Origin of the sequence: Caulobacter sp. SSI4214 (assembly GCF_012184455.1) — a bacterium.
Lineage (GTDB): Bacteria > Pseudomonadota > Alphaproteobacteria > Caulobacterales > Caulobacteraceae > Caulobacter > Caulobacter vibrioides_E.
Genome location: NZ_SZWJ01000010.1, coordinates 1 through 81,788 on the forward strand (window position 1 = coordinate 1; position 81,788 = coordinate 81,788).

Annotated in this window: 66 protein-coding genes and 1 tRNA gene; 47 read left to right on the plus strand and 20 right to left on the minus strand. The window is 67.5% G+C overall.

The genetic code is table 11. The features are described from left to right. Positions 1-154: 154 nt before the first annotated feature. The 5 genes from FCU40_RS04755 to FCU40_RS04775 are packed head-to-tail and all read left to right on the plus strand — an operon-like array spanning position 155 to position 4,989. Positions 155-766 carry a thioredoxin domain-containing protein gene (locus FCU40_RS04755; protein WP_168073232.1) on the plus strand — a complete coding sequence of 204 codons (612 nt, stop codon included), beginning with the start codon at positions 155-157 and terminating at the stop codon, positions 764-766. Positions 767-811: 45 nt separating this feature from the next. Further along, on the plus strand, positions 812-1,765 hold the full coding sequence (era, locus tag FCU40_RS04760) for a GTPase Era (RefSeq protein ID WP_168073234.1): 954 nt from the start codon (positions 812-814) through the stop codon (positions 1,763-1,765). Next, positions 1,758-2,615, plus strand: coding sequence for an arylamine N-acetyltransferase (locus FCU40_RS04765; protein WP_004620722.1), 858 nt, complete (start codon positions 1,758-1,760; stop codon positions 2,613-2,615). Before era ends, FCU40_RS04765 begins: the two co-directional genes overlap by 8 nt. A 2-nt stretch (positions 2,616-2,617) precedes the next feature. After that, complete coding sequence (gene recO / locus FCU40_RS04770; protein ID WP_035017411.1) at positions 2,618-3,349, plus strand: DNA repair protein RecO; 732 nt, start codon at positions 2,618-2,620, stop codon at positions 3,347-3,349. A 53-nt stretch (positions 3,350-3,402) separates the two neighbouring features. After that, positions 3,403-4,989 carry an alkaline phosphatase D family protein gene (locus tag FCU40_RS04775; protein WP_168073236.1) on the plus strand — a complete coding sequence of 529 codons (1,587 nt, stop codon included), beginning with the start codon at positions 3,403-3,405 and terminating at the stop codon, positions 4,987-4,989. Between the two features lie 51 nt (positions 4,990-5,040). Here FCU40_RS04775 and FCU40_RS04780 read toward each other — a convergent pair whose 3' ends face one another. Beyond that, positions 5,041-6,876 carry an alkaline phosphatase family protein gene (locus FCU40_RS04780; RefSeq protein WP_168073238.1) on the minus strand — a complete coding sequence of 612 codons (1,836 nt, stop codon included), beginning with the start codon at positions 6,874-6,876 and terminating at the stop codon, positions 5,041-5,043. A gap of 246 nt (positions 6,877-7,122) precedes the next feature. Between FCU40_RS04780 and parC the strand changes: the two genes are divergently transcribed. The 7 genes from parC to FCU40_RS04815 all read left to right on the plus strand — a co-directional run bounded on the left by parC (position 7,123) and on the right by FCU40_RS04815 (position 16,286). Continuing rightward, a complete protein-coding gene (parC, locus tag FCU40_RS04785; RefSeq protein ID WP_004620715.1) occupies positions 7,123-9,402 on the plus strand; it encodes a DNA topoisomerase IV subunit A in 2,280 nt (759 codons plus the stop codon). Positions 9,403-9,412: 10 nt separating this feature from the next. Then, positions 9,413-10,810, plus strand: coding sequence for a serine hydrolase domain-containing protein (locus FCU40_RS04790; protein ID WP_168073240.1), 1,398 nt, complete (start codon positions 9,413-9,415; stop codon positions 10,808-10,810). A 54-nt stretch (positions 10,811-10,864) separates the two neighbouring features. Next, positions 10,865-12,049 carry a saccharopine dehydrogenase NADP-binding domain-containing protein gene (locus FCU40_RS04795; protein ID WP_168073242.1) on the plus strand — a complete coding sequence of 395 codons (1,185 nt, stop codon included), beginning with the start codon at positions 10,865-10,867 and terminating at the stop codon, positions 12,047-12,049. A 74-nt stretch (positions 12,050-12,123) separates the two neighbouring features. After that, positions 12,124-13,455 carry a serine hydrolase domain-containing protein gene (locus FCU40_RS04800; protein ID WP_168073244.1) on the plus strand — a complete coding sequence of 444 codons (1,332 nt, stop codon included), beginning with the start codon at positions 12,124-12,126 and terminating at the stop codon, positions 13,453-13,455. Positions 13,456-13,616: 161 nt separating this feature from the next. Next, positions 13,617-14,579: a zinc-binding alcohol dehydrogenase family protein gene (locus FCU40_RS04805; protein WP_004620706.1), complete on the plus strand. Its 963-nt coding sequence runs from the start codon at positions 13,617-13,619 to the stop codon at positions 14,577-14,579. Further along, positions 14,576-15,508, plus strand: a complete 933-nt coding sequence (locus FCU40_RS04810) for a nitronate monooxygenase family protein (RefSeq protein ID WP_168073246.1) — start codon at positions 14,576-14,578, stop codon at positions 15,506-15,508. The genes FCU40_RS04805 and FCU40_RS04810 overlap by 4 nt, the downstream gene beginning before the upstream one ends. A 10-nt stretch (positions 15,509-15,518) precedes the next feature. After that, complete coding sequence (locus tag FCU40_RS04815; protein WP_004620703.1) at positions 15,519-16,286, plus strand: SDR family NAD(P)-dependent oxidoreductase; 768 nt, start codon at positions 15,519-15,521, stop codon at positions 16,284-16,286. A 60-nt stretch (positions 16,287-16,346) separates the two neighbouring features. Here FCU40_RS04815 and FCU40_RS04820 read toward each other — a convergent pair whose 3' ends face one another. From FCU40_RS04820 to bioF, 5 genes are all read right to left on the minus strand, one after another. Then, positions 16,347-17,780 carry a PAS domain-containing methyl-accepting chemotaxis protein gene (locus FCU40_RS04820; protein ID WP_241693545.1) on the minus strand — a complete coding sequence of 478 codons (1,434 nt, stop codon included), beginning with the start codon at positions 17,778-17,780 and terminating at the stop codon, positions 16,347-16,349. 218 nt (positions 17,781-17,998) lie between these two features. Further along, a complete protein-coding gene (locus tag FCU40_RS04825; protein WP_035017402.1) occupies positions 17,999-18,838 on the minus strand; it encodes an arginyltransferase in 840 nt (279 codons plus the stop codon). Positions 18,839-18,940: 102 nt separating this feature from the next. Further along, positions 18,941-19,840: a flagellar motor protein MotB gene (locus FCU40_RS04830; protein ID WP_004620697.1), complete on the minus strand. Its 900-nt coding sequence runs from the start codon at positions 19,838-19,840 to the stop codon at positions 18,941-18,943. Between the two features lie 89 nt (positions 19,841-19,929). Further along, positions 19,930-20,589 carry a dethiobiotin synthase gene (gene bioD / locus FCU40_RS04835; protein ID WP_168073248.1) on the minus strand — a complete coding sequence of 220 codons (660 nt, stop codon included), beginning with the start codon at positions 20,587-20,589 and terminating at the stop codon, positions 19,930-19,932. Then, the gene (bioF, locus tag FCU40_RS04840; protein ID WP_168073250.1) at positions 20,586-21,740 is read right to left on the minus strand and encodes an 8-amino-7-oxononanoate synthase; all 1,155 of its coding nucleotides are present in this window, start codon (positions 21,738-21,740) and stop codon (positions 20,586-20,588) included. Before bioF ends, bioD begins: the two co-directional genes overlap by 4 nt. A 74-nt stretch (positions 21,741-21,814) precedes the next feature. On the opposite strand from bioF, the gene FCU40_RS04845 reads away from it, so the two are divergent. Next, positions 21,815-23,092, plus strand: a complete 1,278-nt coding sequence (locus FCU40_RS04845; RefSeq protein WP_168073252.1) for an adenosylmethionine--8-amino-7-oxononanoate transaminase — start codon at positions 21,815-21,817, stop codon at positions 23,090-23,092. Between the two features lie 44 nt (positions 23,093-23,136). Next, entirely contained in the window at positions 23,137-24,042 is a 906-nt protein-coding gene (locus tag FCU40_RS04850) for an EamA family transporter (protein WP_168073254.1), read from the plus strand. On the opposite strand, the gene FCU40_RS04855 is transcribed toward FCU40_RS04850, so the two are convergent. Together FCU40_RS04855 and FCU40_RS04860 are read right to left on the minus strand one after the other, a co-directional pair. Continuing rightward, positions 24,039-24,560, minus strand: coding sequence for a hypothetical protein (locus FCU40_RS04855; RefSeq protein WP_168073256.1), 522 nt, complete (start codon positions 24,558-24,560; stop codon positions 24,039-24,041). The two genes, FCU40_RS04850 and FCU40_RS04855, sit on opposite strands and share 4 nt — an antisense overlap. 47 nt (positions 24,561-24,607) lie before the next feature. Beyond that, positions 24,608-25,132 (minus strand): superoxide dismutase family protein, encoded by a 525-nt coding sequence (locus tag FCU40_RS04860; RefSeq protein WP_168073258.1) that lies wholly within the window; start codon positions 25,130-25,132, stop codon positions 24,608-24,610. A 123-nt stretch (positions 25,133-25,255) separates the two neighbouring features. On the opposite strand from FCU40_RS04860, the gene gyrA reads away from it, so the two are divergent. The 5 genes from gyrA to FCU40_RS04885 all read left to right on the plus strand — a co-directional run bounded on the left by gyrA (position 25,256) and on the right by FCU40_RS04885 (position 30,920). Continuing rightward, positions 25,256-28,012: a DNA gyrase subunit A gene (gene gyrA, locus FCU40_RS04865; RefSeq protein ID WP_168073260.1), complete on the plus strand. Its 2,757-nt coding sequence runs from the start codon at positions 25,256-25,258 to the stop codon at positions 28,010-28,012. A gap of 27 nt (positions 28,013-28,039) precedes the next feature. Beyond that, positions 28,040-28,531, plus strand: coding sequence for a pantetheine-phosphate adenylyltransferase (gene coaD, locus FCU40_RS04870; RefSeq protein ID WP_004620681.1), 492 nt, complete (start codon positions 28,040-28,042; stop codon positions 28,529-28,531). Between the two features lie 109 nt (positions 28,532-28,640). Next, positions 28,641-29,483, plus strand: coding sequence for a peptidylprolyl isomerase (locus tag FCU40_RS04875; RefSeq protein ID WP_168073262.1), 843 nt, complete (start codon positions 28,641-28,643; stop codon positions 29,481-29,483). Further along, the gene (locus FCU40_RS04880; RefSeq protein WP_168073264.1) at positions 29,480-30,352 is read left to right on the plus strand and encodes a peptidylprolyl isomerase; all 873 of its coding nucleotides are present in this window, start codon (positions 29,480-29,482) and stop codon (positions 30,350-30,352) included. Before FCU40_RS04875 ends, FCU40_RS04880 begins: the two co-directional genes overlap by 4 nt. Positions 30,353-30,452: 100 nt before the next feature. Beyond that, complete coding sequence (locus FCU40_RS04885; protein ID WP_004620676.1) at positions 30,453-30,920, plus strand: peptidylprolyl isomerase; 468 nt, start codon at positions 30,453-30,455, stop codon at positions 30,918-30,920. Between the two features lie 58 nt (positions 30,921-30,978). Here FCU40_RS04885 and FCU40_RS04890 read toward each other — a convergent pair whose 3' ends face one another. Continuing rightward, on the minus strand, positions 30,979-31,959 hold the full coding sequence (locus FCU40_RS04890; RefSeq protein ID WP_168073266.1) for an endonuclease/exonuclease/phosphatase family protein: 981 nt from the start codon (positions 31,957-31,959) through the stop codon (positions 30,979-30,981). Between the two features lie 165 nt (positions 31,960-32,124). On the opposite strand from FCU40_RS04890, the gene queA reads away from it, so the two are divergent. Then, a complete protein-coding gene (gene queA / locus FCU40_RS04895; RefSeq protein ID WP_168073268.1) occupies positions 32,125-33,225 on the plus strand; it encodes a tRNA preQ1(34) S-adenosylmethionine ribosyltransferase-isomerase QueA in 1,101 nt (366 codons plus the stop codon). Continuing rightward, entirely contained in the window at positions 33,225-34,340 is a 1,116-nt protein-coding gene (tgt, locus tag FCU40_RS04900) for a tRNA guanosine(34) transglycosylase Tgt (RefSeq protein WP_004620671.1), read from the plus strand. The genes queA and tgt overlap by 1 nt, the downstream gene beginning before the upstream one ends. On the opposite strand, the gene FCU40_RS04905 is transcribed toward tgt, so the two are convergent. Then, positions 34,334-35,020 carry a hypothetical protein gene (locus tag FCU40_RS04905; RefSeq protein WP_168073270.1) on the minus strand — a complete coding sequence of 229 codons (687 nt, stop codon included), beginning with the start codon at positions 35,018-35,020 and terminating at the stop codon, positions 34,334-34,336. The two genes, tgt and FCU40_RS04905, sit on opposite strands and share 7 nt — an antisense overlap. 127 nt (positions 35,021-35,147) lie before the next feature. Here FCU40_RS04905 and FCU40_RS04910 point away from each other — a divergent pair. The 6 genes from FCU40_RS04910 to FCU40_RS04935 all read left to right on the plus strand — a co-directional run bounded on the left by FCU40_RS04910 (position 35,148) and on the right by FCU40_RS04935 (position 39,097). Then, positions 35,148-35,222: transfer RNA gene (locus FCU40_RS04910), tRNA-Lys, on the plus strand. Between the two features lie 312 nt (positions 35,223-35,534). After that, the gene (locus FCU40_RS04915; RefSeq protein ID WP_168073272.1) at positions 35,535-35,678 is read left to right on the plus strand and encodes a hypothetical protein; all 144 of its coding nucleotides are present in this window, start codon (positions 35,535-35,537) and stop codon (positions 35,676-35,678) included. Between the two features lie 185 nt (positions 35,679-35,863). After that, positions 35,864-36,748, plus strand: a complete 885-nt coding sequence (gene cysT, locus FCU40_RS04920) for a sulfate ABC transporter permease subunit CysT (RefSeq protein ID WP_168073274.1) — start codon at positions 35,864-35,866, stop codon at positions 36,746-36,748. Continuing rightward, entirely contained in the window at positions 36,748-37,602 is an 855-nt protein-coding gene (gene cysW, locus FCU40_RS04925; RefSeq protein ID WP_168073276.1) for a sulfate ABC transporter permease subunit CysW, read from the plus strand. The genes cysT and cysW overlap by 1 nt, the downstream gene beginning before the upstream one ends. A gap of 14 nt (positions 37,603-37,616) precedes the next feature. Next, complete coding sequence (locus FCU40_RS04930; protein ID WP_168073278.1) at positions 37,617-38,636, plus strand: sulfate/molybdate ABC transporter ATP-binding protein; 1,020 nt, start codon at positions 37,617-37,619, stop codon at positions 38,634-38,636. A gap of 104 nt (positions 38,637-38,740) precedes the next feature. Further along, positions 38,741-39,097: a PilZ domain-containing protein gene (locus tag FCU40_RS04935; RefSeq protein WP_035017400.1), complete on the plus strand. Its 357-nt coding sequence runs from the start codon at positions 38,741-38,743 to the stop codon at positions 39,095-39,097. 3 nt (positions 39,098-39,100) lie between these two features. On the opposite strand, the gene FCU40_RS04940 is transcribed toward FCU40_RS04935, so the two are convergent. Genes FCU40_RS04940 through FCU40_RS04950 form a run of 3 tightly spaced genes read right to left on the minus strand, consistent with a single transcriptional unit; the run spans position 39,101 to position 42,566 of the window. Further along, positions 39,101-40,081: a transglutaminase family protein gene (locus tag FCU40_RS04940; protein WP_004620664.1), complete on the minus strand. Its 981-nt coding sequence runs from the start codon at positions 40,079-40,081 to the stop codon at positions 39,101-39,103. A gap of 11 nt (positions 40,082-40,092) precedes the next feature. Beyond that, positions 40,093-41,040 (minus strand): alpha-E domain-containing protein, encoded by a 948-nt coding sequence (locus FCU40_RS04945; protein ID WP_168073280.1) that lies wholly within the window; start codon positions 41,038-41,040, stop codon positions 40,093-40,095. Then, positions 41,037-42,566 carry a circularly permuted type 2 ATP-grasp protein gene (locus FCU40_RS04950; RefSeq protein WP_168073282.1) on the minus strand — a complete coding sequence of 510 codons (1,530 nt, stop codon included), beginning with the start codon at positions 42,564-42,566 and terminating at the stop codon, positions 41,037-41,039. The genes FCU40_RS04945 and FCU40_RS04950 overlap by 4 nt, the downstream gene beginning before the upstream one ends. 255 nt (positions 42,567-42,821) lie before the next feature. Here FCU40_RS04950 and FCU40_RS04955 point away from each other — a divergent pair, with 255 nt between their 5' ends. The 6 genes from FCU40_RS04955 (at position 42,822) to astB (ending at position 53,962) form a co-directional block, all read left to right on the plus strand. Beyond that, positions 42,822-44,606, plus strand: a complete 1,785-nt coding sequence (locus FCU40_RS04955) for an autotransporter assembly complex family protein (protein WP_168073284.1) — start codon at positions 42,822-42,824, stop codon at positions 44,604-44,606. A 92-nt stretch (positions 44,607-44,698) separates the two neighbouring features. Next, on the plus strand, positions 44,699-48,820 hold the full coding sequence (locus FCU40_RS04960) for a translocation/assembly module TamB domain-containing protein (protein WP_168073332.1): 4,122 nt from the start codon (positions 44,699-44,701) through the stop codon (positions 48,818-48,820). Between the two features lie 101 nt (positions 48,821-48,921). Next, complete coding sequence (locus tag FCU40_RS04965) at positions 48,922-50,166, plus strand: hydrolase (RefSeq protein ID WP_004620659.1); 1,245 nt, start codon at positions 48,922-48,924, stop codon at positions 50,164-50,166. Next, positions 50,167-51,171 carry an arginine N-succinyltransferase gene (locus FCU40_RS04970; protein ID WP_168073286.1) on the plus strand — a complete coding sequence of 335 codons (1,005 nt, stop codon included), beginning with the start codon at positions 50,167-50,169 and terminating at the stop codon, positions 51,169-51,171. It begins immediately after the preceding gene. Beyond that, entirely contained in the window at positions 51,168-52,622 is a 1,455-nt protein-coding gene (gene astD / locus FCU40_RS04975) for a succinylglutamate-semialdehyde dehydrogenase (RefSeq protein ID WP_168073288.1), read from the plus strand. The genes FCU40_RS04970 and astD overlap by 4 nt, the downstream gene beginning before the upstream one ends. Continuing rightward, complete coding sequence (astB, locus tag FCU40_RS04980) at positions 52,619-53,962, plus strand: N-succinylarginine dihydrolase (RefSeq protein WP_168073290.1); 1,344 nt, start codon at positions 52,619-52,621, stop codon at positions 53,960-53,962. The genes astD and astB overlap by 4 nt, the downstream gene beginning before the upstream one ends. On the opposite strand, the gene FCU40_RS04985 is transcribed toward astB, so the two are convergent. Further along, the gene (locus FCU40_RS04985; RefSeq protein ID WP_168073292.1) at positions 53,959-54,918 is read right to left on the minus strand and encodes a LytTR family DNA-binding domain-containing protein; all 960 of its coding nucleotides are present in this window, start codon (positions 54,916-54,918) and stop codon (positions 53,959-53,961) included. The two genes, astB and FCU40_RS04985, sit on opposite strands and share 4 nt — an antisense overlap. 15 nt (positions 54,919-54,933) lie before the next feature. Between FCU40_RS04985 and FCU40_RS04990 the strand changes: the two genes are divergently transcribed. Beyond that, a complete protein-coding gene (locus FCU40_RS04990) occupies positions 54,934-56,139 on the plus strand; it encodes an acyltransferase family protein (RefSeq protein WP_168073294.1) in 1,206 nt (401 codons plus the stop codon). Here the strand turns inward: FCU40_RS04990 and phhA are convergent. Both phhA and hspQ read right to left on the minus strand, forming a co-directional pair. Next, the gene (gene phhA / locus FCU40_RS04995) at positions 56,100-56,978 is read right to left on the minus strand and encodes a phenylalanine 4-monooxygenase (RefSeq protein WP_168073296.1); all 879 of its coding nucleotides are present in this window, start codon (positions 56,976-56,978) and stop codon (positions 56,100-56,102) included. The genes FCU40_RS04990 and phhA overlap by 40 nt on opposite strands. Positions 56,979-57,060: 82 nt before the next feature. Continuing rightward, positions 57,061-57,390, minus strand: coding sequence for a heat shock protein HspQ (hspQ, locus tag FCU40_RS05000; protein WP_168073298.1), 330 nt, complete (start codon positions 57,388-57,390; stop codon positions 57,061-57,063). 162 nt (positions 57,391-57,552) lie between these two features. On the opposite strand from hspQ, the gene FCU40_RS05005 reads away from it, so the two are divergent. From FCU40_RS05005 to FCU40_RS05040, 8 genes are all read left to right on the plus strand, one after another. Continuing rightward, positions 57,553-58,659: a Ppx/GppA phosphatase family protein gene (locus tag FCU40_RS05005; RefSeq protein WP_004620643.1), complete on the plus strand. Its 1,107-nt coding sequence runs from the start codon at positions 57,553-57,555 to the stop codon at positions 58,657-58,659. Then, positions 58,656-59,372, plus strand: a complete 717-nt coding sequence (locus tag FCU40_RS05010; RefSeq protein WP_168073300.1) for an RlmE family RNA methyltransferase — start codon at positions 58,656-58,658, stop codon at positions 59,370-59,372. Before FCU40_RS05005 ends, FCU40_RS05010 begins: the two co-directional genes overlap by 4 nt. Positions 59,373-59,696: 324 nt before the next feature. Further along, positions 59,697-60,116, plus strand: coding sequence for a hypothetical protein (locus FCU40_RS23220; RefSeq protein WP_241693546.1), 420 nt, complete (start codon positions 59,697-59,699; stop codon positions 60,114-60,116). A 143-nt stretch (positions 60,117-60,259) separates the two neighbouring features. Beyond that, on the plus strand, positions 60,260-61,723 hold the full coding sequence (gene guaB, locus FCU40_RS05020; RefSeq protein ID WP_004620639.1) for an IMP dehydrogenase: 1,464 nt from the start codon (positions 60,260-60,262) through the stop codon (positions 61,721-61,723). Positions 61,724-61,726: 3 nt separating this feature from the next. Further along, the gene (locus FCU40_RS05025; RefSeq protein ID WP_168073302.1) at positions 61,727-62,122 is read left to right on the plus strand and encodes an MAPEG family protein; all 396 of its coding nucleotides are present in this window, start codon (positions 61,727-61,729) and stop codon (positions 62,120-62,122) included. After that, entirely contained in the window at positions 62,122-63,399 is a 1,278-nt protein-coding gene (locus tag FCU40_RS05030; protein ID WP_168073304.1) for an RsmB/NOP family class I SAM-dependent RNA methyltransferase, read from the plus strand. Before FCU40_RS05025 ends, FCU40_RS05030 begins: the two co-directional genes overlap by 1 nt. A 43-nt stretch (positions 63,400-63,442) precedes the next feature. Further along, a complete protein-coding gene (gene guaA / locus FCU40_RS05035; protein WP_168073306.1) occupies positions 63,443-65,005 on the plus strand; it encodes a glutamine-hydrolyzing GMP synthase in 1,563 nt (520 codons plus the stop codon). Positions 65,006-65,455: 450 nt separating this feature from the next. After that, on the plus strand, positions 65,456-67,042 hold the full coding sequence (locus FCU40_RS05040; RefSeq protein WP_168073308.1) for an EAL domain-containing protein: 1,587 nt from the start codon (positions 65,456-65,458) through the stop codon (positions 67,040-67,042). A gap of 133 nt (positions 67,043-67,175) precedes the next feature. Here FCU40_RS05040 and FCU40_RS05045 read toward each other — a convergent pair whose 3' ends face one another. The 4 genes from FCU40_RS05045 to FCU40_RS05060 form a co-directional block, all read right to left on the minus strand. Beyond that, positions 67,176-67,364 (minus strand): hypothetical protein, encoded by a 189-nt coding sequence (locus FCU40_RS05045; protein ID WP_168073310.1) that lies wholly within the window; start codon positions 67,362-67,364, stop codon positions 67,176-67,178. An 89-nt stretch (positions 67,365-67,453) separates the two neighbouring features. Next, on the minus strand, positions 67,454-68,935 hold the full coding sequence (locus FCU40_RS05050) for an amidohydrolase (protein WP_168073312.1): 1,482 nt from the start codon (positions 68,933-68,935) through the stop codon (positions 67,454-67,456). Positions 68,936-69,065: 130 nt separating this feature from the next. Continuing rightward, positions 69,066-70,082 carry a FecR domain-containing protein gene (locus FCU40_RS05055; protein ID WP_168073314.1) on the minus strand — a complete coding sequence of 339 codons (1,017 nt, stop codon included), beginning with the start codon at positions 70,080-70,082 and terminating at the stop codon, positions 69,066-69,068. Then, entirely contained in the window at positions 70,036-70,608 is a 573-nt protein-coding gene (locus tag FCU40_RS05060; RefSeq protein WP_168073316.1) for a sigma-70 family RNA polymerase sigma factor, read from the minus strand. Before FCU40_RS05060 ends, FCU40_RS05055 begins: the two co-directional genes overlap by 47 nt. Before the next feature lie 266 nt (positions 70,609-70,874). On the opposite strand from FCU40_RS05060, the gene FCU40_RS05065 reads away from it, so the two are divergent. From FCU40_RS05065 to FCU40_RS05085, 5 genes are all read left to right on the plus strand, one after another. Beyond that, on the plus strand, positions 70,875-73,409 hold the full coding sequence (locus FCU40_RS05065; RefSeq protein ID WP_168073318.1) for a TonB-dependent receptor: 2,535 nt from the start codon (positions 70,875-70,877) through the stop codon (positions 73,407-73,409). 105 nt (positions 73,410-73,514) lie between these two features. Continuing rightward, entirely contained in the window at positions 73,515-75,833 is a 2,319-nt protein-coding gene (locus tag FCU40_RS05070; RefSeq protein ID WP_168073320.1) for a TonB-dependent receptor, read from the plus strand. 146 nt (positions 75,834-75,979) lie between these two features. Next, positions 75,980-77,032, plus strand: a complete 1,053-nt coding sequence (locus FCU40_RS05075) for a LacI family DNA-binding transcriptional regulator (protein WP_168073322.1) — start codon at positions 75,980-75,982, stop codon at positions 77,030-77,032. A gap of 361 nt (positions 77,033-77,393) precedes the next feature. Then, complete coding sequence (locus FCU40_RS05080; RefSeq protein ID WP_168073324.1) at positions 77,394-79,583, plus strand: TonB-dependent receptor; 2,190 nt, start codon at positions 77,394-77,396, stop codon at positions 79,581-79,583. 77 nt (positions 79,584-79,660) lie between these two features. Continuing rightward, complete coding sequence (locus FCU40_RS05085; RefSeq protein ID WP_241693547.1) at positions 79,661-81,631, plus strand: glycoside hydrolase family 3 N-terminal domain-containing protein; 1,971 nt, start codon at positions 79,661-79,663, stop codon at positions 81,629-81,631. Positions 81,632-81,788: the final 157 nt, after the last annotated feature.

The following is an 81,788-nucleotide window of genomic DNA, read 5'->3' on the forward strand; positions in this document are numbered from 1 at the left end:
ATTCCCTCGCGGCCGCTCGGGCGCGAGGATGCTGAAACACGTTCCTTCCCCCATCCAGGGGGAATGGAGGGGAAGCCAACCCGCCTTGACCGCAACCCGGCTCGTCCCTCTGATGCAACCCAAGCCTTCACGATTCCCTCGGAGACCCTTTCGGATGCGCCCTTTCCAGATCGCGGTCGCCGCCGTGCTGAGCCTCAGCCTCGCGGCGTGCCACAAGGCGCGGACGTTCGAGGCCCTGCCCGACGACATGGACATGGGCAACAAGGCCGCCAAGGTGACGGTGGTGGAGTACGCCTCGGTCGGCTGCCCGGTCTGCGCGCGCTGGCAGAAGGAGGTCTATCCGGCCTTCAAGTCGAAATATATCGACAGCGGCAAGGTCCACTACGTGTTCCGCGAGATGCTGGTCGGCGGCGGTTCGGAAGTGACGGTGGCGGCCGCCGGTTTCCTGCTCGCCCGGTGCGCGGGCAAGGACAAATATTTCGCCGTCAACGACGCGGTGTTCGCCAGCCATCCGGGACTCTACGACGCGCCGCGCGAAACCCTGCTGGGCATCGCCAAGCAGGTCGGCATGAACGAGGACGAGTTCACCAAGTGCGTGACCGACGAAAAGCAGATGACCGCGCTGAACGACCGCGCCCAGCGTAACGCCAAGGAGCACGAGGTCGACGCCACCCCGACCTTCGAGATCAACGGCAAGAAGATGGAGCCCGGCTACCACACGCTGGACCAGATCGACGCGGCCATCGCCGCCGCCAGCAGCGACTGAGGCCTTGCTACCGCGAAGAGCCCATCGGTGCTACACGCACCGGCAATGACTGAAACCACCGCTCAAAACACCCGCGCCGGCTTCGCCGCCATCATCGGCGCGCCGAACGCCGGCAAGTCCACCCTGGTCAACCGCATGGTCGGGGCCAAGGTCTCGATCGTCACCCAGAAGGTCCAGACCACCCGTTTCCCCGTGCGCGGCGTGGCCATCGAGGGCGACACCCAGATCGTCCTCGTGGACACGCCCGGGATCTTCAGCCCGCGCCGGCGCCTTGACCGCGCCATGGTCCGCTCGGCCTGGGCCGGCTCGGAAGAGGCCGAGGCCACCGTCCATCTGGTCGACGTCCAGGCCGAGCTGGCCAGCCGCGCCGACAAGGCCACGCCCGGCGAATACCGCTCGGCCCAGGACGTGCAGACCATCATCGAGGGCCTGAAGGCCGCCGACCGCAAGGTCATCCTGGCGCTGAACAAGATCGACGGGATCAAGCGCGACACCCTGCTGGCCGTCGCCAAGGACTTCTTCGACACCGGCGTCTACACCGACGTCTTCATGATCAGCGCCTCGACCGGCGCGGGCGTCGAGGACCTGACGGCCAAGCTCGTCACCATGATGCCGGAGGGGCCTTGGCTCTATCCGGAGGACCAGACCGCCGACCTGCCGGCCCGCCTGCTGGCCGCCGAGATCACTCGCGAGAAGGTCTATCTGCGCGTCCACGAAGAGCTGCCCTACGCCGCGACCGTCGAGACGACCGCGTTCGAGGAGCGCAAGGACGGCTCGGTGCGTATCGAGCAGACCATCCTGGTCGAGCGCGAAGGCCAGCGGGTCATCGTCATCGGCAAGGGCGGCCAGACCTTGAAGTGGATCGGCCAGGCCTCGCGCGAGGAGCTGTGCGACATCCTCGACCGCAAGGTTCACCTGTTCCTGCACGTCAAGGTGAAGGAGAACTGGGCCGAGGAGCGGGGGCTGTTCAGCGATATCGGGCTGGACTTCGATGTTTGACGCCCCGGCTTCGGCGGCGGCGGTCGATCTCGACGCCTATTTTGGACGCATCGGCTACGACGGGCCACGCGAGCCGACGCTCGCGGTGTTGCGGGCCATCGCCTTTCGCCATCCCGACGCCATTCCGTTCGAAAACCTGGACGTGCTGCTGGGGCGCGGCGTCAGCATCGTCCCGGCCGACATCGACGCCAAGCTGATCGCGGGCGGGCGGGGCGGTTACTGCTATGAGCAGAACGGCCTCCTGAAGCGGGTGCTCGAGGCCCTGGGCTTCCAGGTCGAGGGCCTGATGGCCCGGGTGAAGTGGATGTCGCCGGACGACGCCCCGCCGCGTCCGCGCTCGCATCAGGTGCTGGGCGTGATGCTGGAGGGCGAGACCTGGCTGGTCGACGCCGGCTTTGGCGGCTGCGTTCTAACCGCGCCGCTGCGCCTGTTCTCCGACGCGGAGCAAGACACGCCGCACGGCCGGTTCCGCATCGTCGACACCCAGACCAGCGGCGTGGCCGAACGCCAGGTCCAGGCCGATCTCTCGGGCCGCTGGGCGCCGCTGTACCAGGTGTCGAACGGCGCCTGGGCCGAGGTCGACTACGAGCAGGCCAACTTCTTCACCTACACGCATCCCAGCTCGCACTTCACCTGGAGCATGACGGTGGGGCGCACGACGCCGACCGCGCGCTATGCCCTGAAGAACAATCGCTTCACCCATCGCGACGTCACCGGCGCGGTGGTCGAGCAGCGCGACCTGTCGGTCGACGAGCTTGAAACCACCTTGCGCGACGTGATCGGCCTGCCGGTCGAGCCCGACTGGAGGCCCGTTCTGGAGAAGGTCGTCGCCTGGGGGACGCCGACTTGACCCTGGAGTGGGAGGACGAAGCCTACGTCCTCTCGGCCCGCTCGCACGGCGAGACGGGGGCCATCGTCGAGCTGCTCACCCAGGATCGCGGCAAGTTCGCCGCCCATGTGGCCGGCGCGGCTTCGCGGCGGATGAAGCCGTTTCTGCAACCGGGCGCGCGCGTCATCGCCCGCTATCGGGCGCGGGTGTCCGACCAACTGGGCTCGGCCAGCCTGGAGCCGATGGGCGAGGGACCTTCCAGCCTGTTCGACGACCGCCTGGCGCTGGCCGGACTTTCCGCCGCCGCCGCCGTGGCCGCCGCGGCCCTGCCCGAGCGCGAGGCCCATCCCGGCGCCTTCCACGCGCTGGAGGCTCTGATCCGCGTTCTCGAAATGCCCGACATCTGGCCAGCGGTCTATGTCCGCTACGAGGCGGGTCTGCTGCAGGAACTGGGCTTTGGCCTGGATCTCTCCAAGTGCGCGGCGACCGGAGTCTTCGACGACCTGGTCTATGTCAGCCCGCGCACCGGCCGCGCCGTCAGCCGCGACGCCGGGCGGCCGTATCACGACAAGCTCTTGCCGTTGCCGCCGTTCATGCTGTCGTCGCAGGGCGGGCTGGCGGAAGGCGACGTGAAGGCCGGCCTCGACATTACCGGCCACTTCCTCGAGCAGTTCGTTTTCGGACCCCTGAACCGGCCCCTGCCGCCGGCGCGCGTCTGGCTGCTGGACCGATTGTCCGAGGCGGGGAGGCTTTAAGAACCGTCACACAGCGGAGCTATCGCGAACCTTCAGCTTTCCGGAGTTCCGCCATGTCCGTGCTCGATCGCTACGCCCTCAGCCGCCGCCGCCTGATGACCGTCTTCGGGGCCTCGGCCGTGACGGCGCTGTCGATACCCCTGGAGAGCCGGGCGGCCTTGGCGCCGGCCTATTTCAAGACCTATCCGTTCCAGCTGGGCGTGGCCTCGGGGGATCCGTCGCCGGACGGCTTCGTGATCTGGACCCGCCTGGCCCCCGAACCGTTCGAGATCGGCTACGGCATGCCGATGGCGCCGGTCGAGGTCGCGTGGGAGGTCGGCGACTCCGAGAGCATGAAGACCATCGTGGCCAAGGGAACGGCCATCGCGCCGCCCGAGTTGGGGCACGCGATCCACGTCGAGGTCGGCGGACTGCAGCCCGGCCGCGACTACTGGTACCGCTTCATCGCCGGCCGCGACCGCAGCATCCTGGGCCGAGCCCGCACGACGCCAGCCCTGGGCGCGGTCGTCGAGAAGGTCCGCTTCGCCGTCGCCGGCTGCCAGAACTATGAGAACGGCTACTACACCGCTCACCGCCGCATGGCGGAGGACAATCCAGACTTCGTCTTCTGCTACGGCGACTACATCTACGAAGGCCGGGGCGCTCGGACCACCACCAGCGGCGGCCGGCCGATCGAGAACGTCCGCCAGCATTTCGGCGACGAGATCTATAGCCTGGACGACTATCGCCGCCGCTACGCCCAGTACAAGCTGGACGTCGATCTCCAGGCCGCCCACGCCGCCGCGCCCTGGTTCGCGATCTGGGACGACCACGAGATCGACAACAACTGGGCCGCCGAGATCGACCAGGACAATACCGATCCCAAGCTGTTCAATCTGCGCCGCCAGGCCGCCGCCCAGGCCTATTACGAAAACATGCCGCTGCGGGCGTCGAGCTTTCCGGCCGGGACCGGCCTTCAGATCTATCGTCGGGCCAGCTACGGCCAGCTCGTCAACCTGAACCTCCTGGATACGCGCCAGTTCCGGAGCGACCAGCCGTGCGGCGACAAGTGGAGCTGGTGCGAGGGCGTCAACGATCCGAAGGCCCAGTTCATGGGCCTGCCGCAGGAAAAGTGGCTGATCGATGGTCTGTCGGCCTCGAAGGCGACCTGGAACGTCATCGCCCAGCAGGTCATGATGATGGATCTGGATCGGGATCCTGGTCCCGGCGTGATGGTCAACCCCGACTCCTGGGCCGGCTACAACACGCCGCGCCGCCGGGTGCTGTCTCAGATCCGCGACCACAAGGTCGGCAACGTCGTCGTCCTGACCGGCGACGAACACCAGAACTTCGCGGGCGACCTCTATATCGACGGGGCCAAGCCTGTCGGGCCGCCGATCGCGTCCGAATTCGTGGTCACCTCGATCAGCTCGGGCGGCGACGGGACGGACCAGCGGGAGACGTTCGCCAAGATCCAGGCCGTCAACCCGATGCTGAAGTTCAACAACGACCAGCGCGGCTACGCGATCTGCGAGGCGACGCCCAAGACGTTCGTGACCGAGTTCAAGGTTCTGGACGCCGTCACGCGCAAGGACGGCAAGCTATCGACCCGCGCCAAGTGGGCGGTGGAGGCGGGCAAGCCAGGGCTCGTCCAGGCCTGAGACCACGGCTTCTCCCCGCGTCCCGAGGGCGCGCGGGGAGGCGTTCGAGGCCTATTTCACGCCCACCGCGCGGCCCGGGGCGCCGCCGGCGTCATAGTACGGGCGGCCATCGGCTTCCTGCCACCGCAAGGTCGTCACGAAGCCGTTCGCGGCCGGCGCGCTGGTCAGCGTCTTGTGGCTGCCCGCGACGGGCTTGCCGCCCTTCAGGGCCTCGGCCATCACGCGACCGGTCAGCTGGCCCTTGGGCGACAGCTTCACGCCCAGGATCTTGGCCAGGGTCGGCGTCCAGTCGGCGTTGCTGACCGGGGTCGGGTCGACGAAGCCCTTGCGGAAATCCGGGCCGACGGCGGCCATGAAGTTGTGCGTGTCGGCGCGCTGCAAGGCGCCGTGGATGCCCTGGCCCTGCTGCAGCGTGGTGTCGGCCACCTCGACGGCGCACAGCTCCGCCGGCTTGCGCGTGCAACCCGGGGCCAGGAAGCTGCGGAAGCTGATCACGATGGCCGGACGCGGGGTCTTGGCCGAACCGACCAGGCCGATGGCGCTCATCGGCAGGGCGCCGGGGATCTTGCCCAGCGCGTCGTCCACGAAGATGGCGGACACATAGTCCTGCGTCGTCAGGGCCGTCACCGCGCGCTCGACCAGCGCCTTGCGGTCCGGGCCGTTGGCGTAGATCAGGTCCGAGCCGCCGCCGGCGACGATCTCAAGCAGCGGGTTCTTGGGATCGGGACCCAGCAGGGCGTTGCCGCCCTTCGGCGCCATGCCCTGGTCGAACATCATCGGCAGGCCGATCGGTTCGAAGGCCGGCAGGTTCAGCGCCTTGGAGAGATCGATGGCCACGAAGCCCGGCGGCAGATAACCCGGCACGACGCTGTCGAACTTCAGCTTGGCCGCCGCGCTGGTGGCGCTCTCCTTGGAGATCGTCGAGAAGCCGTGGTCGGCCGTGACGATGATATCGGTCGTCTTGTCCAGGCCTTGCGCTTTGAGGGCGTCGCGCAGGGCTTGCAGATTGTCCGAGGCGTTGCGCACGGCCTTCAGCGAGGTCTCGCCGTTGATGCCCGGGGTCAGGGTGTTGAGGCTGTCGCCCTGGTTATGCTGGGTGCCGTCGGGGTCGCGCGACCAGAAGACCATCACGAACGGCTTGCCGCCCTGCTTGAAACGCGGCAACAGCACCTTGGACACCAGGTCCACGAACCACTTCTGCTGTTCGACATTGGCGACCCGGACGCCCGGCATGTTGTACGCGCCGGGCCAGCTGTTCAGGCCACGGTCCGGCGGGGTCTTGCTCAGGCCGACCGCCTTAATGGCCTTGGTGATGAAGTCCGGAACCGGGAAGCGGTCCTCGAAGGCGTCGTCGATGACGATGGTGCCCTTGCCGTCGCGGGCGGTGACGTCCTGGACGGCCACCGGGCCCTCCTTGCCGACGGCGGCCGTGACGAAGCCCTGGGCGTGGGCCAGGGCCAGGAGGCTCTCTTCGTTCAGGTAGTTGCCGCCGAACCGCTGGTTCAGCAGGCCGATCGACGGGTCGCTCTCGATCGGCGCCAGGGTCGAGCTGACCGGGAAGGGCAGGGCGGGGCTGCCGGCCGACACGGTGTTCTGGAAGTCGCCGGTGTCGCCGGGCTTGTGGCCGGTGGCGATCGAGGCGGCGTTGACCGTGGTCACGGTCGGGAACATCGAGTGGCTGTTGCGGAAATCGACGCCCTCGCGGCGCAGCGCTTCAAGGGCCGGGGCGGTCTGGGCGTCGACGATTTCCGAACGCAGGCCGTCGGCCACGAAGATGATGACGTTGTGCGGCTTGTGCGTCGCCCGCCAGGCCAGGGTCCCGCCGACCAGGGCGACGATGGCGGCCGTTCCGGCCAGCATGAGCTTCGAGGGGGTCTTGGCGGCCATGAATCCGTAAGTCCAGCTAACTTGAGCGGGTCTTATGACAAGCTTGAATGACGGTCTGACGACGAAAAATCCGCCCGAAAGGTCGATCTTCGGCCCAAAAGCCCGGTAGAGCGCTTCCGGTTCAGATGAAATCCGAGCCGGATAAAAAGGCCCTGTCTGTTTGAGCTTGGAGCGCGTCAGACGCCGAAACCGCTCACACTTTCGCCTGACGCGCTCTAAGATGCCCGACCACGATTCATAGGCGTCATGAACAAGCCCGTACTTCCTCCCCCCGGCGGTCCCGACGACGGCGACCGCATTCTGGATGAGCCGCTGACCGAAGCCCTGTCGCGGCGCTATCTCGCCTACGCTCTGTCGACGATCGGCTCGCGGGCGCTCCCCGACGTGCGCGACGGCCTCAAGCCCGTGCACCGTCGCGTGCTCTACGCGATGAGCAATATGCGCCTGAACCCCGACGCCGCCGCGCGCAAGTGCGCCAAGGTGGTCGGCGAGGTGATGGGTAACTTCCACCCGCACGGCGACGCCTCGATCTATGACGCCCTGGTCCGCCTGGCGCAGGAGTTCAGTCAACGCATCCCGCTGGTCGAGGGCCAAGGCAACTTCGGCAATATCGACGGCGATAGCGCCGCGGCCATGCGCTACACCGAGTGCAAGATGACGGAGGCGGCGACGCTTCTGTTGGACGGCATCGACGAGGACGCGGTCGACTTCCGCCCGACCTATGACGGTCAGGACGAGGAGCCGGTGGTCCTGCCATCGGGCTTCCCGAACCTGCTGGCCAACGGCTCGTCGGGCATCGCGGTCGGCATGGCCACCTCGATCCCGCCGCACAACGCCGCCGAGCTGATCGACGCCTGTCAGTTGCTGCTGACCAATCCCGACGCGACGACCGAAGACTTGCTCGCCAAGGTTCCTGGGCCGGACTTCCCGACCGGCGGGGTCATCGTCGAGCCGCGCGCTTCTCTGCTGGAAACCTACGAGACCGGCCGGGGCGGCGTGCGCATCCGCGCCAAGTGGGACAAGGAGGACACCGGTCGCGGCACGTACCAGATCGTCGTCACCGAGATCCCGTATCAGGTGAAGAAGTCGGATCTGGTCGAGCAGCTGGCCGACCTGATCGACAGCAAGAAGGCCGCCCTGCTGGGCGACGTCCGCGACGAGAGCGCCGAGGACATCCGTCTGGTCCTCGAACCGAAGTCCAAGAACGTCGAGCCCGAAGTGCTGATGGAGAGCCTGTTCAAGCTCTCGGCGCTGGAAAGCCGCTTCCCGGTCAACATCAACGTGCTGGACGCGCGCGGCACGCCGGGCGTCATGGGCCTGAAGCAGGCGCTGATGGCCTTCCTGGCCCACCGCCGCGAGGTTCTGACCCGGCGCGCCCGACATCGCTTGGCCAAGATCGAAGCCCGTCTGCATATCCTGGACGGCCTGCTGGTCGCCTATCTGAACCTCGACGAGGTCATTCGGATCGTCCGCTACGAGGACAAGCCGAAGGAAAAGCTGATCGAGACGTTCGCGCTGTCGGACATCCAGGCCGACGCCATCCTCAATACCCGCCTGCGCCAACTGGCCAAGCTGGAAGAGATGGAGATCCGTCGCGAGCACGCGGAACTGGTGGAAGAGCGCGACGGCATCCTGGCCATGCTGGCCAGCGACGCCCAGCAGTGGAAGCTGGTGGGCGTGGGCCTGTCCGAGGTGCGCGCGACGCTGCTGAAGATCAAGCATCCGCTGGACAAGGCCCGTCCGACCGGCGTGACCGGACGCTCGATTTTCGCCGATGCTCCGGTCGTCGACGCCGACGCCGCCATCGAGGCGATGATCGTGCGCGAGCCGATCACGATCATTCTGTCCGAGCGCGGCTGGATCCGCGCCGCCAAGGGCAAGATCGACGATCCGTCCGAGCTGAAGTTCAAGGAAGGCGACAAGCTGGGTTTCCTGGTCCCGGCCGAGACCACGGACAAGCTGCTGATCTTCTCCAGCGACGGCCGTTTCTTCACATTGGGCTGCGACAAGCTTCCCAGCGCGCGAGGACACGGCGAGCCGGTGCGGATGATGATCGAGCTGGACGACAAGGTGAAGATCATCGACGTCTTCCCGTTCAAGGCCGGCCGCAAGCGCTTCATCGCCTCCAAGCAGGGCTACGGCTTCCTGCTGCCCGAGGAGGAGACCCTGGCCAACCGCAAGGCCGGCAAGCAGGTCCTGACGGTCGACGCGGCCGGCGCGGCCTTCTGCATGGAGGTCGTCGGCGACCAGATCGCGGTGGTGGGCGACAACGGCAAGATCCTGATCTTCCCGATCGAGGAACTGCCGGAAATGCCGCGCGGCAAGGGCGTCAAGCTGCAGTCCTACCGCGAGGGCGGTCTGCGCGACGGCCTGTCGTTCAGCGCCGAGACCGGCGCCTTCTGGATCGACACCGCCGGCCGTCGTCGCGAGTGGGCCGAGTGGAAGGACTGGGCCGGTCGTCGCGCCGGGGCCGGCAAGCTCGCGCCTCGGGGATTCCCCACCAGCAAGCGGTTCCGACCCAAGTGATGGTGGCCAAATGAACTTGGGACGGTTGCGTCGCCGCGCGTTGGCCCTGATGGCCGGCGCCTTCGGCTGCGCGGCCATCGCCGCGACGCCGGCCCTTGCCTTGCCCAAGGCCAAGCCCGAAGAGGTCGGCTTCAACGCCGACCGTCTGAAGAAGCTGGACGACCAAATGCAGGCGATGGTCGATCATGGCCAGATCGCCGGCGGCGTCACGTTGCTGGCCCGCCATGGCCGGATCGTCCACGCGCGGGCCTATGGCCGCCAGGCCCTGGGCGGTCAGCCCATGCCCCTGAACGCCATTTTCCGCATTCGCTCCGAAACCAAGCCGATCACGGGCGTGGCCATGATGATCCTGTACGAGCAGGGTCTCTGGAAGCTGGACGATCCGATCAGCAAGTACGTGCCTGAGTTCGCCGATCTGCGCATCGTCAGCGGCGTCGACGCGTCCGGCCAGCCGATCCTGGCGCCGATCAGCCGTCCGCCGACCATGCGTGAGCTGATGACCCACACCGCCGGCTTCGCCTACGGTCTGGCCGACGATCCGAACAGTCCGGCGGACCAGGCCTATTACCGGGCCGGCGTGCTTCAATCATCCTCGCTGGGGGAGCTGGTCCAGAAGGTCTCGGAACTGCCGATGTATTCCGAGCCCGGCCAGCTGTGGCGCTACAGCGTGGCGGCCGATATCCAGGGCTACATCATCGAAAAACTGTCGGGCCAGACCCTGCCCGCGTTCATGGAAGAGCACATCTTCGCGCCGCTGAAGATGCGCGACACCGCCTTTTATGTGCCCGAGGAGAAGGCCCACCGGCTGGCGGCGCTCTACACCGCCGATCCGCGCACGGGACGGCTGATCCCCGCGGTCGAGGGGGCTTGGCGCGACGTCACCAAGCCGCCCGCCGCGCCGCTAGGCGGTGGAGGGCTGGTCTCGACGGCGCACGACTTCGCCCGCTTCGCCCAGATGATCCTCAACAAGGGCGAGCTTCATGGCGCGCGGATCCTCAAGCCCGAGACCGTGGCCCTGATGACGCAGAACCACCTGCCGCCGGGGTTCGTGGTCACGACCAATGGTACGACCGGTGTCTTGCAGCCGAGCCTTCGCCCTTTCCCCTTCGCCGCCGGCATGGGCTATGGGCTCGACATGGCGGTGGCGGTCAATCCGGCCGCCTCGGGCGCGCCGGTGGGACGGGGCACGGTCAGCTGGGGCGGCAGCGCCGGCACCTGGTTCTGGATCGACCCGGTTCATGACCTGCTTTTCGTCGGCATGATCCAGCGCCTGGGGGGTGTCGGACCCAAACTGGACGCTCAGTCGCGCGCCTTGGTCTATCAGGCGATCGAGCCGCCGTTGCAGGCGATCCCGACTGTACCGGCCCATACGCCGCATCCGGGACCGACCAGGGTCACGAGCCGGTAGCGCGCGGGCCGCGATCTCGGCATGGTGCCTCCCAATAACAGAGGGAGGCGGGTCATGCGGGCCGACGCGGAATTCGACATCATCGTCTACGGCGCCAGCGGTTTCACCGGGCGGCTGGTGGCGGAGTATCTGGCGGCTCGCTTCGGAACTGGCGGCGCCGTGCGCTGGGCCATGGCGGGACGCAGCGAGGAAAAACTGGCGGCGGTGCGCGCCGAGATCGGCGCGCCGCTGGACACGCCGCTCGTTGTCGCCGACGCCGATGATCCCCAATCCCTGCGAACCATGGTCCGTCGCGCCAAGGCGGTGCTGACCACGGTCGGGCCCTACCAGCTTTACGGCTCGGACCTGGTCGCCGCCTGCGTCGAGGAGGGAACCGACTATCTGGACCTTTGCGGCGAGCCGGCCTGGATGCGGCGAATGATCGACGCGCACGAGGCGCGGGCAAAGGAGACGGGCGCGCGGATCGTCTTCTCGTGCGGCTTCGACTCTATCCCCTTTGAGCTGGGCGTCTGGTTCCTGCAGGAAACCGCGCGGAAAGCCCTGGGCGCGCCGGTTCCGCGCGTGAAGGGCCGGGTTCGCGCGATGAAGGGCGGTTTTTCCGGCGGCACGGCGGCCAGCCTCAAGGCGACGATGGCCGCCGCCGCGAAGGACCCGGGAGTCATCGCGCTGTTGAAGAATCCGTTCGCGCTGACGCCGGGCTTTCAGGGACCCCAGCAGCCGTCCGGCAATCGCCCGATGCTGGAGGAGGATCTTGGCGTCTGGGCCGCGCCGTTCGTGATGGCGGCGATCAATACGCGCAATGTCCATCGCTCGAACGCCTTGATGGGCCATCCCTACGGCGCGGATTTTGTTTACGACGAGATGGTGCTGACCGGTCCTGGCGAGCAGGGCCAGAAGATCGCCGAGCACATCGCCGCCTCCGGCGGCGGCCTCGGCGGGGAGGGCGGCCCCAAGCCCGGCGAAGGTCCCAGCAAGGAAGAGCGAGAAACCGGCTTCTACGACGTCCTGTTCGTCGGCCTGGCGCCCGACGGCCGTCAGGTTCGCGTCTCGGTCAAGGGCGACAAGGACCCCGGCTACGGCTCGACCTCGAAGATGATCGCCGAGTCGGCGGTGTGCCTGATCTCCGAGGCCGCCGACGCGCCGGGCGGGATCTGGACGCCCGGCGCGGCCATGGGGCGCAAGCTGATCGACCGCCTCGAGGCCCATGCGGGCCTGCGGTTCGAGGTCGAGCGGGGTTGAAGAAAAATTCGCGTGCGCGCCTTGCTCAATTCGCCCTAAGGTCCCGCCTCGAACAAGTGTTTGGAGAGGCGGGCATGGTCATTCGGCGTCTGACGGCGGCCGCGTTGGCGACGGTTCTGGCGTTCGGCGGCGCGGCGCCTGGATGGGCCGCGCCGGTCTCGACCCATGTCGAGGCCTCCAGCGCCTTTCCGGCCAGCAAGCCCGAGAGCGTCGGCTTTTCGGCTGACGGGCTCAAGGCGCTGGACGCTCACATGCAGGGGCTGGTCGACGCCGGCCACCTGCCGGGCGTCACCACCATGCTGGTCCGCCACGGCAAGGTCGTGAACTTCGAGGTCCATGGCAAGAAGGGCTTCGACGGTCCGCCGATGACCAAGGACACGGTGTTCCGCATCTACTCGCAGTCCAAGCCCGTCACCGGCGTGGCCATGATGATCCTCTTCGAGGAGGGTAAGTGGAAGCTGGACGATCCGGTCAGCAAGTACATTCCGGAATTCGCCTCGTTGCGGGTCTTCAAGGGCGTCAACTCCGACGGCTCGTTCGACACCGTGCCGGCAGACCGTCCGCCGACCATGCGCGAGATCATGAGCCACTCGGGCGGGTTCGCCTATGGCCTGGTTCCGGACAACCCGATCGATAAGGCCTATGTCGACACCGGCGTCTTGGGCAGCAAGTCGAGCGACGAGTTCATCAAGCGTGTCGCCGCCCTGCCGCTGGTGGCCCAGCCGGGCACGCGGTGGAAGTACAGCGTCTCGGTCGATATCCAGGGCCTGATCGTCGAGAAGCTGTCGGGCATGTCGCTGGGCGACTTCATGCAAAAGCGCATCTTCACGCCGCTGAAGATGGTCGACACCGGCTTCTGGCTGCCGGCGGAAAAGACCAGCCGCCTGGCGTCGCTTTATGCCTGGGGACCCAAGGTTCATAAGCTGGTTCCGGCGGACGGCTTCATGGTGCTGGATATCTCGAAGCCGCCGGTCATGGCCTCGGGCGGCGGCGGCCTGGTCTCGACCAACGCCGACTACGCCCGCTTCGCCCAGATGCTGCTGAACGGCGGCGAGCTTGACGGGGCGCGCATCCTGAAGCCCGAGACCGTCAAGCTGATGCGCACGAACATGCTCAGCGACACGATCATGAATTCCGACGTCCCGCCGTTCAACACCGCCAAGGGGCGGGGCTTTGGCCTGGACTTCGCGGTGGTGCTGGACAGCGCCAAAGCCGGTCCGCAGGGGAATGGGACCTATAGCTGGGGCGGCGCGGCTGGAACCTGGTTCTGGATCGACCCGACCAACGATCTCTTTTTCCTGGGCATGATCCACATCCTCAACAAGGACGGTGATCCCGCCATCGCCCACATCGACCAGGACAGCGCCAAGTTCGTCTATGACGCGCTCAAGGATCCGTCGAAGTAGGTTTTCTCCGATTTCCCCGGCGACCGCCGGGGCCCAGATCCACCCAGAGCGACTGGGACGCTCGCGCCGTTCTCCCCGGCTTCAATGAGGAGACCCTCGGGCTCGATCTTTGCCTGGCGTCCGCCGGGAATGTCGGGAGGAGGAGAAGCAGGGAGTGATGTATGAAAGCCGCCGTCTATTACGAAACCGGCTCGCCGGACGTCTTGCGCTACGAGGACGTTCCAGATCCCGTCTGTCATCCGCAGGGCGTGGTGATCCGCGTCGAGGCCGTGAGCATCGAGGGCGGCGACACCCTTAATCGTGGCGGCGGCCAGATGGCGGGCAGCCCGCACATCGTCGGCTATCAGGCCGCCGGCGAGATCATCGAGGTCGGCGCCGAGGTCGCGCATCTGAAGGTCGGCCAGAAGGTGGTTACCGTGAACGCCTTCGGCTCGCACGCCGAGCTGCGGGCCGTGCCGGCCCGAAACGCCTGGCCGATTCCAGACGGTTTCGACATCCGCAAGGCCGCGGCCATTCCGGTGCCGTTCGGAACGGCCCACGAGTGCCTGTTCGGCGCGGGCCATCTGAAGGCTGGCGAGACGGTGCTGGTTCAGGCCGGAGCGGGGGCGGTCGGTCTGGCCGCCATCCAGTTGGCCAAGAAGGCGGGGGCCACGGTCCTGGCCTCGGCCTCCAGCGACGAGCGGCTGGAACGTCTGAAGGCGTTCGGCATGGACCACGGGATCAACTACCGCCGCGACGATCTCGTCGAGCAGGTGATGAAGCTGACGGGCGGCAAGGGCGTCGATCTGGTGGTCGACCCCGTCGGCGGCGCGACCTTGCAGGGCAGCCTCGGCGCCCTAGGCTATCGGGGGCGCATCTCGCTGGTCGGCAATGCCGGGCGCGAACCCATGAAGGTCGATGTCTCGTCGCTGATGGGCGGCAACCGCTCGCTGACCGGGGTCTTCCTCGGCGCCGAGATCATGACCGACCGCGTCCACGACATGATCCAGGACCTGATCGATCAGGCGGCGCGCGGAGAGCTTGAGGTCGTCATCGACAGCACGTTCCCGCTCGCCGAGGCCGACAAGGCCCACGCCTATATCGAGGGACGCCAGGCCGTTGGCCGGGTGCTGCTGATCCCATGAACCGCGTCCTTCGACATACGGGGGCCAAGTACCCCATCGTCCAAGCCCCGATGGGCTGGATCGCGCGCTATCCGCTGGCCTCGGCGGTCTCGCGCGCGGGCGGACTGGGCATCATCGAGACCTCGTCCGGCGAGACCGAAAACTGCAAGGCCGAGATCACCAAGATGGCGGCCAGCGGCCTGCCGTTCGGGGTCAATCTGCCGATCATGTTCCTGCGCGACGACGCCATGCTGCGCTTCGTCTGCGATAGCGGGGTCAAGTTCGTGACTACCTCGGCCGGCAGCCCCGCCAAGTTCATCGGCCCGCTGAAGGACGCTGGCATCGTCGTCTATCACGCGGTGCCGACGGTCGACGCGGCGGTGAAGTGCGTCGAGGCGGGCGTCGACGGCCTAGTGGTCGAGGGCGCCGAGGGGGGCGGCTTCAAGAACCCCGAGGAGGTTTCGACCCTCGTCCTGCTGCAGGCCATCCGAGCCAAGACCGACGTTCCGCTGATCGCCGCCGGCGGCATCTGCGACGGACGCGGCATGGCGGCGGTCTTCGCTCTGGGCGCCGAGGCCGTCCAGATGGGCACGCGGTTTGTCAGTTCGGCCGAGAGTCCGGTCCACGCCAACTACAAGGCCGCGATCACCGGGGCCAAGGAGACGGGCACCTGGGTGCTCAACAAGAAGGCCAGTCCCTGCATCCGGGCCATCAAGTCGGAGCTGACCAAGGAGATCCACGACGCGGGCGTCATGCCGCCCGACGTTCTGAAGAACATCCTGGACGTCTATTTCGGCGGCGACATGGAGGCCGCGCCGGCCTTGGCTGGTCAGACCGTCGGGCTGATCGACGAGGTGAAGACCGCCCAGGAGATCATCGACGAGACCGTCGCCCAGTTCCACGACATCACCGGGCGTCTTGGCGCCCTGGCCGCCGCGCGCGGCTTCTAGGAGTATTACAATGCAGAACCTGTTCTCGCTCGAAGGCCGCGTGGCCCTGGTGACCGGCGGTTCGCGCGGCATCGGCGCGATGATCGTCAAGGGCTTCCTGACCTACGGCGCCAAGCGCGTCTACATCACCGCCCGCAAGGCAGCGGCTTGCGACGCGGCGGCCGAGGAGCTTTCCCAGTTCGGCGAGTGCGTCTCGCTGCCGGGCGACATCTCGACCCTGGAAGGCATCCAGGGCCTGGTCGAGCGCATCAAGGCGCGCGAGGAGAAGCTCGACATCCTTGTGAATAACGCTGGCGCGGCCTGGGGCGCCGAGTTCGACACCTTCCCCGAGAGCGGCTGGGACAAGACCGTCGATCTCAACATGAAGACGCCGTTCTTCCTGACCCAGGCGCTGATCGGCGAGCTGCGCGCGGCGGGCAAGGATCACGTGGCCAAGGTCATCAACATCGCGTCGATCGACGGCCAGTCGGTGACCAAGGACGAGACCTATCCCTACGGCGCGTCCAAGGCGGGCCTGCTGCACATGACCAAGCGCATGGCCCTGCGCCTGGCGCCCGACAATATCGCCGTCAGCTGCATCGCGCCCGGCGCCTTCGCCTCGGACATGAACAAGGTGGCGCGCGACCACGCCGACGCGGTGTCCAAGGCCATCCCGGCCGGCCGTATCGGCACGGAAGAGGACATGGCCGGCGCGGCCATCTACCTGGCCTCGCGGGCGGGCGACTATGTCATGGGCGGCGCGGTGACCGTGGACGGCGGCGTCAGCTTCGCTCGGTGAACGAAGAAGCGCGCCACCCCAACCGGAATGGCGCGCTTCCTCTCGATCGACGGCGAGACGCTAAGCGGCGCGAGCGCGGGCCTGGTTCTGGGCTTGGACCTGTTCGCCGATACGGAAGCGGCCGACCAGTTGGCTCAGCTCGCTGGCCTCGCCCCGCAGGTTCGCCGCCGCGGCCGTGGCTTCTTCAACCATGGCGGCGTTCTGTTGGGTGACTTGGTCCATCTGGTTGACGGCGGTGTTTACCTGGGTGAGGCCCGTGGCCTGTTCGCGCGACGAACGCGCGATCTCGCTGATCTGGTCGGTGATCTCGGCGACCTTGCCGACGATGCCCGACAGGGCCTCGCCGGTCTGACCGACGAGCTTCACGCCGCGCTCGACCTGGGTCGAGGAATTGGCGATCAGGGTCTTGATCTCCTTGGCCGCGTCGGCGGAACGCTGGGCCAGGGCGCGGACTTCCTGGGCGACGACCGCGAAGCCACGACCGGCCTCGCCAGCGCGGGCGGCCTCGACGCCGGCGTTCAGGGCCAGCAGGTTGGTCTGGAAGGCGATCTCGTCGATGACGCCGATGATCTGAGTGATCTGTCCCGAGCTCTGCTCGATTTCGCCCATGGCCGCGACCGCGTCGCGAACGACCGCGCCGGAACGCTCGGCGTCGATCTTGGCTGACGCGGCGGCGCTCGAAGCCTGGATAGCGCCCTCGGCGCTGCGATTGACGGTCGAGGTAATCTCATCGAGCGCGGCGGCTGTCTCCTCAAGGCTGGCGGCCTGCTGTTCGGTGCGGCGAGAGAGGTCGTTTGAAGCGCTCGCGATTTCGTCCGAACCGCCGCGGATCGAGCCCGCGCTCTGCGCGATATTGCTTAAGGCGTCGCGCAGACGGGCTAGCGAGTGATTGAAGTTGTCCTTTACCGTCTGCGCCCGGGCCGGGAAGGGCGCGTCGATCCGGTGGGTCAGATCGCCCTCGGCGAGGGCCTTCAAGCCTTCGGCGAGAGCGTTCAGCGCCGCCTGGTTCTCGGCGGCCTCCTCGCGGGCCTTCTTTTCCACCAGCGTCTGCTCGTGAATATCGGTCAAGGAGCCGCACGCGCGGATCGTGCCATCCGCCGCGTGACGGCAGCCGCCCGTGGCGCGGAACCAGCGGTAGTCGCCCGAGCGGGTCTTAAGGCGGTAGGTCACGTTATAGTGGGCGGCGCCTGTCCGGTCCGTCAAGTGGGCCGCGAAGGCGGCGAAGGTCGGCTCGACATCGTCAGGGTGCAGTTTGTCCGACCAGGACTGACAGACATTGGGGAAGTCGGCCTCGCTCGTATAGCCGATCAGGCGGCGGAATTCCGGCGACCAGTTCCAGACGCTCTTGGGGTGCAGAGCGTCGGCGTCATACAGCACCGATTCCCAAAGGCCGATGCCGCAGGCCTGATCCAGCAACTCGGAGCGTTCCTTCAGGTCCGCGAACTGTTTCTTGAGTTGATCGATCTCGCTGGTTTTGCGACCCGAGAAGAGCATGTTCCCCACCTAATAGTTGGCGCCGAGCTCCTAGCAGAGCGTGAGGTGATTTTGTGCGATGGGGTTGGTTTCGCGAGTCTTAACCAAATTGCCACTTCAGCTTTGGATTGCATTGAGACTCGCAAGTCGATATTTGCGAGAATTTCCCTCTATACGACGTGAGTATAAGGCGCGTGTCTTCCGGTTGTCTTCTTGCGAAAGCTCAACGGTGCGCCGTTCTAGCCCAGGCCGTCTAGCGTGGCCGGTTCGGCGTCGCTGAGCGGCAGGTCGCAGGGATCCTTCGGGCCGCCGGGCTGGGGCGGCGGGCGGGCGCCGCGTTCGCGGGCCGACATCAGCGACCAGCCGCCCGGCTTGAGGATCTCAAGCGGAGAGAAGCGCGCCTTGTAGGCCATCTTCTCGCTGCCGGGCACCCAATAGCCCAGATAGACGTAGGGCAGGGCGCTTTGCTGGGCTTGGACGATGTGATCCAGGATGATGAACGACCCCAGGCTGCGCCGGGTCTCGTCGGGCTTGTAGAAGCTGTAGACCAGCGACAGACCGTCGGCCAGTACGTCGACCAAGACGCAGGCGATCAGATCGCCCGGACCGCGATCCTGGGACTTGCGGCGGTATTCGATGAGATGCGTGCGGACGGCCGTATCCTCGACCATGGCGACATAGTCGGGCCAGGTCATCTCGGCCATGCCGCCATCGGCGTGACGGGCCAGCAGATAACGGCGCAGCAGCTCGAACTGCTCCAGCGTCGCCTCGGCCTCGACCAGGTGGCGTTCCAGGTCGTCGTTGCGGTTCAAAACTTTCCGCTCCGAGCGCGACAGCACGTAGTCGGCGGCCGGCGCCCGTGCGGACTGGCAGGCACGGCAGGTCTCGCAGGCCGGGCGGTAGGCGATGTTCTGCGAGCGGCGGAAACCAACCTGGGTCAGGCTGTCATTGACCGTCGGGCCGTCGGAAAGCGGCAGGTGGGCGAACACCTTGCGCTCCTCGCGGCCGGGCAGGTACGGGCAAGGCGTAGGCGCTGTCAGGAAAAACCGAAGCTGTCGCGTCGGAAAATGCTGCGTCACTTTAGCCCTGTCCCCTTACAGCTCGTTCGCTGACCCTCGACGGGATTAGGGGGCATAGCGTTCGGTTGCGCAAGCGTCACAAGACCCGCTCGCGGCCAACCGTCACAGGTTGTCGGGCAGAACGGGTTTCTCGCGCAGCAGCACGATCGAGATTCGGCGGTTGCCCGCCAGGGTCGGATCGTCCGGATAGAGCGGCTCGGAATTGGCCTTGCCCGAAACCTGGTAGATCCGGTCGTCCGGCACGCCGAAGCCGCGCAGCACCTGGCGGGAGGCGTCGGCGCGCTCGGCCGACAGGCTCCAGTCGCCATCCTGCTTCTTGCCGTAGGCGTTGGCGCTGGTGTGACCCGCGATCGTCACGCGGTTGGGCAGCTGGTTGATGACCTTGGCGACGGCGCGCAGCAGGATCTTGGCGCGATCGTTCGGGGTCTTGGAGTTCTCCTGGAACATCGAACGACCCTCCTGGTCGACCAGCTGGATGCGTAGTCCTTCCGGGGTCTGGTCGATCAGGATCTGCTTCGACAGCTCGGCCAGTTCGGGCATGTCCTGCAGCGACTGGCGCAGCGACTGGGCGGCCGAGGCGAAGGCGTCCTGGTCTTTCTTGGCCATGGCGTCGCGCAGGGCCTGATCGTTGGCCGAGTCGAGGTTGGCCGCCTTGCTGGACTGACCTTCCTTGCCGACATTGTCGGGGGCCTCGGGCGCCATCTGCTTGATGACCGACAGCTTGCCATCGGCCTTGGCGCCGTCGTCGCCCAGCGAGGTGCCGCCCAGGATGCCGCCCGAACCGCTGGTCGTGGAGGAGATCGAGGCTGGCGCGAAATAGTCGGCGATGCCTTGCTTCTGCTCGGGGCTGGTCGTGTTCAGCAGCCACATCAACAGGAAGAAGGCCATCATGGCCGTCACGAAGTCGGCATAGGCGACCTTCCAGGCGCCGCCATGGTGCCCATGGCCGCCGCCCTTCTTGATCTTCTTGATGATGATCGGCTGTTCGCTGTTGACCGCCATCGTGCTTAAGCCTGCTTAACTTTCACGCCTCAACCTGCCCATGGATGGTTAAGATGGCGTTGCCAGGCGCAGCGACGAGCCGTCGCGGGTCAGGCCAGAACGAGGTCCGCCAAGGGCTCTGCGTTCCAGGCGGTTTCCCGGGGCGCGACGACGATGGGCGCGCGGCGCTCGAACCGCTTCAACATCTCCATCGTCTGGTTCAGGTCTGGCGCATCGAGGCTCTCGCTGACCACGATGGCGGCGACGGCCAGCGCGCGGGCGCGTAGCGCTTCCAACGCTGTCAGAACGTGACTGACCGTGCCCAGATAGCTGCCGGCGACCAGAAGGACGGGCAGGTCCAGAGCGATCATCAGATCAAGGTTGGTGGCGTCGTCGGTCAGCGGCGACATCACGCCGCCGGCGCCCTCGACCAGGACGAGGTCTACGTCGCGGGCGGCCAGCCAGGTTCGGCTGTCGGCGACCAGATCATCGATGGCCAGGGTCTCGCCCTCCATCTGGGCGGCGAGGTTTGGCGCCAACGGGGCGGCGTAGCGGCGTGGCGAGACCTCGGCCCAGGCGTCCGGACGGCCGATGGCGGCGGCGAGCCGGGCGGGATCGCTAGCCTCGGGCGCGCGTGGGTCGAAACCGCTGACGACAGGCTTGAAGGCGTCGACGCGCGCGCCTCGGGCCCGGGCGGCGCGCAGCAGGGCGCAGGCGACGTGGGTCTTGCCAAGGTCGGTGCCGGTGCCGGCCACGAACAGCGCTTTCATGCCGCGACCTTTCTCAGGTGGGCGATCGCGTCAGCCAGGCGGATGACGTCGGCGTCGTCGTGGACGGCGCTGAAGGCCAGGCGCAGGCGGGCGGTGCCTTCTGGCACGGTCGGCGGCCGGATGGCCACGACTAGGAAACCCTGGCTCTCAAGCGCGGCCGAAGCGGCCAGCGCGGCCTCGGCCCCGCCGAAGATCACCGGCACGATCGGGCTCTCGGCGTCTGGCAGGCCCAGGCGGCGGGTGAACAGGCGCGCCTTGGCCAGCGGCGTCTCGGTCAGCCCGGGATCGGCGTCGATGATGTTCAGCGCCGCAAGCGCCGCGCCCGCCGAGGCCGGCGGCAGGCCGGTGGCGTAGACCAGCGTGCGGGCGCGGGTCTTCAGCAGGTCGACGACCGCCCGCGAGCCGCAGAGATAGCCGCCATACGAGCCGAGCGCCTTGGACAGCGTGCCCATCTGCAGCGGGATCCTGGCCTCGGGGAACAGGGCGCCCGAGCCGCGCCCCTGAGCCAACACGCCCACACCATGGGCGTCATCGCTGAGCAGCCAAGCGTCATGGGCTTGGCAAAGAACCGACAATTGATCCAGCGGCGCGATGTCCCCATCCATCGAGAACACGCCGTCGGTGGCGACCAGCGCGCGGCGAGCCCGCGGCCGCTCGGTCTCGAGGCGGCGCTCCAGGTCCGCCATATCGTTGTGCGCGAAAGGGACGATCCTTGCGCCGGAGAGCTGGGCGCCCGCCCAGAGGCAGGCGTGTGCCAAGGCGTCGACCAGAATCACGTCGCCAGGGCCGACCAGGGTTGGAATGGCGCCGAGATTGGCCAGGTAGCCCGAGCCGAACACGCAAGCCGCCTCGGTCCCCTTCAGATGGGCCAGTCCCTTTTCGAGGTCGGACAACAGGGGGTGATCGCCGGTGACGAGGCGGGAGGCGGCCGCGCCCGCGCCATAGTTTAGAGCCGCCTCGGCCGCCGCCGCGCGGACGAGCGGATGATGGGCCAGGCCCAGATAGTCGTTGCACGAGAATGATATCAGTCGCCGACCGTCGCGCTCGACCACCGCGCCGTCGTGGCGGCGCGAGGGCTTCAGGCGCCGGCGCAGGCTTTTGGCGTCCAGGCTCGCCAGCTTCTCGTCGGCGAAGGCGTCGAGGCTTTGCATGTCGTTTCCCTTTGCCGAGACCGGTGGGCGGGAATAGGCAAGGCGCCCCGAGTCCGCAAACGGAAAGCGCCGTCATGCCTCATCCATCACAGGGCGACCCTGATTGGTTGACCGAAGGGGCGTCCAGCGTCTGGCGGCCCTATTGCCAGATGAAGACCGCGCGGCCGCCGCTGCCCGTCGTGGCGACGCGAGGATCGCGACTGACGTTGGCCGACGGGCGCGAACTGGTGGACGGCCTGGCCTCTTGGTGGACGGCCTGCCATGGCTACAATCACCCCCACATCGCCGACGCCCTGCGTCGACAGATCGACGCCATGCCGCACGTGATGTTCGGCGGTCTGGCGCATGAGCCCGCTTACCGTCTGGCCGCGCGGCTGGCGGGGCTGTTGCCTGGCGATCTGGACCACGTCTTCTTCGCCGAGAGCGGCTCGGTGGCGGTCGAGATCGCGATGAAGATGGCCCTGCAGTTCCAGATCAATCGCGGGGTGACGGGACGAACGCGGTTCCTGGCGTTCCGGGGCGGCTATCACGGCGACACCCTGGCGACCATGACGGTCTGCGATCCGGAGGAGGGCATGCACAGCCTGTTCGCCGGCGTCATGCCCGCGCAGGTGATCGCCGACCTGCCGCGCGACGCGTCCGGCGAGGCCGCGCTGGACGCCCTCCTGGCCGAGCGGGCGCACGAGATCGCGGCGATCCTGGTCGAGCCGCTGATCCAGGGCGCGGGCGGTATGCTGCCGCATTCCCCCGAAGTGCTGCGAACCCTGCGTCGCCTGGCCGACAAGCATGGAGTCCTGCTGATCTTCGACGAGATCTTCACGGGCTTTGGTCGCACCGGAACGCTGTTCGCCATGCAGGCGGCGGGGATTGAGCCAGATATCGTCACCCTGTCCAAGGCCCTGACCGGCGGGACCCTGCCGCTCTCGGCGGCGGTGGCCTCGCGCGCGGTGTTCGAGGCCTTCTGGTCCGACGATCCGGGCGCGGCGCTGATGCATGGCCCCACCTACATGGCCAATCCTCTGGCTTGCGCGGCGGCCAACGCCTCGCTGGATCTTTTCGCGGACGGAACCTGGGCGACGAACGTCGCGCGAGTTTCGGCGGCGTTGGCCCAGGGGCTGGCGCCGTGCCGGGCGGGCCGAGGCGTGGTCGACGTCCGCGCGTTGGGCGCGATCGGCGTCGTGGCGTTCGACGCCCCTGTGGCCGTGGGCGAACTCTGCGCGCGCTTCGCCGAGCTCGGGGCCTGGATCCGGCCGATGGGCAAGGTGGTCTATCTGACGCCGGCCTTCACCACGCCGGACGAGGACCTCGAGCTTCTGACCAAGGCCGTCCGAACGGTGGTCGGCGTCGCCTGAGGCTCGGATTGACCCGAAGGGCGCCGTCTGGTCCAAGCGGAGCCATGTCCGCCAAGTCTTCGCCGCTGACCGGCCTGGAATACCTCGCGATCCTGGGGATCATCCTGACCTGGGGGATCAACAACGCCGCCGCCAAGGTGGCGACGCACTACCTGCCGCCCATGCTGATGGGCGGCCTGCGCTTTACCGCCGCCCTGGCGTTTCTTTTTCCGTTCATCAAGCCGCCGTTTCCGGCGCCCAGGACCCTGCTGGCCATCGTGCTGCTGACCGGTCCGATCCATTTCGGCATCATCTATATCGCCTTCAGCATGGCCGACGCGCTGAGCCCGCTGGTGGTGGCCAGCCAGCTGTGGATCCCGTTCACGGCCCTCTTCGCCTGGCGGGTCCTGGGCGAAGACATGCCCCGGGCCGCGGTCGCGGGTCTGGTCATCGCGTTTCTCGGGGTCGGTTGGATGAGCCTGGATCCGCATGGCGCCGGCGATTTTCCGGCCGTTCTGCTCGTGACCCTCGCCAGCGCCTGCTGGGCCATGGCCACGGTGCTGGTGCGTAAAACGCCAGGGATCAAGCCGCTGAAGCTTCAAGGCCTGACCGCCGTGGTCGCCGCGCCCGCGTTGCTGTGCCTATCGGCGCTGTTCGAGACGAACCAGGTCGCCAAGATCGAGGCCGCTCCGCCGATCGCCTGGCTTTGCGTTCTATTCGCCGGCGTCGTTTCGACCATCGGCGCCAGCGCGTTGCTGTTCTGGCTGGTCCAGCGGCGGGAGGCCGGACGGGTCACGCCCTATTTCCTGCTGACGCCGCTGGTCTCGTGCACGATCGGCGTGCTGTTCCTGGGGGATCGGCTGTCGCCGCAACTGCTGGTCGGCGGCGGCGCGACCATGGTCGGCGTGGCGCTGGTGGCCCTGACCGAGAAGCGCGCCAAGGCCTTGGAGAGCGCGGCCAAGACCGTTTAGGCCTTTGGCGCCGGGCACTGCTCCGCCGGTTCGCGGGCCAGAAGCGCGGGCGTGGCGGTGACCTCGGTCTGGCCGCCGTCGTCGGCGTAGACGCCTGTCAGCAGCTTGCCGCGCACTCCGATCGGCTCGCCAGGGTGGGGACGGATCAGGAGCAGGCCGTCAAGGTCCGCCAGGTCATCGACGCTGATATAGCCGGCGCCGACCGTGGCGTAGCCCCGGACATCGGCGACGCCCGAGCCCGCGCGCGACGACTTCAGGACCCAGCCGGGTGGAGTGTGGCAGACCGACACGACGTCCGCCCCGGTCAGTTGCAGCTCGAAGGACTGAAGGTTCTGGTTGCTGTCGGCCGGGCGCCAGGTCAGCGAGACCAGTTCCGTGGGCGGCGGCGCGGGCGGAGCGGGCGGCGGCGCGACCTTGGCGGCGGCCGGGGCCTTGGCGGTCGGCTTGGCGCCTTTGTCATGGCAGGCGGCCGTCGCGACGAGCGCGAGAGCCATCAGGGACAGCCGCCAGGTGCGCATGGAATCTCCCGCCACGATCTAGAGCAACGTGGCGGGAAGCTATTCCTCTACTTGAGCACGCCGCAAGCGGCGCGCGCGCCAGCGCCGCCGATCGGCTGGGTCTTGTAGTCGTCGGCGTTGGCGTGGACCACGATGGCCGAGCCGTCGGCGTCCAGCAGGGCGGGGCGGCCGCCCGCGCCTTTCAGCGACACCAGGGTCGAGAAGGCTTCGGCCGTGGCCGAGCCATCAGCGCCGGCGAAGACGTTGGGCAGATCGCCGGCGTCATTGGCGTCGGGATTGAGCAGACCATGAACCGTCGTCGCGGCGGTGTGCACGTGAGCGCCGGCCGACTTGAAGTCCGGCGCCGAGCAGTCGCCCTTCTCGTGGAAATGGACCGCGTGCCAGCCCGGCGTCAGGCCTTTCAGCTCAAGTTTCAGCAGCACGCCATGCGGGGCTTCGGTGACGGTGACCGTTCCCGCGTCCTTGCCGTCGCTGGTCTTCATGGCCGCCGTCGCGGCGGTTTGGGCGAGCGCTGGAGACGCCGCCAGCAGGGCAACAAGGCTCAGGGCCGTCGTGACGGTGAGCTTACGCATGGGTTTTCCTTCTGAAACAGCCGGGTGATGGGACGCTGGCCGCTGGAAAGGTGGCGCCGTCCCTGTCGGAATGCTAACAGTTTCCGAGAGTTCCGTGTTCGATTCTGACGGCGAAAAATCCCCTTGAGCGACGATCAAAACACCGTTCCCCCTGACGCTTCGGGCGGGGATGTCGCCCCTATCAATATCGAGGACGAACTGCGTCGTTCGTATCTCGACTATGCGATGAGCGTCATCGTCAGCCGCGCCCTGCCGGACGCGCGCGACGGTCTCAAGCCGGTGCACCGCCGCGTGCTGTTCTCGATGCACGAGCAGGGGCAGACGCCGGAGCGTCCCTACGTGAAGTCGGCCCGCGTGGTCGGTGACGTGATGGGTAAGTACCACCCGCACGGCGACGCCTCGATCTACTTCACCCTGGTGCGGATGACCCAGTCGTTCTCGATGGGGCTGGTCTTGATCGACGGTCAGGGCAATTTCGGTTCGGTCGACGGCGATATGCCGGCCGCCATGCGTTATACCGAGTGCCGCATGGCTCCGCCGGCGATGGCGCTGCTGGCCGACCTGGACAAGGACACGGTCGATTTCCAGGACAACTACGACGGCAAGGAGCAGGAACCGACCGTTCTGCCGTCGCGCATCCCCAATCTGCTGGTCAACGGCGCCGGCGGCATCGCCGTCGGCATGGCCACCAATATTCCGCCGCACAATCTGGGCGAAGTCATCGACGCCTGCCTGCTGCTGATCGATCAGCCGGATGTCACCACCGACCAGCTGCTGGATCTGGTGCCGGGGCCCGACTTCCCGACCGGCGGCGAGATCATCGGCCGCGCGGGTCCGCGTCAGGCGCTGCTGACGGGCCGTGGCTCGGTGGTGATGCGCGGCGTCGCTTCCGTCGAGGAACTGCGCGCCGGCCGCGAGGCCATCATCGTCACCGAGATCCCGTATCAGGTGAACAAGGCCACCCTCGTAGAGCACATCGCCGAACTGGTTCGCGAAAAGAAGATCGAGGGCGTCGCCGATATCCGCGACGAGTCGAACCGCGACGGCATGCGTATCGTGGTCGAGCTGAAGCGCGACGCCTCGGGCGAGGTGATCCTGAACCAGCTGTACCGCTTCACCGCGCTGCAGACCTCGTTCGGGGTCAACATGCTGGCCCTGAACCGTGGGCGGCCGGAGCAGATGGGCCTGCACCAGCTGATCCAGCTGTTCGTCGAGTTCCGCGAGGAAGTCGTCGTCCGCCGGACCAAGTTCGAGCTGGGCAAGGCTCGCGATCGCGGCCACGTGCTGGTCGGTCTGACCATCGCCGTCGCCAATATCGACGAGTTCATCCACATCATCCGCTCGTCCAAGGACCCCACCGAGGCCCGCGAGCGCCTGGTGGCCAAGGCCTGGCCGGCCGGCGACATGCTGCCGCTGGTCGAGCTGATCGCCGACCCGCGCACCGTGCAGGAAGACGGCGGCTTCATCCGCCTGACCGACGAGCAGGCCCGCGCCATCCTGGCCCTGACGCTGTCGCGCCTGACCGGCCTTGGCCGTGACGAGATCGGCAACGAAGCCGCCGCCCTGGCCGACGCCATCCGCGGCTATCTGGAGCTGCTGTCCGACCGCGCCAACATCATGGCGGTGGTTCGCGAGGAGCTGGTCGAGGTCCGCGAGAAATTCGCCATTCCGCGTCGCAGCCAGATCGTCGACGGCGACGCCGACGTGGAGGACGAGGACCTGATCGTCCGCGAGGACATGGTGATCACCGTCACCCTGGGCGGCTATGTCAAGCGCACGCCGCTGGCCAATTACCGCACCCAGCATCTGGGCGGGAAGGGCAAGTCGGGCATGGCGACCAAGAGCGAGGACGCCGTCACCCGCGTGTTCTCGGCCTCGACCCACGCGCCGCTGCTGTTCTTCACCTCGGGCGGCAAGGTCTACAAGATGAAGGTGTGGCGCCTGCCGCTGGGCGCCGCCAACTCGCGCGGCAAGGCGTTCGTGAACCTGCTGCCGATCGAGCCGGGTGAAACCATCACCTCGATCCTGACCCTGCCGGAGGATGAGGCCACCTGGGGCGGGCTGGACGTGATGTTCGCCACCCGCTCGGGCAGCGTTCGTCGCAACAAGCTCAGCGACTTCGTGGACGTCCGCCGCAACGGCAAGATCGCCATGAAGCTGGATGAAGGCGACGGCATCGTCGGCGTCGCCGTCTGCAGCGCCGACCAGGACGTGTTGCTGACCACCGCGGCCGGCCGCTGCATCCGCTTCTCGGTCGACGAGGTGCGCGTGTTCGCCAGCCGTGACTCGACCGGCGTGCGCGGCGTCAAGCTGGCGGACGGCGACGAGGTCATCTCGATGGCGGTGCTGCGCAGCGTCGACGCCACGCCGGCCGAGCGCGCGGCCTACCTCAAGCACCAGCGCGCCATGCTGCGCGCCGCCGACGGCGAGGGCGAGGACACCCCCGTCGCGGCCGAAGAGGACGAAGAGGGCGGCGACGAAACCACGCTGACGCCCGAGCGGATCGCCGAGTTGGGCGCGGCCGAGGAAATCCTGCTGACCGTGTCGTCGGAAGGCTTCGGCAAGCGCACCAGCGCCTACGACTTCCGGCGCACCGGTCGGGGCGGCCAGGGCTTGGCGGCGCAGGACCTCAGCAAGCGCGGCGGTCGCCTTGTGGGCTCGTTCCCGGTCGAGGAAAGCGACCAGATCCTGCTCGTCACCGACGCTGGCCAGCTGATCCGAGTGCCTGTTTCGCAAATTCGTGTTGCGGCGCGGAATACTCAGGGCGTAACCATCTTCCGCACCGCGCAGGACGAGCATGTCGTCAGCGTCGAACGTCTCGCCGATTCCGGCGGCGACGATAATCAGGGCGAGGACAGCGGGGCGGACGAGACCCCGTAACCCTCGGCGCCAGAAGCAGGGGGTTGCATGCGGGTTGGGCTTTATCCGGGGACCTTCGACCCCGTCACCAACGGTCACCTCGATATCATCGGGCGGGCCGTCAAGCTGGTCGACAAGCTGGTGATCGGCGTGGCGGTGAACATCGGCAAGGGGCCGCTGTTCTCGCTGGAGGAACGGGTCGAGATCCTGGAGCGCGAGACGGAGCATCTGACCAAGATCGCGCAGATCGAGGTCCGTCCGTTCGAAAGCTTGCTGATGCATTTCGCCCGACAGGTGAACGCCCAGATGATCGTGCGGGGCCTGCGGGCCGTGGCCGACTTCGAATACGAATTCCAGATGACGGCGATGAACCAGCAGCTGGATCGCGAGATCGAAACCGTCTTCCTGATGGCCGATCCGCGCCACCAGGCGATCGCCTCGCGCCTGGTCAAGGAAATCGCCACCCTGGGCGGGGACATCGGCAAGTTCGTCCCGGCCGGCGTGGCTCAGCAACTGCTGGCCAAGGTGGGCAGGGGCTAGTTCCTTCGCCGTTATCCGGCCGGAATCGTGCGCTTCAACATTCGCCGCACTTGTCGGGGAGGCCGTGTCGTTCTACGCCCGGCCGCGACTGTTCTATTCGGGGAATTCGATGAAGCTCGCCACCACCGCCGCCGCGCTGGCGCTCGCCGCCGCCGCGACCTCTTTTGGGGCGGCTTCGGCCCAGACTGTTCCGGCCGCCTCGGATTGGCGGACGCCCGACCCGAACAACGTCATCGTCGTCGAGACCAACAAGGGCCGCATCATCGCCGAACTCTACCCGGAGGCCGCGCCGAACCACGTCGAACGCGTGCGGGCGCTGGTCAAGAGCGGCTTTTATAACGGCCTGACCTTCTTCCGCGTGATTGGCGACTTCATGGCCCAGACGGGCGATCCGCAGAACACCGGCATGGGCGGTTCGGATCAGCCGAACCTGACGGCCGAGTTCACCTTCCGCCGCGGGGCCGACATGCCGCTGGCCGAGGGCTTCAAGGTCGGAACCAACGAGGCGGGATGGTGGAAGTCGCTGCCGGTGACCAGCCAGAACTCGGCGCTCGCCGTGATGACCGCCGACCGCAAGGTGGCGACCTGGGGCAATTTCTGCTCGGGCGTCCTGGGCATGGCCCGCGCCGGGGATCCCGATAGCGCCAATAGCCAGTTCTTCTTCATGCGCCAGGCCAACGCTTCGCTGGACAAGACCTACACCGCCTTTGGCCGGGTGCTTTCGGGTCTGGACGTCGTGCGCGCCATCAAGACCGGCGAGCCGGTGCCAGATCCGCAGGACAAGATGATCAGCGTCAAGCTGCTGGCCGACCTGCCGGCCGACAAGCGCCCCTCGATCCAGGTGATGGACACCCGTTCAGCCGCCTTCAAGGCCCTGGTCGTCAAACGTCAGGGCGAGATGGGCGGCGGCTTCACCAACTGCGATGTCGACGTTCCCGTACAGGTGAAATGATGACCCGTTCGCGCGCGCTTCTGGCCGGGCTTTGCCTGGCGGTCCTGGCCACGCCGGCCCTCGCGGCCAAGCCGACCCCGCCGGCCAAACTGTCCTTGCCGGCCAAGCCGTCGGAACAGGACTGGCGAACCCCCGCGCCCGAGACGGTGATGGTGATCGACACCAACAAGGGGCGCGTGCTGGTCGAACTGATTCCGGAGGTCGCGCCCAACCATGCCCAGCGCCTGCGAGATCTGACCCGCGCCGGATTTTATGACGGCCGCACCTTCTTTCGAGTCATCGACCGGTTCATGGCCCAGACCGGCGATCCTCAAAACACCGGCGAAGGCGGCTCGACCAAGCCCAACCTGAAGGCGGAGTTCACGTTCCGGCGCGCCGCCGACACCGGCTTCGTGCCGATGGCCGCGCCGGCCGGCCTTGAAGTAGGCTACCTGAAATCCCTGCCCGTCGTCAGCCAGGCCTGGAGCTGGAGCGAGATGACCAGCGACAAGAAGGTCTCGGCGTGGGGAACCTACTGCCCCGGCGTGCTGGGCATGGCCCGCGACGAGGACAACAACTCGGCCAACAGCCAGTTCTTCCTGATGCGCCAGCCATATCCGTCTCTGGACAAGCGCTACACCGCGTTCGGGCGGGTGATCAGCGGCTTGGACGTCGTCCGCGCCATCAAGGTCGGCGAACCCGTGCCGCCGCCCCAGGACGTCATGCAGAAGGCGCGCCTGCTGTCGGACATTCCCGAGAGTCAGCGCCCCAAGGTCCGCGTGATCGATCCCAAGGGGCCGTGGTTCGCCGCCGAGACCAGGCGCCTGCGCGCTCTGAAGGGCGCCGATTTCTCGGTCTGCGACATCGACCTGCCGGTCGAGGTCCGTTGACGGAGCCTTGGCGTCCCGTTCCGCCCAGCGCCGTGCGTTTCACACTTTTGGGAAAATGCTCTAGAAGCGCGGGCACATCTTTTTCACCCAAGGGAAGACCATGTCGGCCGACCTCGAAAACACCCTGATCCTGACCCTGGATACCGGTCCGGTCACCATCAAGCTGCGTCCGGATCTGGCGCCGGGCCACGTGGCGCGGATCAAGGAACTGGTGCGGGAAGGCTTCTATGACGGCGTCGTCTTCCACCGCGTGATCCCGGGCTTCATGGCGCAGGGCGGCGATCCGACGGGCACCGGCCGCGGTGGGTCGGATAAGCCGGACCTGAAGGCCGAGTTCAACGACGAGCCGCACGTGCGCGGCGTCTGCTCGATGGCCCGCACGCCGAACCCGGATTCGGCCAACAGCCAGTTCTTCATCTGCTTCGACGACGCCACCTTCCTGGACAAGCAGTACACGGTCTGGGGGCAGGTGACCGAAGGCATGGAAAACGTCGACGCCCTGCCCAAGGGCGAGCCGCCGCGCGCGCCGGGCAAGATCATCAGCGCCCAGATCGCCGCCGACGCTTAAGGCCAGGCATCATCGCGACCATCAAGACGGCCTTGGACCATGGTCCGAGGCCGTTTTCTTACGGGAGCCGCCTGAGGGTCACCACGACGGGGCGGTGATCCGAGCCCACGGCGGGGCCGCGTTCGATCTTCACGGCCCGCCACTGGCTTCCGGCATAGACATGGTCGATCGGCAGGAACGGAGCGGGAGCGGCCGCCAAGCGCGAGAACTGGCCGGCCGGCCAGGAGGCCAGGGCGCGGGTCCAGCGGCGCAGGCCCAAGGCCTTGTCCTGCCGCTTCAGCGAGAACGACCACGGCGTCGAGTTGAAGTCGCCGGTCAGGATCGTGTCGCGCTTGTCGAACCGGCTCAGAAACTGAACGAGCTTGCGGCTCTGCGCTTGCTGCGGGCCGGCGGGTATCGGCCAAGTATAGTGAACGGCCATCACGGTGAAGGGGCCCTTGGCGTCGGCGAGAGTCGCCCAGGCCCCGGCGAGAAACGGCTTGTCGGTGGGGACGCCGCCGCGCGCCAGCATCGTCTTGCGCGAAAAGATCCAGGTCTCGCACTCGGCGACCCGGTCGCAGGATGAGTACGGGTACTGGGCCTTCAGAGCTTTCACGATCGGCGCGGCGCCGCCGGCGCCTTCCTCGATCAGCACGACGTCGGCGTTCTGGGCCTCGACCCAGGCCAACCCCGTTTCTGGAGAGCGGTTGTCGTGCCAGGCGTTGAATTGGACGAGCTTCAGGTCGCTCTCGACCGGCGTGGCGGGCTTGAAGCGCCAGGCCGCCCAGTATTCCGGCAGCATCATCACGGCGCAGGCGAGGATGGCGCCGCCGCCCAGACCGACGATCGCCCAGCGCTCGCCGCCGCGCGCGAAGATCGCGCCTAGCGCGACCGCGCCCACGCCCATCAACAGCCACAGCGGCGCCGCATGGGTCAGGGCGTCGAGTCGATCGCTCCAGGCGCCGCCAAGGCTGGCCAGCGCCAGGCCAAGACCCGCTAGCCCCAGCATCAAGCCGGCGCCACGAACAAGAAGGCTCAGAAGCTGGACGATCAACCGCATGGTCGGCCCTTAGCACAGGTCCTTAAAGGATGCGTCGTTGTCTCTCCCGCCCGGCGAAACCGGGGCTGACCGCATGGAAACGGCGGGGCGCGGGGCGCCATCAGCATACGGATAGGGCAGGCGTGTCTTGACCTGAGCGGCCCGTCGTGCGCTTGAAGCCCGCCCATGCGCCTTTCCGATTTCGATTTCGACCTCCCCGAGGACCGCATCGCCCTTCGGCCCGTCGAGCCGCGCGACGCCGCGCGCCTGCTCGTCGTGCGTCCGGGACACCCCGTAGCCGACCAGGTGGTCCGCCAGTTGCCGGACTTCCTAAGGCCCGGCGACGCCCTGGTCTTCAATGACACCCGCGTCATCCCCGCGCGCCTTTCAGGTCTGCGCGAGGGGCGCGCGACCGGCGGGGGCGATGGCGCGCCGGTGGCGGTCGAAGCGACCCTGCACCGCCGCCTCGCCCCGGACCGCTGGAGCGCCTTCATGCGCCCGGGCAAGCGGCTGAAGATCGGTGACCGCGTGAGCTTCGGGGCGCGCGAGGATCGCGTCCGCGCGCTCGACGGCCTGGACGCCACCATCGCCGAAAAGCACGAGGGCGGCGAGGTCGTGCTGGCCTTCGACCTGTCGGGCCCCGACCTCGATATCGGCGTCGCCCGCCACGGCGACATGCCGCTGCCGCCCTATATCGCCGCCAAGCGGGGCGAGGACGAGCGCGACAGATCCGACTATCAGACCGTCTATGCGCGGGAGGACGGCTCCGTGGCGGCTCCGACGGCTGGTCTGCACTTCACGCCCGACTTGCTCGAGGCGCTGAAGCAAAAGGGCGTCTCCCTGCATTTCGTGACCTTGCACGTGGGGGCAGGCACCTTCCTGCCGGTCAAGACCGACGACGTGTCCGAGCATCGGATGCACGCCGAGTTCGGCCAGGTGACGGCCGAGGTCGCCGACGCGCTGAACGCGGTTCGCGCCGCGGGCGGGCGCATCGTCTGCGTCGGCACGACCTCGCTGCGCCTGCTGGAAAGCGCGACCGGCGAGGATGGTGTGGTGCGGCCGTTCGCGGACGAGACGGCGATCTTCATCACGCCCGGCTACCGCTTCCGCGCCGCCGACGTGCTGATGACCAACTTCCATCTGCCCAAGTCGACGCTGTTCATGCTGGTCAGCGCCTTCGCCGGCTCGGCGACCATGCGGGCGGCCTATCAGCACGCGATCGCCACCGGCTATCGCTTCTACTCCTACGGCGACGGCAGCCTGCTGTTCAAAGACGAGACCTCCTGATGGCCGCGTTCCCCTTCGAGATCAAAGCCGTCGAGGGCAAGGCGCGCACGGGCGTGCTGAAGACGCCGCGCGGCGACATCCGCACGCCGGCCTTCATGCCGGTCGGGACGGCCGCGACCGTCAAGGCCATGACCGTCGATCAGGTCAAGGCCACCGGCGCCGACATCATCCTGGGCAACACCTATCACCTGATGCTGCGGCCGTCGGCCGAGCGGGTGGCGCGCCTGGGCGGACTGCACAAGTTCATGCGCTGGGATAAGCCGATCCTCACCGACAGCGGCGGCTTCCAGGTGATGAGCCTGTCGGGGATCAGCAAGCTGACCGAGGAGGCCGTGACCTTCTCCAGCCACGTGGACGGCTCCAAGCACGTGCTGACCCCCGAGCGTTCGATCGAGATTCAGGCCGACCTGCTGGGCAGCGACATTGTTATGCAACTGGACGAATGCGTCGCCTGGCCGGCCGAGGAGGCGAGGGCGCGAAAGGGCATGGAGCTTTCGGCCCGTTGGGCGCGGCGCTCAAAGGACGCCTTTGGGACGCGCGACACCCAGGCCCTGTTCGGCATCCAGCAGGGCTCGACCTTCGAGGCCCTGCGTCGCGAGTCGTCCGACCGCCTGCGCGAGATCGGCTTCGACGGCTACGCGATTGGCGGTCTGGCGGTGGGAGAGGGGCACGAGGCGATGTGCGAGGTTCTGGACTACGCGCCGGGCCTGCTGCCCGAGGACCGTCCGCGCTACCTGATGGGCGTGGGCAAGCCGATCGATCTGGTCGAGGCCGTGGCGCGCGGCGTCGACATGTTCGACTGCGTCCTACCCACCCGCTCGGGTCGTCACGGCCAGGCCTGGACGTGGGATGGACCCATAAACCTGAAGAACGCCAAGTACGCCGAGGACGAATCGCCGCTGGATCCCGACAGCGATTGCCCGGCCAGTCGCGACTATTCGAAGGCCTATCTGCGCCACCTGTTCAAGGCCGAGGAGATCCTGGGGCAGGTGTTGTTGTCCTGGCACAACATCGCCTTCTTCCAGGCGCTGACGGCGGCGATGCGCGCGGCGATCGCCGAGGGCCGCTTCGAGCGGTTCCGCCGCGAGTTCCGCGCCCGCCACCTGTCTCAGTAGGACGGGCCCTGGGGCAGGGTCGGCGCCTCCTCCTTGTGGATCGGAAAGCGCGGTCGGCGCGGACCATAGGGATCGGGCGGCGGCGGCATGCCCGGATCGACGACCGGCGGCTCGGCGGGCGGCTTATGCTGGGGCGTGGCGGGGGGGTTGCAGCCTCGCGCCTCGCCCAGGCCCTTCAGATAGGCGCGGCGGACGTTGCCCGAGGCGACGGCGCTCTGCACCAGACGATCGTGGCGTTCCGCGCCGGTGAGCTTGCGAACCCAGCTGCGCATCGGGATCAGATCCTGCGCCGTGCTGGCGACCGCGCCGAGCGCGGCTTCGCCAGCGGCCTTGCGCCCTCGGTCCATGAGGTCTTCGTTCGGCGCGGGCGGGTGGCGGTCGATGTCCTCGCCCAGGGCGGCGTCCAGCGGCGTGACCAGGGCGATCAGCGATTTGCAGTCGGCCTTCGCCGGTCGCTGGTACGGATCCTCCATGGCTTCGAGCAGCACGCGCGGAATCTTGGTGCGCACCACGTTCACATCCCGCAGCGGCGCGGTCATCGCGCCGGCGATTCCCTCCCGATTGGCCTGGTCGGTCGACTGGATCTTTTCGTTGGGAGGCGGAACGTCCAGCTGGCGCGCGGCCGCCGCGCCGGCCAGCGCGACGCCGCAAGAGGCCCATAGAAGCAAGGTTCTACGCATGACTCACTCAGACTCGCCCACAGCTTTACCTTTATCCTACGCAAAAACGGCGAAACCGTGCTTGCGACCAGGGCGCCCCCCGACTATGGTCCGCGCCGCTTCCACCGGCCCCCGCCGGATCGAGAGCGGGCCGGTAGCTCAGTGGTAGAGCATTCGACTTTTAATCGAATGGTCCTGGGTTCGAGTCCCAGCCGGCCTACCAATCACATGCAAAACGCGCATGTTTTCAAAGCCTTGCGAAAGGTTTGACAGCGAGGTTTGACAGTCCTCGTCCACTTTGCGTCCAATCTCGCGACCGCCGCACCCGTTGGCTTGTGCGGCCGATCGCGTGTGGCGCTCAACTTTCTTGAGCGAGCGTGGCCTGTTACGGCCGCGATCGCGTGCGGGGTGCAGTCGGCCTCGGCAAGGCGGCGCGCGCCGGTCTTACGCAGGCCGTTGGGCGACGAGCCCGTCGGAAGTCCGCACCGCGGGCCTGGAGGACTCGGCGGCGGACTCCGTCGACGATTATGTGAGTTTGGCGATCGCCAAGGCAGGCGATTTGGGCGCGCTTTCAGAATTGCGGGCGGGCCTTCGCGAGCGTGTGCTGGCGACGCCGCTGTTCGACGCGGCCCGTTTCGCCCAAGGGCTGGTCCGGGCGCTTCGGGAGATCGCCGCTTGAGCGATGCGGAGCGCTTCGCCAGTTTTTCTCCCAGGCCGACTCCGGTTTTCTCATTTGCCCCATAATTGGAGTAGGGATTTAAGCGGCTCAGGTTTCATAGCGTCGCGGGAGCCGGTCTCGGTTCCGCACGTTCAAGTTTCACTAGAGCCATGTGGCGAGCCCGGACCCAGGACGACGATCAGCCGATGACCGCCGACACCGCCGCCAGCCGGCCGTCGCCACCGCCGCCTAGACCACCGGGAAGGCGGCCTTTTTTCCGTCGTCGCTCGGCCATACCGGGCTTCGGTCTCAGCATGGGCGTCACCCTGACGATCCTGTCGCTGATCGTGTTGATCCCTTTGACCGCCGTGGCCCTGAAGGCCGCGCACCAGTCGCCGGAGGCCTTCTGGGCCGCGGCCTTCAATGATCGCAGCCTGGCGGCCTATCGCCTGACCTTCGGCGCCGCTTTCGTGGCGGCGGCGGTCAATGGCGTGTTTGGCGTTCTGACCGCCTGGGCGCTGGTCCGCTACGAGTTTCCGGGCAAGACGATCGTCAACGCCCTGGTCGACCTGCCGTTCGCCCTCCCGACCGCGGTGGCGGGTATCGCCCTGGCCACCCTTTACGCGCCGAGGGGCTGGGTGGGGCAGTTCCTGACGCCGCTTGGGATAAAGGCGGCCTATAATCCGGTCGGCGTGGTCATCGCCCTGACCTTCATCGGCCTTCCGTTCGTCGTCCGCACCATCGAGCCGGTGCTGCGCGACGCCGCCGAGGATGTGGAAGAGGCCGCCGCCAGTTTGGGCGCGGACCGTTTGCAGACCATCGCCCGCGTGGTGTTGCCCGCCCTGGCGCCGGCTTGGCTGACCGGCTTCGCCATGGCCTTCGCCCGCGGGGTGGGCGAGTACGGCTCGGTGATCTTCATCGCCGGCAACATGCCCTACAAGTCCGAGATCGCGCCGCTGCTGATCATCATCCAGCTGGAACAGTTCGAGTATGAGCGGGCGGCGACGATCGCGGTGGTCATGCTGGCGGTGTCCTTCACGATGCTGCTGGTCATCAACGCCATCCAGGCCTGGTCGCGGAGGTTCGACTGATGCGCGCCGTCGGTTCCCATCGCCGCGCCACGGATGATCCGGCCTGGGCCAAGGCGGTGATCATAGGCGTGGTGATGCTGTTCCTGGCCTTGGTGCTGGTGCTGCCCCTGGTCGCGGTCTTCGTCGAGGCGCTGCGCAAGGGCGCGGGGGCGGCCTTGGCGGCGATCACCAATCCCGACGCCCTGGCGGCGGTGAAGCTCACCCTGCTGACCGCCGTCATCGCCGTTCCGTTCAACGCCGTGTTCGGCCTTTGCGCCGCCTGGGCCATCGCCAAGCACGACTTCCCGGGCAAGGCGTTCCTGATCACCCTGATCGACCTGCCGTTCTCGGTCTCGCCCGTGGTGGCCGGCCTGATCTACGTGCTGGTGTTCGGCCTGCAGGGCTGGTTCGGGGAATGGCTGCTTGATCATGACCTGAAGATCATCTTCGCCGTGCCGGGGATCGTGCTGGCCACGATCTTCGTGACCTTCCCGTTCGTCGCCCGCGAACTGATCCCGCTGATGCAGGAGCAGGGAACGAGCGAGGAGGAGGCGGCGGTTTCGATGGGGGCTGGCGGCCTGACGACCTTCTGGCGCGTGACCGCGCCGAACGTGCGCTGGGGTCTGCTGTATGGCGTTCTGCTGTGCAACGCCCGGGCCATGGGCGAGTTCGGCGCGGTGTCGGTGGTCAGCGGCCATATTCGCGGCCTGACCAACACCATGCCGCTGCACGTCGAGATCCTCTACAACGAGTACGATTTCGTCGGCGCCTTCGCCGTCGCGGCCCTGCTTTGCCTTCTGGCCGTGGTGACGCTGGTTCTGAAGACGGCGCTGGAAGTCGCCCAGCCCGGCGTGCGCGGCCGCGGCGGACACTGAACGGACCGAAGACCATGACCATCTCCATCCGCTCGATCGAAAAGAAGTTCGGCCGCTATCCGGCCCTGAACAAGGTGGACCTCGAGATCGCCGACGGCGAGCTTCTGGCGCTGCTGGGGCCGTCGGGCTCGGGCAAGACGACCCTACTGCGCACGATCGCTGGCCTGGAGTTCCCGGACGCGGGGCAGGTCCTGTTCGACGGCGAGGATGTCACCTTCGCCTCGGCCGCAGCGCGGCGCGTGGGCTTCGTGTTTCAGCAGTACGCGCTGTTCAAGCACATGACCGTGGCCAAGAACATCGCGTTCGGTCTGGACGTGCGTAAGGGCAAGGACAAGCCCGACAAGGCCGAGATCGGCCGCCGGGTCGAGGCGCTGCTGAAGCTGGTTGAGCTGGAGGGCTTGGGCAAGCGCTATCCCTCGCAGCTGTCGGGCGGTCAGCGCCAGCGCGTGGCCCTGTCGCGCGCCTTGGCCGTTCAGCCCAGCGTGCTGTTGCTGGACGAGCCGTTCGGCGCCTTGGACGCCACGGTTCGCAAGTCGCTGCGCAAGGAGTTGCGGCGCGTGCACGACGCCACGGGCGTCACCACGATCTTCGTCACCCATGATCAGGAGGAGGCCCTGGAGCTGGCCGATCGGGTGGCCATCCTCAACAAGGGCCAGATCGAGCAGATCGGCACGCCCGACCAGGTGCACGAAGAGCCCGAGACGGCCTTCGTCTGCGGCTTCGTGGGGGAGGCCAACTGCTTCGACGGGCGGGTCGGCGATGGCCGTTTCAGCGCCGGGGCCTTGCAATTGCCGGCTTCGGGTCTGCGCGACGGTTCCGCGACGGCCTATGTGCGTCCGCATGACTTCGTACTGGACGACGCGGGCTTCGAGGTGCGGGTCGATCGCGCTCACGTGCAGGGCGCCTTGACCACGGTCAACGCCACGACCTTGGACGGCAGACCGCTGGAGATCAGCGCTTCGCGCGCCGAGGCCGCCCGTTTCGCGGGCACGGTCAGGATCAGCGCGCGTAAGGCGCACGTTTACGCCGCTTAAGGAACTTCTGCCGTTAAGCTTCCCGCGAAGGCTATCGCGGTTCGACCCCAGCACGGGGCGCGGTCGCGGCGCGGTCTTCGGTCGGCGGGAGCTCTAAAGGTCGCATGGTGATGGTCGAGCCTTCGGGCGCGGAACGCCGCGCGCATCCCCGTATGCCGGCGGCGCGCAAGATCTACGTCGTCGATGATCCGCGCTCCTGGAAGTGCTCGTTGCTGGACGTGGCGGAGAAGGGCGCGCGCCTGTCGACCGCCGGAAGCGCCTCGCCGCCGGATCAGTTTGTTTTCGTCGACGCGGGCGGACGTCGCGTGCACCTGGCTCAAGTGGTGTGGCGGTCCGGCGCCGAGGTCGGCGTGCAGTTTCTGCGAACCGAGCGTATTGGCCCTCGAGCCGGCGGCGCGGCGGGAGCGCTCGAGATCGCGCGCAAGTTCGCCGCCAGCCCGGCGTCGGACGGTCCTCGGTAGGAACTACTGTTGTTGCTGTTGTTGCTGCTGATGCAGGTCTTCGCGTAGCGCCGCGTCGGGGCGACGCCGGCCGCCGGCGAAGTTGGGGCGAGCCATGCGCATGAATTCCGGCTCGGCCACGGCGGCCCTGGCGCGCCGCACCGAAACGCCGACCGCCAGCTGGCTTTCGGAGTCGCCCTTGTAGACACCGCGCGACGGCGTGACGTCGGCATAGTCGCGTCCCACCGCCACGGCCACGTGGCGCTCGCCGGCCATCATGTTGTTGGTCGGGTCGAAACCGACCCAACGCAGGCTGGGCAGGAACACCTCGACCCAGGCGTGGGTCGCGTCGGGATCGGAGCGGTCGCCCTGGTCGCGGTCCGTGAACAGATAGCCCGAGACGTATCGGGCCGGCACGCCCCAGTCGCGGCAGATGGCCAGCATGATGTGGGCGAAGTCCTGACAGACGCCGCGTCCCACGCCCAGCGCCAGGTCGATCGGGCTGTCGGCGTCGGTGACGCCCGGCTGGTACTCGAACGCGCCGTAGATGGTTTCCGAAAGGACGCGGACGGCGGTCAGCGGGTCTTTCCGCTTTAAAGCGTCGAGGTCGTGGTTGGCGACGAAGGCGCGCAGGGCGTCGGTCGTCTCGACAAAGCCGTGCGGCCGCAGGAAGTCGAAGCACTCGCCCCGCACGAACTCGCTGCGCAGGCGGTCCCATTCGCCCATGTCCAGATGCGCGGGCCGTTCGGGCGGCGCCTCGGTCTCGACCGCCGAGCGGGCGATGATGGTCAGCTTGTCATGCGGTTGCGGGACGTCGAAATGATAGACGGCGTTGCCGAAGCTGTCGGCGTAAGAGAACAGCTGCGCGGCCGGCTCGATGTCCAGCTCGAAGCTCACCAGGCGCTGGCGCGCGGTCTTCTGGGGCTGCATCCACAGCTCCATCAAGCTTTCCCGAACGGGACGCTCATAGTGATACTGGGTGACGTGGCGGATTTCCAAGAGCACGGGCGTATACCTTAGGCGGGCAGGCGCATTTCGAGCGGATAGGCCACGAAGGTCTCGTAGATCGCTTCGTGGATACGCGCGCATTCGTTGACGACGGTGGTCAGCAGCGGACCGGCGCCGACGGCTTCCAGCTCGTCGACATCCGCATATTCCAGGCGGGCCTTCAGGCGGCCGGCCAGGCGTTCGGGCCCGGCGCGCTCGCCGGCGGAGACCCGGCGGGCCAGCGCCGCCAGGTGCTGTTCGATCTGCGCGGTGGCGAAGCGGATCGAGCGAGGGAAGTCCTCGTCGAAGACCAGGAATTCCAGGATATGCCGGGGCTCGATCTCGGCGGTGTAGACCCGCAGATACGGTTCCAGGGCGCAGGCCATCCGCAGCACGCTGACCAGGGCCACGTGGTCGTCGACCTGGCGGTCGGCGGGGGTCTTGGCGAAGCAGACCTCCAGTAGGCGCGAGACCAGCTGGGCGCGTTCCATATGGATGCCCAGCATCATGAACCGCCAGCTTTCGCCATGGCTCATGGTGGTGTCGGCCGCGCCCTTGAACAGATGAAGGTCGGCGATCACGTCGTGCAGGAAGGTGCTGGACGCGTCCTTGAACTCCTTGCCCACCTGGGGATCGGTGACCTTGAGGTAGAGCAGGTTCAGCCGCTCCCAGGCCTCCGTCGTGATCTGGTCGCGGACCTGTCGGGCGTTCTCGCGCGCGCGGGCCAGGGACGAGACCACCGAATTCGGGTCCTGGCGGTTCAGCACCAGAGCCCGAGCGGCCTCGTAGGAGGCCACGCCCGCGCCATCGCCCGGCTCGCCCACCGCGGCTAAGGCGATCAGCACGGCCTGCGCGCCGGACTCGGTCTGGTCCAGGGTGGCGTTCAACATCACCGAGGACAGGCGCGAGAGGTGCTCGGCGCGTTCGATGTACCGGCCCAGCCAGTAAAGGCTGTCGGCGACTCGAGCCAACATCATGAGCGCGCGCTCCCCTGACCGACGCCATTTCCGTGGGCGTGACCATTTTCCTCGGCCAGCACCCAGGTGTCCTTGCTGCCGCCGCCCTGGCTGGAATTGACGACCAGCGAGCCGCGCTTCAGCGCCACGCGGGTGAGGGCGCCGGGGGTGACGATGGTCTTCTCGCCGGACAGGATGAAGGGGCGCAGGTCGACGTGGCGTGGTTCGATCCGGCCGTCGATCAGGCATGGGGCCGTCGACAGCTGGATGGTCGGCTGGGCGATGTAGTTCTCCGGATCGGCCTTGATCGCCTTGGCGAAGTCGTCGCGCTCCGTCTGGCTGGCGTGTGGTCCCACCAGCATCCCATAGCCGCCCGAGGCGCCGACGGCCTTGACCACGTACTTGTCCAGGTTGCCGAGCACGTGCTGCAACTGCCTCGGCTCGCGGCAGAGGAAGGTCTCGATGTTGGGCAGGATCGGATCCTGGTCGAGATAGTAGCGGATGATGTCCGGGACATAGGCGTAGACGGCCTTGTCGTCGGCGACGCCCGTGCCCGGCGCGTTGCAGATGACCACGTTGCCGGCCCGATAGGCGTTGAACAGGCCCGCCGCGCCCAGGGAGCTGTCACGCCGGAAGGTGAGGGGATCGATGAAATCGTCGTCGACCCGGCGATAGATCACGTCCACCCGGCGCAAGCCCGTGGTCGTGCGCATGTGGACCATGTTCTCGTGCACCACCAGATCGCGGCCCTCGACCAGCGGTACGCCCATCAAGCGGGCGAGATAGGCGTGCTCGTAATAGGCGCTGTTATAGACGCCAGGGGTTAACACCACGACCTGAGGCTCGGCGCGCCAGCCGGCGGCCATGCTCTTCAGCGTCGACAGCAGAAGGTCCGGATAGCGTTCGACCGGCCGCACCCCGGCGGCGCGATAGGTGCCCGGGAAGGTTCGCTTGGCCGCGTCGCGATTGGCCAGCATGTAGGACACGCCGGACGGGACCCGCAGATTGTCCTCCAGCACCGCGAACTCGCCGTTCTGCTGGCGGATAAGATCGCTGCCGCAGACATTGGCGTAGGCCTTGTGCGGCACATAGAGGTGCTGCATTTCGCGCCGGTACGATGGCGCGCCCAGGACAAGCTCGCGCGGCACGACGCCGTCCATCAGGATCTGCTGGTCGCCATAGATGTCGGCCAGGAACAGGTTCAGCGCCTGCAGTCGCTGGGTCAGGCCCGCCTCGATCTTCGACCATTCCGCGGCCGGAATGATGCGGGGAAAGAGATCCGTCGGAATGATCCGCTCGGTGGTGTTTTCCGCCCCATAGACCGTGAAGGTGATGCCCTGCAGCAGGAACGAGCGCTCCAGCGTGCGCTGGCGGCCCGCCAGTTCCTCGGCGCCCAGCGTCGACATGCGCGCGTGCAGCGGATCATAGTGTCGCCGGACGTCCCCTTGGGGCGTGAACATCTCGTCATAGGCCACCCCCGGCAGGTAGGCCGCTTCGGTCATCGGCAGGGTCGGTGCGCCCTCTAGGGTCTGGGTCTTCGCCGCCACGTTTCTTTCCGTGTTGTCTTCGCCTTGGGCTCGTTCCGGGAGGATCGAGCCGATTCGACACTAAACGTCGCATGTTTCGGGCGCGGCGGGATTCGACCTCCGCCGCGCGGATGCGCACGACTGCCTATCATTTGGGCGCCAATCGCCCCGTTTGAGAAGCGTCGGCGTCCGTGCGCTCGTTACATTTCCGGTCGTGACACAGCGCCGACCCCGGACTACAGCAGGAACGGGGGCGCTTAGCGCGGGGAACGTGATTTGGTGCTTGGGCGGTACTCCCTGGCTTTGACGGCTGTGACTTGGCTTCTGGCGACCAGCGCCTTCGCCGACGAGCCGATGGCCCAGATCCAGGGCGTCGAGGACAAGAGCCTGCGCGAGGCGATCCAGCGCGCCCTGACGCAATCCAAGCATCCCGCTCAAAGCCGCGCCGAGGCTCGGCGTCGCGCTCGCCAGGCCGGCGAGGACGCCATCGCGGTGCTCCGCGCGGAGGGCTATTACGGCTATACCGTCGAGCCCGACGTGCTGGACGGCGATCCGCCGCGCGGCGTGGTCCGCATCACGCCCGGACCACTGTTCGTCATCGCCGACCCCCGCATCGATTGGGCGGGCAAGGCGCCCGACGAGGGCAGCGCCCAGCGCGCCGTTCTGGCCATGCACCTGGGCGATGGCGAGCCGGGACGGTCCGCCGACGTGGTCGGCGCCGAGGGACGGGTGGTCGCCCAGATCCAGAAGCTGGGCTATGCGGACGCGGTCGCCCAACCGCGCGAAGTCATCGTCGACCACGCGGATCACACGGTTCGTCCCGCCTTCAAGATCGACGCCGGTCCGCTGGTCCATCTGGACGGTATCGACGTCGTGACCAAGGGGCGCACAAATCCGGCTTGGGTCAGCCATCTGGCCACCTGGCGCGCGGGCGATATCTATGACCCCGAGGACGTGGCCGAGCTGGAGCGACGCCTTCGCGACACCGGCGTCTACGACTCGATCGCGGTCTCCGTCGCCGGCGAGGACAAGGCCACGGCGGACGGCTTCCGCCCTGTGGTCGTGACCCTGGCCGATCGCAAGTCGCGGACCGTCGAACTGGGCGCCGGCTATTCGACCAGCGAGGGCTCGGGCGTCGACGCTCGCTGGATCCGCTACAACCGCCTTCGCCGCGCCGACACCACGACCTATATCGCCCGATTGGCCAAGTTGGAGCAGCGGCTGGAGGCCGATCTGTCGCTGCCGCACTGGCGGCGGCCGCAACAGACGCTGAAGCTGACCAGCGCCGTGTTCCGCACCGACACCTCCGCCTATAACGAAACCGGCGCCACGATCGGGGTCGACGTGACCAAGCGTCAGCAGATCACCTCCTATCGAACCTTTGGCGTTTCGCTGGATCTCTCGCAGACCAAGGAGAAGGTTAACGCCGCCGGGACCGTGGCTGGACGCAGCCTGAACCTGGCCACCTTCGCGGGTCTGGCGGCTTATGCCCTGGATTTCTCCGACAGCATCCTCGACCCCAAGCGCGGCTGGCGTCTCGAAGCCCGGGCCGAACCCATCTATGTGGTCGGCGACACGAACCTGCCGTTCCTGAAGCTGACCACCCAGGGGACGGCCTATATCCCGTTCGGATCCCAGGCCAGCACGGTGCTGGCCTCGCGGGTGAAGCTGGGCGCCATTCTGGGCGGCGGCATTCCCGACGTGCCGGCCGCGCGGCGCTTCTACGCCGGCGGCGGCGGATCGGTGCGCGGCTATGCCTATCAGGCCATTGGTCCGCGTCTGGCCGACAATACCCCGCAAGGCGGCATCTCGCTGGTCGAGACCTCGGTCGAGTTGCGCCAGAAGGTCACGCAGCGCTGGAGCGGCGTGGTGTTCGTCGACGCCGGGGCCATCGGCACCCACACGACGCCTCAAAGAGAGGATTTCAAGGCCGGCGCCGGCTTCGGCGTGCGCTATGACCTGGGCTTCGGCCCGATCCGCGCCGACATCGCCGCCCCGCTGGGCCGCCGCAAGGGCGACCCGACCTTCCAGATCTATCTCAGCATCGGGCAAAGCTTTTGAGCCGGGAACACGACAAGCCCGATCTGACGGACACGGTCGTTCACGCCGCCGAGGCGGCGGGCGAGGCCGCGGCCGAGGTCGCTCAAGCCGCGGTGAAGAAACTGGGCTGGGGCGGGATCGCCCTCATTGTTTCCGCCATCTTCGCGGGCGTTCTGATCATCATGGCCGGCGGTCTTCGCTACGCCCCGATCACGCCGCAGGGCCGGATGTTCCTGGAGGCCCGCGTCTCGGGCTTGAAACTGGGGCGTATCGGCGTCCTGCGCATCGAAGGCCTGTCGGGGGATATCTGGAAGGACTTCGGCGTCCGGCGCCTGACCATCTCCGACCCCAGAGGCGTCTGGTTGGAGGCGCACGATCTGCGCGTGGCCTGGCGACCGACCGAGCTATTCGGCCGTCGGTTCCACGCCGAACAAATCGCCGCGCGCGACGTCTCGATCCTGCGGCGCCCCGTCATGGGCCCGGCGGGCAAGTCCAGCGCCGCGCCGCTCTCGATCGACCTCGACGCCTTCGCCTTCCGCCTGCTCACGCGACCGGAGTTCAGCGGCCAAGCGGGCGATTTCGATGTCTCCGGCGCCTATGACATGGCGAGGCTGGGTGGGCAGAAGGGGCAGTTGGCGGTGTCGTCGCGTCTCCACGCCGGCGATCATCTGAATCTCGACTTCGATTTGGGCCGCGGCGAGACGCTGCATCTGAAGGCGGACGCTCAGGAGGCTAATGGCGGAGCGATCGCCGGCGCCCTGGGCTTGCCCGCCAATCGTCCATTCGATCTGAAGGCCAAGGCGGATGGAAAGACCAATCGCGCGACCTTCGATGTCGTCGCGCGGTCCGGCGGCGCGACGCCGCTCGAGGCTCAAGGCGCCTGGACGCCGCAAGGCGGGTCCGCGCGCGGTCGCGTGGACCTGAGCGCTTCCAGCCTGACCCAGCGTCTGCAGCGCATGTTCGGCGCCGAGGCGAACTTCACGATCGACGGCCAGAAGGCGACCGCGGACGGCCTCTCGGCCCTGGTCTTACGGATTCGGGCCGAGAACCTGACGCTGGACGCCCATGGCCTGGCCGATCTGGCCAAGCGTCGCACGGGACCGCAGGGGCTGGCCTTCAATGCCCGCATCGGCGCGCTGAAGCGCATCGTCTCCATTCCGCAAATGGGCCAGGGCCTGGCCGACGGCGTCTTCCGGTTGGAGGACGGCGGCTTCTCGGTGGAGGGGACCGCCGATGTCGCCGACCTGGAACTGTTGGGCTATCACCTCAAGCGCGCCAAGGGGCCGGCCAAGGTCCGCTGGGCCAAGGGCGAGCTGGAGATCAAGGCCGAGGCCGCGACCTCGGGCGGCGGCGGCACGGGCCTTTTGGCCCTGCTGGGGCCCAGTCCAAAGGCCACGTTCGAGGGCGCGCGGATCAAGGGCGGCCGTTTCCTGATCAAGGCCGCGCGGATCGATGCGCCGAACCTGATCGTCACCGGCAAGGGCGAGCGCGCCATCCTGGGCGGCCTGACCTTCGACGGCGAGATGCGCGTGGCTAGCATGGGGCCCGTCCGGCCCGGCGCGAAGGGCTCTCTGCTCGCCAAGTGGACCGCGTCCAGCTTCGCCGGGCGGCCGTGGGGCTTCACGGTGGACAGCCAGGCCGCGGGCTTCGCCACCGGCTATGCCGAGATCGATCGGTTGCTGGGCGCCGCGCCGCGCTTCAACGGCAAGGCGAGCTGGAACGACGGCGTGCTGACGGTCTCGGACGCGAGACTGGACGGGACCAACGCCTCGGTGAAGTCGTCCGGCAAGCTGACGGCCCAGGGCTTGGGTCTGGACTTCAAGCTGGACTGGACCGCGGCGGGGCCGTTTGTCGCTGGTCCGGTCGAGATCGCCGGTAAGGCGGCGGGCGACGGCAGGGTCGGCGGCGCCCTGTCGACGCCCAAGGTCGATCTGAACGCCGATTTCGACTCCATCGACCTGCCGCGCCTGCCGCTGAAGAAGGCGCATCTGACCCTGACCTTCGCGCACGGCCCCAACGCCACGGACGGCGCGGCCGCGCTGCAGGCGACCAGCGACTATGGTCCGGCCCGAGGACGCGCGTCCTTCCGCTTTTCGCCAGGCGGCATCGAGCTCAGCGATGTGGATGTCGACGCCGGCGGGGCCAAGGCCAAGGGCGCGGTCTCGCTTCGCAACGCCATGCCGGCGACGGCCGATCTGACGGTAGCCATCGGGCCGGGGGCCTTTATCCCGCAAGGTCAGGTCAAGGGCTCGGCCAAGCTGGTCGACGCGCCGGGAGGCGGCGGTCCGGTCGCGACCCTGGATCTCACCGCTCAGGATGTCGCGGCGGGCGAATGGAAGCTGCGTCAGGCGCGCATCCGCGCCGATGGGCCGCTGGCGCGTCTGCCGCTGTCGATCGACGCGCGGGGCGAGGCGCCCGGCGGCTTCTGGAAGCTGGGCGGCGCGGGCGAGCTGGCGCAGAACCCGGGCGGCAAGATCTATGACCTGACCTTAAACGCCTCCGGCAAGATGGGGCGAACCGAGGTCAAGACCCGCGAGGCCGCCAAGATCCGGTTCGGCGACGGCCCGACCCAGGCCCGTCTGCGCCTGGCCATCGACAAGGGCCGCGCGGATATCGACGCCGACCTGGGCGGCGCGGTGGCCATGCTGAAGGCCGAACTGAGCGGCGTGACCCTGACGGCCTTCGATCCCGACCTGGATGGCGATATCGACGGTTCGTTCAACCTGCATGGTCAGGGAGACGTGCTCGGCGGCGACTTCACCATGCGTCTGTCCAACGCTCGCGAGCGGGGCGCCAGGATCGACCAGTCCCTGAACGCCAAGGTCCACGGCGAACTGGCCGACCGCCGGCTGACCATCGGCTTCGACGGCGACAACCGCCAGGGTTTGAAGGCCGAGGCCAATCTGGTGCTGCCGGTCGAGGCTTCGGCTAAGCCGCTGACCCTGATGATCGACAAGAAGCGCGGGGTGCAGGGGCGTTTCATGGCCCAGGGCGAGATCAAGCCGCTCTGGGACCTCTTGATGGGACCCGAACGGTCGCTGTCGGGGCGGATCAATCTGCAGGCCAGCCTGGGCGGCACCCTGGCCGACCCGCGCCTGATCGGTTCGGCGACGCTGGATAGCGGCGGCTTCGAGGATGGCCAGTCGGGTCTGCGCCTGCGCAATGTCACCTTGCGCGCGGCCCTCGCCGACAACGCCATCGATGTCAGTCAGGCCATCGGCGAGGACGGGCAGGGCGGCACGGTCTCGGGCGCGGGACGGATCAGCCTGGCCCGCGACGGCGTCGGCAGCTTCAAGCTGGACATGAAGAGCTTCCGTTTGATCGACAACGACCTGGCCTCGGCGGTCGCCACGGGCCAGGCCAGCGTCAATCGCTCCGCCGACGGCAAGATCAAGCTGACCGGGGCGGTGACGCTGGACCGCGCCGACGTCTCGGCCCAGACCAGGACGCCGGCCGGCGTCGTGGCCATGGATGTCGTCGAACGCAACCGCCCGCTGGACCTGGACCAGGGCCTGCAGCGTCGCCCGACGACGGGCGGCATGATCCTCGACCTCGACTTGAAGGCGCCGCGCCGGGTGTTCGTGCGCGGGCGCGGTCTCGACGTGGAGTTGTCGCTCGACGCCCATGTCGGCGGCACCTCTCTCGCGCCCGCCCTGACCGGCGTGTCGCGGATGGTGCGCGGCGAATACGACTTCGCCGGCAAGCGGTTCGAGTTCGACGACGACGGGGTGGTCTATCTGTCCACCCAGCTGGATCATATTCGCCTGAACCTGTCGGCCACGCGTCAGGACACGGCGCTGACGGCGGTGGTCAAGATCCAGGGCACCGCGGCCAAGCCCGAGATCACCCTGACCTCCAAGCCCGAACTGCCCAGCGACGAGGTGCTGAGCCAGGTGCTCTTTGGCGCCTCGGCCGCTCAGCTGACGCCAATCGAGGCCGCTCAACTGGCTTCGGCTTTGGCCGCGCTGGCCGGCGGCGGCGGCTTCGACGTGATCGGCAATCTGCGCAGCTTCGCCCGGCTGGATCGCCTGGCGTTCGCGGAGAGCGCCACGGGCATGACGGTGGCCGGCGGAAAGTACGTGACCGACGACGTCTATGTCGAAATCATCGGCGGGGGGCGCGAGGGACCGGCGGCGCAGGTCGAGTGGCGGGTTCGCCGCACGCTGTCGCTCGTCTCGCGGATCGGCAGCCAGAACGACGCCAAGCTTTCCGTTCGCTGGCGAAAGGACTACTAATCCAGCAAGGCTGTTGCGCGGGCGATCGGTTTCCTCTTGGGAGGCGACAACGATTTGCCCGCGGCCCTTGGTTATCGTGACTGAGGGAGGATCGGCGTTTCATGCGACTCAATTCGGAAGATCGCGCGGTGCTGGACCGCATCGCGCGCGACGGCGGGCGGATTATCGACCGCGCCGTGGCGTGGTGCGCCGTCAACTCGGGCAGTCGGCACTTCGAAGGGTTGGAGCGCCAGAGGCGGATCTTGCTGGACGCCGCCGCGGTTCTGCCCGCCGCGCCGATCGATATCCCGCTATCGGCGTCTCGCGAAATCACCGCCGAGGGACGCGAGAGCGAATTCCACCATCCGCCGTCGCTCGCCGTGATCGTCCGACCCGAGGCGCCGGTGCAGGTTGTGCTGACCGGCCACTACGACACCGTCTATCCGCAGACGAGCCCCTTCCAGGTCGTCCGCACGCGCCCCGACGGCGCGCTGCATGGCCCGGGAATCGCCGACATGAAGGGCGGCATCTCGGTCATGCTGGCGGCGCTGGAAGCCTTCGAAGGCTGCCCGGACGCGGCGAATGTCGGCTATCGCCTGTTGCTGTCGCCCGACGAGGAGATCGGCTCGATCGCCTCGGGCCCCGTTCTGGCCCGGTTCGCGCGGGAAGGGCATGTGGGCCTGACCTACGAGCCGGCCTTGGCGGACGGGGCCCTGGCCTCGGCGCGGAAGGGATCGGGCAACTTCCACATCGTGGTCCGGGGCCGCGCCGCCCACGCCGGCCGCGATTTCGCCGCCGGCCGCAACGCCGTGATCGGCGCGGCGCGGATGGCCGAGAAGCTGCACGCCCTCAATGGCCAGCGCGACGGCGTCACCGTCAATGTCGCGCGGATCGACGGCGGGGCGCCGCTGAACATGGTGCCGGACGTCGCCGTGGTTCGTTTCAATGTCCGCTTCCCGGAGGCGGAGGCCGCCACGTGGTTCGAGGCCGAGGTCGCCCGCATCGTCGCAGAGGCCGGCGAGGACCTGCACGCGCATCTGCACGGCATGATCACCCGAGGCGCCAAGCCGTTCAACGCGGCTCAGCAGCGCCTGTTCGGGGCGGTGAAGGACGTCGGCGCCCTGCTGGGTCAGGACATTGCCTGGAAGCCGTCCGGCGGCGTATGCGAGGGCAACAACCTGTTCGCCTCGGGCCTGCCGAACGTCGACACCCTGGGGGTGCGCGGCGGCGACATCCACAGCGAGGCCGAGCACGCCTGGCCGGAGAGCTTCGTCGAGCGCGCGCAGCTTTCGGCCCTGATCCTGATGAAGCTGGCCAGCGGCGAGATCGACGCCCGGGCCATCCATAGCGCGATGGAGACCCACTGAATGCTCGTCGTCCGTCCCGCCGGTCCCGGCGACTTCGACGCTCTGATGGAGCTAGCCGTGCTGTCGGGGCGCGGCTTCACCAGCCTGCCCGAGGACGAGCCGACGCTGCGCGCGCGCCTTGATCTCTCGGAAGCCAGCTTCCAGGCCGGCGTGGCGCCGCCCGAGGCCTGGTACACCTTGATGCTGGAAGACCTGGAGACGGGCTCGATCGAGGGCGTGGCCGGGGTGAAGGCGGGCGTTGGCCTGAAGCGCCCCCACTTCTCGTTCCGGGTCGTGACCTTGGCCCAGTCGTCGCCGGTGCTGGACATGCGGTTCGACCACAAGGCCCTGGTGCTGGTGAACGAATGCGCCGGTTGGTCGGAGGTCGGCTCGCTGTTCCTGCGCCCGGAGAAGCGCAAGGGCGGCGCGGGGCGTCTGCTGGCCCAGTCGCGCTACATGCTGATCGGCATCGAGCCGCAGCGCTTCGCGGAGATGGTGCTGGCCGAACTGCGCGGCTGGTTCGACGAAGACGGTCGCTGTCCGTTCTGGGAGCACGTCTCGCACAAGTTCTTCCGTCTCGACTTCGATCAGGCCGACCGAATGAGCGCCTCGACCGATGGGCAGTTCATTCTCGACCTGGCGCCGCGACACCCGATCTATACCGAGCTGATGCCTGTCGAGGCGCGGGACGTGATCGGCCGCGTCCACCGCGATGGCGAGGCCGCCCGCGCCATGCTGGAGCGCGAGGGCTTCCGCTACCAGGGCCTAGTGGACCTGTTCGACGCCGGTCCGACCGTGGCCTGTCCGCGCGACGACATCCGGACGGTTCGCGATTCCCGGCGGTTGCGGGTCAGGCTGGGCGAAGACGCGTTCGGCGAGGAGGCGCTGGTCTCGACCGGCGAGGTCGCGCGGTTTCGCGCCGTGCGGACCCCGGTGCTGATCGACGGCGAGGCGGCGATCCTGGGCCGCGAGGCGCTGGACGCGCTGGGAATTTCCGAAGGCGAAATGGTGCGGGTGAAGGCATGAGCGGCGGACTGTTCATCGACGGCAAGTGGCGTTCGGGCCAGGGCGCGGAGCTGGTCTCCATCGATCCGGCGACCGAGGAGGCCGTCTGGCGCGGCGCGACCGCCAGCCAGGGCGACGTGGCCGAGGCCGTGGCCGCCGCGCGCCGGTCCTTCCCCGGCTGGGCGGACCGTTCCCGCGACGAGCGGATCGCGGTCCTGCGCCGCTACAAAGAGGTCCTGACCGAGCGGGCGCCCGCCTTCGCCGAGGCCTTGAGCCGCGAGACCGGCAAGGCGCTGTGGGAGACCAAGGCCGAGTTGGGCTCGATGACCGGCAAGGTCGAACTCTCGATCCGCGCGTATGATGAGCGCACGGGGGTAACCGAAAACGCCATGCCGTTCGGCCGCGCCGTGCTGCGCCACCGCGCCCATGGGGTGATGGCCGTGCTGGGACCGTACAATTTCCCCGGTCACCTGCCTAATGGCCACATCGTGCCGGCCCTGCTGGCGGGCGACACCGTTGTCTTCAAGCCGTCCGAGGAAACGCCCCTGGCCGGCCAACTGATGGTCGAGGCGCTGGAGGCCGCCGGCGTTCCGGCGGGCGTCGTCAATCTGGTTCAGGGCGGCCGCGAGACGGGCCAGGCGTTGATCAATCAGGAGATCGACGGCCTGCTGTTCACCGGCTCGGCCGCGGCCGGGGCCTTCTTCCGCCGCCACTTCGCCGACCGGCCCGACGTGATCCTGGCCCTGGAGCTGGGGGGCAACAATCCGCTCGTGGTCTGGGACGCCGAAGACGCGGATGCCGTGGCGGCCCTGGTCGCGCAGTCGGCCTTCATCACCACCGGCCAGCGCTGCTCGTGCGCGCGGCGGCTGATCGTTCCCGACGACGCCTTCGGCCAGGCCGTAATCGAGGCGACGGCCGCTCTGGCCGACCGCCTGTCGATCGGTGCGTGGAACGGCCAGGACGAAGTCTTTATGGGCCCGCTGATCTCGGCCCGCGCCGCCAACGCCGCCCGCGCGACGGCCAGCGCGATGGGCGGCAAGCCCATTCGATCGCTGGGCGCGGTCGAGGGGCTGAGCGAGGCCTTCGTGACGCCCGGTCTGATCGACGTCACCGGCGTCGACATCCCGGATGAGGAGCTGTTCGCCCCTTGGCTGCAGGTGCGCCGCGTGAAGGACTTCGACGCGGCGCTGAAGACCGCCAACGCCACGCGCTACGGGTTGTCGGCCGGATTGATCTCCAACGAAGCCGGGCGGTGGGACCAGTTCCTCAAGCACATCCGGGCGGGCGTGGTGAACTGGAACAGGCCGACCACCGGCGCGGCGGGCTCGATGCCGTTCGGCGGGCTGAGCGCTTCGGGCAACCATCGACCCAGCGCCTACTACGCCGCGGATTACTGCGCCTATCCGGTGGCCAGTTTCGAGGCCGAGGCGGTGGTCGATACGTTCAAGGATATCAAGGGGCTGCGAGGATGACCTTCGCCGTCGAGGCCAATTGCGACGGCTTGGTCGGGCCCACCCACTCCTTCGTCGGCCTGTCGCCCGGGAACCTCGCCAGCCAGAAGAACGCCGGCGAGGTGTCCAACCCGCGCGCGGCCGCGCTGGAGGGGCTCTGGAAGATGCGCCGCCTTCACGACCTGGGCGTACCCCAGTTCGTGCTGCCGCCGCATGAGCGTCCCGCCGTAAGCCTTTTGAGAGCGCTGGGTTTTTCCGGGAACGACGGCGCCGTTCTCGAGAGCGCCTGGAAGGTCGCGCCGGCCCTGGCGGCGGCGTCCTGCTCGGCCTCGCCGATGTGGGCCGCCAACGCCGCGACCGTGACCCCCAGCGCCGACGCCGCCGACGGTCGCGTCCACTTCACGCCGGCCAACCTGCTGACCAACCTGCACCGCAGCCTCGAGGGGCCGCAAACCCGTCGATCCCTTCGTCGCCTGTTCGCGGACGAGACGCGTTTCGCCGTCCACGAGCCTCTGCCGGCTCAGCCGCATTTCGCCGACGAGGGCGCGGCCAACCACGTTCGTCTTTGCGCCGAGCACGGCGCGCCGGGCGTGAACCTGTTCGTCTGGGGGCGCGAGGCCTGGGAGCGATGGGACGGCGCGTTTCCGGCGCGTCAGACCCGCGAGGCGTTCGAGGCGGTTCAGCGGCGCCACGGCGCGGCGCGGGCGGTCTTTCCTCGGCAGGGCAGGGCGGCGATCGCGGGAGGGGCCTTCCATAACGACGTGGTCTGCGTCGGCACGCGCGAGTGCCTGTTCTTCCACGAGCGCGCCTTCGAGGATCGCGCCGGGATGGAGCGTCAGGTTCGCGCGGCCGCCGAGGGACTGTTCGAACCGGTCTTCGTCGAGGTGTCCGAGGCCGACCTGCCGATGGCCGATCTGGTGGCCAGCTATCTGTTCAATTCGCAGCTGCTGGTGGTTCCTGGCGAGGACCGTCTGGTGCTGTTGGCGCCGGCCGAGACGCGGGACAATCCGCGCGCCCACGCGGTGGCCGAGAGCCTGGCGTCGTCCAATGGACCGATCGGAAGGGTCGACTACATCGACGTGCGTCAGAGCATGCGTAACGGCGGCGGTCCGGCCTGCCTTCGACTGCGGGTGGTGTTGACCGACCAAGAGCTCGCGGCGGCCAACCCGGCCCAGCGGTTCACTCCGGGCTTGCACGCGACCCTGGCCGACTGGGTCGAGCGGCGCTATCGCGACCGCCTGGCTCCCGCCGACCTGGCCGATCCGAACCTGCTGATCGAGAGCCGCGAGGCGCTGGACGAGCTTGTCGGCATCCTGGGCCTGGGCGCGGATTTCTATCCCTTCCAGCGGAACGGGACTTAGATCGCCCCCGCGGTGGAGCTTTTGGCCGACGCGCCATCCTTGCGCAGCGCGGCCAGGGCCTCGGGAAAGCGGCGCGACAGCGGCGCCGTCACCGCGCCGAGTTCGACGGCATAGTCGCCCGAGCCTTCCGATCTAAGCGCGGTCATCCTGGTCGTATTGACCCCCCACGACTTGTGGCAGCGGACGAAGCCGTGAGGGGCGAGGTCCCCCAGCACCGCCGCCAGGGACGCGCGCATCAGCGGACGGCGGCCGTCCGCTAGCACGAACTCGACATAGTTCCCGGCCGAGCGAACCGCGAGAATCTCGGCGACCGGAACGCGGAGCCGCCGCGCGCCATCCTGAATGTCGAACGTGGGCGGCGCGGCCGGGAGAGGGAGCTCCCGCGGCTTATGGGCGCTGCGCTGCAGCGCCAGCCAGAAGATGATCATGGCCAGCGCGTAGGACATCATGTCCTTGCGGAATTCGTAGGGGAATTCCGTCGACAGGGGGCCGAACACGTAGCGTTCGTGGAGCAGCGCTGAATGGCATAGCTTGCGAATGGCGACGAAGCTGGCGACGTGAAGCGCCGAATAAAGCAGGACGGCGATGAGGTGGGCCGGCGCGGCCCGCCACCATCGTGGGCGGCGTTTCACCATCCAAAGCGCCATGGCGCCGGGGATCAGGAAAACGAAGATCGTGACGAGCGTGCTGCTCGTCTCCCAGATCGCTGGGCGGACAAGACCAAGACGCGGCGCGTCATGCTGGATCGTCAGCACGTTCACCAGCGCGATCGCCCAGACGAGAGCGACGCCTAGAAGCCAAGCGCGGCCCATCCACAGACGGTCCTCGCCGGTTATCCCGAAAAGCGCGCCGGTCGCCCCCATTGGCTTTCCGGTCGTCCCAGCCAGGGTCCGTTGATCCCGAGGCGCTTGGCGGTCGGCGACGCCGCGACGCAGGTCCTTGGCGTCGTTTTTCAAGCCGGACGCCCCCTCATGACCCAAACCGCCCCGCCTCTCGATCGGCGCCATGACCTCGACTGGATTCGGGTCTGCGCGTTCTTTCTGCTGATCCTCTACCACACGGGCATGTTCTATGTGCCGTGGGATTGGCATGTGAAGTCGCCGCGCATCGTGGAGGGGCTGATCCCCTTCATGCTGATGACCAACCCCTGGCGGCTGACGCTGCTGTTTCTGGTCTCGGGCGCGGCGACGCGGTTCATGGCCGACAGGACCACGAGCGGGAAGCTGGCCGCCGCGCGGGTCGCTCGGCTATTGCCGCCGCTGCTGTTCGCCATGATCGTGGTCGTGCCGCCACAGTCCTACTATCAGGTTGTCGAGTACGTCGCCGCCCATCCTGGGACGTCTCTGAGCGTCGACAATTTCTGGGGTCGCTACATAACCGCCCAAGGTCACTGGTGCGGGGTAGACGGCCACTGCCTGATCACGCCGACCTGGAACCACATGTGGTTCGTGGCCTATCTGTTGTTCTACACCCTCGTGCTGGCCTTGATGCTTCTGGTCTGGAGGCGGGCGGGCGAACACGTTCAAGCCGGCGCCGAGCGCGTCCTGACGCGTTGGGGGCTGTTCGTTTGGCCGATCGCCTTTCTGGGTTTGGCCCGCGCATTGCTGATCCGGTTTGGAGAGACCCACGCCCTGATCGGCGACCACTATGTCCACGCGGTGTCGTTCAGCGCCTTCCTGCTCGGCTTTGGTCTGGCCAAGTCAGAGGTTCTGAAGCAGCGAATGATCGCCGCTCGCTGGCCGGCGCTGATCATGGCGGCCGCGGCGTGGGCGGGTTGGGCCAGCTATGTCTGGACCTATCGCCATGACGCGCCCATTCCGACGCCTCATCTGGTCGAGGCGATGCGCTTCGTCTACGCGACCGACACCTGGTGCGCGATCGTGGCCATTCTGGGCTTTGGGGCCAAGCATCTGACACGAGGCGGTCCCGTGTTGCGCTATCTGACGGCCGGCGTTTTCCCGTTCTACCTGGTCCATCAGACGATCATCGTCGTCCTCGCCCATCATCTGGCCAAGCTGAGGTTGCCGCTGGGATTGGAGGCGGCGATCCTGGTGGCCGCCACCTTCGCTGGCTGTTTTGTCACCTACGAGGTCGCGCGGCGGCTTCCGGGCGTGCGGATTTTGTTCGGCTTGAAAGGTCAGCTGGCGACCGCCAGCCGACCGCCGGCCTTCGCATAGGCCTGGGTGCCGCGCGTAAGGATGGCGTCGCCGGGGTGGATCTCGGCGACGCCAATGTCCGTGGCGCCGGCCAGATTCTGGTAGAGCGCGCCGAAGTCGCGCAGCGTGACCTCTTGCAGGGTCTGGATCGAATCGATCACGAAATAGACCTGCTGGAAGTCGTCGATCCGGTAGTTCGTCCGCATCACCCGCTCGAGGTCGAAGCCGATGCGGTTCGGCGAGGGATCGTCCAGGGCGAAGATCGACTCGGCGCGCGAGGAGACGATGCCGGCGCCGTAGATGCGAAGGCCCGCCGGGGTGTTCATCAGGCCGAACTCCACCGTGTACCAGTAAAGGCGGGCGAGGTTGGCTAGGCGGCCGAGGCCGAGCGCGCGCTGGCCGCCCTGGCCATAGGCCTGCATGTAGTCGGCGAAGACCGGGTCGGTCAGCATCGGCACGTGCCCGAAGACATCATGGAAGATGTCCGGCTCCTGCAGGTAATCCAGCTCGTGCGGTTTGCGGATGAACTGGCCGGCGGGGAAGCGGCGGTTGGCCAGATGATCGAAGAAGACGTCGTCGGGAACCAGGCCCGGCACGGCGACGACGCTCCAGCCCGTCAGGCGCTGCAGTTCCTCGTTGATACGGGCGAAGTCGGGGATGCCGGCGCGGTGCAGGTCCAGCGCGTCGAGGCCGCGCATGAACTCGTCGCAGGCCCGGCCGTGCAGCATGGCGGCCTGACGCTCGTACAGCGTGATCCAGACGTCGTGCTCGGCCTGGGAGTAGGTTTCCCAGCCTTGATCGATCGTCCAGTCGGGGCGGGCGCCCGGGGGCGGCCCGTTGCTAAAGCCATCTCCGCTCATGAAACGACGCTACGCCCCGAATTTCGCAAAAGCTGTTCGGAGTTTGCGCTGAATGCGCGGATTGTCGGATAGACTTTGCGGGCTAGTGCGAGATCCGGGGACGAAGCTTGTACTGCCCGTGGTCGAATGACTCGAAGATCACCGAGGTCTGCGGGTGTCCGACCGGCTTCCCCGTATCGTCGGGCAACAGGTTCTGTTCGGACACGTAGGCGACGTAGCTGTTGTCCTCGTTTTCGGCCAGCAGGTGGTAAAAGGGCTGATCCTTGGTCGGCCGGATGTCTTCCGGGATCGATTGCCACCATTCCTCGGTATTGGCGAAAACCGGATCGACGTCGAACACCACGCCTCGGAACGGGAAGATCCGGTGCCTGACGACCTGTCCAATCGCGAATTTGGCGAGTCTCGAGTTCATGTGGAAACGATAGTGCGCGGGACCTGACTGAAACCTGAACGGTGAGACTTCCGAACCCGGAAGACAAGCGGGCGCCTTCCGACAGGCGAGCGGCGTGCTATGGTCGACTCGAAGTGAGGCGTCGCGTTGTTGGCGACGCCTGCGAGACAGGTGGTTTGAACCATGTCGGAGGCGCCGCGCGCGCCCGGCGCCCCGAACGGGCGGCGCCGGCGGTCGCCGGTCGAGACGCCGTGCTACGCGGCGCTCGATCTCGGGACCAATAACTGCCGCCTTTTGGTGGCCACGCCCACGCCGCGCGGCTTTCGCGTGGTCGAGGCCTATTCCCGCATCGTGCGTCTGGGCGAGGGGCTGTCGCAGAGCGGCCAGCTCTCCGACGTGGCCATGGACCGCTCGCTGGCGGCCCTGAAGGTCTGCGCCGAGAAGATTCGCCGTCGCAAGGTGGTGCGGGTGAAGGCCGTGGCCACCCAGGCCTGCCGGGGTGCGACCAATGGTCCCGCCTTCGTGCGCCGAGTGCACGAGGAGACCGGTCTCAAGCTGCAGATCATCAGCCCGCGCGAGGAAGCCCAGCTGTCGGTGGCCGGCTGCATGAGCCTGTTCGACCGCGAGCAGGACGCGGCCCTGGTGGTCGACGTCGGCGGCGGATCGACCGAGCTGTCCTGGGTCGATCTGAAGGGCGACGGTCTCGACGCCAAGCCGCGCCAATTCGCGGCCTGGAAGCTGCCGATCAAGGCCTGGCTGTCGATTCCCGTCGGGGTCGTCACCCTGGCCGAACGCTTTCCCGAGGGCGAGCGCGCCAATCCGGACTGGTTCCGGGCCATGGTCGACGACGTAAAGGCTCGAATCGAGGCCTTTCCGCACGCCGAGCCGATGCGCGAGATCTTCGCGCGGGGCAGGGCGCATCTGGTCGGCACGTCGGGCGCCATCACCAGCCTGGCGGGGCTGCACCTGGGCCTGCCGCGCTACGACCGCAACATCGTCGACGGGCTCTGGATGGATCGGACCGATTGCGACGCCGCCGCCCATCGCCTGCTGGCCTTGACCTCGGCCGAGCGCGCCGCCGAGCCCTGTATCGGTTCCGATCGGGCGGATCTGGTCCTTGCGGGGGCCGCGATCCTGCAGGCCGTTCAAGAGCTTTGGCCCTGTTCGCGCGTGCGTGTCGCCGATCGAGGGCTTAGAGAGGGCCTCCTGATGTCCCTGATGTCCGACCAGCAGAAGCGCCCGCGCCGGCGCCGTCGCGGCGGCGCATCCAAGAAGCCGGAAGCCGCATGAGCGACGAAGAGCCGCCCCGCAAGCGCATGGTCAAACCGCCAGTTGGCGGAACCGAAGGTGGTCGCGGCAAGCCCGCGCGGCTGAAGACCGCCTACGGTCGCACGCCCAGCCAGCAGGCCTGGCTGGAGCGCCAGATCAACGACCCCTTTTCGGCCAAGGCGCGAGCCCTCGGCTACCGCAGCCGCGCGGCCTTCAAGATCAGCGAGATCGACGAGAAGTTCCACTTCTTCCGCAAGGGCGCGAAGGTCATCGACCTGGGGTGCGCGCCGGGCGGCTGGCTACAGATCGCCGTCGAGCGGGGCGTGACCAGCCTGGTGGGCATCGACCTGCTGCCGGTCGATCCGGTGGCCCCAGCTCATCTGCTGGAAATGGACTTCACCGCCCCCGACGCGCCGGCCAAGCTGCTGGCGCTCTTGGGCGGCGAGCCAGATCTCGTGATGTCGGACATGGCGCCCAATACCGTCGGGCATCGCGAGACCGACCACCTGCGCATCGTCGGCCTGATCGAGATCGCCGCCGAGTTCGCCATCGACGTGCTCAAGCCAGGCGGCGCCTTCGTCGCCAAGGCTTTCCAGGGGGGCGAGACGGCCGATGTAATCGCCCGGCTCAAGCGCCATTTCGACAAGGTCCAGCACTTCAAGCCCAAGGCCAGCCGGCAGGACAGCTCCGAGGTGTTCCTGGTCGCGACGGGCTTCAAGGGACGCGGGAATTAGGGCTCGGCGGACGCGGCTCTATCGAACTGCCCTTAAGGCCACGCGCGGCCTTTCATCAGGCGATGTCTGTCGTGGGCGCTTCGCAATCTTAGCGGGTAGCGCCTTGATGTTTTATTCTTAAAATTGAGTATTTATGGAATCTCGCCTTGCGCGAAATTTATTGGAGTTGGCGGGATCAATCCTAAATTGACTAATTTGATGAAATGCTACTTTTAGTCTTTAGAGTTCGCCGGCCATTTAACAATTAGAACTCTTGCGATGGACGCCGAATGAGCGTGAGCATCCAATGTGCGTGCTTCCACGCGTCGCCATCAGAGGCTTCCCATGTCCAAAACCCTAAGTATCGCCATCGCGCTGGCCTTTGGTCTCACGGCCGCCAGCGGCGCCTTCGCCGAAACCTGCCGAGACGCCAAAGGCCGCTTCGCCAAGTGCCCGACCGCGGCCGCCGCGCCCGCCAAGACGGCGCAGTGCAAGGACGCCAAGGGCAAGTTCACCAAGTGCCCGGCCTCGGCTGAAACGGCGGCGACGCCGGCCGTGGCGACGACTCCGCCCGCCGCGTCGATGAGCAAGGCGCCGGCCGCCACGGTCGCTGCGGCGGCCAAGCCCGCCCAGTGCAAGGACGCCAAGGGCAAGTTCATCAAGTGCCCAGCGCCGGCCGCGGCGGCGACCGCCAAGCCCGCCAGCTGCAAGGACGGTAAGGGCAAGTTCGTGAAGTGCGGCACGCCGGGCGCCAAGCCGGCCTAAATCGTGTTCTAGACGCGGCGTCGGCGGAGCAAGCCGGCGCCGCGATCCTCGATCGGGCGAAAATTCATCTCCATTTTAGCGATCCGGCGGGTCGACAACCGCCGGCCTCGCGGCTATATCCGCGCCGCAAAATGGAGACTCCGATGGAGATTCGCGAAGGCCTGACCTTCGACGACGTTTTGCTCGAACCCGGCCCGTCCGACGTCATGCCTACCCAGGTGACGACCGAGACCCGGTTCACGCGTGAAATCAGTCTGAACATTCCGCTCGTGTCCGCCGCGATGGACACGGTGACCGAAAGCCGCCTCGCCATCGCCATGGCGCAAGCCGGCGGCCTGGGCATCCTGCACCGCAACCTCACCAACGAGGAGCAGGCGGACCAGGTGCGCGAGGTCAAGCGGTACGAAAGCGGCATGGTCATCAATCCGCTGACCATCCACCCCGACACGACCTTGGCCGAGATCCGCGAGATCACGGCTCGCCGCAAGATCTCGGGCTTCCCGGTGGTCGAGCGCGGCTCGGGCAAGTTGGTCGGCATTGTCACCAATCGCGACATGCGCTTCGAGGGCGACGCCAGTGTCCCCGCCTCGGCGATCATGACCCGCGACAACCTGATCACCGTTCCCGAAGGCGTCGATCAGGCCGAGGCGCGCGAGCTGCTGCGCCGGCACAAGATCGAACGTCTGATCGTCGTCGACGAGGCCTATCGCGCCGTCGGCCTGATCACCGTCAAGGACATCGAGAAGGCCCAGGCCCACCCGCTGGCCGCCAAGGACGACAAGGGCCGCCTGCTGGTCGGCGCGGCCTCGACCGTCGGCGACGCCGGTTTCGAGCGCTCGATGGGGCTGGTGGACGCCGGCGTCGACGTTGTGGTCATCGACACCGCCCACGGCCACTCCAGCCAGGTCGCTCAAGCGGTCTCGCGTCTGAAGCGCGAAGCCAACCGCGTTCAGATCGTGGCCGGCAACATCGCGACCTACGACGCCGCCCGCGCCTTGATCGACGCCGGCGCCGACGCGGTGAAGGTCGGCATCGGTCCGGGCTCGATCTGCACCACCCGCATCGTCGCGGGCGTGGGCGTGCCGCAGCTGACCGCGATCATGGAAGCCGTGCGCGCCGGTCGCGAGAGCAACACGCCGATCATCGCCGACGGCGGCATCAAGTACTCGGGCGACCTGGCCAAGGCGATCGCGGCCGGGGCCTCGACCGCCATGATGGGCTCGATGTTCGCCGGCACCGAGGAGGCGCCCGGCGAGGTGTTCCTGTACCAGGGCCGCTCGTACAAGAGCTATCGCGGCATGGGCTCGGTGGGCGCCATGGCCCGGGGCTCGGCCGACCGCTACTTCCAGAAGGAAGTGACGGACAACTTCAAGCTCGTGCCGGAAGGCATCGAGGGGCAGACCCCGTTCAAGGGCCCGATCTCGCCGGTGCTGCACCAACTGGTCGGCGGCCTGCGCGCGGCCATGGGCTATGTCGGCGCGCCAAACATCCCCGAGCTCCAGAAACGGGCCAAGTTCGTCCGGATCACCGGCGCGGGCCTGCGCGAGAGCCACGTCCACGACGTGATGATCACGCGGGAAGCCCCGAACTATCCGAGCGCGGTCTAGCCGATGCGCATGGCGTTCGAGCTGCAGATGGTGGCGGCGGCGGTCCTGATCGGGCTGGTCCACCTGGTCTGGGCGGCCGCGGCCGCCCAGCCGCAGCGCGGTCTGAAGTGGAACGCCGGTCCCCGCGACGAGCCTATCGTGCTGACTGGCGTCGCGGGGCGTCTCGAACGGGCCTTCACCAATTTCCGCGAGACCTTCCCGTTCTTCGCGGCCCTGGTTGTGGTCGACTATCTGGGCGGGCGCCTCGGCGATCTGACCGCCTATGGCGCGGCGCTCTATGTCGCCGCGCGCGCTCTTTATATTCCGCTGTACGCCCTTGGCGTTCCCTACCTGCGCAGCCTGGTCTGGGTCGCCTCCATGGTCGGGATCCTGGCGCTCCTCTCGGCCCTGGTGGTCTGATGCGGGATGGAGGACGGGTTTCGGCGGCGATCGAGGTTCTGACCGAGATCGAGACGCGGCATTTTCCGGCCAAGATGGCGCTGAAGCGCTGGGGGGAGGCCGCCCGCTACGCGGGTTCCAAGGACCGCGCCTTCGTGTCGGGCCTGCTGCTGGACGCCCTGCGTCGAAAGCGGTCCCTGGGTTGGATGATGGGCGACGCCAGCCCGCGCGGCGTCATGCTGGGCGTCCTGGCCTTCGTATGGTCCTGGAGCCCCGAGCGCATCGCCGAGGCGGCGTCCGAGGAGCACGGCTTTGGTCCGCTGACCGACGCCGAGCGCGAACGTCTCTCCAATCCCGTTTCGCTGGTCGGCGCGCCGGCGCCCGTGGCGGGCGATTATCCCGACTGGCTGGAGAAGCATCTGGCGCGCGCCCTCGGCGCCGACCAGGCCGCCGAGATGCGCGCCTTGTCCGAGCGCGCCCCCGTGGACCTGCGGGTCAACACGCTGAAGACGGACGCCGAGCGCGCCGCCAAGGCCCTGGCGCCGATCCACGCCGCCCCGGCCGGCATTCTGCCCAACGCTTTCCGTATACCCGCTCCGGCCGCCGCCGACCGAACGCCATCGGTCGAGGCGGTGCCAGCCTTTTCCAAGGGCTGGTTCGAGGTCCAGGACCTGGGCTCGCAGATCGCCGCCGCCGTCGCCGGCGAGGTCAAGGGCAAGCAGGTGCTGGACTTTTGTGCCGGGGGTGGCGGCAAGACGCTGGCCCTGGCCGCCGCCATGGGCAACAGCGGCCAGATCTTCGCCCACGACGCCGACGCGCGTCGCCTGGCTGACACGATCCGTCGGGGCCAGAGGGCGGGGGTCCGCAACCTGCAGATCCGCTCGCCGATCGAAGCCACGCCGCTGAAGGGGCTGGAGGGCAAGATCGACGTCGTCTTCGTCGACGCCCCCTGCACGGGTGCGGGCACCTGGCGCCGCCACCCCGACGCCAAGTGGCGCCTGTCGCCCGATCAGCTGGCCAAGCGCCAGATCGAGCAGGATAGCGTTCTGGAGGATGCGTCGACCTTCGTGAAGGCGGGCGGCCGGATGGTCTATGTGACCTGCTCGCTGCTGACCGAGGAGAACGAGGACCGCGTCGCCGGCTTCCTTGAGCGCCATCCCGAATTCACGGTCAAGCCGATCGCCCTGAACGGCGTCACGCACGTCACGCCCGAAGGCTATCTGCGCCTGACCCCTTACCGCGCCGGGACGGACGGCTTCTTCGCCGCCGTGCTGGAGCGATCGTCCTATACGCCCTGACCGCAACCGCCCGACCGAAACAGAGACCGCTGGAGACCCGCCGATGACCACCGAACCGAACCACCAGCGCGTCCTGATCGTCGATTTCGGCAGCCAGGTGACCCAGCTGATCGCCCGGCGGGTGCGCGAGGCCGGCGTCTATTGCGAGATCCACCCGTTCGACAAGGCCGAGGCCATCGTCGACGCGTACAAGCCCAGCGCCATCATCCTGTCGGGCGGGCCGTCCAGCGTGCTGGAGGCCGACAGCCCCCGCATCGGTCGCAAGCTCTTTGATCTTGGCCTGCCCCTGCTGGCCATCTGCTATGGCCAGCAACTGCTGTGCGACGTGCTGGGCGGCAAGGTCGAGGGCGGCCATGCCGGCGAGTTCGGACGCGCCGAGCTGACGATCGGCAAGGTCAGTCCGCTGTTCGAAGGCTTGGCCGGCGTCGGCGAGCTGGAAACCGTCTGGATGAGCCACGGCGACCGCGTCACCGCCATCCCGGATGGCTTCGAGGTCGTCGCCACCTCGACCGGCGCGCCGTTCGCGGCCATCGCCAATGACGAGAAGAAGATCTACGCCCTGCAGTTTCACCCCGAGGTGTACCACACCGTCAACGGGGCCAGGATGTACCGGAACTTCCTGTTCAACATCGCCGGCCTGAAAGGCGACTGGACGATGGCGGCCTTCCGCCAGGAGATGGTCCAGAAGATCCGCGACCAGGTCGGCTCGGGCAAGGTGATCTGCGGCCTTTCGGGCGGCGTCGACAGCTCGGTGGCCGCGGTCCTGATCCACGAGGCGATCGGCGACCAGCTGACCTGCGTGTTCGTCGACACGGGTCTGCTCCGCAAGAATGAGGCGGACCAGGTCGTCACCCTGTTCCGCGACCACTACAACATCCCGCTGGTCCACGTGGACGCTGGCGATCTGTTCCTCGGCGAGTTGGCGGGCGTCAGCGACCCGGAGACCAAGCGCAAGACCATCGGCAAGCTCTTTATCGACGTCTTCGACAAGGAGGCGGCCAAGATCGACGGAGCCGAGTTCCTGGCCCAGGGCACGCTCTATCCAGACGTCGTCGAAAGCGTCTCGGCGCGCGGCGGTCCCTCGGCGGTGATCAAGAGCCACCACAATGTCGGCGGCCTGCCCGACTACATGAAGCTGAAGCTGGTCGAGCCGCTGCGCGAGCTGTTTAAGGACGAGGTCCGCGCCCTGGGCGTCGAGCTGGGCCTGGCCCCCGCCTTCGTCGGTCGCCATCCGTTCCCGGGGCCGGGCTTGGCGATCCGCATTCCCGGCGAGATCACGCCCGAGAAGGTCAAGGTGCTGCAGGACGCCGACGCCATCTATCTGGAGGAAATCCGCAACGCCGGGCTCTACGACAAGATCTGGCAGGCCTTCGCCGTGCTGCTGCCGGTCAAGACCGTGGGAGTCATGGGTGACGCCCGCACCTACGAGAACGTCCTGGCCCTGCGCGCGGTGACCTCGACCGACGGCATGACCGCCGACTTCTTCGAGTTTCCCTGGCCCGTGCTCGGCAAGACCGCCACGCGCATCATCAACGAGGTCCGAGGGGTCAATCGGGTCGTCTACGACGTGACCAGCAAGCCGCCGGGCACGATCGAGTGGGAATGATTTGAGCCTGTCCGGCTCGGCCGCTCGTCCAAGCGCATAGGGTATTTCAGAAGCCACAATTTGGGGCGCTTTCCGCGACCCGGCGTTTGCTTTCGCCGGAAAGCGCCATGACCAACCGGCGCGTGCTTCGCCGGAAATGCTCCAGCCGACGAGGATAAGGTCCTTGGCGGGCGAATCCGCGCGCTTGGAAGCCTTCACGCGCCAAGGTCGTATACGGATCAGTCATGGGCGTCTCCACGCGTGTTGGTGGCGACGGGTTCTCGTTGGCCGGGTGTTCCGGAGGGAATATGCAGGCCCTTGTTTGCAAGGTTTTACAATTCAACCCGGAATTTTACGTTCCCATTCCGGAATATTCAGAGTTTCAACCTTAGTATTAGGTCTGTCGAATGAAATCGTAAAAGCTTAAAGGGCGACTGGGCCTCACCGCTTATGACTGACAAACGCGAAAAAATGCGATTGCTTGGGCTGGCCTTCGCGGGCGCGGACCTTGTCTTCGAGATCGATGACGCGGGCGTGATCACCTTCGTGCTTGGCGCGGTCGAGCAGATTACCGGCAAGAGCGATGCCGACCTCGTCGGTCAGGGCTGGGGCAAGCTGTTCGCGTCCAGCGAGGAGGCGACCTTGCGGGCGGCGCTGGAAGCCTTGCGGCCGGGTAAGCGCAACGGACCTGTTCGCATGGCGCTGGCCTCCGGCGAGGGGCGGCGGCTTCAGCGCTTCGCGGATCTTTCGCTATTTCGGTTGCCACAGAATCCTCCGCGGGTCTCGTGCTCCATATCCATCGGCGGCGCGGGACATGGGCGTCCCGCGCGCGACGCGCGGGGGCTGGTTCCGGCTAACGATTTCAACGCCGTGGCCGAGGCGTCTATCAACCAGGGGGAGCTGGGGCCGTTGGACCTGATCGAACTCAAGGGACTGGCGCGGGTGCTGTCGCAACTTGACCCGTCGGCGGCGGGCGATCTGCAGCAACGCCTGTCGAGCCTCCTCAGGCTGGCGTCTCGGGATGGCGTCGGCGCTGTCGAGGTGGCCGACGAGAAGTTCGCCATGCTCGGCCAATCCGCCGTCTCGCTCGAGGAACTGGGCGACCGGCTGGCCGCGGCGGCGGGACCCGGCGTTTCGTCGGAACACGCGCGTCTGGACTTCTCGACCGGTGAGCCGCAAACGGCCTTGAAGGCCATGCGTTTCGCCCTGGACCGTTTTTTGACGGCGGGGCCGACGGTCGTGGCCCAAGGCTTCGCGGCGGTGATGTCGGACACGGTCCGCCAGGTGACCGAGTTCCGCCGCACGCTCGACGAGCGGTCCTTCAAGCTGGTCTATCAGCCGATCGTGGCGATCGGTTCGGACCGGCTCCACCATTTCGAAGCCCTGGCCCGGTTCGACGGCGAGAGCAGCCCAGCCGATAGCATACGTTTGGCCGAAGAGCTGGATCTGATCATCGAGTTCGACATGGCCGTCATCGACACCGTGTGCGATGTCCTGGCGCGCGCCGCCAAGCCGGTGATGATCGCGGCCAATATCAGCGCGATCTCGCTGCTGCAGCCGGCGGTGAGGGCGCATCTTCAACGCGCGGCGCATATGGGACAGAAGATCCGTCGGGGCCTGCTGCTCGAGATCACCGAGACCAAGGCCTTCTCCGACCTGGCCCTGGCTAGCCGCGCGATCGGCGCGCTCAGGGACATGGGCTTCGCCGTCTGTATCGACGATTTCGGCGCCGGATCGGCCTCTTTGGACTATCTGCGTCACTTCGAGGTCGATTTCGTCAAGATCGATGGCCGCTTCATCTCCCAGCTCGGCGAGCGTCGAGACGCGGCGGTGTTGCGCCACGTGGTGGCGCTGTGCGCCGACCTCGGCGTCAAGACGATCGCGGAGGGCGTGGAGACCAAGGAAGTCGCCGAGGCCGCGCGCGCCCTAGGGGTCGATTACGGGCAGGGTTGGCACTTCGGCAAGCCGACCGCGACGCCGGAGTGGACATCCGCCAGCGCTGCCTCTTCGGGGCCGCTTCTCGCCAGACGGCGGGGCGAAGTGGAGCAGTGGGGCTAGGGCCTTTCCGCTTCAAACGGAATCATTTGAAGCGGATAAAAAGGGCTTAAATTCAAATATTTAGATCGATTTCGAGCGGTTTTTCCGCTCACGCTTAAACCTACGCGCTTTAGGGCCTTCTGCTCCTTAGAGGCTAGGCCCGCGCCAGTCGGGCCAGCATCCGTTCCCAGGTGTTCAGCTTGATCGGCTCGCCTCGGCGCAGCTTGGTCCAGGTGGTCTCGCTGATGCCGTAGACGCGCGTCAGGTGCTCGCGGGTGACGGCTGGCAGGGCGTTCTTGAGCGTCTCGAAGCGCTCGCGGCTGATGGTGACGGTCTGGGTCACGCCAAACTCCGAGGGATGAAAGAGGGCGCGGCCGGCGCCGTGGAGGGCATGCGCCGGCCGCTGAGGATCGCCGGGGAAGGGAGCGATCCTTATTCGCGACCCGCCGCGGGCTTGCGGTAGTCGAGGGCCGGCGGGCGATCACCCAGCATGGCCTTGTAGGTGAAGTTCGGGCCGCGACGCTGCTCCAGCTCGGCCTTGGCCTTCTTGACGACGTCGGGATTGGAGAACAGGTCCGCGCCGGTCAGGGCCAGGGTCTTGGCGGCGTTGACCGCGCCCTTGACGCCGATCGACATGCCGGCGGCGGCGACGTTCTGCCAGCTATGGCCCGCCGAGCCCGGCACGAAGGTCGCGGTGCCCAGACCGACGGTGGGGGTCACCCAGCTGATGTCCGACACATCGGTCGAGCCGCCGCCGCCTTCCATCTCGATCTTGTAGGGCGCGATCGTCTTGACGGTGTCGACGGACGGCGGATTGACCAGGGTGGTCTGAATCTTCTTGGCGAAGGCGATCTCTTCCGGCGTCCAGGTGATGCCGCCGACCTTGCGCAGATTGGCGTCCATCACCCGGCCCAGGGTGTCGTTGGGCAGCAGGGCGTAGACGCCCCCGGTGATCTCGGTGTCGACCGTTGTGCCGGTGGCCAGGGCGGCGCCCTTGGCGGCGTTCTCGACGCGGCCCCACACTTCCTTGACCACGGCCGGATCCGGGTGGCGGACGTAGTAATAGACCTCCGCGAAGTCGGGGACGACGTTCGGGGCCGAGCCGCCGGACGTGATCACGTAGTGGATGCGGGTCTGCTCGGGGATATGTTCGCGCAGGAAGTTGGTCGCGACGTCCATGATCTCGACGCCATCCAGCGCCGAGCGGCCCTTTTCGGGCGCGGCGGCGGCGTGGGCCGAGACGCCGTGGAAGCGGAACTTGCCGCTGATATTCGCCAGAGACACGCTCTGGACGGCGGTGTTCTCGCTGTTGGGGTGCCAGTGAAGCGTGGCGTCGACGTCGTTGAACAGGCCCGCGCGCACCAGATAGACCTTGCCCGAGCCGCCTTCCTCGGCGGGCGTGCCGTAGACGCGCAGTTCGCCCTTGATGTTGTTCTTGACCATCCAGGCCTTCAGCGAGACGGCCGCGCCCACCGAGGCAGCGCCGAACAGGTTGTGGCCGCAGCCATGGCCGGCGGGCTGGCCCGGAATGGGGGTTTTCACTGGATCGGCGGTCTGGGCCAGGCCGGGCAGGGCGTCGAATTCCGCCAGGATGGCGATGACCGGGCCCGGACCATTCTTGAAGCTGGCGACGAAGGCCGTCGGCTCACCCGCCACGCCGGCCTTCACGTCGAAGCCCGCGTCCTTCAGCTGACCCTGCAGCAGGGCCGAGCTCTTGGTCTCCTGGTAGCCCACCTCGGCGAAGCCCCAGATCTTCAGGGCCGCGTCCTGGATTTGCGGCGCGTCGGCGTCGACGGTCTTCAAGATCTGGACGCGATCGGCCTCGGTGATCGGCTTGGCGAAGGCCTGGGGCGCGAACATGCCCGCCGCCATGCTGGCGGACAGCAGAGCGAGCTTCAGGGTGGAAGGCTTCATCGAACGGTTCCCCGAGGTATCGAATGGGCGCCGCTCCGAACCTCGTGATCGCGGGCGGCTATCCTATCGACGCAAGCGGTCGCTCCAACCTCACCCTGTCGGCGGGAATTTTTTCCGATCGCGGCGGCGATTAGGCCCGGGGACGCACCAGTTCGACCCGATTGGCGTCGGCGTGGCCCACCTCGGCCAAGCCATAGGTCTTCAGCGCGGCGACGAAGGCGTCGATCTGACCGGTCTTGAAGACCCCGCTGACCGGGGTCGCCGCCAGCGCGGGATCGGCCACGGACAGCTTGCGCTCGGAAAACCGGTTCATCTCCGCCACAACCGCCGAAAGCGGCTCGCCGTCGAAGACCAGCCGCCCACCCAGCCAGGCCGACTCCTTGGCGGTGTCGACGGGCTGGATCGACCAGTCGGCGCGATCGGCGGCCACGAAGCGCGAGCCGGCGCTCATCTCGACCCGCCGCTGGCCGCTGGGCGAGGCGCCGGCGATCCGCACGCGGCCTTCGACCAGGGTGACCGACAGCTTGCCCGGATCCATGCGCACATCGAAGGCCGTGCCGACCGCCGTCACGCTCTTGTCGGCGACGGCGACGATGAACGGGCGCGACGGGTCCTTGGCCACCTGGAAGAAGGCTTGGCCGCGCAGCAGGGTGAGCCGGCGCTCTTGGCCCCAGTGGTTGACGCGCAGGGCGGAGTCGGTGCCCAGGGTGACGACCGAATTATCGGCCAGGCGGAAGGTCGAGCGCTCGCCGATCGCCGTGGAGAAGACGGGTTCGTCCGGCGCGGTCGTCTTTTCGCCGCCCAGCCAGCGCCGGCCCAGAACCGCGCCGCCCGCCAGGGCGACGATGCTGGCGGCCGCCAGGCCCAGGGCGCGGCGGTCGAGACGTCGCGGGCGATGGTCGGCGGCGGAAAGAGCGTCGGCGCGCAGGGCGGCGAGGCGGGGATCGCGCTCAAGGCTCGCGAGGCTGTTCCACGAGCCGCGAACGCCGTCCCAGGCCTGGGCGTGGCGCGGATCGGCTTCGAGCCATCGCTGGAAGTCCAGCCGGTCTCTTGAGGAGACGTCGTCGCCGTGCAGGCGCGCGAACCAAGTCGCCGCGGCGCTATCCGGGTCGCCGTGTGTCTCTGTGCCCGACGTGGTCGACCTCATCCTCGTCCCGCAGACGCGCGTGCAGTTGACGCAGCGCCTTCATCACATGTTTCTCGACAGCGCTGACGGAAATCCCCAAGCGCTGGGCGACGAGCTTGTAGCTCATCTCCTCGAAGCGCACGAGAATGAAAACCCGCCGCGTGCGTTCCGGCAGCGCCTCCAGCGTCGCCAGAACCCGCGCTATCTGTTCGCGTCCCTGTAAGACGCGCTCCGGAGACATTTCATCAACGGGGTGATGAAAATCTTGTAGCTCGCAATGGTCGGACCTTCTGCGGGTCCGATCGCGGCGGCTCCGATCGATCAGCACATTGGCGGCGACCTCGAAGAGATAGCCTTCGACATTGTTCACGATCGGCGCGGGCTTGCGCTTCTGGATGCGCAGGAGGACCTCCTGCACCAGATCCTCGACGTCGCCGGCCGGGGCGCGGCGCGAGAAGAAGGCGCGCAGGGCGGGCGTGAAGCGCGCGCCGCTGTCGGCGAGCGCCTCGTCGCCCGACGGCTCGACCTTCCGGCCGCCCCCAATCATCTCTCACGCCCCAACATCATGACAGCGAGGTGAAATCGCCCTTTCCCTCGTGTCAAGCCGCGTGTTCGCGCAAGAACTCACCGCGATCGAAGAAGCAACGGTTGCCTAGTCCCTATGCAACAAGCGATCTTGAGGGGCCGGAACGGCGAACCCACGAAGGGGCGAACGGCGAAATAAGGCATGGTCATCGCCTTCGACGGCGTTGTTTCAAGCCATCGGGGAGGTTGGATTCGCGTGTGGTCAGGTCCAGAGGCTCGGGAGCGCCCGTGAGGCGCCGCGTCGTCTCGGCCCTGTTCTGCGCCGCCGCCGTCGGCGCGCTCGCGCCTTCGATCACGCGGGGGGAGGCGCGGCGGGGGGAGGCCGTTCTCCGGTTCGACATTCCCGCCCAGCCGCTGGGACAGGCGCTGAACCAGCTGGCGTTGCGCAGCGATCGCGAAATCCTTTTCAGTCCCGCGCTCACTCAAGGGCGGCGAAGCCCGGCGCTCAGCGGCGTGTTCACGGCCGAGGCGGCCTTGGCGCGGCTCTTGGACGGCTCAGGGCTCACGGTTCGACTGCAAGGACGCGGATTCCTGATCGTACCGGAGACGAAGGCGGCGCCGACAACGGAGCCCGCGTCGCCACCCCCGCCTCCGCCGCCGGTCGATCTGGATCTTGTCGTCGTCACGGCCTTGAAGCGCTCCAGCCTGGCCCAGCGGACGCCGGTCAGCATGGTGGTGGTCGGCGGCGAGCAACTCTCGCGCCTGGGCGCGACCCAGATCGAGCAGGCCGCGCCGCTGCTGCCGGGGTTGAAGCTGGTCTCGACCTCGTTCGGCGCGCGCCTGGTGCTGCGGGGCGTCTATGGGGCCGGGGAGGCGACGACCGGCCTCTATTATGACGAGACGCCGATGACCGGACCGGTCGGCACCACGGCCGACCCGGGGGTGATGTCGCCTGAGCTGGCCTTGGTCGATGTCGATCGCATCGAGCTGCTGCGCGGCCCGCAGGGAACCTTATATGGCTCTGGCGCGATGGGCGGGGCGCTGCGGATCCTGTTCAAGCACCCCGATCCGACCCAGACCGCGAGCGCCATCGACGTCTCGGCCTCCACCGTGGCGCACGGCGGGCAGGGGGCTGGCGGCGCGGCGATCTTCAACGCCGCGATCATTCCCGACAGGCTCGCCGTGCGCCTGACGGCCTATGACGAGCGCCGCCCGGGGGCGATCGACAACACGCGGCTTGGCATAAAGGACGTCGATGTCGCGCGGGTCGGCGGCGCGCGCCTGGCGGCCTTCTGGGCGCCTACCGGGGCGGTTTCGCTGCTGGTTTCGGCGACCCATCAGTCCAATCATCGCGCCGACATCTCCGGCTGGAACGATACCGCTGGGCCCTGGCGCACCGTCCATGCGGGCCGCGCGCCTTTCGACGGCGATATCGACCTGGCCTCGGCCACGCTGAAGTGGCGAGGTTCCACCGTCGATGTCACGGCCGTCTCGTCCTGGTACCGTTGGCGTCTGACGCGACGCTCCGACTACAGCGGCGTGTTGCTGGGCGAGCGGACCAATCCCGCCGGCTGCGCCCGCCTGTTCGCGGTGGCCAATGCGTGCGATGACGACCAGATGCGGCGCTACGCGGCCTATGTCGACAGCGTCTATCCGGCGATCCTGAACCAGCCGGCCGAGCTGACTGCCCAGATCCACGAGGCGCGGGCCTCCTCGACTGGCGCGGGGCCCCTGAGCTGGACGCTGGGCGTCTACCGCGAAGTGCGTTTCGACCGCATCGACAGTCAGGTCCGCCACGTCGATCCGCTGACCGGCGCTTTGATCGAGCCGCCGGTCCTGATCGGGCGGCGCGACATCGAAAACCACCTGTCCCAGAGCGCGGTCTTCGGCGAGGTCTCCTACGCGGTCGCCGCCGACACCGACGTGACCCTGGGCGCGCGCCGCTTCGACTACGTCAAGCGCGACCGGGGCGGGGTGCAGACGCCCAATGTGGTTTCCGGCACCTGGGCGGGCTATGCGATCGACGCGCGCGGCCAGGAGCGTGGGTGGAGCCTGAAGGCGCTGGCCAGCCATCAGCTTTCGCCGGGTCTTTTCAGCTATGTCCAGGTTTCGCAGGGCTTTCGGCCGGGCGGCGTCAATGTGGTGCCGGGCTTGCCGGATGGGCTGGCGGTCTATCGTTCCGATCGCTTGAACAACTACGAACTGGGGCTGAAGGCCCAGTCGGCCGATCGCCGCCTGACCGCCAATCTCGCCCTCTACCAGATCGACTGGCGCGACATGCAGTACGCGGCCCAGACGCAGAACCGCGCCTTCAACTACGTCACCAATATCGGCGCGGCGCGCATTCGCGGTCTGGAGTTCGAGGCGAGCGCTCAGCGTGTCGCGGGCTGGGACTTCGCCGCCAGCCTGACCCTGACCGACGCGCGCCTGACCGCCGACCAGATCACCAACACGGCCATCGGCCTTGGATTGGCGGGCGACCGCCTGCCGGTCGTGCCTAAGCTGGCCGCCACCGCCTCGATGGAGCGACGCTGGAGGCTGGCGACGGGACTCGATGGACGCCTGCGTCTGGACGGCGCCTATAGCGGCTTGGCGCGCTCATCGTTCAATCCGGGCAACGCCGACTACATCAAGATGGGCGGCTTCGCGGTCTTCGGCGCCAGCGCGGGGCTGGCGGGCGGCGCCTGGTCGGTAGACGCCGGGGTCGAGAACCTGCTGGATCGCGCGGGCCGAGCGTCGGCCGCGCGCAACACCTCCGGGCCCATCGAATATTTCGGGGTCGCTCCCCGCACGCTGCGCCTGACGTTCCAGCGCCGCTTCTGATCCGGACGCCGCCTTTTTCGCGTCGGGCGGTGAGGGACCCGCCCGCGCTTGCGTCTGATCCTTCAGGCCGCCGTCGAGCGGACCGACAAGAGGGGATCAAGAAAAATGAAAGTGCAGCTTCGAGGGCTTCGGGCCGCGGCCATGGGCGCCAGCGCCTTGACCAGCCTGGTCGCGGGCCACGCGTTCGCCCAGCAGGCGGCCAGCACGCCGGCCGACAACGGTACGATCGAAGAAGTGGTCGTCACCGCGCTGAAGCGCTCGACCACCGTCCAGACCACCCCGATCAGCATCAGCGCGGTGACCGAGAAGTCGCTGCAGGCCATCGGCGCCTCGGGCATTCAGGACTATTTCCGCACGGTGCCGAACCTGCAGGTCGACGGCAATTCGCCGACCAGCCGCCGCCTGACCCTGCGCGGCGTGCGCAGCGCCGGCGAGGCCACGGTGGGCCTCTATTACGATGAAACCCCGTTGACCGGTCCGGCCGGCACGACCGCCGACGCCAGCTCGACCAGCGCAGACGTCAACCTGTTCGACGCCGCGCGCGTCGAGGTGCTGCGCGGGCCGCAAGGCACGCTGTACGGCTCGGGCTCGATGGGCGGCACCCTGCGGGTGATCCTGAACAAGCCCGACTCCAGCCGCTATGCCGGCGCCGTCGAGGCGCAGGGGACGATCCAGAAGGACGGCGCGCCCGGCTATTCGGTCAAGGGCATGGTCAACGTGCCGCTGATCCAGGACAAGCTGGCCGCCCGCCTGGTGCTCTATAAGGCCGAACAGGGCGGCTACATCGACGACATCACGCTGAACAAGAAGGACATCAACGGCCAACACTCGAACGGCGGCCGCCTGATGCTGGGTTTCACGCCCACGGACAAGCTGACCTTCACCGCGACGGGCCTGTTCCAGAAGACCACCCTGGATGGCCAGAACAGCTGGTATCCGGCCCTGGGGGCCAAATCCTATTCGACCAACGCCCGCGTCATCGCCCCGACCAGCGATAACCTGCGAATGTACAACGTCACGGGCAAGTGGGACCTGGGCTTCGCGACCCTGACCGGCACCTCGTCGTACTACAAGTGGACGCTGCTGCGGAACTCGGACTACAGCCCGACCCTCACCGCCAGTCGCGCCAACGCCACCTCGTGTCGAAACTATATCGCCGGCGGCGCGCCCGCGGCCGGCACGACCAACCCGGCTTGCACCAGCGCTCAGATGGCCCAGTACACGGCCTATGCCGACAGCCGCATTCCGGGGGCGCTCTACCAGCCGATGGGCCTGACCTCGTGGAACCACGAACTGCGTCTGAACGGGTCGCTGTTCGACAGCAAGGTCGACTGGACCGGGGGTGTCTACTACGAGGACCGCTCCGACTATATCGAGAGCCGGGTGGCCAAGGCCGACGCCGCCACCGGGGTGATCAACCCCAACGACCTGACGGCCTGGCGGCACGTCGGCACCGACACCAAGCAGACGGCCTTCTTTGGCGAAGTCGCCTATAAGCCGATCGAGAAGCTGACCCTGACGGCCGGCGTGCGGCGGTTCAACTACGATAAGACCGTTTCGGGTCAGGTGCTGATCAGCAACTTCATCACCCAGTCCTATGTCGGACCGCCGGCGCAGGTCGACGCCAGCGCCAGCGGCTGGGTCAGCAAGTTCAACGTCTCCTACCAGGTGACGTCGGACGTGATGGTCTACGCCCTGGCGGCCAAGGGCTTCCGGCCCGGCGGCGCGAACAATGTGCCGGGACTGGCTAGCGCGCTGTTGGCCTATGGACCCGACAGCCTGTGGAACTACGAAGCCGGCGTCAAAAGCCAGTGGTTCGACCGCCGCCTGACCCTGAACGCGGCGGCCTACCAGATCGACTGGTCGAACATGCAGATCTCGGCGACCAGCGCGAACGGCGCCTTCAGCTACCTGACCAACGCCGGCACCGCCAAGATCAAGGGGCTGGAGATCGAGGCCACGGCCCGTCCGGTCACCGGCCTGACGCTGAACGCCACCGCGGCCTTCGTCGACGCCAAGCTGACCCAAGATCAAGCCAACTCCACCATCCTGATCACCGGCTCGACTGGTCTGAGCGGCGACAAGTTCCCCAACGTCGCCGACTTCAGCGGTTCGGCCTCGGCCGAATACACCTGGCCGTTGAAGGGCGAGCTGAACGGTCTGGTCCGCGCTGACTACGCCTATGTCGGCGAGTCCGCGTCGCAATTCCGGCCGACCTACGTCTACTACGAAAAGCAGGGCGACTACGGTTACGCCAATCTCCGCGCGGGCGTCGAAGGGCCTGACTGGGGCGCGTATCTGTTCGTCAACAACATCACCAACGAGGTCGGCCTGATGAGCGTGACCTCGGCGCTGAACAACCCCAAGCAGGCCGTCAGCATCAACCCGCGCACGGCCGGCTTCTCGGTTCGCAAGCGCTTCTAGAGAAAGGGGCGGGCGGACCGTGTGTCCGCCCGTTCGCCTTCGGGCGCATCGGCCCTCAACAGTTTGTCCGAAAACCGCTACACCGACCCAGCGAGGCGTCCCGCCGCGCGCCGCGTCCGCGCGGCTTCGATCAAGCGCCCCGGGCCATGCGGAACGAAGACCCTCCCGTCAGCACCTCGGTCACGATCGTCGATATCGCCAGACAGGCCGGCGTCTCGATCAAGACGGTCTCGCGCGTCATCAACCGCGAGGAGGGGGTCGGGGCGGAAACGCGGGCGCGGGTTCAGGCTATCATTGACCGCCTGCGTTACCGGCCCAACGCCTCGGCCCGGTCGCTATCCAGCCGGCGTAGCTATCTGATCGGGGTCATCTTCCTGGAGGTGGGCGCTTACTACTATGTCGGCCAGGTTCAGGTCGGGGCCATGCGGGCCTGTCGGCGGGCCGGCTATCACCTCGTTGTCGAACAAGTGCGAACGCCCGGCGCGATGGGCGGCGTTCAGGCCTTCGCCCAGAGCCTGCGGGAGGCGCGATTCGATGGCGTGGTGCTGACGCCGCCCACCTGCGACGACCCGGAGGTCCTCGCCGCGATCGAGACGGCGGGGCTGCCTTACGTTCGCATCGCGCCCGATAGGGATTTCGAGCGCTCCCCCTATGTCTTCATGGACGACCGAGCGGCCGCGCGCGAACAGACCCTGAGACTATGGGACATGGGCCATCGGCGCATCGCCTTCATCGACGGTCCCGCCGACCACGGCTCGGCCGCGCGGCGTCGGCAGGGTTATGTCGAGGCCCTGCGCGAGCGGGGCGCCGAACCCCGGCCGGAATGGATCGTACAAGGCGCGTTCCGGAGTCTCTCGGGCTTCGAAGCCGCCGAAGGCCTGCTGGGACTGCCCGAACCACCGACCGCGATCTTCGCCGCCAATGACGAGATGGCCATGGGCGTTCTGGCCGCCGCCGCCAAGCACGGTCTGTCGCTGCCCGGAGACCTGTCCGTGGTCGGCTTCGACGACACCCCGGCCGCCGAGGCGGCCTGGCCGCGCCTGACCACGATCCGCCAGCCCACCGCCGAGATGGCCGAGGCTGCCGTCGATATCCTGATCGACGGTTTCGGCGACGAACGATTCCGCGGCCGGACCGCCATTCGGCAGTTGGACTACACGCCGATGATCAGAGACTCGGCGGCGCCGCCCAGGCGCTGATTTGGCGCGGAAGGGCGGGGAAAACGCCTGAATATTGCTGGCGCGCTTAGTCCTAGGGTTCAATTTACGTCTGGCTCGGTTTGTCGAGCATTTAGGCTCCTCGCGCCGGAAAGGGGTGGACAGCGTTGTCATGAATTTCTCCATAGACAACGTTGTCGTGCCGTGATGACTAGATAAGACAACGTTGTCGTAAGCCGCTCGGGAGATCCCTGAGCGTATAAGGCGGCGGAGTTACAAGGCCCCGAAACAGGGGTCGGAGGAAACGCAACAGCGTCGCGAAAGCGGCGCGGGGACTGGACGCCACGACGTTCCGGCCAAGCGCCGACGTGGCGGGTGTCCAGGCAGGATAAGGGGAAAGATCATGCGGAATCTGTTGTTAGCGTCGGCCGCCACGGCGGCCGTGAGCCTTCACGCGCCCGTCGCCATGGCCCAGGAGGCCGCCGGCGTGAAGCTCGATGAAGTCGTCGTCACGGCCCAGCGCCGCTCCGAAAATCTGCAGAAGACGCCGCTGACGGTGTCGGCCGTCACCGGCGACAAGCTGGAATCTCAAGGCATCAAGACCGTGGTCGATCTGTCGGCCCAGGTGCCGGCCCTGCAGATCAGCTCCAGCGGTTCCGGCGCGGCCGTCGTGTTCCTGCGCGGCATCGGCAGCACCAACACCACCGAGGTCGGCGATCCGGCCGTGGCCTATCACATCGACGGCATTTACATCGCCCGCGCCACCTCGGTGGGCGCGCTGTTCTACGACATCGACCGAGTGGAAGTGCTGCGGGGGCCGCAAGGCACGCTGTACGGCCGCAACGCCACGGCGGGCGCCATCAACGTCATCACAAAGCAGCCGAAGTTCGACTACGAGGGCTCCGGCTCGGTCGACGTCGGCAACTATGGCGCCCTGACGACCTCGGGCATGTTCAACGCGCCGATCAGCGACACCTTGGCCGTGCGCGCCGCGTTCCAGCAGTCGCGCCACGACGGCTATGTGAAGGCGATCAACAAGGGGCCCGGCACCGGCGGCAACGATCGCTACGATCAGGACGACAAGTCCGCCCGAATCCAGCTGCTTTGGAAGCCCAGCGACAACTTCCAGGTCCATCTGGGCGCGGACTACCTGCACCAGGGCGGCGCCGGCGGCGGCGACCAGACCTACGGGACCAGTCTGGTCACCGGCGATCCCTGGACCTGCAACTGCGCCACCAACCTCTATCGCAACAACAAATTCTTCGGTTCGCATGGTCAGGTCGACTGGAACCTGGGCTTCGCGACGCTGACCTATCTGACCGGCTACAACTTCTCGCGCCTGGACCGATCGGGCGAGAACGCCAGCACGGGAGCGCCCAACTACTTCAAGGGCAAGGACTATACCTGGTCGCATGAACTGCGCCTGGGCGGCGACACGGGCAAGCTGAAGTGGGTGGTCGGCGCCTATCGCTTCAGCGAAAACAACAATGTCGACTTCCGCGTTTTCCTGGCCACGAACTCGTACCTGTCATTCATCCAGCCGGAGGTCACGGCCAAGTCGACCGCCGCCTTCGGCCAGGGCACCTATTCGGTCACCGACCGTTTCCGCGTCACGGCGGGCCTGCGCTATACCGAGGATCACAAGGCGCGCGACGGCGGCACCTTCCTGACCAACGGGGCGGGGGCGATTACCGCGACCGTGGTCAAGAACCTGGCCGACGCTAAGTGGAGCGCGACGAACTGGAAGCTGGGCGCCGACTTCGACCTGACCAGCGCCTCGATGGTCTACGCGAACGTCGCCACGGGCTATAAGGCGGGCGGCTATTTCGATGGCGTCGGCGCCAACACCTATAAGCCCGAGAAGATCACTTCTTATGAGGCGGGCGTGAAGAACCGCTTCCTTGACAACCGCCTGCAACTGAACGCCTCGGGCTTCCTTTACGACTACAAGGACTTCCAGGTCTCGGCGATCGGCGTGATCGCCGGCCAGAACGCCACGGTCACGCTCAACGCCAAGAAGGCCCAAGTCTACGGCGTCGAGTTCGAAAGCAACCTGGTGATCACTGACAGCGACCGCGTGGACGCGACGCTTGGCTGGCTGCACGCGCGGTACAAGGATTTCCTGCTGCCGTTGGGGGACTCGTTCTCCAACAACAACGCCAACGCGACCGTGCCCGCCTGCTTCAAGGCCAACTGGGCGTCGGCCGCGCCGCGCGCGGCGGACTTCTCGGGCTGCCGCATGGCGCGCACGCCCGAGTGGACGCTCAATGTCGGCTATCAGCACACCTGGGAGATCGCGTCAGGGGGCAAGCTGGTGGGCCGGGCGCAGACCCACTACGAGAGCGGCAAGAACCTCGAGTACCATGGCTTCGCCCAGAACAGGCAGGACGGCTTCACCAAGACCGACCTGAGCCTGACCTACACCAATGCCGACGATCGCTGGTCGCTGCAGGGCTATGTCCGTAATCTCGAGAACGACGATGTTCGCACGGCCTCGTCGCCGAACTCGACCACGGGCTTGGCGACCAATGGCAACGGCGAGTTCTACGCCCCGCCGCGGACCTATGGCCTGCGGTTGGGCGTGACGTTCTAGCGCTTCCAAGACGCCGCTTGGCCCCCGGCGGTCCTGCCCGCCGGGGGCGCTTCTTGTTCAAGGTTGGAGAGTTCCGCGTGGGTCTTCTGAAAAGGGTTCTGATCTCGACCGCGGCCTTCGCCGTCGTGGGGACGGCGGCCCAGGCCGCCGATCAGCCGACGCTGGGCGCCCGGACCGTCAAGATCATCACCGTCGACGGCTTGAAATTCCGCGACCTGGACCGCGACGGAAAGCTGAGCCCCTACGAGGATTGGCGGCTGTCGCCCGATCGCCGCGCCGCCGATCTAGCGGCCCGCATGACGCTGGAAGAGAAGGCCGGCGAGATGATGCACGGGACCTTGCCGGCCGTCGGCGGCATGGTCCCGGGGCGCGGACAGGGCTACGACCTCGAAAAGCTGAAGCCGCTGATCCTGGAGCGTCACGTCACCACCTTTATCACCCGCCTGGCCGGCGACCCGGCCTGGCTGGCCGAGCAGAACAACGCGGTTCAGGCGGTCGCGGAGCAGGGGCGGCTGGGCGTGCCGGCCACGATCAGCACCGACCCGCGCCATCACTTCCAATTCGTGGCGGGCGCCAGCGTCGCCGGAGGCGGCTTCTCCCAGTGGCCCGAGGCCACGGGCTTGGCGGCCATAGGAGACCCGGCCCTGGTCCGGCGCTTTGGCGACATCGCCCGCCAGGAGTACCGCGCCGTCGGCATCCATCAGGCCCTGTCGCCGATGGCCGATCTCGCCACGGAGCCACGCTGGTCGCGGATCAGCGGCACGTTCGGCGAGGATCCCGAACAGGTCGGCGTGTTGGTCAAGGCCTATATCCAGGGTTTTCAAGGCGGAGCGACCGGTCTCGCGTCCAATGGGGTCTCGGCCGTGGTCAAGCACTGGGTCGGCTATGGCGCTTCGGCCAAGGGCTTCGACGGCCACAACAGCTATGGCCGCTACGCCGTGTTTCCCGCTGGCCAGTTTGATCTCCACGTCAAGCCGTTCGACCAGGCCTTCGCCGCCGGCGTCGTGGGCGTGATGCCGACCTATGCGATCCTCAAGGACCTCAGCCTGGACGGCCAGCCGCTGGAGCAGGTCGGCTCGGGCTTTTCCCGGCGATTGCTGACCGACCAACTGCGCGTCAAGCACGGCTTCAAGGGGATCGTCATCTCGGACTGGGCGATCACCAACGACTGTTCAGCGATCTGCCGCAATGGGTTCCCGCCGGGCGTCAAGCCCAACTTCGAGGGCCTTTCGACCGCCTGGGGCGTCGAGGATCTGGCCAAGGTCGACCGCTACGCCAAGGGCGTCAACGCCGGGCTCGACCAGTTCGGGGGCGTCGAGGACACGGCCGAGTTGGTGGCGGCCGTCAAGGCCGGCAAGATCGCGCCGGCCCGCATCGATGACGCCGCCCGCCGCATCCTGGCGATCAAGTTCCAGCAGGGCCTGTTCGAGAATCCCTATGTCGACCCCAAGGCCGCGTCGGAGGTCGTCGGCGCCAAGGCGTTCGTGGCCGAGGGGCGCGCGGCCCAGAGCGCGGCCCTGACCCTGCTGGAGAACCGCAACGGTCTGCTGCCGCTGAAACCCGCGGCGCGCAGGGTCTGGCTGAAGGGCGTCTCGCCGGCGGTCGCGCGCGCCCACGGATTGGTTCCGGTCGAGGACTTGGCCCAGGCGGACCTGGCGATCATCCGCACATCGACGCCGTTCCAGACCCTGCACCCGAACTTCATCTTCGGCACGCTGCAACACGAGGGCGACCTGTCGTTCCACGACGGCGCGGCCGACTACGAGGCGATCAAGGCCGCCTCCGCCAAGGTTCCGACCATTGTCTCGGTCTATCTGGATCGACCGGCGATCCTGACCAATGTGCGCGACAAGGCCTCGGCGCTGATTGGCGACTTCGGGGCCGGCGACGACGCCTTCCTCGACGCGCTGACCGGCGTCGCCCCGCCGCGCGGCAAGCTGCCGTTCGAGCTGCCATCGTCCATGGCCGCCGTAGAGGCCCAGGCCGAGGACGCGCCGCACGACAGCAAGGACCCGCTCTATCCCATCCATTTTGGCCTGACCTACTGAGGATGTTCGCCGTGCACCGGACGCTGAAAGCCGCCTCGAGCCTGGCCGTGCTGGCCTTCGCCACCGCTTCGTTTGGCCAGACGCCGTCGAGGCCCTGGATGGACGCCAAGCTTTCGCCGGACGAGCGGGCGGCGGTGCTGGACAAGGCGCTGACGCT

What these genes read in the sequence shown, in the direction of transcription:
- parC (WP_004620715.1), top strand. Translation starts at nt 7,123, where the DNA reads ATGAACAAGCCCGTACTTCCTCCCCCCGGCGGTCCCGACGACGGCGAC.
- FCU40_RS05005 (WP_004620643.1), top strand. Translation starts at nt 57,553, where the DNA reads ATGTCGGAGGCGCCGCGCGCGCCCGGCGCCCCGAACGGGCGGCGCCGG.
- FCU40_RS05030 (WP_168073304.1), top strand. Translation starts at nt 62,122, where the DNA reads ATGCGGGATGGAGGACGGGTTTCGGCGGCGATCGAGGTTCTGACCGAG.
- hspQ (WP_168073298.1), bottom strand. Translation starts at nt 57,390, where the DNA reads ATGAACTCGAGACTCGCCAAATTCGCGATTGGACAGGTCGTCAGGCAC.
- astB (WP_168073290.1), top strand. Translation starts at nt 52,619, where the DNA reads ATGACCTTCGCCGTCGAGGCCAATTGCGACGGCTTGGTCGGGCCCACC.
- queA (WP_168073268.1), top strand. Translation starts at nt 32,125, where the DNA reads ATGCGCCTTTCCGATTTCGATTTCGACCTCCCCGAGGACCGCATCGCC.
- FCU40_RS05055 (WP_168073314.1), bottom strand. Translation starts at nt 70,082, where the DNA reads ATGAGGTCGACCACGTCGGGCACAGAGACACACGGCGACCCGGATAGC.
- FCU40_RS04780 (WP_168073238.1), bottom strand. Translation starts at nt 6,876, where the DNA reads ATGGCCGCCAAGACCCCCTCGAAGCTCATGCTGGCCGGAACGGCCGCC.
- FCU40_RS04965 (WP_004620659.1), top strand. Translation starts at nt 48,922, where the DNA reads ATGCGACTCAATTCGGAAGATCGCGCGGTGCTGGACCGCATCGCGCGC.
- FCU40_RS04765 (WP_004620722.1), top strand. Translation starts at nt 1,758, where the DNA reads ATGTTTGACGCCCCGGCTTCGGCGGCGGCGGTCGATCTCGACGCCTAT.
- FCU40_RS04790 (WP_168073240.1), top strand. Translation starts at nt 9,413, where the DNA reads ATGAACTTGGGACGGTTGCGTCGCCGCGCGTTGGCCCTGATGGCCGGC.
- FCU40_RS04775 (WP_168073236.1), top strand. Translation starts at nt 3,403, where the DNA reads ATGTCCGTGCTCGATCGCTACGCCCTCAGCCGCCGCCGCCTGATGACC.
- FCU40_RS04795 (WP_168073242.1), top strand. Translation starts at nt 10,865, where the DNA reads ATGCGGGCCGACGCGGAATTCGACATCATCGTCTACGGCGCCAGCGGT.
- FCU40_RS04890 (WP_168073266.1), bottom strand. Translation starts at nt 31,959, where the DNA reads ATGCGGTTGATCGTCCAGCTTCTGAGCCTTCTTGTTCGTGGCGCCGGC.
- FCU40_RS05010 (WP_168073300.1), top strand. Translation starts at nt 58,656, where the DNA reads ATGAGCGACGAAGAGCCGCCCCGCAAGCGCATGGTCAAACCGCCAGTT.
- FCU40_RS04830 (WP_004620697.1), bottom strand. Translation starts at nt 19,840, where the DNA reads ATGGCGGTCAACAGCGAACAGCCGATCATCATCAAGAAGATCAAGAAG.
- era (WP_168073234.1), top strand. Translation starts at nt 812, where the DNA reads ATGACTGAAACCACCGCTCAAAACACCCGCGCCGGCTTCGCCGCCATC.
- cysW (WP_168073276.1), top strand. Translation starts at nt 36,748, where the DNA reads ATGCGCGCCGTCGGTTCCCATCGCCGCGCCACGGATGATCCGGCCTGG.
- FCU40_RS04880 (WP_168073264.1), top strand. Translation starts at nt 29,480, where the DNA reads ATGATGACCCGTTCGCGCGCGCTTCTGGCCGGGCTTTGCCTGGCGGTC.
- astD (WP_168073288.1), top strand. Translation starts at nt 51,168, where the DNA reads ATGAGCGGCGGACTGTTCATCGACGGCAAGTGGCGTTCGGGCCAGGGC.
- coaD (WP_004620681.1), top strand. Translation starts at nt 28,040, where the DNA reads ATGCGGGTTGGGCTTTATCCGGGGACCTTCGACCCCGTCACCAACGGT.
- FCU40_RS05025 (WP_168073302.1), top strand. Translation starts at nt 61,727, where the DNA reads ATGCGCATGGCGTTCGAGCTGCAGATGGTGGCGGCGGCGGTCCTGATC.
- FCU40_RS04815 (WP_004620703.1), top strand. Translation starts at nt 15,519, where the DNA reads ATGCAGAACCTGTTCTCGCTCGAAGGCCGCGTGGCCCTGGTGACCGGC.
- FCU40_RS04990 (WP_168073294.1), top strand. Translation starts at nt 54,934, where the DNA reads ATGACCCAAACCGCCCCGCCTCTCGATCGGCGCCATGACCTCGACTGG.
- bioF (WP_168073250.1), bottom strand. Translation starts at nt 21,740, where the DNA reads ATGCAAAGCCTCGACGCCTTCGCCGACGAGAAGCTGGCGAGCCTGGAC.
- bioD (WP_168073248.1), bottom strand. Translation starts at nt 20,589, where the DNA reads ATGAAAGCGCTGTTCGTGGCCGGCACCGGCACCGACCTTGGCAAGACC.
- FCU40_RS04970 (WP_168073286.1), top strand. Translation starts at nt 50,167, where the DNA reads ATGCTCGTCGTCCGTCCCGCCGGTCCCGGCGACTTCGACGCTCTGATG.
- FCU40_RS04875 (WP_168073262.1), top strand. Translation starts at nt 28,641, where the DNA reads ATGAAGCTCGCCACCACCGCCGCCGCGCTGGCGCTCGCCGCCGCCGCG.
- FCU40_RS05040 (WP_168073308.1), top strand. Translation starts at nt 65,456, where the DNA reads ATGCGATTGCTTGGGCTGGCCTTCGCGGGCGCGGACCTTGTCTTCGAG.
- FCU40_RS04945 (WP_168073280.1), bottom strand. Translation starts at nt 41,040, where the DNA reads ATGATGTTGGCTCGAGTCGCCGACAGCCTTTACTGGCTGGGCCGGTAC.
- FCU40_RS04820 (WP_241693545.1), bottom strand. Translation starts at nt 17,780, where the DNA reads ATGCTCTTCTCGGGTCGCAAAACCAGCGAGATCGATCAACTCAAGAAA.
- FCU40_RS05080 (WP_168073324.1), top strand. Translation starts at nt 77,394, where the DNA reads ATGCGGAATCTGTTGTTAGCGTCGGCCGCCACGGCGGCCGTGAGCCTT.
- FCU40_RS04755 (WP_168073232.1), top strand. Translation starts at nt 155, where the DNA reads ATGCGCCCTTTCCAGATCGCGGTCGCCGCCGTGCTGAGCCTCAGCCTC.
- FCU40_RS04930 (WP_168073278.1), top strand. Translation starts at nt 37,617, where the DNA reads ATGACCATCTCCATCCGCTCGATCGAAAAGAAGTTCGGCCGCTATCCG.
- phhA (WP_168073296.1), bottom strand. Translation starts at nt 56,978, where the DNA reads ATGAGCGGAGATGGCTTTAGCAACGGGCCGCCCCCGGGCGCCCGCCCC.
- cysT (WP_168073274.1), top strand. Translation starts at nt 35,864, where the DNA reads ATGACCGCCGACACCGCCGCCAGCCGGCCGTCGCCACCGCCGCCTAGA.
- FCU40_RS04885 (WP_004620676.1), top strand. Translation starts at nt 30,453, where the DNA reads ATGTCGGCCGACCTCGAAAACACCCTGATCCTGACCCTGGATACCGGT.
- FCU40_RS04935 (WP_035017400.1), top strand. Translation starts at nt 38,741, where the DNA reads ATGGTGATGGTCGAGCCTTCGGGCGCGGAACGCCGCGCGCATCCCCGT.
- FCU40_RS04860 (WP_168073258.1), bottom strand. Translation starts at nt 25,132, where the DNA reads ATGCGTAAGCTCACCGTCACGACGGCCCTGAGCCTTGTTGCCCTGCTG.
- FCU40_RS04855 (WP_168073256.1), bottom strand. Translation starts at nt 24,560, where the DNA reads ATGCGCACCTGGCGGCTGTCCCTGATGGCTCTCGCGCTCGTCGCGACG.
- guaA (WP_168073306.1), top strand. Translation starts at nt 63,443, where the DNA reads ATGACCACCGAACCGAACCACCAGCGCGTCCTGATCGTCGATTTCGGC.
- FCU40_RS04850 (WP_168073254.1), top strand. Translation starts at nt 23,137, where the DNA reads ATGTCCGCCAAGTCTTCGCCGCTGACCGGCCTGGAATACCTCGCGATC.
- FCU40_RS04810 (WP_168073246.1), top strand. Translation starts at nt 14,576, where the DNA reads ATGAACCGCGTCCTTCGACATACGGGGGCCAAGTACCCCATCGTCCAA.
- FCU40_RS05075 (WP_168073322.1), top strand. Translation starts at nt 75,980, where the DNA reads ATGCGGAACGAAGACCCTCCCGTCAGCACCTCGGTCACGATCGTCGAT.
- FCU40_RS05070 (WP_168073320.1), top strand. Translation starts at nt 73,515, where the DNA reads ATGAAAGTGCAGCTTCGAGGGCTTCGGGCCGCGGCCATGGGCGCCAGC.
- FCU40_RS04800 (WP_168073244.1), top strand. Translation starts at nt 12,124, where the DNA reads ATGGTCATTCGGCGTCTGACGGCGGCCGCGTTGGCGACGGTTCTGGCG.
- FCU40_RS23220 (WP_241693546.1), top strand. Translation starts at nt 59,697, where the DNA reads ATGTCCAAAACCCTAAGTATCGCCATCGCGCTGGCCTTTGGTCTCACG.
- guaB (WP_004620639.1), top strand. Translation starts at nt 60,260, where the DNA reads ATGGAGATTCGCGAAGGCCTGACCTTCGACGACGTTTTGCTCGAACCC.
- FCU40_RS04845 (WP_168073252.1), top strand. Translation starts at nt 21,815, where the DNA reads ATGCCTCATCCATCACAGGGCGACCCTGATTGGTTGACCGAAGGGGCG.
- FCU40_RS05050 (WP_168073312.1), bottom strand. Translation starts at nt 68,935, where the DNA reads ATGAAGCCTTCCACCCTGAAGCTCGCTCTGCTGTCCGCCAGCATGGCG.
- FCU40_RS04805 (WP_004620706.1), top strand. Translation starts at nt 13,617, where the DNA reads ATGAAAGCCGCCGTCTATTACGAAACCGGCTCGCCGGACGTCTTGCGC.
- tgt (WP_004620671.1), top strand. Translation starts at nt 33,225, where the DNA reads ATGGCCGCGTTCCCCTTCGAGATCAAAGCCGTCGAGGGCAAGGCGCGC.
- FCU40_RS05060 (WP_168073316.1), bottom strand. Translation starts at nt 70,608, where the DNA reads ATGATTGGGGGCGGCCGGAAGGTCGAGCCGTCGGGCGACGAGGCGCTC.
- FCU40_RS04905 (WP_168073270.1), bottom strand. Translation starts at nt 35,020, where the DNA reads ATGCGTAGAACCTTGCTTCTATGGGCCTCTTGCGGCGTCGCGCTGGCC.